Origin of the sequence: Bacillus sp. SIMBA_154 (assembly GCF_046536015.1) — a bacterium.
Lineage (GTDB): Bacteria > Bacillota > Bacilli > Bacillales > Bacillaceae > Bacillus > Bacillus pumilus_P.
The window spans coordinates 57,672-173,014 of the sequence record NZ_JAWJBV010000004.1; the positions used below are offsets into that span (position 1 = coordinate 57,672).

Consider the following 115,343-nt stretch of genomic DNA (forward strand, 5'->3'; position numbering starts at 1 on the left):
GAGCTCATTGGCGAATTGTCATATCCACAGATGCTTTATTTATTGCTTGTCGGAGAATTGCTGGATGATTCTAAAGCTGCCCTTTTTGAGAGTGTTCTTGTCGCAGGTGCAGACCATGGGCCAAGGGCACCGTCTATTGCAACAGCAAGAATGGCCGTTACGTGTGGCATTTCATTTAATTCCTCTGTAGCGACAGGGATGAATCTATTAGGTGATATTCACGGTGGTGCCGGCGAAAAGGCGATGTGTATGCTGTACGAGGCAAAATTAATTTACGATGAAAACAAAGATATAAAATATGCTGCAAAGCAAGTGTGTCAGTCTTGGTTAGCCCGTAAAGCCAAGATACCAGGTATCGGCCATCAGCTGCATGATGACGATCCGCGGGTGAGGCGTTTATATGAATTGAGTCAGACCTATGTCGAGCACGGTCATATTAGCGGTATTTACTTGAGGTTAGCGGAGGCAATCAGGCACGAACTTGAAAACCGAAAAGGGAAAAAAATAACGATGAACATAGATGGCGTATCAGCTGCGATTCAATGTGAATTAAACATCCCGGCTGAAGCAGCAAAAGGCATCTTTTCCTTATCAAGAGGAATGGGCATTGTGGCGCATGCGTACGAGGAGCTGACAAGGGGAGCCCTCGTGAAAGGACCTTGTCCAAATGAAGAAAGACTGGTTCGTTACGTTGGGCATGGAACGCGGCATTTGAAAGAGGGTGAGACAATTTGAGTCAATTGAAAGCGTTATCATATGTAGGTGGAGATTGGCTTGAAGCAAATCGTGAAAAAGAGGACATCATCAATCCGTACTCTGGAGAGACAATTGGCACATCTTATTTAGCGTCAACAGGAGATATAGAACACGCACTTACTGTTGCACAGCAAATCAAAAAACAACTAGTGGGTATGTCAGCGTTAGATCGTTCGATTCTTTTGAAAAAAGCAGCTACATTGCTAGAAGATCAAAAAGAATATTTTGCGAAACTCATTTCTTTAGAATTAGGAAAGCCGCTTAAAAACACACGAGATGAAGTCTCACGATCTATTGAAACGTTAGTGCAATCAGCCGAAGAAGCCAATCGATTAATAGGGGAGACCATTCCTGGTCATGTATCATCTCGCGGACAGGGAGCAATGGCGATGACATTTAAAGTGCCAGTTGGTGTGGTGTTAGCCATTACTCCTTTTAATGCACCACTCAATCTCATTTGTCACAAAATTGGTCCTGCTTTTGCAGCAGGGAATGCCATTATATTAAAACCGGCTCCGCAAACATCAGCGGTTGCCACAGCATTTGTCAAACTGCTGCTTGAAGCGGAATTCCCTGAAAAAAGCGTGCAGCTCATTATCGGTGGAGTAGATGCCGGAAGACAATTAGTGACGGATGAAAGAACAAATCTTGTTTCTTTTACCGGAGGCGCAGTTGGCGGAGAACATATTTCTAATTCCGCTGGATTGAAAAAGGTACTACTAGAGCTTGGTGGAAATGGAGCTACTATTGTCCATCATGATGCGGATATTGAAAAAGCTGCATCCCTTTGCGCAAAAACGGGTTTCAGTAATTCTGGTCAAAGTTGTATTTCCGTTCAACGAATTTATGTCCACAAGGAAATCCTGGCAACATTTACTGAGACACTAAAAGAAAAAGTGGATCAGCTCATCGTTGGAGATCCGCTGTCCAGTGAAAGCGATATCGGCTGTATGGTTGATGAACAAGCAGCAAAACGTGTAGAAGTTTGGATACAAGAAGCAGAGAAAATGGGCGCTAGCATCATTTCTGGAGGACAAAGAAATGGAGCAAGCGTTAGACCAACCATTTTGCTCAGCCCACCAAAACAGGCCAAAGTCGTGTGTGAGGAAGTATTTGGTCCGGTTGTCAGCATCCTTCCTTATGAAGATTTAAATGAAGCGATCAAAGAAGCAAATGATAGCCGCTACGGTTTGCAAGCCGGAATCTTTACGAGCCAGCTGGCTGTAGCGTTACACGCAGCGAAAGAGCTTGAAACTGGGGGCGTGATCATCAATGGGACATCGAATTTCAGATTGGATCACTGGCCATATGGCGGTATTAAGCGAAGTGGTATTGGAAGAGAAGGTCCACGTTTCGCCATTGAAGAGATGACGGAAACCAAAATGGTCGTCCTTCCAGAAGGGATATAAGGGGGAAGCAGGTATGGATGGAAATGCATTTCAGCACAAGCTGAAAGTCGTGCAGGCAGGTGGTCGGCCGATGGTTTGTACACCATTAATAGGACAAACAAAGGAAGAACTGCTTCATGAACTAGAGGTATTAGCCGAGAAGAAACCCGATGTGATTGAGTGGCGAGCTGACTTTTTTACGAACCTCCATGATAAGGAACAAGTAATAGAGACCCTTCATTGGATGAAAGACAAGGCGCAGGGAATTCCAATTTTGTTCACCATTCGTTCTGAAAAGGAAGGCGGCGAACCAATATCGCTTTCAACGGAAGAAAAGGTAACGCTGCTTGAAACGCTATGTGCCACTCAACTTGTGGAGGCCATTGATTATGAATTGATGCATGATGAGAAATTTATGCAGAAAGTCAGTCAAGCGGCCAAAAAGAATGGGGTGACCTTGATTGTCTCTTATCATGATTTTGACAGTACGCCTGAAGTCGCTCGTCTCGTGCAAATATTCGGTAATGCGGAATCGGTTGGCGCTGACATTGCAAAGGTAGCTGTGATGCCGCATTCATATGAGGATGCATTAAAGCTGCTCTATGCAACCAGTCATGCCAAAAATCAATTGAAGGTGCCTCTCATCTCAATGGCAATGGGAGAGTATGGAGCTTTTACAAGAATGATTGGCGGACTTTTTGGGTCAGTCATGACCTTTGCCGTGGGGAAAGAAAGCTCAGCCCCTGGTCAAGTCGCAATACAAGATTTGAATACCGTTTTATCTGTTGTGTTTTCAAAGAATGAGTGAGTAGTAGAGTCATAGCTGCACCAAGAGAGGAGAGAAATATGAAAAAGAATATATCATCACAGGTCATTCAGTATTTAGAAAACCGGGGAGTCGAGCATATTTTTGGCCTCTGCGGTCATACGAATATTGCTTTTCTATCAGCGCTTGAAAAAAGCAGTATCAAATTTGTGAATGTGAGACATGAACAGATTGCTGCACACGCGGCAGATGGATATGCAAGAGCGAAGAAACAGACATCTGTTGTTCTCAGTCATTTAGGACCGGGACTTACGAATGCGGCAACAGGAGTGGCGAATGCAGCACTTGATTCCATTCCAATGGTTGTTATTGCAGGAGATGTCCCAAGTCATTACTACGGAAAGCACCCACATCAAGAAATTAATCTTCATTCCGATGCTTCTCAATATGAAATTTATCGACCGTTTGTGAAAAGAGCATGGCGTGTCGACATTCCAGAATTATTCCCAGAGATTTTGTCAAAAGCATTTCAGTTAGCCGAAAGCGGCCGTCCTGGACCAGTACTCATTTCAGTTCCAATGGATGTGTTTTCAAAAGACTTAGATGTTTCCCTATTTAAACAAATGGAACAACATACACACACAATAGAAAAACCATCCATTGATGATCATACGGCAAATCGTATCATGGACCGATTACTGCAGGCTGAAAAACCACTTTTATATGTAGGAGGAGGCATTTTACTAGCCGATGCTGCGGAGGAATTAAAGGCATTCTCTGAGCACCTCAGTATCCCTGTTGCCCATTCATTAATGGGGAAAGGAGCGATGCCGGATAATCACTCAATGACCCTTGGAATGACCGGGTTTTGGGGCACAAAGTTCATCAACGATCAGTGTAAAGAGGCGGACTACATTTTCGCCTTGGGAACACGTTTTGCTGAAGCGGATGCAAGTTCTTGGGAATCGGAATATACATTTAACTTCTCAACAACCAAGCTGATCCATATTGACATTGACCCGAATGAAATTGGACGGAACTATCCAGTAGAAATTGGAGCTGTAGCTGATCTCAAGCAGGCGTTAACCGTGCTGAACCGTGTGGCGAGAGAAAGACTGCCAGAAGGTCTGGATCGACCTGAATTGAAAAAAGACATTGCTGCATATCGTGAGGAATTTCGGAAGAGCAATCTGACGAATATTCAAGATGAATCCTTCCCGATGAAGCCGCAGCGTATTTTGCAGGAAGTACGTGAAGTATTGCCTGCAGATGCTTTTATTACAACCGATGTTGGCTGGAATAAAAATGGAGTAGGACAGCAATTCTCTGTGTATACGCCAGGTACGATTTTAACACCAGGTGGGTTTGCGACGATGGGATTCGGAGCACCCGCAGCACTTGGAGCAAAGGTTGCTCAGCCTGATCGTGTCGTTGTGTCACTTGTTGGAGATGGCGGGTTTGGCCAAAACCCATCTGTTCTGGCAACAGCCGTGGAAGAAAACATTCCTGTTGTGTGGATTGTGATGAACAACAGTGCGTTTGGGACGATTGCCGGCTTACAAATGGCACATTATGAGACGACTTATGGCACGGTCTTTAGAAAAGATGGTGAGAGCTATTCTCCTGACTTTGCCGCCATTGCTAGAGGTTATGGAATGAAAGGAATAAAAATTACCTGCGCTGCTGAATTCAAAGAGGCATTAGCTGAAGCAATTTCATCCCAAGAACCGTGTGTGATTGATGTGGCAATGAAAAATGATCCTGTGCCTACTGATGGGCATTGGAATATCAATGATATTTATTCACCAAATACAAAACGCTCACACGTCAGTGTGAATTAAAAAATGGGGAGGAATTATCAATGAAAATTAAAGTATTGAATCCGTTTAAAGATGGGCATCCATTATGGTTAGGTTTAGATCATCCTGAAGAGCAAATGATTCGGAAAGTATTTCAAACCATTACACCAGATACGGTTGGATCGGAGCATATGATGGCAGGTCTCACCATTTTTGAGCCGGGGGAAGCAAGCTCTGTTCACAATCACCCAGGTTCAGAGGAATTTGATTATGTGATTAAGGGGTCTGGCGAGGTCATTTGTGATGGAGAAAAACAGTCCTTTAAACAAAATGACTTTATGTTTATTCCAGATGGTGTCTCGCATCAGCATGTGAATACAGGGGATGAACCTTTATGGCTCATTTGGCTGTATACACCACAAGGACAACTGCCAAAGGATTAAGAAATCAGCCCAAGAAGCTCATCCTTCTAGCCTTCAAGGGTTTTTAGGTCACACTGAAAGAAGACAAAGGGCTAAAACAGGCAATATTTTAGCCCTTTATCACATGAATGAAAGGGAGTCACGCAATGAATAAGAATACACCACTTGAAGGATTGAAAATATTGGACGTTTCGACGATGATTGCTGCACCCTATGGCGCAGTTCTTCTAGGGGATTTTGGTGCAGAAGTCATCAAAGTTGAAATCCCTGGAAAAGGAGATACGCTTCGGCATGTTGGTCCTTTTGCGGACGGTGAACCGCTAAGATGGTCAGGACTATCAAGAAACAAAAAATCCCTCACACTTGATCTTCACAAAGAAGAAGCGAAAGATATTTTTAAAAAGCTTGCAGCGCAGGTCGATTTGATTATCGAAAATTTTCGTCCAGGAACACTTGAAAAATGGGACGTTGGGTACGATGTATTAAAGGAAATCAACCCTCGTTTAATTATGATTCGTGTATCAGGCTATGGACAGACAGGCCCATTTAAGGACAAGGCGGGGTTTGGAACCCCTGCGACGGCGTTTAGCGGCTTTACGTATCTTCAAGGGTTTCCAGATCGCCATCCAGTCAGTCCGTCCTTTTCACTGACAGATTACATTGCGGGTATCTATGTGGCGTTTGCCGCTGTGACAGCCATGTATTATCGGGATACATATCCAGAAGGTACCGGGCAAATGGTGGATCTAGCACTCTATGAGTCTGTTTTCCGTATGCTGGAGTTTTTGGTTGCAGAATATGACAAGCTTGGCAAGGTACGCGAACGTTCACCAGGGCTAAGCGGTCATTCGAGTCCTGCTGGCACTTACGAAACAAAGGATGGGCATTATCTCGTTCTAGTAACGAGTACAGATTCGACCTTTAATCGACTGGCAGAGGCGATGAATCGATTAGATTTACTAGAAAACGAAAAATTCTCCGTAAATGCAGCGAGGCTGAAGCATAACGATGAAATGGATGCTATCGTCTCTCAGTGGATTGCATCCAAATCAAGGGATGAGGTATTGGACACTTTAGATACTCATGGCGTACCTGTGAGTCCGATCCTCAGCATTCGGGATATCTTTGAACATCCGCAATTCAAAGAACGAGAAAATATCGTTGAAGTTCATCATCCTCGGCTTGGAAAAGTGAAAGTACCTGGCATCATTCCGAAGTTTGAAAAAACACCAGGGAGTATCCGCCATATTGCACCTGATTTGGGTGAACATAATTATGAGATTTTAACGAACATGCTCGGACTGACAGAAGAAGAGTGCAAACAGTTAGAAGAAAAAGGAGTTATTTAAGGACGCTCAACCGATCCGCACAGTGCGGAAACAAAGGAGGATGGTTATGAAAGTGCATTCAGAACTGAAGGGGAACGAACTGCAGCCCGCTTATTTGAAACCAACGAAAGCCCGTTTTGGTATATTGATTCTGTTGTTTTTTATTACGGCCATTAATTATATTGATAGAGCCAGTGTGTCCATTGTTGCTCCAGCTATTCAATCTTCCCTGCAATTAAATCCAGCATTATTAGGCCTGATTTTTTCGGCGTTTAGCTGGACGTATACAGCCATGCAAATACCAGGCGGCTTTATTCTTGATAAATTCGGATCAAAGGTTACGTATGGGATTTCGCTCATTACTTGGTCTATTTTCACTGGCTTACAGGCGTTCGCAAACAGCTTTGCTTTTTTATTCGGCTGCCGTTTGTTTATTGGAATTACAGAATCTCCAGCATTCCCTGCCAACAACCGCATTGTGACAACGTGGTTCCCTAGAAGAGAGCGGGCTTTTGCTACAGGCGTTTACACTGCTGGAGAATATGTTGGCCTAGCTTTTGCAACTCCTCTTCTTTTTTGGATCATGACCACTTTCGATTGGAGAACTGTATTTATCACTGCAGGTGCGCTCGGTATTATATTTGCTTTTTTTTGGTATAAGTATTATCACGAACCGAAAGAACATCCGAAAGTCAATGAAGATGAGCTAGAGTTGATTCGTCAAGGGGAAGGGCTGACAGTGGCCTCACAGGAGAAACTGAAATGGGCAGACTTTGCCGCCCTTTTAAAATATCGCAAATTGATTGGGCTCTATATTGGTCAATTTTCTGTGGCGTCCACACTCTTTTTCTTTTTAACATGGTTTCCTACTTATTTAGCTGAGGCGAAAAATATGGCGTTTCTAAAGGTAGGTTTTGCAGCTTCTCTTCCATACATTGCGGCATTCTTTGGAGTGCTGTTTGGCGGTTATGTATCCGATTGGCTGCTCAAAAAGGGTGTATCTGTCAATGTGGCAAGGAAGCTGCCTGTCGTTGTTGGTTTGCTCCTGACAAGTACCATCGTGTTGGCGAATTTCACGACAAGTATTCCGCTTGTACTGACCATTTTGTCCATTGCTTCCTTCGCACAAGGGCTGTCAAATATCTCATGGACCATGCTGTCTGAGGTAGCGCCGAAAGAGATGGTAGGCCTTGCTGGAGGCGTGTTCAACTTTTTTGCTAATTTATCTGGGATCATCACACCGCTGATCATCGGTTTGATCGTATCCGTGACAGGCTCGTATAACGGAGGTATTTTATTTGTCAGCCTTGTCGCATTAGGCGGGGCGTTATCCTACATATTTATCGTAGGTAAAATTGAACGCATCCAATTAAAACCATAGAGTGAAAGAGAGCTCATCTCAGTGATGAGCTCTTTTTGTTATGAATAAAAGATGACGGTGATAACCGTTGCGCATATGATTCCCATACTGATGTAAAAGCCAGCAAACCATATATTCCAGCGGGTGATACGATAAGGGTTGACCTTCATCAAATCTGCCAATAGCGAGACGGAAACATTAAATGGACTAAACATGACCGTCGACGTTCCAGCCGTAATGAGTACAATCGCGATAGGCAGGGCAGGGAGCTCATGAATGAAAGGTGTTAACATGCTTACTAACAGAGCAAGCGACACAAGTGGATGGAAGCCGCAAAGTGCAGTGATCAGAAAATATAAGCCAATGACACAATAAACCCAGATCGAATGGTCTGATATACTGACAATAAATGCTTGGATAGGCTTTAGACTGTTAGTAACGAGGAGCATATCGACAAAGAAACCGGCACTTAAAAATAGACACATATAATTGGAGAGATGACTGGTGCGCTCCTTCCAATGAGGAACAGAGACGGCGACATATTGTTTCCGTTTTTTGATGACAGATGAGAATAATAGAGCAAATGGAATAATCGCTAACACAACGGCGAATAAATAACCTTTCCCAACCCATCCATCAACTAGCGAGACGACTGTGATAAAACTCAGCAGCATCAAAGCGAGCTGAAGGGTTTTTCGCTTAATTCTCTTTGGGTTGGTACGTGTATCCTCTAATTCGATGATACCCGGTAATCGCTTGCTCTGGCGAGAAAACAGGAGCCAATCCGTCATCAATACAATCAGCATTAAACAAAAGGTAACAGGTGCAATTTGATAATATTTCAGCTTGGTTGCATCAATGGTCACACTCACCAGCACTTCAACAGGGCTCCAGCTTAGGCAAAGCGCATAGGACCTTAAGAGATTGCGCGTATAGAGCTGCTGTCTGACATGTTCTGTAAGGGAGTCCAGTGAAGGTTTTAAAGAGGTATATAGTAAGGGAATGGTGGCGATATTTAAAAACATTCCAAGGACATGCGTCACAAATGAGCTCTTTCGATAGAGCTGTTTTGTGCTGGTTGTATGTAAGGTGAGCAGCTTATTTAATTGTGTATCAAAGTGTCCAACATGTATGAGAGAATGAATAAAAGGCAACATGAAAAACAGAGATAGTAAGCCTAGCATGGAATGAAAATGGAGAAAAAACGTATGCAAAGGCTGGTCAGATAAGAAAAACAACACCAAACCAATGAAGAGAAACATAGAACCAGTTTTCAAATAAAGCCCATTGGCCTTCTTGAGAGAAATGGTGAGCGAAGCGACAGCCAGTAAACCGACAAAATAGGAGAGAATGGGAGCAGGAAATAGTTGATTGACGATGTAAAAACTAATCAGAAGTGTATAAATCATCACGTACATCAGAACATCTCCTCCGACAAACAGCATTGATTGTTTTGGTTCCATCTAGTGGAATTTGTTTTCTTATAATGGAATATTTAAAATGGATTATAGCAAAGTTGGCTGTTCATGTCGACACAGAAATCAAAAGGAAAAGGAGAAATTGAACATGGCTGATAAAAAGTCAAAAGAAGAATCGGGACTGCGTACCGTTCAGCGGGCTTTGGATATTCTTCATTGTTTTAGCGAAGAACGGCAAGAGCTGACGCTAACGGACATTTCAAAAGAGATGAATTTAGCAATGTCTACCACGACGAGACTGCTCAAGGCACTTGAAATGAATCATTTTGTGGAAAAGAACCAAGATACACTCAAATATCGACTCGGTCAAAGGCTTTATCTGCTCGGTTACATTGCTGGGAAGTCCATCAAATTGAGGGAACTGGCAAAGCCGCTTATGTACAAACTTCGTGATGAAACAAAGGAAACCGTCAATTTATATGTGCTAGATCATACAAGCCGGATTTGTATTGAACAAGCTGAAGGGCTGCAATCCATCAGGCATCTTGTCAAGATTGGTGAGAAGCTGCCATTATACGCAGGTGCTGGTGGAAAGGTTTTGCTTGCCTTCCAAAGCGAAGAATTTCAGCAAAAAGTATTCATGTCTGAGGCTGAAAACGTGAAGAAAGATGACTGGCAAAAGGAATGTGCACATATTCTTAAGGCGTATACTGCTTGCAGTATTGATGAACGGGAGGTCGGATCTGCGGCAGTGGCAGCGCCGATCTTTAACATTCATGGCGAGGTGCAGGCATGTTTATCAATATCTGGTCCAACTCATAGATTTACTGAAGAAGTCATTCCTCAGTTGCAGCAAAAAGTGAAGGAACACGCCCAAAAGCTCTCCGAACAGCTCGGTTACGTTGTCAAACACAATTTTTAAGAATGCCTATCTTTTCACAGCCCATTTATCATATAATAGAAACATTATGTAGCATTCCTTGTCGTAAGGAGGACGTGTCACGAACATGAAAAACAATAGAGAAATCCCTGTGAGACAGCGAAATATTGTCCTCATTGGCTTTATGGGCGTTGGTAAAACAACCATTGGGCAGCTCGTCGCCAAAAAGTTATATAGAGATTTTATTGATGTCGATCAGGAGATTGAGAAAAAGTACAACATGACGATTCCAGAAATGTTTCAGCAAAAAGGAGAAGCTTTCTTCAGGCAGGCTGAAAAGGATTATATCGTCGATTTATGTGAACATACACAGCTGAAGATTGTGTCCCTAGGGGGCGGTGCGTTCAAACAGGAAGAAATCAAACGATCCTGCTTGAAGCATTGTACGGTTCTTTTCCTTGATTTATCTTGGGAGAATTGGAAGCAGCGGCTGGATATTTTAATCGAAAACCGCCCTGTTCTTCATAACCGGTCGATTGACGAGATGAAAGAGCTGTTTGAAGAGCGCCGGGAAATTTATGCCCTTCATAACTCAAGAGTCGAAACAGATCATCTAGAGGCTGAGGAAGTTGCCAATTATATTGTGGACACACTCAAGCTTGGCTGGGATTTATACTCGAAATAAAAAGTCTACCGTCTAGGGTAGACTTTTTTCTATATAGAAGAGGGCTAAACAAACGTTTAATTAAACACGAAGATTTCGTTTTTTAATATAAGTCTAGACGCTGATCTGTCATGACAGGAATTTGTTGTCTCACTTCATCCACTAGCTGAAGATCAATTTCTGCATAATGAATGTCTTCGTCATGGCTTGTTTCAAGCAGTATACGGCCGAGTGGGTCAATCACCATGGAATGTCCAGGGAATTCAGTGTCCCTGCTTGTGCCCGTCCGGTTGACAGCAATCATAAAGGATTGGTTTTCGATGGCTCTTGCGATGAGCAGGCTGCGCCAATGGTCCACTCTTGCTGACGGCCATTGGGCGGTATTGACGAGCACTTTCGCACCTTTGTTCACAAGTGTTCTAGAGAGCTGCGGGAAACGGAGATCATAGCAGATCATCGCGCCGATCTTCACATCTTCACCATAGTCAAATAAACCAAGCTGATCACCAGCGGTTAAATAGTTGTGCTCATCCATTAAGCGGAATAAATGAATTTTATCATAATCTAATACAAGCTCACCTTGGCGGTTAAACACATACATCGTGTTGGTGATGTCTTCATTTTCTGCACGCTTATTCAATACACTTCCTGCGATTAGATACACTTGGTGCTTGCGGGCAAAGGAAGAGAAGAGCTGTTTCGTGCGTTCTCCGTTTACATCGGCGAGCTGATCTGCCTGTTCTAGCGCATATCCGGTATTCCACATTTCGGGTAAAATGATCAGGTCAGGCTGTTGACGGATCGCTTCTTCTAAAAACGCTTCTGCTTTCTTAAAGTTCACATCAGGTTTTCCAATTTGTACGTCCATTTGGATAAGGGCGATTTTCATGACGGTTCCTCCTTTATTCGTTTGCGTGCAAATGTAAAAATTCATGAATGATCCACCTTCATGAATGAATGTATAGGCTGATCCTGCCTGAGAGCATCTAGGCTTCAAGCCAGTTTCTTTATCATAAAGGTTTATGTCATCTTTGCCAATAGAAATGTCAGAAGGTTTCGTCTATATTGAGAGAAGAGAGTGAAAAGGACTGTCTATGTAAGGAAATCAGTGATATGATACATATAACTAATAAAACAAAGGGGAATAGTATGATATGCAATTGTTCGATTTACCACTAGAAGAGTTAAAAGGATATAAACCAAAGAAAACAGCACGTCCTGATTTCTCTGCCTTTTGGAAGACATCGCTTGAAGCATTGCATCAAGTGGAGCCGAAAAAAGCACTTGAACCTTACGACTATCCAGCAAAAGGGGTCAAAGTGTACCGCCTGACGTATCAAAGCTTTGGGCATTCTCGTATTGAAGGCTGGTATGCTGTCCCGGATCAAACAGGTCCGCACCCAGCACTTGTTCAATTTCATGGCTACAATGGCAGCTATGACGGCGGCATTCATGACATCGTCAACTGGGCGCTGCATGGCTATGCGACGTTCGGAATGCTTGTTCGCGGTCAAGGCGGCAGTGAGGATACGGCGGTAACACCAGGCGGGCACGCATTGGGGTGGATGACAAAAGGCATTTTATCAAAGGATACCTACTATTATCGCGGCGTTTATTTAGATGCGGTTCGTGCACTTGAAGTCATTCAGTCCTTCCCAGAAGTTGACCAGCACCGCATCGGCGTGATTGGCGGAAGTCAAGGGGGCGCATTAGCCATTGCAGCTGCAGCACTTTCAAACATTCCGAAGGTCGTTGTGGCTGATTACCCTTATTTATCAAACTTTGAACGTGCAGTCGATGTGGCCTTGGAGCAGCCTTATTTAGAAATCAATTCATACCTTCGAAGAAACAGTGATCCAGAAGCTGAAGAAAAGGTATTTGAGACATTAAGCTACTTTGATTTAATCAATTTAGCCGGTTGGGTGAAACAGCCAACATTGATGGCGATCGGTCTGATTGATAAAGTGACACCGCCATCTACTGTATTTGCGGCATACAACCATTTAGAAACTGACAAAGAGCTCAAGATTTATCGGTATTTTGGGCACGAGTTCATACCCGCTTTTCAAACAGAGAAGCTGTCCTTTTTACAAAAGCATTTGCTTATATAAAAAAGAAAGAGGCCGCTCAGCGTGAGGGCCTCTCAGCGTTTAGACAAACCCTCGCATTCGTTGTCAGTCCTGCGCGCTGGTGCTCACGAATGTCAAATTCGCTCCGCGCCAGTGCTCGTTCTTCCTAGACTGCAAAGGTTTTCTATCACGCTGAAAAGAAGACAAAGGGCTAAAATAAAGATCATTTTAGCCCTTTGTCAACAATCTGAGAGGCCGCTCAGCGTGAGGGCCTCTTTTTCAATAACTCGTGTTCTGTCTTGTTTTTTCATCAGGCACTAAAGCAGTGATGATGAGGACAAGAGCTGTGATGATATGCAGGATGAATCCGAGAATCGGAATCCAGGCCAGGCAGGATGTGACAATTCCGATGATACTTCCAATCATTGGTCCATGGTCTCGCTTCGATAAGACGAGTGTGATAATATGCAGAATAAGCATGACCATGAGCGGTGTGTAGCCATTGCTGATGACAAATAGTCCTCCAATCACAGGGATGGCAAGGCAGGCTTCAAAAATTCCGGTGATCCATTTCATGATGCGAGATATAGACATCAGATCCAACTCCTTTTTCATATATGTCTTATTCGTATTTTCCCAAAACGTGAAGAAGTCATGCAGAATTCTAAAGAAAGAGTTGATGGACGCTTGAGAGAGAGAATCAAGGAAGAGCTGAAAAGCATCGAAGAAACGTATGACGTAAGGATTTGTCTTGCCGTCGAATCAGGCAGCAGGGCATGGGGATTCCCCTCGACTGACAGTGATTATGATGTTCGTTTTTTATACGTTCCTCGGAAGGAATGGTACTGGTCGATTGAAGAACATCGTGATGTCATTGAGCTGCCCATTGATGACGAGCTTGATATGAGCGGCTGGGAGCTTAGAAAGGCGCTGCGCTTATTCAATAAATCAAATCCATCCATTATGGAATGGCTGTCTTCTGATATTATCTATGCTGAATCTTTCTCTTTGGCAAAGCAGCTAAGAGAATTAAAGGATCGAGCGTTTTATCCAGCAGCATTGATGTATCACTATCTCAATATGGCCAAGCGGAATGAAAGTCAATATTTACGAGGAGAGCAGGTGCGAATCAAGAAGTACTTTTATGTGCTTCGTCCTCTGCTTGCCTGTCAGTGGATTGAACGCTACCGGACGGTTCCTCCTATAGATTTTCATGAACTTCTAGAGGAACTGGTGGAGGAAGGACCGCTTTTAGCTGAAATTCATGAGCTGCTCAAACGCAAAATGGATGGAGAAGAAATGGATGTAGAGAACCGCCTCGCCTATGTCCATCCATTTATCGACAAAGAGCTGGCTCGCTTTCATGAATTGGTGAAAAGCTACAATCAGCCGAAAAGCAATCTAACTGAAGAATTAAATGAGCTACTGCACTCTACCCTTGATGAGGTGTGGGCGTAAGCAAGGAAGAGCCAGCCGGTTAGCGGCAGGCTCTTTTTTATCTCGTATTGTGATAAAACCACAAAAAAAGTCAGAATTTTTGTCATCTTCAAATATTGTAGCGGACAGCTCATGAGCCTTACAATAAAGACATAGCTTACAAAGAGTGGGAGGTGCCCTTTATGGAGTCGGTCACAAGAAATTTCTTCTTGTTTTTGTCAAAGAGCAGTCTCTTGAACCATATTGCTCGTAATTGGGGAAGTGCTGTTGCATCAAAGAAGATCATCGGGGGGAAGAATTTTGAGAGCGCTATCCCTGTGATCAAACGATTTAATAATCAAGGTATGGCCGTAACAGTCGATCACCTTGGTGAGTTTGTCACAAAGGCAGAGATTGCAAATGAGCGGACGAATGAGTGTATTCAAACCATTCAGCAAATTGCAGAGGCGAAACTCAATTCCCACGTGTCACTCAAAATGACATCACTTGGACTAGATATTGACGATGACCTTGTGTATCGCAATATGAAAAGCATTTTAGATACGGCAGAGAAGCATCGTATCATGGTGACAATTGATATGGAGGATGAACAGCGCTGTCAAAAAACGCTGGACATTTTTAAAGAGATGAAATCTCAATATGAGTATGTCAGTACGGTTCTTCAGGCGTATTTGTACAGAACAGAAAAGGATCTTGATGACCTAAATGAGCTGCAGCCATTTTTAAGACTAGTAAAGGGTGCCTATAAGGAGTCCGCCGAAGTGGCGTATCCAATCAAAAAAGATGTCGATCAGAATTATAAGAAGCTGATCGAAAAGCAATTACTGACAGGGAACTATACAGCCATTGCGACTCATGACGATCAAATGATCGAGTTCACGAAAAATATTGTGAAAAAACACAATATACAGACAAGTCAGTTCGAATTTCAAATGCTGTATGGCATGAGGTCAGAAACCCAGCTAACGCTTGTGAAAGAAGGCTATCAAATGAGGGTCTATACCCCGTATGGACGAGAGTGGTATGGCTACTACATGAGACGTCTTGCAGAACGACCGGCAAACATTGCATTTGCTTTAAAAGGGATGACGAGAAAATAATTTGAAACGGGAGCGTGACAAAGATGACAACACCTTACAAACATGAACCATTCACGGATTTTAGCCAGGAAGAAAACCGCCAAGCGTTTGAACAAGCATTAGCAAAAGTAACTGAATCTCTTGGTCAAACCTATCCGCTAGTGATTAACGGAGAAAGAATCGAAACAAAAGACCAGATTGTATCGATCAATCCGGCGAAAAAGGATGAAGTCGTTGGAACTGTGTCAAAGGCGGGGAAGGAAGAGGCGGAACAAGCGGTTCAAGCTGCGGCAAAAGCATTTGAAACATGGCGCTATACCTCTCCAGAAGAAAGAGCAGGCGTATTATTCCGTGCTGCGGCAGGTATTCGCCGTAAAAAGCATGAGTATTCAGCACTTCTTGTAAAAGAAGCAGGAAAGCCTTGGAATGAAGCAGATGCAGATACAGCAGAAGCGATCGACTTCCTAGAGTATTATGCCCGCCAAATGCTGGAGCTGGCGAAAGGTAAACCAGTGAACAGCCGCGAGGGCGAACGAAATCAATACGTGTACACACCAACTGGCGTGACGCTCGTCATTCCGCCGTGGAACTTCTTGTTTGCGATCATGGCAGGAACAACAGTAGCTCCAATCGTAACGGGAAATACAGTCGTCTTAAAACCAGCAAGTGCTACTCCTGTCATCGCTGCCCGCTTTGTGGAAGAGCTTGAGCAAGCAGGTCTTCCAAAGGGTGTTGTCAACTTTGTACCAGGAAGCGGAGCAGAGGTGGGAGATTACTTAGTGGATCATCCGAAAACAAGCCTCATTACATTCACTGGTTCAAGAGAGGTAGGGACACGTATCTTTGAACGTGCGGCAAAAGTGCAGCCAGGTCAGCAGCATTTAAAACGTGTCATTGCTGAAATGGGCGGTAAGGATACAGTTGTTGTAGATGAGGATGCAGATGTTGAACTAGCAGCTAACGCCATTTTTACATCAGCCTTCGGTTTTTCAGGACAGAAATGTTCGGCTGGATCTCGCGCTGTCGTCCACGAGAAGCTGTATGATCAAGTGATCGAGCGAGTGAAGGAAATTACAGAAACGAAAACCACAGCCAATCCTCTATCAGCTGATGTCTACATGGGACCTGTCATTGATCAGGCTTCCTTTGACAAGATCACGGACTATATCGAGGTTGGCAAGCAGGAAGGCCGCCTAGTCACTGGCGGAACGAGTGACGATTCGCAAGGTTACTTTATCCATCCAACCATTTTTGCAGATCTTGAGCCAACATCTCGCTTGATGCAAGAAGAAATCTTTGGACCTGTATTGGCCTTCTCAAAAGTCTCAAACTTTGATGAAGCACTTGAAGTAGCCAACAATACAGAATACGGTTTGACTGGTGCTGTCATTACAAATAATCGTGATCACATCAACCGTGCGAAACAGGAGTTTCACGTGGGGAACCTCTACTTTAACCGTAACTGTACAGGAGCAATCGTGGGATACCACCCATTCGGCGGCTTCAAAATGTCAGGGACAGATTCAAAAGCAGGCGGTCCAGATTACCTAGCGCTACACATGCAGGCGAAAACGATTAGTGAAATGTTTTAATTTGGAAAAGCATGAACCTGTGCAGGCGGGTTCATGCTTTTTTTGCTTGTCTGCGACTTGTTTCTATGCAAATCTGTCCGGAAAGAAGTATGATAAATGTATCACTTAATCAGGGAGCAATCGGGATGGAAGAGATATTAGAAAAGCTTCATACATTTTTTGATGTCGATAAGTTAATTGCATTTATTAGCGGGTATTTAAAAAAACCAGTCATTTTAGAAAGCACAGAGTGCCAGCTCCTTGCTTATAATTCTTACAGCATTCAGCAGTTTGACCCAGTCAATCAGCAAACGATTTTCTCAAAGGAATGCCCGGGGTCTGTAGTCGATTGGTTAAAGAAAACCGGGGTAATCGAGCGGCTTCACACGGAGTCAGAGCCTTTTTATGTGAGCGGTCATGACGAGCTCGGTTTTAATCGGCGGGTGGCTGTGAGCGCAAAGCATAAACAAGAGGTTGTGGGCTTTATTTGGGTGCAGGACATTGAGGATTCTCTCTCTCAGGAGGAGCTGCAATTTTTGCACGAAGCTTCCTTTCAGGTTGGAAAAGTTATTTATAAAAATAAGAAACAGCTGGAGAAAAAGGAAGGTAAAATTGAGGAATTTTTCAAAAAGGTCATGGATGATCATTTTTATACAGAAGAAGAGCTGAAATGGGAGGCTGAGAACTTAAGCATTCCACTTCCGGCTGTATTTACCGTCATGGTTGTACACGCTGCCGATAACAAAAGTGAGACGGCAGAAGATGTGAAGGATGTCATTAGAACGTATTTGCAGCTAGAAGATAAGGTCAATCACGTCTATTCCGTGCAAGCAGACATCGTCGTCATATTAGGCAGTCTGTCAGACCGGCACTCACCGAAAGCGACCGCCGCTGATGTCATCGCTCATCTGAAATCGAAAACGCATTCACATCCATCCCCTTTGTATATTGGGATGGGAAGAGAATATCGCGATGTGATGAAAATGAGTACAAGTCGATTTGAAGCGATAGAGGTAGTGAAGGCTGTGAAAATTGTCGGGGGACAGGAACTGATTCCCTATGATTACGAGAATCTGGGGGTCTTCCGTTTCTTAGACTCGATTTACAGCCACCAAATGAAGAAAAACGACTTCAATCCAGATTTGTTACGTTTGAAGGAAAAAGACCGCGATAGCCAAACCTCTTTTTTAAAAACCCTTGAGGTCTACTTATTGAATAATTGCAAGCTAAAGCCAGCTGCGGAGCAGTTGTTTATTCATCAAAATACATTAAACTATCGAATGAAACAAATCTTTGATATGACCTCGATTGATTTGAGTCATTTTAGTCAGCGATGTGAGTTATTTATTGAATTGATGCTGATGAAAAAAGATCAATAATCATGGAATCCGCAGGTGCTCAGGATCACCTGCGGATTTTCATGCGAGTTGTGAAAATGGCATACAACTGCTGCGTTTCGTTGTATGATAGATAAAGATTTTATGAGAAAAGTGAAAGGGGGCCACCCTTTGGGATCAGTCACCTTGGCCATTTTGATTTTCATCATGACCCTCGTCCTTGTCATTTGGCAGCCAGGACGTTTAACCATTGGATGGTCAGCATGTGGCGGAGCCATTCTTGCTCTTGCCTTTGGTGTCGTTCATCTGAGCGATGTGTGGGAAGTCACGCAAATTGTATGGAACGCCACCTTTGCATTTATTGGCATTATTATCATTTCGTTAATTTTAGATGAGATCGGTTTCTTTGAATGGGCTGCACTGCATATGGCAAAAGCTGCAAGAGGGAACGGTGTCCGCATGTTTATTTATTTAACATTGCTCGGCGCTGTGGTGGCAGCTTTCTTTGCCAACGATGGAGCGGCACTGATTTTGACCCCAATTGTCTTATCTGTGGTGAGAGCGTTGAAACTGGATGAGCGTATGATCCTGCCCTTTGTGATGGCAAGCGGCTTTATTGCTGATACAACCTCCTTGCCATTTGTCATTAGCAACCTAGTCAATATCGTGTCTGCCGATTATTTCCATATTGGCTTTCTCGAATATACAGCGAACATGTTCGTGCCAAACCTCGTGTCACTTGGAGCGAGCATGCTTGTGCTTTATGTGTTTTACAGAAAGTTCATCCCAAAGACATACGATCTGTCACAGGCGAAGGAGCCAGCGTCAGCCATTCGTGATATGCGCATGTTCCGCTTGTCTTGGTATGTGTTAGGACTCTTGCTAGTTGGTTATTTCGCAGGGGAATTGATTGGCATTCCCGTGTCAATCATTGTAGGAGGTATCGCTCTTGCTTTCTTGTGGCTGGCGAGAAGAAGTCCGCAAGTGGCGACAAAGCGCGTCATAAAAGAAGCACCGTGGTCCATTGTATTTTTCTCAATCGGCATGTATGTCGTCGTCTATGGACTGAAGAATGTCGGTCTCACAGAAATATTGGCGGCATGGATTGAACAAGGCGCATCGCATGGGTTGCTTGCCGGAACGATGTTTATGGGCGTGCTTGCGGCAGTGCTGTCCTCTGTCATGAACAATCTGCCTACCGTGTTAATTGATGCGATTGCGATCGGACATACAAATACAGCAGGCGTCATGAGAGACGGACTGATTTATGCCAATGTCATCGGTTCCAACCTTGGTCCGAAAATGACCCCAATCGGCTCATTGGCGACATTGCTGTGGCTTCACGTTCTCAAGAAAAAGGGCGTCCATATTTCTTGGGGTGCATACATGAAAGCCGGAATCATCCTGACCATCCCAACTTTGATCCTTACTTTATTGGGGTTATATGCGTGGTTATGGCTGATACATTAAAGAGCAGGTGCTCTCAGTCAGGTCTCGTCCTTTTTTCATCTACGCTGAATATAAAAAAAAGAGAAGATCGTTGGATCTGCTCTCAGCGTGTAGACAAACCCTCGCATTCGTTGTCAGTCCTGCGTGCCGGTGCTCACGAATGTCAAATTCGCTCCGCTCCAGTACTCGTCCTTCCTAGACTGCAAAGGTTTTCTATCACGCTGAAAAGAAGACAAAGGGCTAAAATAAAGATCATTTTAGCCCTTTGTCAACAGTCTAAGAGAAGATCGATTGGATCTGCTCTTTTTGTTACAGATATTTTGCATAGCGTTTTTCCAAATAATCTTGCAGCAATGAGACCACACTGCAAATGCCCCAGTAAATCAATGCGACCAAAATATACATGGTCATATAATCGAATTCTCGTCCGCCAACAATTTTTGCCTGCTGGAAGAGCTCTGGTACAGTAATCATCGCTGCCAGTGAGGAGGCTTTGATCAAGTCGAGCATGACATTGGTCAATGGCGGCAGTGCAATGCGAACGGATTGAGGCAATATGACACCACGCATGGTTTGCCAATAGCTGAGACCTAATGATTTAGCGGCTTCCACCTGACCACTTGGAACAGAGGAGAGGGCCGCTCGGTTGATTTCTGCTATATAGGCAGCACTATTGAAGGTGAACCCAATAATGGCAGCAGTTACAGCTGTAAACTCAATGCCGATATAAGGGAATCCGAAATAAAGAATAAACAAAATCACCAGAATGGGAACGCCTCGCATGAATGAAATATATAGCCTTGCAGGCAGCCGAAGCAACCACGTATTCGCCATTCTGGCAAGGGCAATAAAAAAGCCAAGAATCGTGCCAAAAAACATGCTCACAAAGGATATGAGCAGCGTCAGCCAAATGCCTTTCATGACAAACGGAAACGACGCCTTTGCCAGTGCAGGATTAAATATATATTCTAAATGAATATCTCCCACGATTGCGGCTCCTTATTTGGAAATGTCGACATCTTCGACATCAGCATCAATTTTCTTTGAGACGTCTGCATGATGAAAGAACTTCTCGGAAATCTTTTTCATCGTTCCGTCTTTTTTCATGTCTTTTAATACACGATTTAATTCTTTTTGAAGCTCTGTGTTGTCTTTCTTCATCACAAAGCCCTGTTCATTCGGCATGTATTTCAGGTCAGGGTGAATCGTAATATTTAATTTAGGAAATGCAGCAAGAGCCAGTGTTTGCAAGTAATAATCATTTAAAATGACATCTGTTCGGCCGTTTGCGACATCCTTTAAGTATTGTTCGTTTGTGGCATTATCATAAATGACTTCCTTTGCACCGTACTTACGGGCGACATCCATGTAAATGGTCGTTGCAGCACCTGCTGCTTTCTTGCCTTTTAAATCTCTTAAAGTTTTAATGCCAGACAAATCATCTTTCCGTACGATAGCCGTTCCGTAGGAATATTTATAAGGAGTTGAAAATGCAAACTTATCCTTCCGGTCATCTGTGATGTCGATATCGTTTGCAGCGGCATCTACTTGACCAGAATTAATGGCACTCAGCATCCCATCATAGCCCATTTCTTTAAATTCTACTTTCACGTCAAGGCGTTTAAAAGCTTCTTTGACGACTTCAACTTCATAGCCAGTCAGCTGATCCTTGCCGTTTGATGTATCATGATAAGACGTAGGATAAAGGGTGCCTGAAGTAGCAACCACGATTTTCCCTTTCTTTTGAATCTGATCCCACTTTGATTCTCCAGACTGAGATGAGCCTGATTGACTGCAAGCAGACATGACAAGCATGAGAGCAGACACAACAAGCAACACCCATATAGGTTTTCTATGATAAAAACGACTCATTTAAGAATCCTCCTCTATTTTTTATACAAAACAAAACATAGCACGCTTTTTCAGTTAGGACAACGTTTTCAGATGAAAAGCGAAAAAGTAAGAATATTATGCTCAATTTGACGTTGTCAAAGAATGTATAAAAAAGGAAGGAGCGTACAAAATAAATTCGAATAAAGGAGGGAACAAAAGATATGAAAAAAATAAGTGGCTTGATCTTATTATCAATGATGCTGTTATTTGGTTTTCATATGGAAACGGCTCATGGAGAAACACCACAAATGGAAAAGCGTCCAGTGACGCATCAAGTAAAATTAACAACAGAACAACAAAAACAAATCGAAAAGCTTGAGCAGCAAATTCTTTCGAAACGAAAAGAAGTCATTGAGAAATATGTTCAGTATGGTGTGTTAACAAAGGAACAAGGCACACACATCACGAAACGAATGGATGAACATTACAATCACTTAAAAAATAACGGATTTGTTCCACTACTGAAAAAACCACAGCACCATCGACCATAATGATGAAACCGGCAGCGAGATGCCGGTTTCATCTTGTTTATCGATCCTATCTGAAGGTGAGAGTCTCACCATCTTTAGGGACAAAAATAGCTTGATCTGCATGATGTTCATGAATGTAAGCTTCCAATGCAGCTCTTGTTAACAGGCAATGATTCACAGCTTCAAGATGACAAGCGATCATTTGAGCATTTGGGTGAGAGCGGTGAATGTCTAAAATCTCTTCCTTGGTCATTGTGATCGGATCACCTTCTAAAAATTGAGCAGCCCCACTATTGACCACAATGACATCTGGCCTGCATGTATTCACAACTTCTTTTGGCTCATCACACCAAATGGTATCACCCGCAATATAAAGGGTAGGTTCATCAGGATGAGAGAAAACAAAACCGCTGACCTGTCCCATCCGTTTTGCCGTTTCCCCTGTCCCATGCTGCCCGCCTGTACGTCTAATATGAACACCACAAATGTCCATTTCATCTTCAATGCATGTGACATGCTGGAAGCCAGCTTCTTTGACTTCTTTTTGATCCTTTTCCGATTGAGTATAAATTGGTTGGTCTTGAGCTAATGTCTTTTTCGCCTCGTCGTCAAAGTGATCCACGTGTAAATGAGTGAGCAAGACAGCATCCGGCTGTAACATCTTGTCTAAATCAATGTTTACAGGCAGATCCACAATGGGGTTGTTCAAATGTTGATTAGCTGTATGAGGGAACGGTGGATATGTTCCTTTGGCTGCTAAAAAGGGATCGATTAAGAAAGTTGACTGACCATATTGAAGGTATAAAGTAGCATTACGAATGAGCGTTATTTTCATTAAAAAGGCCTCCTTTTTTTCTGATTAAGTTTACAGTATATTAAAAGAGCTTCATGTGAAAGAGGATCATGAAAGTCTTTCAGCGGAAGGACTTGATTTTTGAAAGAGGTGAGCCAATGCTAGATCAAACAGATATGGACATTTTAAAAGAACTCTCAAAGAACAGTCGATTAACCATGAAAGCACTAGGTGAAAAAGTTCATTTAACCGGTCAAGCGGTTGCAAATCGTGTGTTAAAGCTAGAAGAAGATGGTGTGATTGAAGCTTATACCATTTCGATCGATTGGCGGACACAGAAGACCATCCAAACATTTATGCAGCTCTATACCCGAAGCCTTCATCATGAACCGCTACTGTCGTTTCTTCATCAAAAGGAAGAAATCAAGAATCTATTTAAAATAAGTGGAGAGGGCTGTTATATGGCTGAAGGACATTTCTCCAGTCACGATGAGCTTGATCAGTTTTTAACGGAGCTGACAAATTACGCAAATTATAAATTGTCTATTGCGGTTAAACGTCACATTCATCGGTAATAGAAGAGCCGCAGGAGGAAAGCAACAATGCAAAAATTCATTAGAAATCAAGCTGAACCGATGACAAAGGAAAGAATCAAAGCAGACTTGGTTCAACTTGGTGTGAAAAAAGGCATGATTTTATGTGTTCACTCATCTTTATCATCTATCGGCTGGGTGAATGGAGGTGCTGTAGCCGTCATACAAGCATTAATGGAAACCTTAACAGAAGAGGGAACATTGGTTATGCCGGCACAAACGTTAGAGCTGTCTGATCCCGCCGATTGGATCGATCCGCCCGTTCCCTACTCATGGTGGAAATCGATCAAAGAGACGATGCCTGCATTTGATCCGGCTTACACGACGCCAACAGCAATGGGAAAGGTAGCGGAAACATTTTGGAAGTACCCAGGCGTGGCGAGAAGCACTCATCCCAATTTTTCATTCACAGCTTGGGGGAAAAGGAAACATGAAATTCTGAAACACCATGCGCTTTCTTATGGTTTAGGAGAAAATTCGCCGCTTGGGCGCATGTACGATCTTGATGCTCAAGTACTGCTGATTGGTACGTCATTTGAGAGCCATACAGCCTTCCACTTAGCTGAATATAGAATCTCTCAGCAAGACCTCATGATACGAGGGGCCCCTATTTTAGAAAATGGATGGAGGGTATGGAAAGAGTATCAAGATATCATGACAAGAGAAGAACTATTTGAACAGATTGGTCGTGATTTTTTACATTCAGGATATACCCATTACCGTGGTCAAATCGGGCTTGCCAATTCGTATTTATTACCGGTAAGAGGATCGGTAGACTATGCGGAAAAGTGGCTTGAACAGTACGACCAGTCATGATCTACACAGTCTGAAAATGAAAGTAATAGAGATCTTGATCAGGTTGTTGTGAAGTATAGCAGGTGAGCTGATAGTCTCCTTTTGGAATGGAGAAAGACAGAACCTGTGCCATGACGCTTGTGATATGAACTTGATCGCTTGAATGTGTAAATGGCACCGTTATGACTCTATCAAAGGATGCTGGGGGCTCATTTTCATTTAATGTCACGAAAATAAAAGCCTTTCCATTGTTGACGCCTTCAAAAGAAACACCCTGATCTCCAGTTGCGAATCCTTGAAGAATGTCATCATCTGTCCAATCAATCACAGGGGGTGTATCGCTTCCGGCGTATACGGTGATTTGGTGATAGGAAATCGATAAGGAATAGGTTTGATTTAAGTCATTCATATAAAAAACTCCTTTATTCATAAATTTATGTTGAAAAGTGAATGTTTGAAAGAATGAACTTTGAAGAGAATGTTAGGCAGCAAGACGATTGTCGCCGTCTTGCGCTACTGTTTGAGGGGTCTAGATGTGAAATTGTGAGACCATTTCTTTTAAGTCTCCTGCTAAATGGGCAAGAGCTTCTAATGTAGAAAAGATGAATGGGACTAATCAATGATAAATTGAATTTTTGTGCCATCAGGATCATCTGATAATTGATGACTTACCCAAGAGCCTGCCCCTCTGTTATCTGAAGGACGTACATATTTAACAGAAGCTCCTTTGCCCCCTTCTTTACACATCGCCATCGGCCATTCGTCCCGGTCATATCCGCGCTTTGTCGGGATGCCATGAAGTGAGCGGTCTCTCTGCTCATCGCTATTTTTACGATCAATTGTACAAATGGAGGATTGACCTTCCTCAATTGCCTCTTCTATGTGCTTCGCTGTTTCTGGATAACGATCTGATGGAAAGTGAATGGTTTTGTCGTAAGATGAATTCGTCTTCTCTTGTTTACTTTGCTCCAGCTGGATATAGCCTGTTGCTACACCAATGACAATCAATAAAAGCAAGAGAATGGTTTTAAGAAGTTTCATAGATGCTAGCTCTCTTTCTTTTTTGCGTATTTTGTAAACAGAAGTATAGCAGAATTACTTACCAATTTCTCCTGGTTTTGAAAAAACGTCTTTTAAAGTTCGAAAAACGTTTTTTAACCGTTTTCTCTCCCTTCATATTTGTAGAAATTCATAAAAATTTTAATTTTGCTGCTCATAAAATGATTATGCTTATGCAAAACGGCTTTATCACTGCTTTTTGGGCTAATTTCAAGAATTTAACACACAGAAATTTTAAAAAAATAAAATTGACTAGACCGATATGCTTTAATAATATGGAGTCAAATATCAAAAAATGTCGTAATTTATCAAAATATGATTCTATTTACATTGCAGGAGGGAAGTACAAATGGCGGATGTCTCTTATCGGCTCGGAATAGACATAGGCGGAACATTTACTGATTTATCGCTGATGAATGAAGCAACAGGGGAGCTGATCGAACTCAAAACACCCACAGTGACAGATGACCCAGCCCAGGGAATTATCAATGGGCTACATCTTTTAAAAGAAAGAGATGTCGATTTATCCAACATCCAATATCTCGTACACGGAATGACAATCGGCCTTAATACATTATTGCAGCGAAAAGGAGCAGATTTAGCCCTTTTTGTGACGGAAGGTTTTCAAGATATTTTATCACTACAACGTTTACGACTACCCATTCCTTATGACTTCAATTCTCGTTTGCCAGAACCATTGATACCACGAAAGCATGTATATTCAATCTCTGAAAGGTTGATACACGATGGTACGATCAAAAAACCTCTCCACCTGCAGCAATTAGATGATGCTGTCCAGCAGGTCATATCTAAAAAGCTAGCAGGTATTGTCATTTCATTTTTACATAGTTATCAAAATCCAGTTCATGAATTACAGGCAAAATCCTATATCAACCATCATTACCCGCAGTTAGAAGTCCTTACTTCATCTGAATTATGGCCTCAAATGAGGGAATACGAGCGTACAGTGATGTCTGTTGTCAATTTGTACATTCAACCAAAGGTGAAACAGTATTTACAAACATTGAAAAGCCGCTTGAAAGAAGAAGGTGTACCAATTTCTCCATACATTACGCAATCAAATGGTGGTTTAATGGATGCAGAAAGTGCAGCAACCTCACCCGTTAAAACCCTTTTTTCTGGTCCGGCAGCTGGTGTCATTGGTGCAGCAAGAATTGCAGCATCTGCGAACGAATCCAATCTGATCACTTTTGATGTTGGGGGTACAAGTGCGGATATCTCGATCATTCAAAATGGCCAGCCTACAATGGCCCAATCAAATCAGCTTTCAGGTTTTCCTATCATTCTTCCATCTGTTGCGATGTATTCAATAGGAGCAGGTGGAGGTTCTGTTGCGTGGATTGATCAGGGCGGACTTCTAAAAGCAGGACCGGAATCCGTTGGCTCGCAGCCGGGTCCAGCTTCGTATGGAAAGGGAAAGAAAGCAGCTGTAACCGATGCGTTTCTCATATGCGGTTATCTCAATCAAGAACGTTTTGCCGGAGGACATTTACAATTGCGGCTGTCTGCAGCGAAAATGGCCTTTAAGCCAATTGCGGATCAGCTCCATAAAACGATTGAACAGGCGGCTGACCAGCTGATTCAAGTAGCTGTAGCCAATATGTACACGGAATTAAGCAATGTCATGGAGCAGCAAGGGTTTGACCCGAGAGATTTTAGTTTACTGGCGTTTGGCGGCGCAGGACCTGTTGTGGCAAATTTCCTTGCAAGAGAAATTCATGCAAAAAATGTGGTCGTTCCTCCAAGTCCTGGCACATTATGTGCGTTAGGTGCTCTCACAGCTGATTTTATTCATGATGCGGTGTTGTCTAAGAAAATATGTTTACAAGACTATACGATAGATCAATTAAAACAAGATTATGAGATGCTTTCGCGTAAAGCGACTGATTGGTTCAGTCAGCAAAACATTCAACATATTAAACAGACGTCTATTCTATTATTGGCCGACGCACGCTATCAAGGGCAGGCATTTGAGATTGAATTGCCATTATCGGCTGATTGGCTGAGGCAAGAACAAGACATCCATCAACTCACTGAAGCATTTCACAAACTGCATAAGCGTCAATATGGACATAGGGACGATCAGGCGAACATTGAATTTACGCATTTACGAGTTCGAGTCATAGGCGAGACGCCGCCCCTGCCTTTCTCTTCTGTTTATGAAAGCAGCGGACAGTCTTTGAAGCCACATGAATTTAGACGTATCTTTATAGAAGAAAAAGAGTACGAAGCATCTGTTTATAGCCGAGATGCTCTGTCAGTAGGTTCTGTCGTAAAAGGACCTGCTATTATCGAGCAGGATGATACGACAACATTGGTCCTGCCAAACTGGTTAGGCAGGATTGATCCATCAGGAAACTTAGTAATTTCAAGGGAGGCGGCTTTACATGAGAACTGATCCAGCAAAGCTTGAGATGATGCGCAGTTACTTTAATGCGATCGCATCAGGCATGGGGCATGTCATTGAGCGGACTTCATTTACAACCTTCGTAAAAGAATCTGCTGATTTTGCAACAGCATTAGCCACGCCTTCTGGAGATTTCTTTGTTTATCCGAAGACAGTCGGTGTGACGATCTTTCTAGGGCTGAGCCTAAAAAAAGCGATTGAAGAAAGCGGACCGATGCAGCCAGGAGATATTATCATCACAAATGACCCTTATACGACAGATGGTTTAGCGACTCATCTGCCAGATGTCCATATCATTAAACCCATTTTTGTAGATGGTGAAATTGTAAGCTATGCCTGGTCTTTTGTTCATGTAAGTGATGTGGGCGGACTTGTGCCTTCGAGTATTTCACCGACTGCGACGGATGTTCATCAAGAAGGATTAAGAATACCGCCAGTGAAAATTTATGAAGGCGGAAAAGAGAATCAGGTGGTTCGTACCTTTTTAAGAGCCAACAGCCGGACCAGTCATTTAAATGATGGGGATATCAATGCGATGATTGCTGCAGTCAATACAGCAGATAATCGGTTAAAAGAAATGATTGAGAAATTTGGGAAAAACGAAGTGAAACAAGGAATGTTTGACCTGCTGAAGCAAGCCGAGGATCGTGCAGGGAAGGTCATTGAAGCAATTCCTGATGGAACGAGCGAATTCGCTGATTATTTGGATGATGATATGATCTCGGACGTGCCTATCCGATTAAAAATCAAGCTAACGGTCAAAGGAAAAAAGCTGACGCTTGATTTTTCTGAGTGTGACCCGCAAGTAAAAACGGCCTTTAACCTTGTCACCAATGGTCAGAAGCATTCCTTCCTATATCAAGGATTGATTAATTACATCATTAGTAAAGATCCATTTATACCGATCAATGGTGGGATTACATATCCAATCGAAGTGATTTCTCCTAAAGGAACGCTTGTACATCCAGAATATCCGGCTTCTGTCGGTATTCGACATTCGATTACGATGAGGCTGTACAATGTCGTGTTAGGCGCCATTGGTAAACTATTACCTGAAGCAGTACCGGCAGCAGGTGCTGGTCAATCTGCCATTGTTGTTCTCTCTGTTCCTGATGATGATACAGGAGGTAGGAAAATGTCTGTTGTCGAACCGTTAGGCGGAGGCGGCGGTGCTCAAAAAGGGACTGATGGAGTAGATGGTATTGATCATTCGTCAGGCTTTTTAAAGAATACACCGATTGAGAGCTTGGAACAGCATATTGATATTCATGTTCACCGATATGAGCTGCTGCCGAACACAGGTGGAGCGGGAGAAAATAGAGGCGGGCATGCGATCGGTTTGGAATTTGAGATGATCAAGCCTGAATCCATGGTGACAGCACGAGGAATGGAACGGATGAAGTTTCAACCTTGGGGATTAATGGGCGGCCGAGCGGGAGCTGTTGGTGAGGTAAAGCTGATCACAGCGAATGGAGAAAAACAAGACCAGCCAAAAATAGATGTTCTGTGTCTTGAAAAAGGCGATATTGTTCAATTGGTTTCACCAAGTGGAGGAGGCTGGGGGGCCCCATTTGCTAGAAAGAAAGAGAACGTCCTTGAGGAAGTGGAAGCAGGTCTTTTAAGTGAAGAACGAGCGCTGCAGCAATATGGTGTCAAAGTCTATCTAGACCAAAATGAATGGAAAATTGACGAGGAGCAGACTAGGTGGCTTCGCGAAAAGATTGATGATGATATTGACGTCGTGTGGGATTTTGGAGAACAAAGAGCAGCTTATGAGAAAGTATGGTCGGACGAAGCAAGCAGCGAACTTGCTATTCAGCTGCGTTCATACTCAGCTAATGAACGTACGCACTATAAACATGCGGTTCATACTCATTTCAGTCATAGACATGAACCGTTAACAAAGACAGATATTATTCAAGCACTTCGTCAAATGAATGAACAAAAAGGGGGAAATGAATCATGAAAAGAAGATTAATTACTATTTTTGCAGGCATCCTATCAATGGTTCTACTGCTGACTGCTTGCGGTGGACAGGATCAAAGCAAACAGCAGCAGACTGTCATCGTTGGCGTATACGGCGGCGATTGGGAAAAGAATATCAAACCAATCCTTGAAAAGTTTGAAAAAGATACGGGAATTAAAGTTCAAACCGTCTCTGGGGCGGATTCTGAATGGTTTACGAAATTAAAAGCATCAAATGGTAAAAATCCACCGTATGATTTGCTGATTTTACAGCCTGATACGATTCAAAGAGGCATTGCAGCAAACGTTCTTAATCATATTGACGAAGATCAAGCACCGAATGTGAAAAAACTTTATCGTTCTGTTCAAAAGAAGCTCACTGTTGACGGAAAACAATATGCAGCAGGCTTTAGTATGGGGCAGCTAGGGATTGCTTATAGAAAAGACCTTGTCAAGCAGGAGCCAAACAGCTGGACAGACTTATGGAGCAGTCAGCTTAAAGGGAAGGTGGCTATTTCTTCTCCGACCTATTCAGCCGGCTTGCAATTTTTCTCTGCACTTGTCCACGCTCAAGGAGGAACAGAATCGAATCCTAAGGATATCGACAAAGCATTTAAAAGCCTAGCACAATTAAAAGGGCATGTAGCTGCTTTTCCAGATAACCCAGGGTCTATTCAAACCTTGTTAGAACGTGGTGACATTGCGGCAGTTCCATATTGGGATGGCCGATCATTTGCCCTTGAAGAAGAAGGGATGGATATTGGTTTCTCCTATCCGAAGGAAGGCGCTGTTGCAGCTGTTGCGAGCTGGGCTTTAACGAAAGGAAGTCAGCATGAGGAAGCTGCTTACAAACTATTAAACTATTTAAGCGGAAAAGAAGCACAGGAGGCTTTCTCGGAAAAATCTTATTATGGCATGTCAAATTCTGATGTGAAATACGGTGACAAGATTAAGGGGAAAGTGAAGGTTGGAGAGAATTATTATAGCAAGCTGACTTGGGTAGATTACGAAGCAGCGACTTCGGAGCTTGGTAATTGGACAAATCGATGGAACGAAGTATTAGGCGGAGGAAAATAGGTGATCGCATGAGTGGAATCCATTTAGAACACATCAGCCAGCATTTCGGTGAGCAGATTGCTCTTGAAGATGTCAGTCTTACGGTGAATGAGGGAGAGTTTTTCTCCCTTCTTGGCCCTAGTGGCTGCGGAAAATCAACGCTATTAAACATCATTGGCGGTTTTTTAGAACCGACAAAAGGAGTCGTCTACATTGGCGATCAGGATGTGACAGCTTTACCGCCTTATCAAAGAAAAACGGGTATGGTCTTTCAAAGCTATGCGCTTTTCCCTCATCTCACTGTATTTGATAATGTGGCATACGGGTTGAAGGTTCAAAAGAAAAAGAAGGCAGAAGTCAAACAAAAGGTCATGGAGAGTTTATCTCTTGTTCAATTGGAGGAATATGCGAAACGTATGCCGCAGCAATTAAGTGGTGGTCAGCAGCAGCGGGTGGCAATTGCGCGGGCGCTGGCCATTCAGCCGTCTGTTCTCCTACTTGATGAACCTCTCAGCAACCTAGATGCAAAACTAAGAAAAAATATGCAGACTGAGCTTCGAAATATTCAAAGGAATGTCGGGATTACGACCATTCTCGTGACACATGATCAGGAAGAAGCCTTAAGCCTATCTGACCGGATTGGGATTTTAGGTGAGGGAAGAATTCAGCAGATTGGGACGCCTTTAGAGGTATATCGTCAGCCAAACAATCGCTTTGTCGCTGAATTTATCGGGCAGGTCAATCTATTTGAGGCAGTGTATGATGAAGCTGGTTCCACATTCACAGTTCCACATTACACCCAGTCAAACGGGCAGCATATTCAGTTAAAGCCTGCGGCGCATAAAGAAAAGAGAGAGAAGTATTTACTCATGCTGCGTCCTGAGAGAATCAGCATATCTTCTGTCAAAGAGGATTTTCAGCCAAACCATGTCACAGGTGTTTTAGCAGACGTCAGTTATATCGGGCACTCATTACGTTTGGTCGTGGGGCTTGATAAAGGTGAAATCATAGTACATGCATCAGATGCAGCATTTCCTCAGCTGCCGGAGGTTGGAGAAACTGTCCATATCAATTGGCAGCCTGAAGATGTCGTTTTCTTAGATTCGAAGGTGCATACGTGATGCGAATCAAAAAAAAGAATCAACGATTTCATTGGTTTATGCTGCTGCCAGCCTGTTTGTTTCTTGTTGTATTTCTTCTGGCTCCACTTGTGATGATGTTCGTTCTCAGTTTTCGTGATGTTGATTCGATGATGAATACATTACAAACGTATAGCTTTTCTCAATATATTCATGTGTTCACGACAGATGCATATGTGAAGGCGATTGGAAGTACAGTGTGGGTGGCCTTGCAGACAACGGTAATTTGTTTATTGATGGCATATCCTGCAGCGTACGTACTAGTCAAGGCACCTAACCGACGGCTGCGGGCATTTTTCTATATCTTACTTGTATCGCCGCTTTTGACAAGTGTTGTTATTCGGACGTTTGCCTGGATCGTTCTTCTCTCGCAAAATGGTCTGATTAATGGCATGTTATTAGATTTACATGTGATTGAGCAGCCGTTATCTATGCTCTGGAATATGAATGCGGTGATTATTGCTTATGTTCAAGTCATGCTGCCTTTTGCGGTGCTTCCTATCGCAACAAGCTTAACCGATATGGATCGTCATTTAAGACCGGCTTCTATGAGCCTTGGAGCTGGCCGTATTCGAACCTTTTTTCATGTGACTCTACCACTTACTATTCCAGGTATGATCACTGGAGCGATTATTGTCTTCTCACTAGCAGCAGGGAGCTATATCACCCCGCTTTTAGTCGGCGGAAGGATGCAGCCGCTGCTGCCGCTGTCAATTTATCAGCAGGTCATGCAGGTCTATAACTTGCCTCTTGCTGCTGCCATGTCGTTTACTTTGTTGGTGTGTGTGCTTGTGGTGGTCAGTCTATTAAGCTATCTATTGAAGCGTTGGGAGGCGAGGATGCATGCGTAAAAAGTCAATTGGTGACCGCTTGCTTTCGATCCTGATTTGGACTGCTGGCTCATTGGTTTATCTCTTTTTAACCATACCTGTTCTTGTCATTGTCCTTTCTGCTTTTAGCCCGAATGCTTTTCCTGAATTCCCGCCGACATCGTTCTCAGTTCGTTGGTTTCATGAGGTCGTGTCAAACCCAGAATGGATGGAATCTCTGCGTATCAGTGTCATTCTGCTACTCATCGTGACGCCCCTTACTGTTCTTTTAGGAACAATGGCTTCGTATGCTTTAGCGAGGCTTTCCTTTAAGGGAAAGGAGGCCATCCAAGCTTTTATTTTGTCCCCTCTCATGATTCCTCAGGTGGTGTTAGGGATTGCAATGCTTTATTTGTTTACAGCTATGGGCTTTACGGGTTCTTTGTGGGCGCTAGTTATTGGTCACGTCATCATTGGTTTTCCATATGTGGTTCGAACGGTAGGTGTCAGTGTCTCGAATCTTGATCCGCGACTTGAGCTAGCTTCAATGAATCTTGGCGCAGGACCCATTCGCACATTCTTTCGAGTGACACTGCCTTTGATCAAGCCAGGGATCATTGCAGGCGGAGTGTTTTCAGCTGTGACGTCATTTGGGGAAATATCGATCAGTTTGTTCGTCTCCTCTCCCCAAACCATTACGATTCCAGTGAGGACGTTTAATTACATTGAGCAAACCTTTGATCCAAGTGTCAATGCGATATCCGTCATATTTATTATCATTTCTATCATTGCGTTGCTCATTATTGAGAAAACGATTGGTCTGTCTAAGGTGATGTAAATATAATGAAGAAACAAGGAGCTGTCATTTGAAATGGCAGCTCCTTTTGTATTGTTTTTTATGGTAAAAATTTTCGGAGTTTCAGGGAATATAGTTCTTAAGATTTAAGAAATTGCGAGAAATGAAAGGAGACCTCTCTCCTACATTTTCGGTCATATTTCCAAAATTTAAGGGAAAACATGAAATTTTTGCGGTATTTAGTCGATTATTTTCGGTGATGCGCAACTATTATTAGTTATTTTCGGTAAATATCGTAAATTATGACGTGATCCCTTCGGCATAACGCATGAATCTTTACACCCATTTTTCGGTGAAAAAAACAATAATTTCATATAAAGTGGACGTAAATAGAAAATATCTAAAAGAAAAGAAGAAAAAGGCAAATCTATGGAAACGTAGAGACGCAAAGCCATGTCCTAAGGTAAAAGTTGCTTTTTTGCTATGGTCGGCAGGCTACCGAATCAAAATGGGAGTCTCTCCGTTTTATTCGGGGTGGGCTCCTTTTCCGTTATTCCGTCTATTTTAATGAAATAGACTTGGTTCTTTTGATATAGAGGGTGCAGGGTTTCACGTTGGTGGAGAAAACATAGAAGAGGCGGAGATAAGAATGAATACAGTTTATTACCCCTTAACACATGCGCAAAAGAGAGTATTCTACACGGAAAAATTTTATCCAGGTACAAGTATTTCTAATTTGGGCGGATTCGCCAGGTTGAGATCGGTATCAGGTCTGAATCCCTCTTTGGTCGTTGACGTTCTTCAAGAGTACATTCGCCAAACTGACTCTCTTCGTTTGAGGCTTGTGTATCGAAATGAACAGGGGGAGCCTGTTCAATATATCAAACCATATGAGAAGCAGCCGATTCGCATGGTGAAAGGCTGGAGTGAAGAGGATGTGAGGGCTTGGGCGAACGAGCAAATCCGTGAGCCGATGCCGTTGATTGACAGCCCCTTGATTGAATTTACGGTCTTTCAAATCAGTGATCAAGAGTGCTGGCTGTTCTGTAAAGCACATCATATTGTGGCAGATGGTATTTCCATTATCTTGATGGGAAATCGCATCATCGACTTATACCATGACATGCTGCACGGGGGAGACATTTTGCCGGTTGAGGAGATTTCCTTCGTTGATCACATTATGAGTGAACAAGCCTATGAATCTTCTAAACGTTTTCAAAAAGACCGAGCTTTTTGGAACGGGCAATTTGATCATATTCCAGATTTCGCTTCTTTAAAACCGCATAAGGGATACGAGATGAGTTTACATGCGGAGCGATTTTCAGGGGATATCCCAGATTCTTTGAAGGAGAAGCTTCGTGTCTTTTGTGAAGAACAGAAAGTCAGTATGCTTTCTATGTTTATGTCCACTGTTTATATTTACTTACATCGATTTAGCGGCATGGAGGACGTGGTCCTTGGAACCTTTATGGGCAACCGGACGAATGCCAAAGAAAAAAAGATGATTGGTATGTTTGTTTCCACGATCCCAATGCGAGCATCTGTTCATGGGTCACAATCCTTTCTTGATTTCGTAAAGCAGGTCATGGCGGATCAAATGAAGATATTGCGTCACCAAAAGTATCCTTATAATCTGCTCATGAATGATTTGCGAGAAAGAGAAGGGTTTACAGGGCGCCTTTTTGATATTTCTTTAGAATATCAGGTCATGCAGTGGCAGAAAAAAGAGAATCTGTCTTTCATTACTGAACCGATTTTTAGTGGGAGCGGAATGAATGATATTTCGATTCATGTGAAAGACCGCTGGGATACAGATACATTGACCATTGATTTGGATTACCGTACAGATTTATTCAGTGAAGAAGATATGAGTAAGATGTTTGATCGGTTCACGATATTGCTGGAAGCGGCGGTCTCTCAGCCTGATCAGCTGATCGGGACATTGCCTTTACTTTCAGCGGGTGAGCAAAAGGAGCTGCTGCAATTATCTGAGGGAGAATCTTTTGAACTACCAGCAGCGAAACCGGTTCATCAGTTATTTGATGAGGCAGCAAACAAGTATGCAGAGCGAGCTGCCGTTGTAGCGGAAAATGGAACATTCACTTATGGTGAGCTGTACCAAAAGGCAGAAAAGCTGGCACGATTTTTACAAATGAAAGGTATTTCGCGTGATGTACCTGTTGCGGTTTTAATGGATCGGACGGCAGATGCCATGGTGGCGATCTTCGGCATATTAAAGGCTGGCGGGGCGTATGTACCGATTGATCCGGCATTACCTGAGGAGCGCATTCAATTTATTGTGGAGGATTCAGGTGCTTCCATCGTTTTAACAGAGGAATCGTTAGCTCAAAAGTACACAGCCCTCTCGGAGAAAATGATCGTGCAGCAGCATATTTTATTAGATGATGGCCTGCTGCCTGAGCTCGTAGATCAGACGGTACCTGAGGATTTGGCTTATATGATTTATACGTCGGGTACGACTGGGAAGCCAAAGGGCGTCATGATTGAGCATCTTCAGCTGCATCATTTGGTCCATGCTTTGCATCATGAAATGTATCAAGGGGCCAGTGAGCTTCAAATGGCGTTTCTTGCACCATTCCATTTTGATGCATCGGTGAAACAAATCTTTGCTGCCCTTTTATTTGGGCATACGCTTCATATCGTCCCAAGAGAATCGACGAGAAATGGTGTTCAGCTAGCGGCTTATTATCAAAAACATCAAATTGAAGCAGCGGATGGAACGCCGGCGCATGTGCAGCTTTTACTTGCAGCGGATTTGAGCGGGGTGTCATTGACTCACATGTTGATTGGAGGAGAAGCACTGCCTGCGAAAGCGGCGCAGTCTCTGATCGAAGCTGTTCGTATGAGTCAGCCTGATTTTAATCTATGGAATGTGTATGGTCCGACAGAGACGTGTGTGGATGCGGCGGTTCATCGCCTAGACCTCAATGAACTGCGGGAATTATCTGAACAGCGTTATGTCTCGATTGGAAAGCCGCTTGGGCATCACCGTATTTATATTTTAAATGAACATGATCAATTGCAGGTGCAGGGGGCTGCTGGAGAGCTATGCATTGCGGGGATAGGTGTTGGACGAGGCTATGTGAATCAGCCTGAATTGACGGAGCAGGTATTTACTGGCGACCCGTTTTCTCCACATGATCGAATGTATCGAACAGGGGATCTCGTCAGATGGCTTCCAGATGGCACGATTGATTATCTTGGCAGAATGGATGATCAAGTGAAAATTAGGGGTTACCGCATAGAAACAGGCGAAATTGAAGCGGTGATGGAGCAGGTAGAGGGAGTCGGTCAGGCTGTCGTACTTTTGGTTGGTGAGGCGGATGGTGAAAAAGCGTTAAGTGCTTATTATCAGGTCCAGCAAGAAGGTGTGTCAGTGAACACGCTGCAAGCCGCTATCAAACAGCAGCTTCCTGCTTATATGATGCCTCTCTATTTTAAAGAACTCGATGTATTTCCACTCACAGTAAGCGGAAAAGTCGACCGGCGTGCACTCGCCGCATTAAAAGGAGACAAGGCTGTCAGTGCTGTTTATGTAGCGCCTAGAAACGATGTGGAAACGGAGCTTGCTCGTATGTGGGAAGAAGTTCTTGATCAAGAGAAGATCGGTGTATATGATTCATTCTTCGATCGAGGCGGGCATTCGCTCAAAGCGATGACAGTACTCACACATATTGAGCGGACTTTTCAAGTAGAAGTGCCGTTGTCTGTTTTATTTGAACAGCAGACGATTGCCGCATTGGCCGCCTATATTGAGCAAGCGGAAAAATCCGCTCAAACGGTCATACCGAAAGCACCGATTGCCGCCGATTATCCGTTGTCACCTCCACAGCAGCGCATCTATATGGTGAGTCAATTAGAGCAGAGCATTGCATACCATATGCCAGCTGTTGTGCGGTTAAAAGGAACACTGCAACGAGAAAAGCTGACTGAAGCCTTTGAAAGACTGATCACACGTCATGATATACTGCGTACTTCTTTTCATACAATCAAAGGTGTCCCTCGTCAGCGGGTAGCTCCATCAGTGCCATTTCAAATAGAGCAGCTGACAGGCGGCACGATGGAAGAGAACATGCATCGTTTTGTCAGGCCTTTTGATCTTGCGTGTGCACCACTTCTTCGTATTGGCTTGCAGTCAATACATGATCAGGAGCATCTGCTCTTTTTCGATATGCATCACTTGATTTCAGATGGTCTTTCGATCGATTTGATGCTGCGTGAGCTGTCAGATGCTTACGAGGGATCGGTCAAAGCGCCATTGAAGCTTCAATATCAAGATTATGCTGTTTGGCAAGAACACCAGGCAGATCAAGGTTTTCAAAAAGAAGAGGCATTTTGGCTGCAAGAATTTTCGGGCGATATTCCTGCTTTACAGCTGCTAACAGACCATCAGCGTCCAGCTCTTCAATCCTTCGCAGGGGATCGTGTGATCAAAGAAATAGATGAAACGTTAAAGGAACAATTACAGGAGCTTGCAGCGAATCATCATACGACACTGTATACGGTTCTGCTTTCTGCTTACTATACATTGCTTGCGAAATACACAGGTCAAAAGGAATTTGTGGTCGGGACACCAACAGCAGGGCGTGTGCATGCAGATCTGAATGACATGATCGGCATGTTTGTCCAGACACTTGCTTTGCGGTCAGAGGTTGATCCGAACAGAACAATGACGCAGTTGATTGAGCATGTAAAGGAAAAGACGATGAAGGCGTTTGAGCATCAGCAATACCCATTTGAGCGGTTGCTTGAAAAGCTGAATGTGCAAAGAGATTTTAGCCGCCATCCATTATTTGATACCGTCTTTACCCTGACGCCGGATCATTCGCCAGCCCAGGATATTGGAGAGATGCAAGTCGAAGTCGAGGAAACCAATTTCCATATTGCGAAATTTGATTTAACACTGCAAGCGATGGAGTCAGGTCATGGTGTATCCTTCGTTCTCGATTACAGTACGGCCTTATTTAAACGACATACAGCAGAGCAGATGCTCAAGCATTATGTTTATCTTTTGGAGCAGATGGTCAAAACGCCGGAGGAAGCCATTCGTTCCTATCGTTTACTGTCTGAACAAGAGGCGGAAGCTCAACTGAATAGGTGGAACCCGTTACCTACGCCTTATCCTGCGGAAGAAACCATTGTGACGCAGTTTGAAGCACAGGTGCAGCAACATGGTCAAAAACCTGCACTGCAATGTAAAGGTGAGGTTCTTTCTTATCAAGAACTGAATGACCGAGTGAACCAACTGGCTCATTATTTACGTGAAAATGGTTTTGAGAAAGGGATGAAAGCGGCCTTATTCTTTGAACGATCCAATGAGATGGTGCTGTCTGTTCTGGCTGTACTAAAGGCGGGCGGTGTCTATGTACCAATCGATCCCGATTTCCCTGATGAGCGCGTGAAGTACTTTTTGTCAGATAGCGATGCACAATTTTTACTGACACATCAGGTGCTGCGTCATCGCTCGGTGCTCACTGCTTTTGAGGGAACAATTATAGAAACAGAAGATCAGGCTGTTGATCAGCAATCAAAAAGAAATACAGCTGTACGTGTTTCACCTGAGGACTTGGCGAATTTGACCTATACATCTGGTACAACAGGCAAGCCTAAAGGAAACATGGTGACACACCGGAACATTTTGAGAACGGTGAAGCAATCGAATTATCTCACCATTCATCATGAAGACACGGTGATGAGCCTCTCAAACTATGTATTTGATGCCTTTATGTTTGATGTGTTTGGTGCTTTATTAAACGGAGCGAAACTCATTGTTCTGCCAAAAGACAACATTTTAAATATGAATGAGCTTTCTGGAGCGATCGAGAAAGAAAGAGTCAGCATTTTAATGATCACGACAGCTCTTTTTCACTTACTCATTGATATGAAAAAGGACAGCCTGAAGAACGTAAGAAAAGTTCTGTTTGGCGGAGAACGTGCTTCTGTGCCTCATGTCGTGTCAGCGCTTGAAACGGTTGGGGAAGACAAGCTTGTTCATATGTATGGACCATCTGAAAGCACGATTTTCACCACGTATTATCCTGTGAATCGCATTGAGAAACAGGCGCTATCTATCCCAATCGGAAAGCCAGTGAGTCAAACAGCTGTTTATATTGTTGATGAATTTGGGCATGTGCAGCCGCCAGGTGTTGCAGGAGAGCTGTGTGTCGCTGGTGATGGACTTGTGAAAGGGTATTATGGGCAGCCAGAACTCACAAGCGGAAAGTTTGTCGAAAATCCTTTCCGTCCTGGTGAGAACATGTATAAAACGGGTGATCTTGCACGTTGGCTGTCAAATGGAGATATTGAATTCATTGGACGGATCGATCATCAAGTCAAAATTCGAGGACAGCGAATTGAACTTGGAGAAATTGAACACCAGCTGCTGCGGCACCCGCAACTGAAGGAAGCTGTCGTAATTGCAGCATCAAATGATACATTATGTGCGTATTTCACAGCAGAAGGTTCTGTCTCATTGTCTGATTTACGTGAGCAAGTAGGACGTGAATTACCTGTATATATGATACCGGCCTTCTTCATGCAATTAGACGAGCTTCCGCTGACGGGTAACGTCAAGGTAGACAGGCGGGCCTTACCAGCGCCTGATCTAAGTGAGCACGCAGCAAATGAATACGCCCCTCCTCAATCGGAGACAGAGCGTTCGTTGGCACACATTTGGGAGGAAGTACTTGAAGTGCCGCAAATCGGCAGGCACGATCATTTCTTTGAATGCGGGGGCCATTCGCTGCGCGGCATGAAAATGCTGAACAGGCTGTACGAAGAGATGCAGGTGGAGCTCACCTTGAAGTCTTTATTTGAATCCCCAACATTAGAGGCATTTGCCCTTGTGGTTGATCAAGCGGAGCAAAAGGAAATTAAGCGAGTGGAGAAAGTGGAAGAGGCGGCCTATTATCCAGTGACGTCTGCTCAGAAAAGACTGTACGTTCTGGAGAAAATGACCGATGCTGAGCAAAGCTATCATATGCCAGCTGCCTTAAAGCTTGAAGGCGTATTTGATGAAAAACGATTTGAACAAGCCATTGAACAGCTTGTTCGTCGTCATGAAGCGTTCCGTACGAGCTTTGATTTTGTTCAGGGTGAACCTGTTCAGCGGATTGAAGAAAATGTCTCTGTAGACATTGAAAAAATCGAAGGGAACGGCCGAGACATTCAACAATTAATGAATGACTTTATCCGACCATTTGATTTAGAAAAAGCGCCTCTACTCAGAGTGGGTCTTGTGTCTGTTTCCGTAAATGTCCATTATTTACTGATTGATATGCATCACATCATTTCAGATGGTGCGTCTGTCGGTATTTTAATTGAGGAGCTTTCAACCTTGTATCGAGGAGACAAGCTAGAGGACTTACCTGTTCAATATAAGGATTATGCTGTTTGGTCAAAAAGTGAGGCATCTGCTGCGCAAAAAGGTGCTGAACAGGCGTTTTGGCTGGAGCAATTACACGGAGAACTGCCTGTACTGGCATTGCCGGAAGACCTGCCAAGGCCAAAAGTGCAGACATTCGCAGGAGATCGCATCGCATTTACGATCGACGGCTCGCTTAAAGCACAATTGGATGAGCTAGTCAGGTCACTCAACAGTACGACTTATACAGTCCTGCTTGCTTGCTACAGCACCCTTTTAAGCAAGCTTGCGAGACAGGAGGATATCATGATCGGTTCTCCGGTTGTGGGTAGAACCCATCCTGATATTCAATCGGTGATCGGTATGTTTGTGAATACGCTGGCACTTAGAACGAAGCCAGCAGGACATCAGACATTTGCTGAATTTGCGTCAAATGTTCATCAGCTTGTGTTAGAGGCAAACGAACATCAGCTGTACCCGTTTGAAGAATTGGTGGACCAAGTGCAAACGGTTCGAGACACAAGCCGCCATCCAATCTTCGATGTGGTGTTCTCAATGGAAAATGCGGATATCCGTGACTTGTCGATGGATGGACTTCATGTTGTTCCACAGCCATTCGAAGAGAATATTGCTAAATTTGATTTGACCTTAACTGGAAATGAATCTCCTGATCAAATTGAGCTTGTGTTTGATTTTAATTCTGCTATCTTTCATCAGTCGTCAATTGAGAAGTGGAAAGAGTATTTCCTTTACTTGATTGAACAAATGGTGTCAGCACCAGATCAATCGTTAGATCAGATGCAATTATTATCACCACAGCAGCAGCGAAAACTGCTCGGCGAATGGTCAGGACCGGTCCTCGACGTCCCGTCAGATCAAACCGTTCATGCATTGATTGAGGCACAGGCACATGAAGCACCTCATCAAAAAGCGGCGACCTTCTGCGGAACCAGCTGGACATATGAAGAACTGAATAACCGGGCAAATGTAGTCGCTTCAAGACTCATCTCAAACGGCACAAAACCAGGAGATCGCGTCGGCATTCTCACCCGCCCGTCCCTTGACATGACGGCCGCCGTCCTTGGCATCCTCAAGGCTGGTGCGGCATTCGTGCCGATTGATGCCGATTATCCAGCGCAGCGCATTGCATACATGCTGGAAGACTGCGGGGCAGAAGTGCTTCTTATCCAAAAAGAGCTCAATGCACCAACTTCTTTCACAGGTCATGTCCTGTTGATAGAAGATGCCGCAGAAGGAGGAACGCAAAACGTTCAGGTTGATGTCAAACCAACTGATCTCGCATATATGATTTACACATCCGGGACGACTGGACAGCCGAAGGGTGTCATGGTCGAACACCAGTCACTAGTGAATCTCGCCTTCTGGCACAATGATGCCTTCCGGGTGACAAATAAAGATCGAACCGCCAAATATGCCGGCTTTGGCTTTGACGCCTCCATTTGGGAGATGTTCCCGACATGGATCGCCGGCGCAGAGCTGCACATTATCGACGAAGCGATTCGCCTCGATATGATCAAGCTCAATACGTATTTCAATGACGAAGGCATCACCATTGCGTTCCTGCCAACTCAGCTATGTGAGCAGTTTATGTCGATGGACAATCACTCTCTGCGCTACTTACTGACAGGCGGAGACAAGCTGAAACAGGTGAAGCCCGTTCGATACAAACTAGTGAATAACTACGGCCCGACTGAAAATACGGTCGTGGCGACAAGCGGTATCATCAATCCAGATCAAGGCACGCTTCCTATCGGAACAGCGATTGCCAATACTCGTTTTTACATTTTGGGTTCGTTATATGACCTCTCGCCGCCAGGCGTACCGGGTGAGCTCGTCATTGCGGGGAAAGGACTGGCAAGAGGGTACTGGAATCTTCCAGAGGAGACGGACAAACGATTTGTACGAGATCCATTTTATCCAGGGGAGCGCATGTACCGCACAGGCGATTTGGTGAAATGGACAGAGGATGGCGAGCTCATCTATCTCGGCAGAAAAGACCATCAGGTCAATGTCCGCGGCTTCCGTATTGAGTTGTCAGAAATTGAAGCTCAGCTTCTTGCGCTGGATTCAGTAAAAGAAGCAGTCGTGACAACGGTGAAAGATGCAAGCGATCAAGACGCCCTTGCCGCATATGTCATCACGGAGAATGGAACAAAAGACTTAAAAGAAAGCTTAAAACGCACCTTGCCAGAATATATGGTGCCATCATGGATCATAAACCTAGACCAATTTCCAATGACGGCAAATGGCAAAGTCGATCTCAAAGCGTTGCCAGCTCCAAATGTGGAAGCGGATCAAACGGCATACGAAGCCCCAAGAGACGAAGTCGAAACGCTTCTTTGTGCCATTTGGGCAGACGTGCTCGGCGTGAGCCAAGTCGGCATTCACGATCATTTCTTTTTCCTTGGCGGAGATTCGATTAAAGGCATTCAAATGGCGAGCAGGCTCACGCAAGAGGGCTGGAAGCTTGATATGAAGCTGCTATTCCAATATCCAACGATTGCGGAGCTCCGTCCATATATCGAAGAAGCTGATCAAATGACAGCTGACCAATCACCTGTCGAAGGGGAAGTCATTTTGACGCCGGTTCAGCGCTGGTTCTTTGAACGAAACTTTAGCAGTCAGCATCATTGGAATCAATCCGTTATGCTTCATGCCCCAAAAGGTTTAAATGAAGCGATCGTCAAGCAAGTGTTGGAGCAGCTGATGATCCATCACGATGCATTGCGGTTGATTTATCCATTGGAAGAAGGACGCATCATCCAGCGTCATCGTGGAGTAGAGGAAAACAATGTGGCAGTTGACGTGATTGAAGTAAAAGGGGAGCTCACGCAGCAAATCCAGCAGGTAGAAAAGCTGGCAAATGAAGTGCAGGCGAGTATTTCTTTAACAGAGGGCCCATTAGTGAAACCTGCTATTTTCCGAACGGAGCAGGGAGATCACCTATTGCTTGCCGTACACCATCTTGTCATCGATGGTGTGTCATGGCGTATTTTCCTTGAAGACTTCATGGCTCTTTATGAACAGTCGAAGCGCGGGGAGGTCCTGACACTTCCTGAAAAAACACATTCATTCCAAGAATATGCCCAGAGGCTGACAGAATACGCTGTGTCAGATGACCTGCTAGCGGAAAGAGCCTATTGGAAAAAGGTACTTTCACATTCAGTCACACCGCTTCAGAAGGATCATGTCACGGAGGATCAACGAATGCTTCATACGCAGACAATTCGATTTACATTGTCTGAGGAGGAAACGCACAGCCTCCTGACGGGTGTACACGAGGCCTACCACACAGATATAAACGATATTTTGCTGACAGCATTAGGATTATCGATGAAAGAGTGGACAGGTGAAGACAGACATTTGATTCACCTTGAAGGGCACGGAAGAGAAGAAATCCTTCCGGCGGTCAATGTGTCGCGGACTATTGGCTGGTTTACAAGCATGTATCCTGTGTTACTGGATATGTCGCATGCAGACGATCTTTCTTATCAAATCAAGCATTTAAAAGAGGAACTCAGGCACATTCCGAACAAAGGGATCGGTTATGGCATTTTAAAATATTTAACACCTGACAAAATGAAGGGGGATATCGCCTTTGATGTCACACCGGACATCAGCTTTAACTACCTTGGCCAGTTTGATGAACAGATCGGCGGCGGTGAACTGAATCGATCCGCATGGCATGCAGGTCAATCGCTTAGTCCTGAATCAGAGAAACCTCATGCACTAGATATTGTTGGTTTTGTTGAACAAAGCATGCTCCATGTGACGATTTCATATCATCACCTTGAATTTGAAGAACATACGATGGAACAGTTCAAGGATCTCCTAGAAAAGAATGTGAAGGTCCTGATCTCTCATTGTGTATCACAGGATGAGACCCAAATCACACCTAGTGATGTAGGGGATGATGATCTCACGATGGATGAACTTGAAAAGCTAATGGATATATTTTAAGCAAATGAAGAGGTGGACTATGAGCAAACAGAAAATTCAAAAGGTATATCCTTTAACACCAATGCAAGAAGGCATGCTGTATCATGCCATGCTAGACCCTAATTCCTCCTCTTATTTCACACAGCTTGAGCTTGGAATAAGCGGAGAGTTTGATCTCGATCTTTTTGAAAAGAGTCTCAATGAGCTTATACGGACATATGACATTCTCCGTACAGCCTTTGTCTATCAGCAATTGCAAAAGCCTCGTCAGGTTGTACTAGCTGAACGTCATCTAGATATGTATAGAGAGGATCTATCTCATCTGAATCATCAGGAGCAGCAAAAGGTATTAGATCAATATAAAAAGCAATTGAGAAAGCAAGGATTTCACTTAACGAATGATCTGTTGTTGAAAGTCGCTGTTTTTCAATTAAATGAAACAAACTGGCATCTCATTTGGAGCAACCATCACATCATCATGGATGGTTGGTCCATGGGTGTTTTGATGAAAAAACTGTTTCATTACTATGAATCTTACCGAAACGGACGAACGCCTGACCGCTCACAAGGTAAGCCTTATGCAGACTATATCCAGTGGCTTGGAAAACAAAACAAACAAGAAGCGGAAGGCTATTGGAAGGAGCGTCTAGACGGTGCTGTTCAGCATCAAGGGCTGCTTCATCAGAAAGAGACGAACGGGCAATACGACCATCAGGAATCGACGTTCACATGGGATGCTGACATGGTACAAGCCATTCAAGATGCAGCAAGACAATGCCAAGTGACAGCACCGAACCTGTTTCAAGCTGTCTGGTCCGTTCTTTTAGGCACATATCATGCGGCAGATGATGTCACATTCGGAACGGTCGTATCGGGAAGGCCTCCAAGTGTGTCTGGGATTGAGCGCATGGCAGGGCTGTTTATCAATACGATACCAGTCCGGGTGACATTGGATCAGGAGCAGACTTTCAAACAACTGTTTCAAAAGGTTCAGCAGCATGCCCTGGAAGCGGAAAGCTATGATTTCATGCCGCTTTATGAGATTCAGCAAAAGACAGCCGGTGGAGGACAGCTCTTCGATCACTTGGTTGGGTTTGAGAACTATCCTTTGGATCAAGAGCTGTCTGGTGACACCATGTCTGCACGTCTTGGTTTCTCGATTGATGTAAAGGATGGATTTGAACAAACGAATTTCGATTTGAATGTCCTTGTCTATCCAGGTAAAACGTGGACATTGAAAATGAAATACAATGCAATAGCTTTTGAAGAACAGGTGATTGGAAATATCTCTAAACACCTGACCCATCTCATGAAGCAAATCATCCAAAACCCTGACGTACGCCTTCATGAAGTGACATGTATGACGGAAGAAGAAAAGCAGCAGATTGAAGCGTGGAACAAGACAGAGCGAGATTATCCGAAGCACCTGTCCATTCCTGAGCTTCTCAAGGAACGCATCAAGGCGCAGCCTGACCATCTGGCATTAGTCGAAGGAGATCGAGCATTCACATATGAAGAGCTTGGACAAGAAATCCATCAATTAGCTGGCAGTCTGGTTGAAAACGGTGTACAGCCCGAGGATGCTGTCGCGGTGTATATGAACCGATCAGCAGATGCGGTCATCGCCATTTTAGCAGTTCTTCATGCAGGGGCTGCTTATGTACCGATTGATCCATCCCAGCCTGAGGAGAGAATCCAATTTATGCTTGAAGACAGCGGCGTATCGATTTTGCTTTATGCTGACAGTCAGCCGCCAGTTTACGAAAACATCAAGGCTATTCATGTGACAGAAATGTCTAATTGCTCAAACGTGGACTTCTCAGTCCGGACGTCTCCTTCTCAATTGGCGTATATCATGTATACGTCGGGCTCAACTGGACGGCCAAAAGGTGTTCAAATTGAGCATCAGCATATTGTGAGATTAGCATGTTCTCAGGAAAAATTGGGTTTGAACGCTTCGGATCGTATGGCGCATACAGGGGCAGTCAGCTTTGATGCCATTACCTTTGAAATCTTCACCACGCTGCTGGGTGGTGCGACGCTTTATCCTGTTGACCGTAATACTTTATTGGATATCAATCGATTCGAACAATTTATTCAAACACATCAGATCTCGGCGCTCTTTTTAACGACTGGATTATTTAATCAGCTGGCTCAGCAGCGGCCGCAGATGTTCAAAGGATTAACCACATTAATCACAGGCGGCGATGTGATCAATGTGAAGAGTGCAGAGCTTGTGAAAAAGAATCATCCAGCACTTGTATTACTGAATGCATATGGCCCGACAGAAAATACAACGATCTCGACCATTTATGAAGTGAGAGGGAATGAAACGGGCACGATCCCAATTGGTCAGCCGATTCATCATTCGTCAGCCTACATTTTAGATGACTATCAAAGACTTCAGCCAATTGGAGCGCCAGGAGAGCTGTATGTCGGCGGTGATGGTGTCTCAAGAGGATATCTCCATCGTCCAGATTTGACCAATCAAGTATTCATGGCAGACCCTTTTAAGCCGGCAGGACGTTTGTATCGAACGGGGGATTTGGCTAGGTATGGCGCGGATGGCCAGATTGAATTCCTCGGCCGGAAAGATGATCAAGTGAAAATTCGCGGCTTCCGTATTGAGCTCGGTGAAATTGAAACGATGCTTCAGCAAGAGACTGGCATAGATGATGCAGTTGTACTCGTCCATGAGTCTTCTTCAGATGAAAAGGAAATCACCGCTTACTTCACGGGGACTATGACAGAAGAAGAGGTGAGAGCTTTATTCAATCAAGAGCTACCAGCTTATATGGTGCCGCACCATGTGATGAAGCTCGATGCCTTTGCGCTTACAGCGAACGGAAAGGTAGACCGAAAAGCCTTACCAAAGCCAGACGAAGCGCATCGTGAAGAGATCAAGATCATTCCGCCTGAAACCGAAACGGAAAAGGCACTCGCTCAAATTTGGGAGGAGCTCCTTGGGAAAACGATTGGAGTAGACGAGCATTTCTTCATGGCTGGGGGACATTCTCTCAAAGCGATGATGATGTCAGCGAAGATTCAAGAGGTGTTTCAAAAGGAAGTCCCGATTCAAGTGATTTTTGAGAAGCCAACGATTTGTTCACTTGCGGCATATATCGATCAGGACGGTCAAGAAGAACAGGGCCATCCGATCTTGCCAGCAACGCAGGCGGAAGAATATCCGGTGTCGCCAGCTCAGCGCCGCTTATACATTTTGCAGACACTCGAACCTGACAGCAGGAACTATCATATTCCGATCGTATTAACACTTGAAGGTGTACTCGATCATCAGCGGCTCAGCTCAGCGTTTGATCAGTTGATCCAAACGCATGAAATTTTGAGAACGAGTTTTCATATGAACGGAGAAGACATTGTACAAAGGGTGCATGAACGTGCTGCATTTGACCTTCCCGTCCATGACATAAAGGAAGAAGATGCAGAGGCGTTTCTTACTGAACGTCAATCACCATTTGATTTGACAGCCGCACCCCTTTTACGAGCGCAGCTGTTGAAAGTCAATGAAAACCGTCATCTTCTAGTATTGGAAGCACATCATCTCATTACAGATGGCAGCTCCATGAAGACGTTCATTCAAGATTTGGCGAAGGCCTATGATGGAGAAGCACTTGCAGAAAGAGCCATTCATTATAAAGATTACGCTGTCTGGCAGTTAAGTGAAGAAGAGACGGAGAAACAGCGGGAGCATGAAGCGTATTGGCTAAAGCAATTCGAAGGAGAATTACCGGTTTTAGATTTACCAACAGACTATCCGCGTCCAGCCGAACGTGATTTTGCCGGAGAACGAGTGATGTTTGGCTGTGATCAAGTGACGACTCAGCGCATTCATGAATTGCTTCAGAAAACAGATACGACCTTGTATATGTTCTTGTTATCTGCATTTCAAGTGCTGCTCGCTTCTTATAGTGGGCAGGAAGATATCATCGTTGGTTCCCCTGTTGCAGGGCGGACACACCCTGATATACAGGACATGCCGGGGATGTTCATCAATACCATTGCGATGCGCGGGAAACCAGAACAAACCAAATCATTTTTACAGCTGCTTGAAGAAATAAAAGAAACGAGTGTCGAGGCTTTTGCACATCAAAGCTATCCACTCGAAGAGCTAATTGCACGTCTTCCGCTAGATCGTGATACAACTCGGAGCCCGCTCTTTAGCGTTTCGTTTAATATGCAGAACATGGAGGTTCCAGCTCTAAGGCTCGGCGATCTTCACATATCGCCTTATGCCATTCAGCATCGCTCGGTCAAATTTGATTTGTCTCTAGAGGCATTTGAACGTGAGGGAGAATTAAAACTGAGCCTTGACTATGCAACGGCATTATTTAAAGAGGAGACCGTCCGCCGGTTAGGAACTCATCTTCTGGCGATTATTCGTGAGGCGATCCACCATCCGGATGAACAGATCGGCTTGCTCAATATACTGGACCAGCATGAGCAAATGGAGCGGTTGGAGAAAAAAGATGAAGGGCAAACGAATCGTCATGAGCCATTTCATGTCCAATTTTCACGTCAGGCAAAGGAAACGCCAGATGCCATTGCGGTCATGGATGATCAAAGGAAGCTCACCTATCGCGAGCTTGATGACATGTCAAATGCACTCAGCAGTGAACTGAAGATTAGAGGCGTAGAGAAAGAAAGTACTGTGGCGCTCATCCTTGATCGCTCTGTTTATGTCATCGTCTCAATGCTCGGTGTGATGAAAGCAGGAGGTGCATTTGTACCAATTGATCCGGCTTTTCCTGCCGAACGTATCCGTTATACATTAGAAGATTCAGGTGCACAAGTCATCGTCACAAATGAGACGCATACCCATTCATATAAGGATCAGCAGTCTCTTCAAGTGGTACATGTCGAAAAAGCAGTGCACCAAAACCATTCGTTAGATCTGCTGGATGTATCGGTTGATCAGCTCGCTTATGTGATTTATACATCTGGTACAACAGGGAAGCCGAAGGGTGTACAGCTTACGCATCGTAATCTATCACACTACGTCACCTGGCTGACAAATGAGGTAACACTGCAAGAATATGATCGAACTGCACTGCTTTCTTCTTATGCATACGATCTCGGTTACACAAGCATTTTCCCTGTCTTAAAAGCAGGGGGTACACTCTATGTTCCTCGTGAAGATGTGTATACAGACCCTGTGCGTCTCATGCGTTTCATTGATGAGCAAGAATTGACTTATATCAAAATGACACCATCCCTATTTCATATGATGGAAGATTCTAAGAATCATGAATTTGACGCTTTACGCCTTGTTGTACTTGGAGGAGAATCCATTGTCTCTGAGGATGTTGAGACATTTATGAAGCAGCATCCATGCGTGGCAGTGATGAACCATTACGGTCCAACAGAGACAACCATCGGAACAGTGACCAAGCTGATCACACCGCATGAGCTGGACACTTTAAAGGAACGCTCTATAATCGGGCAGCCAATTGCTCATACAAGAGCGCTCGTATGCAATCGAGAGCAGCGCCTTGTCCCTTATGGCGCACCGGGAGAGCTTTATATATCTGGGGAAGGCGTGTCGAAAGGGTATTTGAATCAGCCTGAATTAACAGCAGAGCGTTTTCTTGAAAATCCATTTTTCCCTCAAGAGCGGATGTATCGGACAGGGGATTTGGTCAGACAGCATGCAAATGGAGACATTGAGTTTCTTGGAAGAGTAGATGATCAAGTGAAAATCCGCGGCTACCGAATTGAGAAACAAGAAATTGAGCATGCCGCGCGTGCACTTTCAACCCTTCAAGAAGTGTATGTCAAAGTGCTTCACCTGTCCCGTTTACCTGAGCTTGCGCTATATTACACAGCGCCTGAACACATTGGAACGCTGATGTTTAGAGAAAAGCTTGCGGAGGCACTGCCGGATTATATGATTCCAACCTATTTTGTCAAAGTGGATCACATTCCGCTCACACAAAACGGAAAGGTGGATGCGAAGTCTCTGCCGCTTCCACATGAGGTGCATATGAACCGTACGGCGCACGTAGCACCAGAAACGGTACTTGAGCAAACGCTTTGTGCCATTTGGTCAGATGTTCTTGGGGTTGAACAAATCGGTGTTCATGACCATTTCTTTGAATTAGGAGGTCACTCCCTCAAAGGCATGGTACTCATTTCGAAGATGCAAGCCAAGCTAAACAAGCATGTGCCGCTCAAAGTCCTTTTTGAAAAGCCAAACATACGGGCGATGGCCGCATACTTGGAAGAAGCTGATTCTTCGGTCGTCACATCCATTCAGTCAGCGGAAAAGCAAGATTTCTATCCCGTCTCTTCCGCACAAAAGCGTATGTATGTGTTACAGCAGCTGCATCCAGACGCAGTCACCTACCATATGCCAGCCGTTTTAATGATGGAAGGAAGCCTTGATCTGCAGCAGCTGGAAGAAGCGCTTCAAGCTTTAATCGAAAGACATGAATCTTTGCGGACAGCCTTTGTGGAAATTGACGGTGTGCCAGTCCAAAAAGTTTATCGCCAGGTACCGTTTACGTTAGAGGTTGTTGAAATACAGAGCGATCAGGAGCAATCTGTCGTAGAGGAATTCATCACACCATTCTCATTACAACAGGCACCATTAATGAGAGCGAAAGTGGTTAAGCTTTCTGATGAGAAATTTGTGTTCATGATGGATATCCACCATATCATTGCAGATGGTGTCACACGCAGTCTGCTCGTTCAAGAATTGGCAGAGCTGTATGAGAAAAGGGCGTTACCGCCAGTTCAGCTGCACTACAAGGATTATGCGGTATGGCAGCAGGAGGAAAAACAGCAAGTATCGCTTGAAAAACAGCGGCAGTATTGGCTGGAGCAATATGCACAACCTCCAGAAGATTTGGCGCTTCCGCTTGATTTTCCGCGCCCTAGTGTTCAGTCATTTGAAGGAGACCGAGTCGATAGATGGTTATCTGCTGAAAAAACGCAGTCCATCAAAACGCTCATGGCTGAAAAAGGTGTGAGCTTGAACATGGTGATGCAAACCGCGTTTGCCATTTTCCTTCATAAATTAACTGGGCAGACAGATATCGTGATAGGCGCTGTGACAGCAGGACGTACACATGCTTCACTCGAACGGATTCCAGGCATGTTTGTGAATACACTGGCCCTTCGAAATGAATTGCAGCTGGAAGAAACCGCCGAGCACCTGCTTGAAAAAATGAAAGATCGCAACCTATCAGCCTATGAACATCAAGGATTCCCGTTTGAGGAATTGGTTTCACAGTTAGATCTTCCGAAAGACGTGAGCCGCAATCCATTGTTTAGTGTCATGCTGACAACGGATGACCGTGACCTGACGTTACCGGATCTGAAACTGAATGGACTAAAGCTCTCCCAAAAGCAGCAGGACACGGTTCATGCAAAATTTGACTTAACTCTTGGTGTATTTGAAGAACAAGATCAAGTGGGCCTGCGCTTTGAGTATGCAGCGGCACTGTTTAAAAAGAGTACCATTCAGCGCTGGAGTCGATATTTTGAACAAATTATAGACGAAATGCTGGCTAAGCTGAATCAGCCAATTTCAGCGCTATCTATCTTAACAAAAGAAGAAAAGAAGGAACTGCTCGGCGAATGGTCAGGACCGGTCCTCGACGTCCCGTCAGATCAAACCGTTCATGCATTGATTGAGGCACAGGCACATGAAGCACCTCATCAAAAAGCGGCGACCTTCTGCGGAACCAGCTGGACATATGAAGAACTGAATAACCGGGCAAATGTAGTCGCTTCAAGACTCATCTCAAACGGCACAAAACCAGGAGATCGCGTCGGCATTCTCACCCGCCCGTCCCTTGACATGACGGCCGCCGTCCTTGGCATCCTCAAGGCTGGTGCGGCATTCGTGCCGATTGATGCCGATTATCCAGCGCAGCGCATTGCATACATGCTGGAAGACTGCGGGGCAGAAGTGCTTCTTATCCAAAAAGAGCTCAATGCACCAACTTCTTTCACAGGTCATGTCCTGTTGATAGAAGATGCCGCAGAAGGAGGAACGCAAAACGTTCAGGTTGATGTCAAACCAACTGATCTCGCATATATGATTTACACATCCGGGACGACTGGACAGCCGAAGGGTGTCATGGTCGAACACCAGTCACTAGTGAATCTCGCCTTCTGGCACAATGATGCCTTCCGGGTGACAAATAAAGATCGAACCGCCAAATATGCCGGCTTTGGCTTTGACGCCTCCATTTGGGAGATGTTCCCGACATGGATCGCCGGCGCAGAGCTGCACATTATCGACGAAGCGATTCGCCTCGATATGATCAAGCTCAATACGTATTTCAATGACGAAGGCATCACCATTGCGTTCCTGCCAACTCAGCTATGTGAGCAGTTTATGTCGATGGACAATCACTCTCTGCGCTACTTACTGACAGGCGGAGACAAGCTGAAACAGGTGAAGCCCGTTCGATACAAACTAGTGAATAACTACGGCCCGACTGAAAATACGGTCGTGGCGACAAGCGGTATCATCAATCCAGATCAAGGCACGCTTCCTATCGGAACAGCGATTGCCAATACTCGTTTTTACATTTTGGGTTCGTTATATGACCTCTCGCCGCCAGGCGTACCGGGTGAGCTCGTCATTGCGGGGAAAGGACTGGCAAGAGGGTACTGGAATCTTCCAGAGGAGACGGACAAACGATTTGTACGAGATCCATTTTATCCAGGGGAGCGCATGTACCGCACAGGCGATTTGGTGAAATGGACAGAGGATGGCGAGCTCATCTATCTCGGCAGAAAAGACCATCAGGTCAATGTCCGCGGCTTCCGTATTGAGTTGTCAGAAATTGAAGCTCAGCTTCTTGCGCTGGATTCAGTAAAAGAAGCAGTCGTGACAACGGTGAAAGATGCAAGCGATCAAGACGCCCTTGCCGCATATGTCATCACGGAGAATGGAACAAAAGACTTAAAAGAAAGCTTAAAACGCACCTTGCCAGAATATATGGTGCCATCATGGATCATAAACCTAGACCAATTTCCAATGACGGCAAATGGCAAAGTCGATCTCAAAGCGTTGCCAGCTCCAAATGTGGAAGCGGATCAAACGGCATACGAAGCCCCAAGAGACGAAGTCGAAACGCTTCTTTGTGCCATTTGGGCAGACGTGCTCGGCGTGAGCCAAGTCGGCATTCACGATCATTTCTTTTTCCTTGGCGGAGATTCGATTAAAGGCATTCAAATGGCGAGCAGGCTCACGCAAGAGGGCTGGAAGCTCGATATGAAGCTGCTATTCCAATATCCAACGATTGCGGAGCTCCGTCCATATATCGAAGAAGCTGATCAAATGAAAGCCGACCAGTCACCAGTTGAAGGGGAAGTCATTTTGACGCCGATTCAGCGCTGGTTCTTTGAGCGAGCATTCAGCGACCAGCATCATTGGAATCTCTCGATGATGCTTTATGCGCCAAATGGATTTGACCTTTCGATTACAGAACAAGTGATGCAGAAATTACTTTCACATCATGATGCACTGCGTATGGTCTACAGGCAGGAGCATGATGACATTCTGCAATACAATCAGCGGGATCTCACAGAACCGTTTTCGATTATTTCTCGTGATGTCTCAAAAGAGCAGGACGTGATAAAGGCCATTTCCACATATGCCAATGAGTATCAGCGTCAGCTGAACCTCCAAAAAGGTCCGCTCATGAAAGTGATTTGTTTCCATACGGAAAACGGTGATCATCTACTCATGGTGACCCACCATCTTGTCATTGACGGTGTCTCATGCCGAATTTTACTAGAGGACTTTATGTCTCTTTATCAGCAGGCAGAACAAGGACAAACACTGGTTCTGCCGCCAAAAACCCACTCCTTCAAAGAATGGGCAGAGGCGATTGAGCGCTACGCGCAGTCACAGCCATTAAAAAGCCAACATGAGTATTGGACAGAGATTGACAGCATGCCATTTACCACTTTACCTGTTGATCATGAAGTGAAAGTAAGAAAAGTCGCTCAAACCAAAGCGATCCAAATGCAGCTGACAGAAACAGAAACTGAGCATCTTTTGACCGATATTCACCTTCCGTACACAACAGAAATAAACGATGTTCTCCTGTGTGCTCTCGGTCTTGCTGTTCAGGAATGGACAGGTCAATCTCATGTACATGTGCAGATTGAAGGTCATGGAAGAGAGGATATTTTATCAGGGTTAGATGTATCCCGCACGGTTGGCTGGTTTACGAGTATGTATCCAGTCGTTCTTGAAGCGAAGCCAGGTCAGACAATAGCTGAGGCTATTAAAGGAACGAAAGAGATGCTGAGACGTGTGCCGAATAAAGGAATTGGCTACGGCATTTTAAAATACCTGACAGCTACGGAGGCGGCAGCACAACACATACATCCTGAAATCAGCTTGAACTATCTTGGGCAGATTGATCAGGAAGTGACGACAGAACTCTTTGGACCGTCCGCCTATGATATGGGACGACAAGCAAGCCCTGATTCAGAAGCTGTCTATAAGCTGAATCTCAGTGGTCTTGTTCAACACAATCGATTCATTTTGTCGTGTTCCTATTGTACAGATGAATATGAAGAACAGACGATACAGCAGTTCATGGCATTGCTGAAGGGGAAAATCCAATCCGTCATCACCCATTGCTTAGCGCGTCACGAGCGAGAGTTTACGCCAAGTGACTTCTCTGCTGCTGACCTTGAAATGGATGAAATGGATGATATCTTTGACATGCTTGAGGAGAAATTGACCTAACACCACTAGATCAGTCATAAAAAAGGGAAAGGAGGAATGAAATAGATGATTCAATTTAAAAGGGATCAAGTTCAAGACATGTATTATCTGTCACCGATGCAAGAAGGAATGCTGTTTCATACCCTCCATCATCAAGAAAAGGGTTTTTATGTAGAGCAGATGGATATGAACGTCAAGGGCACACTTCGTCATGACTTGCTTGAAAAAAGCATGAATATCATCGTGGAACGGTACGATATTTTTCGTACCGTGTTCCTCCATGAAAAAGTGAAGCGCCCTATCCAAGTTGTGTTGAAGAAACGTCCTTTTACACTTGATGTCGTGGACATGCAGGATCTTTCTGAAGACGAACAGCTTGTGCGTATTGAGGCTTTCAAACAAAAAGATCAACTGAGAGGCTTTGACCTCTCGAGGGATTCTCTCATGCGGGCAACCGTTTTCCAAACGGGCCCTGCTAGCTATCGCTGGATATGGAGCTATCACCATATCCTGCTAGATGGCTGGTGTTTTGGACTTGTCGTGCAGGAATTATATGCGGTTTACCATGCGCTTTTGCATGACCTGCCTTACAAGCTAGAGCCTGTCAAACCATATAAAGAATATATTCAATGGCTGGAAAAACAAGATAAACAAGCGTCACTTCAATATTGGCAGCAATCATTAGCAGGATTTGATGGACAATCGACCTTTAAAGAACAACGAAAACAAACAAATGAGTATGAATTAGGCGAAATCGAATGGTCTATGAGCAAAGAAGAAACGGCTGCTTTATCAGAGCTAGCATTGCAGCAGAATGCCACGTTAAGCAGTGCGCTTCAATCGGTTTGGTCGATTCTGCTGAGCAGGTACCAGCGGTCAAATGATGTTCTGTTTGGAACGGTTGTGTCAGGACGTCCGGCAGATTTGGCTGGCGTTGACCGGATGGTTGGATTGTTCATCAATGTCATCCCAAGAAGAATTCAACTGACAGATCAGATGACATTTTGTTCTCTATTATCAGAAACACAGCAGCAGTCTCTTGCGGCCGAACCGCACCAATATATCCCGATATATGATATTCAGGCAAAGACAGGTCAGCAGCAGCTTATTGATCATATTGTGGTGTTTGAGAATGTCCCAGCTGCAAAGAAGGATGAACAAGAGGCACTGCTAGGATTTACTGTGGAAGATATGAATGTATATGAAAAATCGAACTATGATCTCAATTTGCTTGCATCGCCCGGAGAACAATTGCAATTGAAGCTGGCTTTTAACCAAAGAGCATTTGACCCTGCATTTGTCCACCGGTTAAAGGAGCAGCTGATTCTTTTGATAAAAGAGGCGATCAAGCATCCAGATCAATCAGTTCACACACTTACTCTCGTGACGAAGCAGGAAAAGCAGCTGATTCTTGAGGAATGGAATGCACCTGAGCTTGAGCATGATCAGCTCTATTTGTCTAAATGGTTTGAGCATAATGTCCGCAAACAGCCGAATGCGGTGGCTTTATCAGCGGGAGAGCACACGATGACATATGCGGAGCTGAATGAACAGGCCAATCGATTGGCAAGGCATTTACAAAAAAATGGGGCTGCACCTCAAACGGTCATCGCCATTTTAGCAGATCGCACGTCTGAACTCATTGTCAGCTTGCTTGCTGTCTTAAAAGCAGGCGCAACCTATGTGCCAATTGATCCTGATTATCCGGAAAGCCGCATTCAATATATGCTGAAAGACAGCAGGGCCACGCATCTTCTGACTCACTCAACCTTCATTAGTCAGGCGAAGGCACTCGCGTTTGATGGCACGTATCTTTTTGCAGATGATCAGGAAATTTCACTGATGAGCTCAGAGAATCTGCCGCTTGAAGCAGGTTTACATGATACGGCATACATCATGTATACATCTGGAACAACGGGACAGCCAAAAGGCATCATGACGACCCATTCCAATATTGCCCGGGTGGTCAAAAATACGAATTACTTAACCATTTCAGAAACAGATACATTGCTGTCGTTATCTAATAGCGTATTTGATGGCTTTACCTTTGATGTATATGGCGCGCTTTTAAACGGTGCGAAGCTTGTACTGCCGAAAAAAGAGACCATTTTAGACATGCGCGAGCTGACCGGGCTGATTAGAGAAGAAAGCATTTCTGTCATGTTTATTCCAACGGCTTTATTCCATCTTCTCGTTGATGAAGGGACAGACTGGATGCGCGGTGTGCGTAAGGTGCTGTTTGGAGGAGAGCGGGCATCGGTTCAGCATGTGAGGAAAGCCTTTGAGGTGATGGGGAAAGGCAGACTGATCAATGTATACGGCCCGACCGAATCAACAGTCTTCGCCACCTATTATCCTGTAGATGAAGCCATACCGGCAGAGGCACGTTCTATTCCAATCGGGAAGCCGCTCAATCAGACGAGTGCTTATATATTGAGTCAGCAAGGACAGCTTCAGCCGATTGGAATGGTCGGAGAAATTTGTCTTAGCGGCAAAGGACTAGCGAAGGGGTATTTGAATCGTCCGGACCTGACAAAACAAGCCTTTATCGCGCATCCATTCGCTGCGGGTGAAAGGCTGTATCGCACGGGAGACTTAGCTTATTTTCGAGAAGACGGTCTGATTGAGTATGCAGGCAGAGTAGATGATCAGGTGAAAATTCGCGGACATCGAATTGAGCTGACAGAAATTGAAGCCCATCTTCTCGTGCATCCAGGTGTAAAACAAGCTGCACTCATAGCTGACCATGATGAAACAAATCATACAAGACTGCTCGCCTATATCACATGTGAGGATGAATGGAAGGACAAGCTCGATGTGATCAAGTCTGGGCTGAAGGAGCGTCTTCCGGCTTATATGCTGCCTCATGAGCTGATCAGACTCGATAACCTGCCGCTCACGACAAATGGAAAGGTTGATAAGCGTCAGCTGCCAAAGCCAGAGGCGCCGCAAGGAAAGCGCCATGTGAAGCTGCCAGTAAATGAAGTAGAACAAAAGCTGCTCGTGATGTGGCGGGAAGTGCTTGAACGAGATGATATTAGCACGGATGACCATTTCTTTGAGCTTGGCGGACATTCATTAAAAGCGATGTCACTTTTGTCCAAAGTGTCTAAGGAATTCAAGGTCCAGGTGCCTATTCATTTGCTGTTTGAGACACCAACGATTGAAGCGATCAGTCGTTATATTCAAAAGCAGGACCAGGAAGCCGCTGGCTATCTTGTATTCAATGAATCTCAATCGCCAACCGTCTTTGCTCTCCCGCCATTACCGGGCTACGGCTTTATCTATCAGGAAGCAGCAAAAACGCTCGATGGTGTTCGATTGATCGCCTTTGATTTTATAGAAGCTGATCACCGAATCACGCAATACGTTCAGCATATCCAGCATCTTCAGCCTGAAGGACCGCTGACTTTGATGGGGTACTCTGGCGGCTGCTATCTAGCCTTTGAGCTCGTTCAAGCGCTTGAACAAGCAGGGCGTACAGTCGAAAAGGTCATCATGATCGACTCCTATAAGAAAATTGGAGAAAGTGATTTAGAAGGACGATCCATTGATGATGATATAGATGCGATTGTCCATCAGTCGAAGCAAAGTGAATTGGCTCATGCGGAGCTCGTCCAAGAAGCGCTTGCTCAAAAGACACGGGCCTACTATGAAACATTTGTTAAGGGGGTGAATCAAGGAGAGATACAGGCAAATATTGCTTTCATCCAATCTGAAGAACAAATGGACATTCCGGACTGGATGGAAGGTTGGGAACATGCGACGACTGGTGCTTTTAGCCAATATCAAGGCTACGGTCAACACGCTGAAATGTTCAAGCATAAAGAATGTGCAGCTCAAAATGCACAGCTGATCAAAAGGATATTCAATCAAAAAAATAGAGAACCAGTCTTGTAAACTTTAGGTTAGGCAGGGGTGCAGTCTTGCAGCCCTGGCTGACAAAAAAGGAAAGGAACTCATATGAAACTATCAACCATTAACCAATCTAGTGTACATGAATCAATGGATGCGATTTTACAAGATGTAAAGACAACCATTTTACAAACCAACGAAATTGAACGCTTCGCTGTTTTTTCGCGTGAAAAAACCATTCGACCGCGGCCATATCACCTCTCTCATTTATTTCTCGACAATCATTTTGAGCAGGAGGCCGCAGCTGAATCGATACACACGCAAACGGCTGCGCCTGCTTTAGCGGACATGCCGCCCGCCCTTTCCTATGGAGGGGATCTAGATGTCACAACAGGAGCACAGACCTTGCAGGACGTCTTAACAGAGGCAGCAAAAACGACAAATGGACTCACCTATATCGTGAATAGCGAGAACGAACTCAAGCAATCCTACGCACGGTTAAAGGAAGACGCTGAGCGGGTTCTGACGGGTTTAAGAGAGCTGGGTCTAAAGGCAGGCGATCCTGTTTTCTTTCAATTTTCATCGAATCATGCGATGGTGACTGCCTTTTGGGCATGTGTGTTAGGCGGATTTGTTCCGACACTTGTATCGGCTGCTCCGACCTACCGGGAGATGAATGCCGCAGTGAAGAAGCTCCATCATGCATGGGAGCTGCTAGAGCATCCGCTCATTTTAACAGATGAATCACTGATCGAAGAGGTGCAAGGCTTAGCTTTACTGTGGCACACAGATCAATTACATGTAGCAGCAGTCGAGCCGATGCTTTCTTTAGAAAGGGATACAGAGGCTCATCCTGCGGCGCCAGATGATTCCGTCTTTTTTATCTTAACGTCTGGAAGTACAGGGATGCCAAAATGCGTAGAGCATTCTCATAGAAGTGTGCTTGCGAATGTCAAAGGAACGGTGGCAGCCAATCAATTTACACAAGAGGATGTCTCGTTAGACTGGATGCCTTTAGACCATATTGGCGGTATTGTCATGTTCCACCTTGTCAATGTGTATACGGGCTGTGAGCAGATTCGGGCAAGAACAGATGATTTCATCGCTCAGCCGCTGCGCTGGCTTGACTGGATGGACCGCTACCGTGCAACGAAGACGTGGGCGCCTAACTTCGCGTTTGCGATGATCAATGATTATGAGAAAGAAATCTCTTCAGGGTCTTGGGACCTTTCTGCCATGACCTGCATGATCAATGGGGCAGAAGCAGTCGTACCGAAGACGATTCACCGGTTTTTACACCTGCTGGCTCCGCACGGCTTAAAGGGAGATGTCATCAGGCCGGCTTTCGGTATGTCTGAAATCTCATCAGCAGTTGTCTTCTCCTTTGCGATTGAGCGGGGAGATGAAAACAGCGGGGTACTGACCTTTGAAGAAACATCGCTGACAGAGCAGCTAAGACCAGCTGAGGCGCGTGAGACGGGAACTGTCAGCTTTACAGAGCTGGGAAGACCGATTCCAGGTATCACGATTCGCATCGTCAATCATCAGCAGGAGCTTCTTCCAGAAGACCACATTGGCAGCGTGCAAATCAAAGGGCTAACGACAATGAAGGGCTATTACAAGAATGACGAAGCGAATCAAGAAGTATTTCAAACGGATGGCTGGTTTCACACGGGAGATTTAGGTTTCCTGCACGAAGGAAGGCTGACGTTAACCGGTAGAGAAAAAGACATGATCATCATCAACGGGAAAAATTATCACAACTATGAAATTGAAGCCATTGCAGAGGAAGTGCCAGGAGTAGAAACGAGCTTTGTGGCTGCTTGCTCCGTTCGGATGGAGGCTTCTGCATCCGATGAACTGATTCTCTTTTTTACACCGAAGCTATATGAGCCTTCTTATATCATGAGGGCAAGCCAGCACATCAAATCCCATATTGCGACAAAAATGGGTCTGTCTGCATGGCGCATTATTCCTGTCCAGAAGCATGCATTTCCGAAAACAAGCTCTGGCAAAATAGAAAGGGCGCAGCTCAAGACAAGATGGCAGGAAGGCGAATTCGATGAAATCATCAAGGAAATGGACATCAGACTAGAAAATGAACACACCTTGCCTGATTGGAGCTATCAAAAGGAGTGGACACCTGCTCCGCATGATGCAGCTGAAAAGCAAATAACAGGGGACATTGTGATCTTTGCAGACGCATTAGGGCTGGCAGATCAATTGAGATCTCTTTCAAACAGCGAACAAACATGCATTACGGTTGAACCGGGTCAAGAATTCACACAACTCACTCATACTCACTTCATCATCCACCCGAATCGGCCGTCTGACTACGAACAACTCTTTGAGACGCTCCGTTCGTATGGCGTTTCGGTGAAACACATCATTCACCTTTGGAACTATACAAGCCAAGAAGACAAGCTTCATGTGGCCAAGGCGAAACAAGCACAGAAAACAGGCAGCATGAGTGCATTATTTTTAACAAAAGCGATTTCCGTCTATGAGGAACCTGTGGCGGTCACCTTTGTCTCAGCCCATGCGATGAATTTGCCGGAGGATCACACACATGATGTAGAAAAAGCTACGACAGTGGGACTGATGACAGCTGTTCAGCATGAATGGCCGTTTATCAAGGTAAAATGTCTTGATTTTTCTCTGACAAAATCGGCATCTAGTGATTCCCATGCATCAGCGATTATGGCAGAACTCACACATGACAAATACAGTCATGTTGCCGCTTATCGCGGGAGTGTTCGTTATATTCCTCTTTTGACACCTCTTCATCTGGAAAAGGAACAGAAGATGAAGAAACCGCCATTTGAAGCATCTGGGCTCTATGTGATGACAGGTGGGCTTGGCGGAATTGGGCGTATCCTCAGTGAACACCTGCTGAAATCTGATCAAGCACACCTCGTGTTGCTTGGGAGAAAGGAGCGAGAGGCTTTATCTGCGGAGCAGCAAGACATATTGACCTCACTCGAGAAACAGGCGAAAGACCATGGTGGCACCGTTCTTTATGAAAAAGTGGATATCACTGATGCGAAAGAGGTTGAAGCCCTCATCTCCAGGCAGGAGGTGGCTCGAGCCAAAAGGCTGGATGGCATCATTCATTTCGCTGGCATCATTCAAGAAGAGTTGCTTGCTGACATGACGTCCGTTTCTTTACATGACATGTACGCAGCAAAGGTATATGGAACGATTGCGCTTCATGAAGCTGCTTCCAAACGTCAAAACGTCTTATTCCTTTCTAGCTCGTCAGCACGTACGTTAAAGGGCGGTATGACCGTTGGCGCCTATTGCGCTGCTAATGAGTTCGTTGAACAATTTGCTCATTATCAGAAGCTGACATCTACAGTGAAGCCGTATTGCTTTAGTTTCAGCATGTGGGATGAGATCGGAATGAGCGAAGGCTCCATGATCAAAGGCATTTTAAAAGAAAGAGGCTATCTCCCGATTTCAAAGCAGGCAGGCTTCCAAACGATGCTGGCATGTTTGATGACAGATGCTTCACTCATTTATACGGGATTAGATCGGTCGAAGAAAGAGATTCAGGAGATGGTGCATGCTGAGATACAAAAAGAGCAAGCCATTTATGTCTTTTTCAAAACCGATCAAACAAAGGCGATTGAAGAACGGCTGTATCATTCCATTCATACGTGTTTACAGTCTCGTCTATCTGGTGAATACTCCGTGCATCTCTATCCTGAGGAATGTTGGAAAGAAACAGAAGACGGGGTGCCGGACGAAGCGTTTTTCAATGAATTAATAGAAGAAAGCGGACAGGATTCAGAGGACAGAGCACCTCAAACAGAGACGGAGAAACTTTTGGCACACATTTGGTCAGAGCTGCTCGATGTCTCAAATATCAGCTGCGGTGATCATTTCTTTCTACTGGGAGGTCATTCGCTCAAGGCAACGCAAATGCTGTCTGCGGTAAGACAAAGAACGGGATTTGACGTGCCGCTCGCTGTTCTTTTTGAACATACGAGACTTGGGGAATTAGCGGACTGGATCGATTCACATGCCAAAACGGATGAAGCGATTCCGATCAGAAAAATGGAAAAGGATCAGAAGATACCGATGTCCTACGCCCAGAAAAGACAATGGTTTCTCTATCAATTAGAGCCAGATCTGCCGTTTTACAATAATACGATTTCCTTTCGAATGAATGGACCTTTAGATGTGAAGATGCTTCATAGCAGTCTGCAGCATATGGTGCAAAGACATGAATCGCTCAGAACATCCTTTACAATGAGCGGAGATGAACCGGTACAGATCATTCATGAACATATGACCAATCCAGAGCTTGAGGTGGTGGATCTTTCAGACATAGCTTCACAGGAAGAAAAAGAACAAAAAGCAGCTGAATGGGCGAAAAGAGAGGCGGGCACACCGTTTCAATTAGAAAATGAAGCGCTCTTTCGAGTGAAGCTTATTCGGCTTTCGGCCACAGATCATGTGCTGCTGATGTCCATTCACCACATCGTGTCAGATGGATGGTCGATCGGCATTGCCGCGAGAGAGCTATCCGAATGGTATACAGCGATGATTGAAGGGCGAGAGCCTCACCTGCCGCCACTGCCTATTCAATATGCCGATTATGCGCTATGGCAGAAGGAGTATTTGACAGGAGAGACACTGCATAAGCAGCTTTCTTATTGGAAGGAGCAATTTGCGGCACCTGTGGAAGACTTGGTATTGCCGTATGACCATCCGCGTCCGGCCGTTCAATCCTACAGAGGAAAAACGAAAAAATACCGCTTGTCGAAGTCGTTGTCTGAGCAGCTCGCTGCACTTTCCAAGAAAACAGACAGCACACTTTATATGACCTTACTTTCTGCTTTCTCTACGCTTTTACATCGATTGTCTTCACAGGATGAGTTTGTGATTGGGTCGGTCATTGCTGGAAGAAATCGGACTGAGATGGAGCATTTGATCGGGTTTTTCGTGAATACATTGGCACTTCGGATCGACCATAGCGGGAATCCTGCATTTGCAGAGCTATTAGAGCGAGTGAAAGAGACAACAGTCGGCGCTTATGCGCATCAGGATGTGCCGTTTGAGATGGTGGTAGATGAACTGAACATTGTCCGTGATGCCAGTAAGCAGCCGCTGTTTCAGGTCATGTTCGTTCTGCAAAACTTACCGCTGGAAGCATCTCCAATGGGGGAGGCGACATCGGTTTTAGCCATTGAAGATAACGATACAGCTAAATTCGATCTATCCCTATTTGTTTTTGAAGGGGATGAGGGTCTTCAATTAAAACTTGAGTATGATGCGGACTTATTTTCTGAAGGCACGATGGATCGATTCCTCCGTTACTATGAGCATCTGCTCGAAAGTATTTGTGAAAATCCAGCGCAGCCGATCAGACAAATGAATTTCCTACCAGAAAAAGAGAAGCATCAATTGCTCTATGAATGGAGCGGCAAAACGGATCAACCAGCAGGCTCACTTCTGATTACGGAACGATTTGAAGCGCAAGTAAAAAAGACACCTCATGCCGTTGCTATCGAATCCCAGGGAGAGCAGTGGACGTATCGCGAGTTACAAGAGAAAGTCGATCGGCTTGCCGCCTATTTGCAGCAGCGTGGCGTCAACCCGCATGAACCAGTCGGGCTTTTGATCGACAGGTCGCCTGAAATGATTCTTGGGGTGCTGGCAATTGTGAAAGCTGGAGGAGCTTACGTGCCAATTGATCCTGAATATCCAGAATCACGCATTGATTATATGCTGAAGGATACAGGCATTCAGCTTTTGCTGACAAAAAACGAATGGCTGAAAAAGGTGTCGATCAGTCAAACCGAGCTCATTTGTCTTGACGAGGGGTATGAAGAGTTTTTATCAGAAGCTGAACTCATGCCCGCTGCCTTAAAACCTGATGGGCTTGCTTATATCAATTACACATCAGGATCAACTGGACAGCCAAAAGGAGTTCTGATCCCGCATCAAGCGGTCATCCGGCTTGTATGTGAAACGGATTATGTCACCCTTGATGAACATACGCGCATTTTACAAATCGCGAGCTTCTCTTTTGATGCCTTTACGTATGAAATATGGGGAGCACTTCTGAACGGGGGAAGGCTCATACTCACCGATCGAAATACGATTTTATCAATGGATACGCTGGCTGACACGCTGAAAGCTTACAAGATCACAACAGGGTTCCTGACTGTGCCGCTGTTCAACCGGTTAACAGAGGAACATCCAGAAGCCTTATCTGGATTCAACGCATTATTGGTCGGCGGTGATGCTTTGTCAGCCGCTCATATCCGTAAAGCACTGCCGTATTTGCCTGAAGGGCTTTTAAACGGCTATGGACCAACTGAGAATACGACGTTCTCCTGTGTGCATCACATTCGAGCATTGGACGAAGGTCAGGCGACGGTTCCAATCGGTCAGCCAATCACTTATTCACAAGCCTATGTATTAGATGACCAGCTGCAGCCAGTCCCTCAAGGCGTCATCGGTGAGATTTACGTTGGCGGAACAGGGCTTGCACTTGGCTACCTTGGAGATGAAGAAAAAACAACGCAATCATTTATCCCGCATCCTTTCCAAGAAGGAGCGCGTTTATATAAAACAGGCGATATGGGCCGCTGGCTGTCAAATGGCATCATCGACTGCCTTGGAAGAATTGATCATCAAGTGAAAATTCGCGGTCACCGCGTTGAATGCGGAGAAATTGAAGCCGCCATGCTGAGCTTTGAAGACATCATAGAATGTGCTGTTATCCCGCATCAACACGAGAGTGGTCATAAACGCTTGATCGGTTATTTTGTCCAAAAAGGTGCATTGACCCAGCAAGCCATTCGCCAAGCATTAAAAGAAATGCTGCCAGATTATATGGTGCCAAGCCTATTGATGGAGCTGGATGAACTGCCGCTCACGCCAAACGGCAAGGTAGACCAAAAGCGTCTCCCGCCGCCAGAGTGGAGGCAGGAAGAAGTGGATACGCCAATTGACAGGGCAGCCAGTGAGGAAGAACGAGTGTTAGAAAAAGTGTGGTCTCAGCTGCTTGGTGCTCCTTCTATTGGTGTACATGATAACTACTTTGAGCTTGGCGGAGATTCCATTATTGTCATACAAATGGTGGCACGCTTAGCACAGGAAGGCTACACCATCCAGCCGAGAGATGTGTTTGAAAAGCAGACCATTTCACAGCTTGCCCGCGCCATGAAAAAGGCAGATGTCTCAGTGTCTTATGATCAGTCACCTATTACAGGAGATGTTCGTCTGCTTCCGATCCAATCTTGGTTCTTTGAGCAATCGATGACAAACCAAGATTATTGGAATCTATCGGCACATTTCGAATTCAAGCAGTCCGTGCCGCTAAAGCAGTTGACACAGGTTCTCTCAAAGCTTGTCGATCATCACGATATGCTGAGAGCGGCATATACAAAAGAGTCAGATGGCACGTGGATCCAAACGATTCGTGAGCCCGGCATCACCCCTTGTATCACATGCTTTGATTTGAAGGATGTTTCTCAGGAGGAAGCGCTTGAACAAATCCGAGTAGAGACAGGCGCTTGTCAAGGAACATTGTCATTAGAGCGAGGAGAAGTGATCAAGGTGATTCTTTTTCACACAAGTCATGACACATCAGAGCTTTTCATCGCTGCCCACCATCTCGTCATGGATGGAATATCGTGGCGCATTATACAGGAAGATGTATTAAATGGACTGAAGCAGCTTGCTGCGGGGCAGGACATAGTACTTGCAAAGAAAACCGCCTCCTATGAGCAGTGGGCAGATGCACTATATGAATATGCACAAACAGATCAATTACAAGAGCAGGCCTCTTTTTGGCAAAAGATCACGGATCAAGAGGAAGAGGGTTCCCCTTTTCAAACGCCTGCGCTTTCTAATATAGAAGAACATGCAGATATCCTGTCTGTTCAATTGACGAAGGAACAAACCGACATTTTACTAAGGCAGGCATCTCAAACGTACCGAACAGAGGTAAACGATTTACTCTTATCAGGACTCACGCAAGCCGTTGGAAAGCCAATACTCATGACGTTAGAAGGGCATGGACGCGAGGATTTATTTGAACAGATGGATTTGTCACGGACAGTCGGCTGGTTTACAAGCTCTTATCCTATTTTTATTCCTTTTATCAAAACCGATATCGAAAGACAAATCAAAGACGTCAAAGAAACCTTAAGAGCAGTGCCGCAAAAGGGAATCGGCTATGGCTTACTTCAATACATGACAGAATCTCGTTTACTCAAAACGGCAGCGCCGCAGATGAGCTTTAATTACCTTGGACAGTTAGATCAGACAGATGGCGAGGTAAAGCTTTATTTAGCAGATGAACGAAATGGGTATGTACACGATCCGAAAGCAGAAAGGCAGCATTTGATTGATGTGTACGGATACGTTGTCAATGGACAGCTTCAAATGAATTTTATGATCAATCGAGAGCTGCTCCAGCATGAAGATGTGCGCCTGTTACCTGAGCGTTTCAAAGAAAAAATGGAGGACATTCTGACGCATTGTATAGAGGCAAGAGGCGGCTTTACACCATCTGATTTCCCAATGGTTCAGCTCACGCAAAAGCAAATAGACGAGCTTCCAGACAATGTGGTCGATGTGTATCCACTGTCTCCAATGCAGCAAGGGATGCTGTTTCATGCACTGTTAGATCAAGCGTCACAAGCTTACTTTGGTCAGGTGCATATGACGCTCGAAGGCTTAACGGACGGCAAGGCCTATGAACAAGCATGGAATCTCCTTGTAGAACGTCATTCAATTTTGCGGACAAGATTCGCTTGGGAAGGGTTAAAGGAGCCTGTCCAGTTGATTCAATCAGAAGGAAGCATTCATCTCACTCAGCACGATGTGCGCCACCTGAGTGAAACGGATCGGAAGGAGACCATTGAACACTATTTAGTATCCGATCGTTCAAAGGATTTCGATTTAGAACATATTGATGAACCGCTCATTCGCATTGCTTTATTCCATTGTGATGAGAAAAAATGCACGTTTGTCTTTAGCTTTCATCACATTTTAATAGATGGCTGGAGCTTGTTCAGCTTTATTGAAGAATCCTTTGCGCTGTATCGTTCTCTTGTGGACGAACGAGAGATCAGCCTTCCTGCTGTACGTCCATATAAAGATTTTATTGAGTGGCTGCAAAAGCAGGATCAAGGGAAGGCGCATGCGTTTTGGAAACATTATATGTCAGGGGTAGAGGAAGCAACACCGCTTCCTGGAGACGGCGAGCATGCTTCGGATCAAGAAGCAGGTATCACGCAGGTCAGCGTCAAACTGACGCCCCAGATGCAGCGGAAGCTGGAAGAAATGACAGGCACGCAGAAGGTCACGATGAGCACACTGATACAGTCAGCGTGGGGACTGCTCCTGCACCTTCATTCAGGCTCAGAGGATGTCATATTTGGTGTGACAGTGTCTGGCCGGCCAGCGGACTTACCAGAGGTGGAAAGCATGACAGGGCTCTTTATTAACACATTGCCGCTCCGTTTGCCGATTGCACCAGACTGGACCATCGCCCGCCTGCTGGCACATACGCAGGAAACCGTTTTTCACATGCGGGAATTTGAGTATACGGTGCTGCCAGATGTTCAGCAGATGACCGATATCCCAAGTGGAGAATCATTGTTTGACAGCATTGTCGTGTTTGAAAACTATCCGATTGAATCCATTGAGCCGTATGGCGTACGCATCTTAGACATCGCAAGCCATGAAGAAACGAATTATGACTTAACCTTTGTGGCTGTCCCGGGAGATACGATGGAGCTTCGGGTCACATACCGTTTAAATCAATACACAGAAAAGCAAATACAGACGCTGATGCAGCAGCTGATTCACACACTTGAAGCCATGACAGAACAAGTGGAGACACCGCTCTCTTCCTTCACGATCGTGACAAATGAAGAAAAAGAACGGATGATCAGCGATTGGGCGAGAAACGCACAAGTCAGCGTGCTGTACCCAGACCAAGAAGAGGTCTACTCAGGTGTGCATGATCCTTCCTGTGAAACGGACATTTATGTCCTGAGTGAAGAGCATCAGCTCATGCCGATAGGCTTTCCTGGAGATATCTTTATCGGCGCAAAGGATATCAAAGCACTTTGTGGGGAGCTTGCTGATTGGATGGAGACGCATAAAATTCCGCATCCATTCAAACATCAAACAGGCGAATACCTCTATCCGACAGGGGATGTCGGCGTTTGGACTGAAAAAAGCAAGATTCAGATTTTGGATTGGATGTAGGAGGAGAAGAAGAATGCTAGTTAGTAGACGAAAAGGAAATGCAGCAAATCATATCGTCAGAATCAACGGAAAACGAATCGATCTCAAAGCAGTAGAGCGCGTCATCATGCTTCACTTTCCCCTAGAGGAATGTGTTTTGATCCCGAAGAAAAAACAAGAGGGCGGCCTATCGCTTGTGCTATTTGCACAGGCGAAGGACCCTTCGCTGACAAGGGAGGATCTGATGAACGGCCCGCTTCATCCTTATGAAGTGCCAGCCGCTCTCGTCTTATTACCTTCCTTGCCAAAGACAGAAAGTGGAGCAGTCGATACAGAGGCACTGCTTTCAATTGATCTACTAGATCAAGAGGAATTAAGAAAGATAGAAGAACGCACCAAAGACATAGATGGAGTAGAGGAAGCGGCTGCTTTCATTGAGAGTCAGACAGAAAGACAGACGCCCTATCATTTAGATGACTTATTCCCTGATAGACAGCGTACTCAAGGAAACGAATCGATCTCAAAGGGTGAAGCCAGCGAAACAAAACAATCATCTGCCCATGAAAAACCGCCAGCACTTGTTTACGGCGGTGATGTCATCGAAAAACCAGGTACACCTGTCACACTGACAGAGGTGTTGATCCGTGCAGCCTTTATGTCACCTGACCGCGGGGTCACTTATATCAAAGAAGGCGGTCACACGGTGAACCAAACCTACCCTGAACTACTAACAGGCGCTGAACGGGTCCTGTCTGGATTAAGGGCAGCAGGACTGACAAACGGTGATCAAGTGTTACTACAATTGAAAGATCATCACGATTTTATCACGGTGTTCTGGGGCTGTATTCTCGGTGGAATCATTCCAACCCCAGTCTCTGTGCCGCCTGTGTATGATGAAATGAATCAAGGTGTGAACAAGCTGAAGGGCGTGTTTCAGCTGCAAAACGAACCTTTCATCATTACAAACGAAGCGAGTGCTGAGGAGATTGCCGGGCTGCGAGAGACATTTGAATCAAAAGCGATTCCTATTTTAACAATCGAAACATTGCTGGCGTGTGAACCAGATGAACAGCATTATGAGCCGGAGCCGGATGAGCCTGTGCTTCAGCTGCTATCTTCAGGAAGTACGGGTGTACCAAAATGTATCCGTCACAACCATCAAAGTATTTTGTCTAGAATCATCTCCTTTGAGCAGGCAAATGGTTTTACGTATGAGGATGTGTCGCTTAACTGGATGCCGCTTGACCATGTAGGAGGTATTGTCATGTTTCATGTACATGATGTTTACCTAGGCTGCCAGCAGATTAGTCCATCCATTGATCAATTTATCGAGCGGCCGATGGTGTGGCTTGATTGGATAGAAACATACGGCGTCACCAGAACATGGGCACCAAACTTTGCTTTTGCCATGATGAATGAATATGAGGACGAGATTTGCAAGGGGAGCTGGGATCTCTCTACCCTGACCTATATCATGAATGCAGCCGAAGCGGTGGTTCCAAAAGTAACGCAGCGTTTCATGCACATCATGGGTCAGCACGGCTTAAGCCGCCATGCGATGGTGCCGGCTTACGGTATGTCAGAAACATCCTCAGCCATTGTTCAGTCAAAGGAATTCATGCGGCAGGGTGATCAGGATGGACAGCTGACCATCGACCAGACCTCGTTAACAAGTGAGATTCAATATGTAGCGCATGATCATCCGCACAAGATGACGTTTACAGAAGTAGGCGTGCCGATTCCTTCTGTATGGATTCGGATTGTAGATGAGCATCACCAGGTACTGCCAGAAGATCAGGTGGGGCGCTTGCAGGTGAAGAGCCCAACGATCATGATGGGCTACTATCGAAATGAGGAAGCCAATCAAGAAGTATTTGCGGAAAACGGCTGGTTTCACACAGGGGATTTAGGGTTTATTCACGAAGGGCGTCTTGTCCTTACAGGCCGGGAAAAGGACATCATCGTCATCAACGGAGCGAACTATTTGAATTACGAAATTGAAGCCGTTGTGGAAGAAGTTGACGGGGTTGAAGTCACCTTTGCCGCTGCGTACGGCATTTATAATCCGGAATCAAGCAACGATACGCTCGCCGTCTTTTTTGTCTCACAAAAGGATTCGATAGAGGATCAAATCATGATGATTCAGCAGATTAGAGAGGCGATCATTCGAAAAATTGGGATAGAGCCTGATCATATCATTCCGGTGAAAAAAGACCAATTTCCGAAAACAGAAAGTGGGAAAATTCAGCGTGCCCAGTTAGGCGCGGCGCTTAAAGATGGAGTGTTCCGCGACATTGAACGTGCACTTGATCTTGCCTCAGAAAATGATCAAACACTCCCAGATTGGTTTTTCAAACGCATATGGGCGAAGGAACATATCGGTCCGTCTCAGCCAGCTTCCACTGATCATATACTCGTTTTCGAGGATGAAAAAGGGCTTTACCAATCGCTTTACGCACAATTCAAACAAACGAATCAGTCCTATGTTTCTGTGAAGAAGGGGCATGAATTTTTACGCCTGTCAAAAGGAATGTATCAGATGAATCCGAGAATCAAGGGGGATTACGTCAGGCTCATTGCAGCGCTTGAAGCAGATGAATTAAAGACCGGCCGCATGCTCCATCTATGGAATGTGTCGGACAAAGAAGAGATCGTTGATCCTGCTCAGTTCAAAGAACTGCATGAAAGTACCAGCCAATCCATTTTGTATCTATATCAAGCGCTGAGACAAGAAAACCAAGAGCCGATCCGTCTCGCCGTTGTGACAAAAGGTGGTCAATTTGTGAACCCGCAAGACGATCTTCATGTTGAAAAAACAGCGCTGGTCGGTCTGTTAAAAACCATCCCGCAAGAATGGGAAGGGGCAGAGGTGTCTCATATTGATATTGAAGCGGAGAATGTGGATCAGGATGCCAAACGCATAGCTGAAGAACTGTCTGCGATTTATATGAAATCAGAGGTGGCTTACCGACAGGGACATCGTCTCGTACCAAAGTTGAAAAAAGTCGATATGATCGAAGCACCTCAAACAGAAGGATTTTTAGAATATGAAGGTCTTTATTTGCTGACAGGAGGACTTGGCGGTATTGGGTTTGAGCTGTCTAAGCAGATGCTCCAATTTGGCTTAAAGCTCGTGTTAATTGGACGGACGCCTCTTGAAGAAGACGGGGAAAAGGAAAAGGCGTTCTCACAGCTTAAAGGTCTTGGAGACGTCATCTATGTCCAAGCCGATGTGACCCATTTATCCGATGTCGAGCAGGCGATTTATGAAGCGGAAAAGCATTTTGGACAGTCGATCCGGGGAGCGCTCCATTTAGCCGGAGCTGGCAATGTGTCTGAGCATTTTCAGCATGCGGACAAGTATACACTGGCTCATACATCAGAGGAAGATTTCACAAAAGAATTATCAGGAAAAGCAGACGGAGCCTGGGTGCTGCAGGAAGCCTTCAAGCATGATCCGACAGTACCACTCGTCTTTTTTGGATCGGTCAATGGCTTTTTTGGCGGTACAACATTCGGGGCATACTCTGCGGCGAACAGTTTTTTAGATGGACTCGCGCACGCTCTCACCTTTCAAGAAGGAAGAAGAGCGATCTCTTTGAACTTCAGCATGTGGGATAATCTTGGTTTGTCTAAGGGACATACCGGGGCAGCACTAACCGTACGCAAGGGATTTCAAATGATTGGAAAGAAACAAGGTCTTCACTCATTATGTCTAGGTATTCGGCTAAATGAAGCGCACCTATTTATCGGCTTGGACGGAGCGAATCCGGAGATCGCTGGGCATCTTCAACCAGCTCCAATTCCGCATTTTGAGAAAAAGCTTTATTATACTGTTCAGCCCGGTAAAGAAGTGAATCTTGACGATATCACGGGCGTAACAGTGGGTGACTGGGAGATCAGACAAGTACCGGATATACCGAAAAAACAAGATGGCTCTATTGATCATGAAGCCCTCAAGCTGAATCATCATAAAAACGTACACCAGCTTGAAAAACAATTACCAGAAACGCAGACAGAGCAGGTGCTTGCGGCTATATGGGAGGACATTTTAGAAGTAGATCGTGTGTACAAAGAGGATCAATTTTTTGACCTTGGCGGACATTCATTAAAGGCGACTCAAACGATTTCCCGCATCAATCATGAGTTTTCAATCAAGGCACCATTAAAAATACTATTTGAAAGCAAACATCTGGCACATTTGGCGCAAATGGTCGAGGACATCAAAGGAGCTCCAGCCGTTCTTGAAGCCAAGATTCCAAAGCTGGAAAAGCAAACAAGCTATGAGCTGTCACATGCCCAGCAGCGGATTTGGTTCTTATCCACATTAGAAAAGAGCCACCATTACAATATATTAGGTGCTTGGAAGCTGACAGGACGATTACACATTCAAGCATTAACGAAAGCGATTGGTCATTTAACGAAGCGTCATGAGGCACTGCGCGCAACATTCAAATCACTTGGCGGCAAGCCGGTTCAACTCATTCGTGAAGACCTGCCGCCATCAGTGACAGTTGCGAATTTCTCATTATTTAATGAAAAAACAAGAGCGAGAAGACTGGAGCAGCTCATTCATCAAGAAGCGAACCGCATCTATGATTTAGAAAGAGGCCCGCTTGCACAGTGGACAATTGTGGATATGGGCAGAGAGGAATATTACCTGCTTTGCGCACAGCATCACATCATTTCAGATGCATGGTCGCTCAGCCTGCTCATTCAGGAACTAGAGGTGGTATATGACGCGTTGCTTGCAGAGAAAACACCTCAGCTCCCAGCGCTTGAAATTGAATGGACAGATTATGTTCATTGGGAAAATGAACAATTAAAGCATCATCAAGCTGATCAAACCTATTGGCTTGATACCTTACAAGGAGAGCTTCCAGTGTTAGAACTGCCGTTTGACCGCCCTCGTCCGCCGGTTCAAACATTCAACGGAGCTACAGAGCAAATCGTACTGGATGAACCGCTTGTCCGGCGCTTGCAGGCCTTGTCCAAGCAGCAGGGAACAACGCTCTTCATGACGATGCTGTCAGCGTATTACGTTCTGCTTCACAAGCTGTCAGGGCAAACAGATGTCATCGTTGGTTCGCCTATCGCAGGACGCGATGCCGAACAATCAGAGCAGCTCGTTGGGATGTTTGTGAATACACTCGCGCTGAGACAGGACGTCTCAAAAGTGGATACATTTGCTGATTTAATGGAAAACGTGAAAGAGATGACATTAAAAGCCTTTGAGCATCAGCATTATCCATTTGACAAGCTTGTCGATGACCTTTCAATTGATAGAGATTTAAGTCGATCACCTATTTTCCAAGTCGCCATGGGATATGTAACAGATTCGTTAGAGGTAAACCTAAAAGGGCTGACAACTGAACATGTGATGGTTCATCATACAGTATCTAAATTTGATCTGACTCTGCATGTATTTGAACAGGAGGATCAGCTGTCGATTCATGTGGAATACAATACGGATTTATTTGATCAAGAAACCATCCATCGTTATATGAATTATTATCTCCACCTGTTAGATGGCATGACGGCTCAGCCTGAACGCACTTTTGCTGATTTTTGCTTAATGGACAAAGCAGAACAGGATGCGATGATCATAGGCAAAAACCAAACCGAAACGTCTTATCCAAAGTGTACGCTTCAAGAGTTGTTTGAAGAACAGGTACAGCGTGATCCGCAGCGCATTGCCTTGTCCTATATGGAAGAGCACATGACGTATCAAGCCTTGGATGAGAAGGCAACACAACTTGCTGCTTACTTGCAGTCAAAAGGAATTGGACCAGGTTCACTTGTACCGATGCTCTTTGACCGTTCCTTTGACATGATTGTCTCGGTACTAGGGATCGTCAAGTCGGGTGCTGCGTATGTTCCGATGTCACCTGAATATCCTGATGCACGAATACGTCTGATCGTTCGTGATACACAAAGTGATGTGATCTTAACCCAGTCTCATTTTGCAGAGCGTCTAGTAGATTTTACAGGTACAAAGATTGAAATGGACAAGCCATTACCAGAAACAGACGCAGTGTATGAAAGAGAAAAATCGATCATAGGAGGAGACCAGCTGGCCTATGTCAACTACACATCAGGCTCAACTGGCACACCTAAAGGCGTGATGCTCCCCCATGCAGGAGTTGTTCGCTTAGTTAGAGAAACAAACTATATTGAACTAGGCTCAGAAGATAAGATGCTTCAGCTGTCAAACTATGCATTTGATGCTTTTACATTTGAATTATGGGGAATGCTGCTGAATGGCGGTCAGCTGATTTTGATCCCAAAATATGCAGCACTGAATATGGACGAATTAACTCGGTTGATCAAAACGCATCAAGTGACAGCCAACTGTCTGCCAACCGCATTATTCAATCGACTGATTGAGCACGACCCAAAAAGTGTGGCAGGCTACCGCACATTACTCGTTGGCGGAGAAGCCATGTCTAGTGAGCATGCCCGAAAGGCATTGCCACATATGGAAGGTGTACTCGTCAATGCTTACGGTCCAACAGAAAACACGACCTTAGCGACAACTCATCAAGTCACACACGTGCCAGAGCATGCAAGATCAGTTCCAATTGGGGTCCCAGTGGCAAACTCGACTGTCGTCATACTAGATGAATATTTCAAACCAGTACCAGCAGGCGTAAAGGGAGAAATCTATATCGGCGGAACAGGACTGGCTAAAGGGTATCTCCATGACCCAGAACGGACGCAGGAACGGTTTATTGACAATCCATTCCCGGCTTTAAAAGGAGACAAGCTGTATCGTTCAGGTGATCTAGGGAAATGGCGGTCAGATGGCAGCATAGAATATCTCGGCCGAAAAGACAATTTGGTGAAAATTAGAGGCTACCGGATTGAATGTGGAGAAATTGAGACAGCCCTGCTCAAGCATCAGCAAGTCAAAGAATGCACAGTCATCGCCAAAACGTATGGCAGTTCAAAACGGCTGGCGGCTTACCTTGTCACAGATGGGGAGAATCCTGTTCCGGGCTGGAAAGCATTTTTACAGGAAAGCCTGCCAAGCTATATGATTCCAAGTTACTTTATCGCACTGGATGCGATTCCAGTCACAACGAACGGGAAAGTCGATCAAAAAGCCCTGCCAGAACCGACGGAAATGATCTCTTCCTCTCATGAAACCGGCAAACCGGCAACTGAAACGGAACAACTGATTGTCTCAGCTTTTATGGAAGTGCTTGGTGTGAACCAAGTTGGCGTGCATGACTCCTTCTTTGATTTAGGCGGAGATTCGATTATGAGTATCCAGGCTGTTGCCAAATTAAAAGAAAAAGGCGTTCGTGTTGATCCAAAATGGATTTTCATGCATCCAGCGCCAGCGCAGCTAGCCGCTTACTTGGACACATTGCCAGAAACCGGCGATCACGTAGAAAGAGAACCGAAGGACTATGTGATCGAGCTGAAAAAAGGCGATCCAGCTGAACCGAGTATTTTCTTTGCACCGCCTGCCGGGGGGACAGTGATGGGCTATATCGATGTTGCTAAGCTCATGACACATCAAGGAGCCGTTTACGCTTTGCAGTCACCAGGCTTATATGAGGATGAAGAACCACAATTTCTTCATTACACAGAGCTTGTCACCATTTTTATCGAAGCCATTGAGACCTTCTATCGACCAGGAATTGACTACCTAGCAGGGCATTCGATGGGCGGCCATCTTGCATACGGAATGAACCAGCGGCTCTGCCATGCAGGAAAAGCGCCGAAAGGACTGATCATTTTAGATACGGTTCCAGTGCTAAGAGATGAGGCAGATCAAGCACTCCATGCCGATATGAACGAAGAGGAAGTGAAAATGCTTGCGCTCGTCCTTGGAATGGGAAATCTTGTCGGAATCCAGCCAGAAGCTTTACAAGGATTGAGCTTCCAAGAAGTGAAGCAGAAAATACTCAAAGAGGCAGAAAAGGATGAAGTGGTCCATCAATTTATGAATGATCACTATTTAGATAAATACTTGCAAATGCAGACGCATAATACGATCATGTCACAAGCCATTGAATTAGAAAAAGAACCGTTCCCTGTGCCGTTTTATATTGTACAAAGCAGTGATCACGCCACAGATTTCCAGAAGAAGTTTGCAGACTGGGAGGCTTATACGAAAGAGACATGCACCTATTATCAAATCAAAGGCGACCATGTCACCATGATGAAGAGGCCGCAGGCTGACGAACTTGCACGGATTCTTCAAACTATCATAAAGGGGTAAGGACGTATGAATCAGTTATTTAAAACCTTTGAAAAAAAATCAGACCTCATTCAGCTTATTTGTTTTCCTTTTGCAGGCGGATATTCCGCCTCTTACCGTCCACTCTTTGAACAGCTAAAGGGCATTGCCGAAGTGACAGCAGCAGAGCCCCCGGGCCATGGGACCAATCTCATGCCGCTTGAATCAAGCATTGATCGGCTGGCTGAGTTGTACAAAGAAGGATTGACAGGCAAATTGAACCGTCCATTTATCTTATTCGGACATTCAATGGGAGGACTTGTGGTGTACAGACTGACCCAGCTGCTAGAAAAGGAAGGGATATATCCTGCAGCAGTAGTGATCTCAGCCATTCAGCCGCCGCAAACAAAAAGACAGATTCTGACCCATTTATCCAATGAAGCATTTGTTCAGCATATTGCCGAAATGGGCGGGATTCCAAAAGAATTATTAGAGAACAAGCCAATGATGGATTACTTTACACCGTCCTTGCGTGCAGACTATCAAGCACTAGAAACCTTCCAGCATACAGACAAATCCATCATCGAAGCACCCGTTTATTTATTCAACGGAAAGCAAGATGAGAAATGCATGCAAGATGCAAGCGGCTGGCTAAAATGGGCAAAAACCATCGAGCGCACCAATTTCGACGGAGGTCACATGTATATCAACACACACCTTGAGCATTTCGCAGAACAGATGAGACATGTCATTGAACATGCAACAAATCAACAATTGATCAGACATTAAAAAGAAAGCGGTCCTCGTTTGAGGGGCCGCTTTCTTTTATGAATTCTGCTTCTTCACCACATTCCCGCCAATTACCCCGCCAATGACCAACACAGCCCCGATGATATGATACATATCAATCGTTTCATGTAAAATGAGAACCCCGGCGCCTATTGTGATAAACGCAGATAGATTGTTAAAGGTGCTGACCTTTGCAGCTTCAAGCTGAGAGAGTGCGTAGTTAGATAAATATGCAGTGAGAAGTGATGAGAAAATGCCTAAAAAGAGCATAGACCATACAAAAGATGGATGTGTAAATGGACTGAAAAATTGCGTCATTGTATGGTTTACCGAGTGTCTAATGAGCGCTGCTGCATTGAAAAAGACAAATCCAAAGAATGTCATCATGAAGGTGAGTTCAATCACATGGAACCGCCGTGTAATCACCCGGGCAAATACACTGTAAGCACTGGATGACAAGGCAGAAAGTAAAATCAGCACATAGCCGATCATGTGTGAATGTTTCACATCAATTCCCTTCATCACAAAGAGGAGCATCACCCCGCACGCAGAAAGAATGGTAAAGAGCACCTGTATCCATGTGGCACGTTCCTTTAAAAACCACGCTGCCAGAACCATCGTCAGAATGGGAATCGTCGCCTGAATGATACCAGCCTCTGACGAAGACGTATACATTAGCCCCCACACTTGAAATGCAAAAAACAAGACAGGATAAAGCAAGGAAAACGGTACAAGGTAGAAGAGATCACGCCATTGAAAGGATAAACGGTACTTCTTTCGTAAAAATGGATACAGCAAAAGAGCAGCTGCAAAAGAAACTGTAAAGCGGTGTGCCAATAAATCAATCGCATTCGCTGATTCTAATGCGATTTTGACAAATAAGAATGAAAAACCAATGATACAAGCGTATGCTATCGCGGCAAAGTACGCTTTTTGTTTTGAAATGTCCACAACGTTTCTCCTTACAAGAGCATGCATGCTTCAGTTGAATAGACCGGTTCTGTCTTTCTATCGTAAACGGATTATCTTAGGTGTACAATAAGAGTTCATGATATCTGTACCGGTACAAGGGGGAAATGGTGTGAGGAAATATGATCAGCTTGTTTTGAGCTTAAAAGAGAGAATCGAGTGCGGTGAGTACAGGGCTGGTATGAAAATCCCTTCAATTCGCCACTTAGCAGCTCAATATGCTGTGAGTAAAAGCACGGTCATTAAAGCGCTAGACACATTGGAACGTGAACACCTGCTTTATTCTGTGGAAAGAAGCGGCTATTTTGTCGTGAAAACGAATCAGTCTTTGGGCAAGCAGGACAGCACACGGATTGATTTCGCTTCATCGGCGCCTGATCCTGTTGTGTTTCCATATGTCGATTTCCAGCACTGCATCAACCAAGCGATCGATTTGTATCAAAATGATCTATTTATTTACGGCACAGCCAACGGATTACCATCGCTGCTGCCAGTCATTTCAAAGCGATTGATGGATTATCAGGTATTTGCAAATCCAGAACAGATCGTCATGACCTCTGGTATTCAGCTGGCTTTATCGATTTTAAGCACCATTCCGTTTCCGAATGGAAAACAGACCATATTAGTCGAACAGCCTGGCTATCACCTATACCTCAAATATTTAGAGAAAAATCAATTGCCCGTGCGCGGGATTCAGCGGACTGAAAAAGGACTAGACCTTCAGGAATTGGAGCGCATCTTTCGAGAAGAGGAGATTCGCTTTTTCTACACGATGCCAAGATTTCAAAATCCGCTTGGAACGAGTCTATCGAAACAAGAAAAAATAGCGATTGCTGCCCTTGCTAAGACATATGATGTCTACATCGTTGAAGATGATTATGTAGCTGATTTAGAATTCGATACAAAAAGAGACCCGATCTATTCTTACGATCAGGCGGGAAAGGTCATTTATTTAAAAAGCTTCTCAAAAATCATCTTTCCAGGACTTCGAACAGGAGCTGTCGTCTTACCTGAAGAACTGATTGGACCTTTTAGTGAACACAAACGGCTCATTGATATCGACAGCTCGATGCTGTCTCAGGCAGCCTTAGAAATTTATTTGAAAAGCGGGATGTTTGAGCGGCATAGAGAAAGGATGCGGACAACCTATCGAAACCGATCCAAACAGCTGGTGACATGTTTAAAAAACGACCAAGGCACCTACCAGCTGGGGGAGGAGGACCCAGCTACCCATACACATCTTCTTGTCGATCGGTCCATTCCAATGAATCACCTCATTCAGCAGCTGAAAAAGGCATCTGTTTACGTTCAGCCAATAGACCGCCATTACATCTCTACTTTTCAGAAAGACTCCATTCTTCCACTGAACATCTGGCACGTGAAAGAAGAACAAATCACACGTGGAGTCGATTTGTTAAAGACGGCACTTCAGCAAATCGCACGTTATTAAAGGCGGGACAGCACCTCGTTGCAAGTGAGTGTCTCGACACTCTCAGCCGCAGCAGGTTTTCTTGTGCAAACGGCCATTTGATAAGCAGGATCAAATGAGTATGTTTGGACAAAGCAAGGGGCTTCATGATCAGGTAATGTCAAAGAAGCCTGTCCATCTGCTGACAGACGGGCTGTAAAGGACGATAGACCATAGGATAATCCCTTTCCAGTCAGCTTGATAAAGGCCTCCTTCATTGACCATAGATGAAAGAAGTAGGCTTCCTGTCGTTCCGCCGGTTGTGAGAGTAAATCCTGATATTCATCAGCTGAAAAAAACCGCTTGGCAATCGCTAGATCAATGGGTTTTATCTCCTCAATATCTATGCCAACGGGTGCATCATCTACTGCGCAAACCACCCAATCGCCAGAGTGAGAAAGGTTAAAATGAAAGGAAGGGATTTGCCGGACGACAGGCTTGCCATTTCCTTCTGTTTCAAAAACGACCTGATCGATGGGAAGGTCGTACATATCATGGATGATTTGACGAATCAACACTTCTCCTAACAGCGTTCTTCTTGCATCGATCAGAAAACGAAAGCGCTCAGCCGCAGCGCGCTTTTCAGGTGACACAAAGGGCTTCAGCCGATCGATTTGTTTTCGTGCTTCTATGTCATGTAATTGTTGTAATTGGATAGCGAAAATCTTCATAACGAACCTCAATTTTTTACATTTATTGTACCATTTGAGGGAGCCACGCAAAAGGAGAACAGGAATCATCGTGAAAAAAGCTGCATGAGGATTCTTCTCCTATTTGTGGATATGGGAATATTCAGTTTATTTGGTGTAGCACAAGAAAAGCCATTCTCATCAGTAGAATGGCTTTTTCCTATCGGGTAAGGGTTTGAACGGGTTTCTCTGCCGTTTTTGTAATAAGCAGCTGCAAAAGCCGTGTGGATTGTGGCAAGGAGAAACGGAGTACGAGTCCTGTAAAGATGGCGGTCAGAATTGTTCCAATTCCGATCGGTCCGCCAAGCATCCATGCAAATAGAAGCACTGTTAGCTCAATTCCATTTCGGACCCATTGCACGTTCAAGCCTGTTTTTGCTGAGATGAGCAGCATTAATGAATCTCTTGGCCCGGCGCCAAGATTGGCTGAAACATAAATGCCGACACCGTAACCAGAAACAACAACGCCCGTAATAAACACATATAAAGCGGGTAAATACCCATGTGGTGCAGGTAATACCGCATTAAAGAAATCAATAAACACGCCAATCAGCACCATGTTCAGTAAAGCGCCGATCTTTGGAAATGATTTCGTGAAAACAGATGTCAGTGTCACAATCAGTGCACCAATAATGATGGACCATTGCCCAATCGTGAGTCCAAAGTGCTGAAACAGTCCGTAATGAAAAGCGTCCCAAGGACCAATTCCAAGGATCTTTCCTTTCACTGTCAGCGATAGTCCAAAAGCAAGTACAATCAATCCAACAAAATAAAAAAACCAACGAAAAAGATGTTCCCGCTTCAAAAGCATTCCCTTCTTTCTTAAACACTCGATTTCCATCGTAACATACTCACACGCCCCTTTAAATGGCTTTGCTCAATTGTAATCGCTTACTTCAGAAAAGAATTTTCCCACTAAAAAAGAGTGAAAACATCAAAATAAGCAGCAAGACTTTCGAATTGTTTTTTTTTGACAATGTGAACCATTAATTTCCTTTTTTTAAGAGAATAAGAAAAAAATTCAATATAGATTGACAGAAAAATAAGCTTTAACCAATTAAAGAATAATTATCATGAAATAGAAGAGATTGTATGCAAATTACGTCATTAGACCTGTTTGAAAGGCTAGATAAATACTGAGATTTATTATAAAAAGAGCTTCTTTTATTGGAAAAAACACAAGAAAACCAAACAGTTAGAGGTATCTATTACCAAAGGGCTATTTTTGTCGAAAATAGTCGTTTAGTCATGTTGAGGATTCTGAAATATTACTGATATTCTTTACCAAAGTATGGGGGGTGAGCTGGTACATACCTTTGCTATATGAAGCACGAAAAAAGGGAGGTCAAAGAATGAACATATTGAAAAGAACGAGTCAATTATTTCTTATATTGGTGCTGATTGTTGGAAATTTATTAACGGTCTCACCAGCTGTTTCTCAAGCAGCTGGGACGGTGGTTGTAAACAACACAGATTCCTACATGATTGGAAGAGATCCATTGACTCTTTATCAGCTTGATGGGAATAATCCAACCAGCGTAAAGGCTAGTGTGCAGGTGAAAGGGATTAATACGAATTTAGTCAACGGTGTTGCTGTCAATGATCAAGAAAATACTGTGTATGCTACTACGACAGCAAGCGGAGAGCCTGTTCTTTATAAAATAAATGCAACTTCTGGACAAGCAGAGCGTGTAGGTGTACTAGGTGGAGGTGCTTCTAATGCCGTTGTTCATAATGGTAAATATATACATTCTTATGCTTCAGGTGGTGAATACTTCCTTGGAACGTACGATTTAGCTACGGGTCAAAAAACGTCCAAAAAAATTGTAGGCTATGACATCGGCTCTGGCGTTGGCGGGGACCTTGTAGTCGATAAAGACGGCTATCTTTGGTTCGCATCTAATGGAAGTGGAGCCATTGCGCAAATGAATCCTGATACAGCTGAAGTCATTCGTGTCATTCCAATTAAAAATGCGGATGGTAAAATGATTGACGGAGGCGTTCGGGGGATTAGCTTTTTGCCAAATGGACAAATGCTATTACAGTCAGGGTTAAATGAGTCTATCGGACATTCTACTCTTTTTACACTTGATGCGAAAACATTAAGTACAACTTATATGGGTACTGCAGGTAATTCATTATCTTACGACTTAGCTTCACGGGTGAAACCAGAATTTGATCCATATCCTCCAGAGCTTGAATCAGAAAAATCTGTTGTCTTACAGAAAAAAGCAGAGGGCAACACAGATGAGAAGCATCCAGAAGTAGGCGACACGCTGCTTTATACAATTAAAGCAAAAAATACCGTGCAATATGGTATTGTCAAAAATCTGATCATATCAGATAACCTTCCGAGCAGCTTAACCTATGTTCCAGGCTCGCTTAAGGTGGATGGCGCAAGTGTAACAGATGCCAAAGATCAAGACAAAGGTGACTATACAAACGGCACTGTGACTGGTCAAATAGGTGACGTGAAAAATACTGGTTGGCACACAGTGACATTTGAAGCGAAAGTAGGAAAAGGTCAAGCGGGTAAAGACATTCAAAACACAGCGAATGTAAAGGGAGAAAATACCCCGCCAGACAAACCAACAACGAACATAGAAATCTACCCGCGCGATCCAAAGCTTGAATCAGAAAAAGCAGCGGTCTTACAGAAAAAAGCAGATGGTAATACAGATGAGAAGCATCCAGAAGTAGGCGACACATTACTGTATACCATTCAAGCCCGTAATGCTGTTGAAGACAGCGTCATTGAAGATCTTGTGATTTCTGACAAGTTACCTCAAGGATTATCTTATGTACCAAATTCGCTACAGATAGATGGGAATCCAGTCACAGATACAAAAGATCAAGACAACGGTGATATGACAGATGGAACTGTTACTGGAACGTTCGGTGAAGTGAAGGATGCGACATGGCATACCGTGACGTTCGAAGTGACGGTGGACAAAGGTCAGGCAGGCAAAGATATTCAAAATACAGCCAACGTGACAGGCGGCAACACACCGCCGGACGAGCCGACAACGAATGTAGAGATCTATCCTCGTGAACCAAAGCTGACTTCTGAAAAAACAGCCGTCTTGCAGAAAAAAGCAGATGGTAATACAGATGAGAAGCATCCGGAGGTCGGTGACACACTTCTTTATACAATTAAAACCAAGAATACGATAGAAGACAGTCTCGTTGAAAACTTAGTGATCTCAGATGAACTGCCAGAAGGATTAGCATATGTGCCGAATTCACTTGAGGTAGACGGACAAGCGGTTACAGATGAGCAAGATCAAGACAATGGGGACGTCACAAATAGGACCGTCTCAGGACAATTCGGTGACATTAAGGATACAGATTGGCATACAGTGACTTTTGAGGTCACGGTTGAAAAAGGACAATCTGGTCAAGATATTCAAAACACAGCCAGCGTCACAGGTAACAACACACCACCAGACGATCCGACAACAAAAACAGAAATCTATCCTCGTGACCCAAAGCTTGAATCAGAAAAATCAGCGGTCTTGCAGAAAAAAGCAGAAGGGAACACAGATGAAGAGCATCCAGAGGTCGGAGATACCCTGCTTTATACAATTAAAACAAAGAATACGATAGAAGACAGTTTGATTAAAGATTTAGTGATTTCAGATCAATTACCAAAAGGGTTGAAGTATGTCACGGGGTCCCTTCAAATTGATGGAGAATCTGTCTCAGATGTGAAAGACGACGATAGCGGAGACTACACAGATGGAAAGGTCACAGGTTCTTTTGGTGATGTCAAGGATACAGACTGGCATACAGTCACCTTTGAAGTGACAGTTGAAAAAGGACAGGCTGGTCAAGACATTCATAACACAGCCAGCGTCACAGGGGAAAACACACCACCTGATGATCCGACAACGAACACAAAAATTTACCCGCGTGATCCAAAACTATCATCAGAAAAATCAGCGAGCATTCAGAAAAAGGCAGAAGGCAACACAGATAAAAAGACACCACAGGTAGGCGATACCCTGCTTTATACGATCAAAACAAAGAATCTTGAAGAAGACAGCATCGTTGACAATCTCGTGATTTCTGATGAACTGCCAGCAGGTCTTCAATATGTTGAAGGATCACTGAAGGTAGATGGACAGACTGTTACAGATGCAAAAGATGACGACAACGGAGATTACACAAAAGGCACAGTAACCGGTCAATTTGGCCAAATCAAAGACACGGACTGGCATACGGTTACCTTTGAAGCGAAGATCGCCAAAGGCCAAGCGGATAAAACCATTCAAAACACAGCGAAAGTAACAGGCGATAATACACCGCCAGACGAACCAACAACCGAAACAAAAATTGATCCAAGAGATCCAAAGCTTGAATCAGACAAAACATCTGAGATCTCTCAAAAAGCAAAAGGAAATACAAATGAAAAACAAGTTCAGGTAGGCGACACTCTCCTTTACACCATCAAAACAAAAAATAGTGTAGAAGACAGTATCATCAAAGATTTAGTTATCGCAGATAAACTGCCAGAAGGTCTTGAATATGTCGAAGGATCATTAAAAGTAGACGGACAAGCTGTCACAGATGCAAAAGATGACGACAATGGAGATTACACAAAAGGCACAGTGACCGGTCAATTTGGTGACATCCAAGATACAAAATGGCATACAGTGACTTTCGAAGCGAAGGTTGCTAAAGAATATGAAGGTCAAACGATTCAAAATATCGCAGTAGTGAATGGTGAAAATGTAGACGATCCAGACAAACCGGAAAACTCAACTACGGTGGAACCACCTCATGTGCCAGAGGTGCCAGCTAATCCAGACCAACCTTCTGAGCCGCAAAAGGATACACCGGGTCATCACCTTCCGAATACCGCAACAGCGATGTACAACCTTTTACTAGCAGGATTTGCCCTTGTTTTAATAGGTGCAGCCCTGATTGTATGGAATAGAAGAAAAAGAAACGGATAAACGTCCATGTGTCAAAAATTGATCTCTGCCATATTGATCACGGCGGGTCTTTGTCTAGCGATTGTTGGATATTTGAAGGTCATTGATGGACAAAGGGAAGTCGATCAGTCATTCCAGTCTGCACAAGCAGCCATCCAGCAAAAGGAGTCTTCTTTTGCACCGCAGGCTGGAGAAATCATTGGGCTTTTGCACATTCCAAAACTAAAGGCTGAGTTGCCGATTGTAGAAGGAACAGAAGCAGATGATTTGGCAAAAGGTGTTGGACATTATCAAGAGAGCTATTTTCCTAATGAACAGGGACAAATTGTTTTATCTGGGCATCGAGATACTGTGTTCAGACGAACAGGAGAACTTGTAAAAGGGGATCAACTCGTCATTGAGCTTTCATACGGTCGATTTACTTATGAAATTGAAAAAACAAAGATTGTGAAGAAAGATGATACAAGTATCATCACACTGCAACATAAAAAAGAAGAACTTGTCCTAACCACATGTTATCCTTTTTCTTATATTGGTCCTGCACCAAACAGATATATTATATATGGGAAGCGTGTTTAGTCACTGGATCAGCTTGCAACTTCTACTTATCTAGCTGATCGCCTGATAAGGGGGAAATCGCCTATATAAGATCTAGAGATGCAGGAGGGGGTCAATTTGATAAACGAAGACGATGTAAGGCATATAGATAAATTCGGAAGAGTTGTCCTTCCGACGAATATTAGAAAAAGGCTGAAGATTCGCCCGCAAGATTTTATAGAGATCTATCTTGAAGAAGGCCAGATTGTGATGAAACCATACTGGCAGGACAAACCTTGTATAGTGACGGGGCAAGTGACATGCTCCAACAAGGTGCTATCAGGTGGATTGGTCATCAGTCCAGAGGGAGCGAGACTGCTGTTGCAAGATCTACTGGCGCTTCGCTTACAAAAAGAGATATAAAAAAAGCTGTTCTCATCACGTGAGAACAGCCTTTTTTCATCATACCGGATTCAAAATCCGGTTTAAGAATTGCTTTGTTCGTTCTTCTTTCGGTTGTTTGAAAATTTCTTCCGGAGGACCTTGTTCGACAATGACGCCGCCATCAATAAAAATCACTTCGTCTGCCACTTCTTGGGCAAATTTGATTTCATGTGTGACAACCGCCATTGTCCAGCCTTCTTTGGCCAGATCCTTCATGACCTTTAACACTTCCCCGACAAGCTCAGGGTCAAGCGCAGAGGTTGGTTCATCAAAAAGCATGAGCTCTGGCTGAATGGCAAGTGCACGGGCTATGCCGACACGCTGCTTTTGACCGCCTGAAAGCTGGAAGGGATACAGATCTTTTTTATCTTCAAGGCCAACCTTTTGCAAGAGCTGGATGGCTTCTTTTCGAACCGTTTCCTTTGGCCGGCGCTGCACTTGAACAGGACCTTCCATCACGTTCTCAAGCACGGTGCGGTGTGGAAACAGGTGATAATCCTGAAACACCATTCCTGACTTGCGGCGAAGCTTCAGCAGATCAGCTGATTTATTTTTTTTCGAAAAATCAATCGAGAAATCATCGAAGGTAAAGGAGCCGCCATTTGGTGTTTCAAGTGCATTCAAACAGCGAAGCATCGTTGTTTTTCCTGAACCTGATGGACCAAGGATGGCCACAACCTGTCCTTTGTTGATCGTAAAATCAATCGACTTTAGAATCTCATTTTCACCAAAGGATTTCTTTAAGCCTTTGACTGTTAGCATGTCGTTCCCTCCTTACCTTGCGACATATCGATCAAGTCGTTTTTCAATTTGGTGCTGAACGAGCGATAGAATGAAGCAGAATACCCAATAGATGAGGGCTGCTTCCATATAAATGAACAAAATTTGATCCAAGTTCGCCGCAGCAATTTCCTGAGACTTACGGAAAAGCTCTGCCACGAGGATTTGGGAGGCAAGAGATGTATCCTTCACCAAACTAATGAATGAATTAGACAGCGGTGGAATCGATACACGCACCGCCTGCGGTAAAATGACACGGACGAGCGTTTTGCGATGCGTCATCCCGATGGAATAACCAGCTTCCCATTGTCCTTTTGGAACAGAAAGGACGGATGCACGGATAATCTCCGACGCATACGCACCTACGTTTAATGAAAAAGCAATAATCGCACTTGGATATGGATCCAGTGTGATATTAAATGTCGGAAAAAAATAGAAAATAATAAACAATTGCACAAAAAGCGGCGTTCCGCGAACGGCCGACACATAGATGGAAAAAATCCATCTGAGCGCTTTGATTTTAGACATTCTAGCAAGAGCTGTCACAAGCGCAATAAAAATACCGATGATAAAGGCAATGATGGCGAGGGGAATTGTATAATAAATTCCCTGCATCACCATTGGCCAGAAAGATTGCTGAAGAAGATCCCAAGGAATGACGACTCCTAGGGTATTATTTTGTAACATCTTCACCAAACCATTTCTTAGAAATCTTCGCGAGAGTACCGTCTTTCTTCATTTCTTTTAATGCGCCATTCACTTTGTCAACGACTTCGCCGCTGCCTTTTCTGAAGGCAAAATAGGTTTCTTGAGGATCTCCTGTTTCAAATGCAACTTTTAGGTTTTTGTTACCGCTTGTTTTCAAGTAGTTCAATACAGCCAATTTGTCATTGAACGTCAGATCAGCACGTCCTTGCTGAATCAATTGAATGGATTGTGCAAGACCTTCAACGCCTTCAATCTTAGCGCCAGCATCTGTAGCAAGCTTATTGTAGTTACTTGTTAATGATTGTGCTGCTTTTTTTCCTTTGACATCAGATAGTTTTTTGATGTCGTTGTTATCTGATTTTGTCACAACTATGGCTTGAGACGTTGTGTATTTATCAGAGAACTCGTATTGATTTTCACGTCCAGTTTTACCAACTTGGTTCGCTACCACGTCAAAACGTTTTGAATTCAGTCCAGCAAACATACTGTCCCATTGTGTTTCTTTGAATTCAGGTTTTAAGTCTAGACGTTTTGCTACTTCTGTGATGACCTCTACATCGTAGCCAGTTAATTTATCTGTCTTTTTGTCATGGAATGTGAAAGGAGCATAAGTACCCTCTGTACCGATCGTTAATACGCCTTTATCCTGAATGGATTTCCAAAGGTCACCTGATTCCTTAGACCCAGATTGTTTATTCGCGTTGTCGTTTGCACCTGATCCACATGCCGTGATCAATGCAACACAAGCGCCTAGCATAATGGCAAAGAACATTTTTTTCATTTTATTCCCCACTTTTCTTGTTGGTATTTACAACATATGATCTTACAGAGAAGCAACCTAAAAGTAAAGCATTTGAAATTATCTTGAGCGAATCTCACCAACTTTATGCTCGGACAACCGATAGAACTATACCAAATCAAAAGATGAATACAACAAAACACGAACTCAAGCGGTCATTAAGATCAATCGAGTGGTGAGAATGTTAGATAGACTATTTAATGGGGAAATATGCTATGATCATCACATCGAAAGAGTTAAGGTGATGTTTGACATTAGATTCATTTGACTTGTAAGAAAATAAAGGAAACGATCCTCCAGTGAACCAAAGTATAAAAGGGAAGTGTGATCATTTGCAAACATCAAAACAAAAACCCGTCATGATCTTAATACACGAAATATACGGAATAAATGATCATATGAAGAGGAAGATCGATCATTTTGAAAAAGCTGGTTTTGAGGTCTACTGTCCTCATTTATTGGGACAGGTCAAACACTTCCCTTATGCCAGTGAGAATGAGGCTTACGGCTACTTTATGAATAAAGTTGGTTTTGATGAATCGGTAAAGAGCGTACTGAATGTAGCAAAAGAGTTGAAAACAAAAAATCCAAAGATAAACATATTTCTACTAGGTTTTAGTGTGGGGGCAACAATTGCCTGGCGATGCAGCCAATATGATCAGTTGTTTACCGGAGTCATTGGATTTTATGGTTCAAGGATCAGAGATTACGTCGATATTACGCCTGCCTGCAAAACGCTGTTATTTTTCCCAGAGGTCGAAGCATCCTTTAACCCTCGGGAGGTTGCGAGTGTTTTGGAGAAAAAGGATGAGCTTCGCGTGACAATAGTAGAGGGAAAGCATGGATTTGCCAATCCATATTCTGCGGCTTTTCACGCTGAATCGAAAAATTGTTGCTTTCAGGAAATAGATGATTTTATCAAAGCAGGTCTGCTGAAAGAAGTATGACTTGTGGATGTTTAAACAGTGGTGTCTTATAGTGATCATAAGAAATGTCTGAAATGAGACTCGAAAAGAGCGAAATGAACAACCAGTGTGTAAAGATAAAGTTGCACGCTGGTTTTTTTGTGAAAACATTTTGGATAAATGGCAACCTATCAAATGCTCAGACCCACCGCCCATTTGTGCGAACATTACTAAAATAAAGACTTTGTGACAGTGACCATAGAAGGAAGCATATTTATTATAAAAGATGTATAATTAGTAGGTTGTTTTAAAAATGGAATGAATCACATGGAGACATGTTTTGATAACAGAGCATCTTAGAAGAAGGAGGGCATCATTGTGGATGTTGGACAAAATCAGCCTGAACAATTGAAAAGGGCGATGACCTCCCGCCATTTATTTATGATTTCACTTGGCGGTGTCATTGGGACAGGCTTTTTCTTAGGAACGGGCTATACGATTGGACAAGCAGGTCCAGTCGGAGCCGTTCTTTCTTATATTGTGGGTGGATTGATTATGTATTTAACCATGCTGTGTCTTGGAGAGCTGTCAGTTGCACTTCCTGTCTCGGGGTCGTTTCACACGTATGCGACCAAATTTGTCAGTCCTGCCGCTGGTTTTGCTGTTGGCTGGATTTATTGGCTCGGCTGGGCGGCAACCGTCGCACTTGAATTCTTATCAGCAGGACAGCTGATGAGGCGCTGGCTCCCGCAAGTGGATGTGTGGATCTGGTGTTTCATATTTGGGCTGTGTCTTTTCTTATTAAATGCCCGATCTGCGAAAGCGTTCGGGGAGTCGGAATTTTTCTTTTCAACCATTAAGATTGTTGCCATTTTATTATTTATTGGTGTAGGCGGAGCGGCGATGTTTGGTTTCATTCAAACGACGAGCGGGGAACCGGCTCCTTACTTCAGTCACTTTGTAAGTGATGGACTGTTTCCAAATGGATTGCTTGCTGTTGTGGTCACGATGATCACGGTGAATTTTTCGTTTCAAGGGACAGAGCTGATCGGGATTGCGGCAGGGGAGAGTGAAAACCCTGAGAAAACCGTTCCTCGTTCTATTCATCAGACGGTTTGGCGTACACTCGTCTTTTTCGTTTTATCTGTTTTCGTATTAGCGGGTATGGTGCCTTGGAAGGAAGCTGGTGTGCTGGAAAGTCCATTTGTCACCGTGTTTGAGAGAACAGGAATTCCTTATGCGGCAGATATCATGAACTTTGTCATTATCATTGCTTTATTATCTGTTGCAAACTCTGGCTTGTATGCTTCAACGAGAATGCTGTACTCCTTATCGAAGGAAGGAATGGCAGGAAAGGCGTTCAGACGAGTGAATCGGCGCGGTATTCCGATGAATGCCTTACTGCTTACCTTCCTGTTTACAGGGATTTCGCTATTATCTGGGTTCTTTGCAGAGAAAACCGTCTTTGTCTGGATTGTTTCAATTGCCGGAATGAGTGCCCAGGCTGGCTGGATCACAATTACATTATCACAGCTGCTTTTCCGCAGGAGATATTTGAAAGCAGGCGGAAAGCTGGAAAATTTGAAATTTAAAACACCCCTTTATCCGGTTCTGCCGATCATTGCGATCACGATGAATACGATCGTATTGGTCAGCCTTGCCTTTGATCCGGAGCAGCGTATCGGGTTATATGTCGGCGTACCACTCATGATCATTGGATATGTCGTCTATCACCGCTATGTGAAGAAACATCAAGTGAAAAGCGAACCGCTCAAACTGCAAATTCGTGGAGATGATGAGATTCGGTTTTAAACCATCAACAAAAGAAGACAAAGGGCTAAAATAAAGGTCATTTTAGCCCTTTGTCAACAATATGAAAGAAGCCCCCCTGTCGGGAGGCTTCTTTTTTAATGAACGCCTTTCATCGCTTTCTTAATCACTGGTGTAAGCATCAGCATGACACCACATAAAATGATGGCGATGAGGCCGATGATACCGAAATAAACGGTTTCTGGCACTTTATCAAACAGTTTGACCACTTGTGCATTAATTGCCTGTGCCATCGCATTTGAAAGGAACCAAAGGCTCATTGTTTGCGCTGAGAAGGCAGCAGGTGCAAGCTTGGTTGTCGCTGACAAACCAACTGGTGACAAGCAGAGCTCTCCGATCACAACAAGGAAGAAGCTCAGAACGAGCCATAATGGACTCACCAGTGTGTTTGGACCAGACATGTATGCAGGAATGATCATGATGATAAAGGATAACCCAGCAAACAGTAGGCCAAGTGAGAACTTAATCGGGGTAGACGGCTGTTTCTTTCCAAGTCTGACCCATAACCAAGCAAATACTGGGGACAGCAGCACAATAAAGATCGGGTTCAATGATTGGAACCAAGAAGAGGCCAGTGTCATCCCAAAGAAATTCAAGTTTGTTCGTTGATCCGCATATGTGGCTAAAATGTTTGAGCCTTGTTCTTGAATGGCCCAGAACATCACCGCAGCTAGGAACAATGGAATATAAGCGAGTACCCTGGATTGCTCCACTGCGCTCGTCTTTTTACTGAAATACATCACAATAAAGTAAACAATCGGAATGAGGACGCCAAGGACACTGACAAACCAAGTGAATAGGTTAATGGTAAGAGCGCCTGTTTGGATACCAATGACAGCAAAAACAGCGAGCACAATCACGATCAATGTGCCGAAAATTTTGATGTTCTTGCGTTCAGCGGCTGATAGTGGATTTGTGACATAGGTGCCAGCAAGACCAAGATTCGGCTTTTTCGTGATCACAAACGTAATGAGTCCAACAAGCATACCAACGGCAGCGAGTGAGAAACCAAGATGGAAATTCACTTTTTGACCGAGTGTTCCGACAATTAATGGCGCAATAAAACCACCCATGTTGATTCCCATGTAGAAAATACTAAACCCCGAATCCCTGCGAGGGTCCGTTTTTGTATACAGGTCACCGACAATGTTTGAAACGTTTGGCTTCAGAAGACCTGTCCCAATAATAATCAGCCCCATACTAATAAAGAGCGCTGTTGCTCCGCTTGGCAGAGCCAAAATGACATGACCAAGCATAATGAAGACCCCGCCATAAAAGACCGTACTGGACGAACCGAATACCCGGTCGGCGAGCCATCCACCAATCACTCCTGACATATAGACAAGGGCACCGTAGACAGACATGATCGAATTGGCTGTCGTCTGGTCAAAGCCAAGACCGCCTTTTGTCACCTCTGTGTACATATAATAAATAAGCAGTGCACGCATGCCATAATAAGAAAAACGCTCCCAAAATTCAGTGAAAAACAGTGTATAAAGTCCTTTAGGATGTCCAAAAAAACCTTTTTGAGGCACACTTTTAACAATTTTATCGTGATCAATTGTAGACATGGCATAGATCCTTTCTTAAAAAAAGAGATATGAGAAAAATGATATTCTTGTATAGTTCTTGTGTCAATATAAAACTATTCTAAAACAGGAAAATGTTAGATCAATAGGCGTAAAGACTCAAAATTATTAAAAATTCATTCAAGTGAAAATTATCGGAAAGTTATTCCAGAAGAATTTATATAAAATTTGAAGTATTGTACAGGCAAACCTTTCCCACATGCATAGGATGATGAGAGGACATGTGTGAAAAGGAGGGATTTTGGTTGGGGGAATTAAATGAATCTGATCTGAAAAAACCGGTTGTCAATGTACTAGATTTTGGTGTGATTGCTGACGGGAAAACGGACTGTACAGCCAAACTCAATGAATGCTTAGAATGGACGAAAGCACAAGGCTACTCCCACGTCTGGCTGCCGAGTGGAACGTATCTGGTAGATGCGGTGTACAGAAGTGATCCATTTTTTCCTTTCCGGGGTGCAGGCATACGGGTGCCAAGTCATATATGCATTGAGATGGCATCAGACGCTGTGATAAAGGTAAAACCAAATGATTCGTGGGGGTATGCGGCCTTTTATATAGGGAAGGTTCAGCATGTGACCATCCGGGGCGGGCGGATTGAAGGGGATCGTCATGAGCATGTGTACAAGTCACTCCCCGCTGAAAGAAAAACCCATGAGTGGGGCTTTGGCATATGTATTGAAGGCGCCTCCCATGTAAATGTGAATCATGTGCAAATAAAGAATTGTACGGGAGACGGCATCATTGTCAGTCCCCACGGTTTATTGACACAGATTGAATCGTACTCGCCGGCTTCGTCTATTCACATTTCTGGCTGCACCATCATGGATTCAAGACGAAATAATATATCGATTACAGGCTGCGATGGGGTCATTGTCGAGGACTGTCTGCTGGAAAGAGCAGGAGTCAACGGGGTCGAGCCGAGAATGGGGATTGATATTGAAGGTTACGGAGAAAGTGCGATCAATATGGAAGAACCGCTGAATATTCAGATTCGAAATAACATCGTTAGAGGTGGTGCAGCAAGCTCCATTTATAACTTCAACGGCTATGGTGTGATCATTGAAGGTAATCATACAGATAGCAGTATTTCCTATGGCTTCGCCACCGAAACAATCATTGCAAACAATTTGATCCGTGCAGTGGGAGGGGGCGTAACAAAAGCAGGGATTACGAGCTTAGGTGTCTCGCTTGGTCAAACGGAAAACAATGTGATCATTATTGGCAATATGATTGAGGGGTTTGAAAAAGGCATTGATGTGAGGGGAGACAGCGTTCACATCACAGGCAATAAGATCAGTCTTTTTGAAGATGCGGCAGTGTCCGTTTACATGGCGAATCGCATTCTAATAGAAGGAAATCATATTGAATCAGGGACGAATACACGCCTGAGAAGCACATCCCTGCGTATCTATCAATCGGATAGCGTCGTCTTTTCAAACAATACGATCTACTCTGTCATCGATGCGGCGATGGTGAGAGGAACGAATATCCTGATCCAGCACAATCAATTCAAAGAATTCAGCAGAGGGATATGGGTACAGGAGGGAGAAGCTGGGATCAACGGCAATCACTTTATTCAAGAAGGGCAAACGCAGCTCACGTCTTCGTATACGATCAGTGTTACAGGAAATGCAAAGGCTTTCATATGGCGGAATCGCTTTAAGCACTACCAAAACTACGCTGTATACAGCAGCACGACGGGGCCTTTAGAAATTAAAGATAATTCCTTTGAAGAAACATCCTTATATGTAGTGATGTATATTAAAAATGGCTCACCACAGATTGGAGATAACCGCTTTTATTTAAATCGTTCGATCGGCCAGCCGACGGCGATTTTTATTGACCAAGCCGCATCGGCACGTGTGCTGCGGAATAATATCATCAATCTATCTCCTCAAAAGGCGATTGCCATTCGCACAACGTCTTCAACTCATTCTGTTATCGCCCATAACATGCTGGAGCGCAGTCAATTGATGACACATACGACGGACCGGCTCATCGGAAATATTGAAATTGATACACCGTAATGGCTTGTGAAATCCCTTATTTTGGAGGTTCAGAAGGCGGTTGACAATCATGTAAAAAGGGCATATAGTAATAATTATTTTTCATTTTTCGCAACATTTGCCCTTTTTTTATTGTTAAAACCGATTAATTCAATCAGAAAAATGTATCTTATGAGGACTTCAGTTTGATATAGCAGGATATAGAAAGGATGAAGAACAAGTGTCTCAGCCGAAAAGGAAGCTCAAGCTAGGCGTATTCATCGCAGGAACTGGACATCATGTCGCCTCTTGGAGACATCCGAATGCAGTACCAGATGCAGCTATGAATCTTGATTACTTTAAACAATTAGCAAAAAAAGCAGAGGAAGGAAAGCTGGATTTGCTCTTTTTAGCCGACAGCTTATCGATTAATCAAACCTCTCATCCGAACGTATTAACGAGATTTGAACCGCTTACACTGCTTTCGTCCATTGCAGAGTCTACCTCTACAATTGGCTTAGCAGCAACAGCATCCACTACATACAGTGAGCCATTCCATATTGCGAGACAGTTTGCCTCACTTGATCATTTATCAGGCGGCAGAGCTGCATGGAATGTGGTCACCTCTTCTATTGAAGAAACAGCAAAAAATTTTAGCGGAGAAGAGCATTTAGCGCATCACAAACGATACGAGCGAGCAGAAGAATTCGTAGAGGTCGTCAAAGGCCTTTGGGATTCTTGGGAAGAGGACGCACTTGTGAGAAACCAAGAAACGGGAAAATTCTTCGAGTCTAGTAAGCTTCATGAGCTGCAGCACAAGGGTGAGTTCTTCTCTGTACGGGGCCCGCTCAACGTATCACGTACGCCGCAAGGACATCCGGTGATCATTCAAGCAGGGTCTTCCGAAGATGGTCAAAAGCTTGCAGCCAAAACAGCTGAGCTTATTTTCACTGCCCAAAACGATCTCGATAAGGCGAAGGAATTTTATCAAAGCTTGAAAGGGAAAGTAGAGGCTGCTGGACGTGCTAGAGAGGACGTCAGCATCATGCCGGGCATCTTCCCAATCATTGCCGATACAGAGGAAGAAGCAAAAGCGAAGTATGAAGAATTACAAGAGCTGATTGTTCCTGAGATTGGTCTAAGCATTTTGCAAAACTACTTAGGTGGTATTGACCTTTCCCAGTATCCATTAGACGGGCCGCTTCCAGAGATTGATCCAAGCACGTCAAATGCGGTGAAAAGCCGCTTTGATCTTGTGATGAATATGGCGAGAACCGGCAACCTGACCATTCGCCAGCTCTACCAATCTGTTGCCGGCTCTCGCGGTCATCATATTTTCATTGGAACACCGGAGCAGCTAGCAGATGTCATGGAAACGTGGCTCACTGAGGAAGCAGCAGACGGCTTTAACGTCATGCCGCCATTATTGCCAGAAGGACTTGATGTATTCGTAGATCGCGTCGTCCCGATCCTTCAGGAAAGAGGCTTATTTAAAACAGAATACAAAGGACAAACCTTACGAGAAAATCTCGGATTAACGCAGCCAAAAAATCGTTATACGACATAAGGATGAGGTGACTAACGTTGGGATACACTTTTCGTCTGGCAACAGAGGCAGATACAGAAGCGCTGCTTGAACTGACAACAAGAGCCTATGAGCCGATTCGTGAGCTCGGCATCCAGTTTAAAGCAGCACATGCAGATATTGCTCTCGTTCAGCAAAATGTACAAAAGAATCTTTGCTATGTCATGGAAGAAAACGGGGAGATTCTATCCACCTTATCACTCCGTATGCCTTGGGGAGAGCAGCCAGGACCGTTCGGCGTCCCGCACATCTGGTGGTTTGCCTCAGAACCAGCCGCTAAAAAAGGCACAGGCTCTGCCTTGCTGGAATGGGTTGAAACCGAAGTGCTAAGGGATACACTGAAGGTACCATATGTGTCTCTCGGTACAGCAGATAAGCATCCGTGGCTCATGGATATGTATGAGCGAAAAGGCTACGTCAGAGCAGGTGAAAAGGATTTAGGCAAGGGCCATATCACGGTTTATTTTAAAAAACAATTAAGATCAGATATGACACAACCATAAGAGGAAAGAAGGGTTTACGAACATGAAAAACAAAAAGTGGCTAGTCGTTCTATTTGCGGCAATGCTTGCGGTTTTAGCAGCTTGCGGCGGCAACAATCAAAGTGAAGGCAAAGACGAAAAAGTGTTAAAAGTAGGCGCAACAGGACAAAGTTATCCATTTGCTTATAAAGAAAACGGCAAGCTTGTTGGATTTGATGTCGAAGTCACAGAAGCGATTGCGAAAAAGCTGGGCTACAAACTAGACTGGCAGCTGAGTGAATTCAGCGGACTCATGGGGCAGCTGACATCTGGTAAGCTGGATACAGTGTCAAACCAAGTAGCGATCACAGATGAGCGTAAACAAACGTTTAACTTTACAGATACGTACGCTTACGCAGGAACACAAATCATCGTGAAAAAGGACAACAACGACATCAAAGGTCTTGACGACTTAAAAGGAAAAACAGTGGCGGCGGTTCTTGGCTCAAACCATGCCAAAAACCTAGAGAGCAAAGACCCAGATAAGAAAATCAATATCAAAACATATGAAACGCAAGACGGCGTATTAAATGAAGTGGCAAATGGCCGCGTGGATGCTTACGTCAACGGACGCAGTGTATTACTTGCTCAGATTGAAAAAACAGGTCTTCCACTGAAGATCGTAGGCAACCCCATTGTGTATGAAGAAGTGGGCTATCCATTTGCCAAAGATGAAAAGCATAACAAGCTAAGAGAAGAATTTAACAAAGCCATCAAAGAATTAAGAGAAGACGGGACACTTAAGAAATTGTCTGAGAAATATTTCAAAGACGATGTCACAGTGCCGATCGAAAAATAAAGACAGCGGCGGTGAACAGCAGACATGAATAACATTGATTGGCAGTATATGGTGACGGTTTTTCCGACCTTGATTCAATACTTGCCGATAACGATCTTCATGGCGATTGTCTCCATGGTATTTGCCATTATCATTGGTGTGGTATTCGCTCTCATTACAAAAAACCGGATACCTGTCCTATACCAATTTGCCAAGCTGTATATTTCTTTCTTCAGAGCGGTTCCAACCTTGGTTCAGCTCTTTCTCATTTATTTTGGTCTTCCGCAGCTATTCCCTGCGATGACCTCAATGGATGCCTTAACAGCGGTCATTATCGGATTAAGTATTAAAAACTCAGCGTACTTAGCAGAAATTTTCAGAGCGGCACTCAATTCTGTGGATGAAGGGCAGCTTGAGGCCTGCCTATCTGTCGGCATGACAAGATGGCAGTCTTACGTCAGAATTATTTTCCCGCAGGCAATTAGAAATGCGATTCCAGCGACGGGAAATACCTTTATCGGTCTTTTAAAAGAAACATCTCTTGCCTTTACCATCGGGGTGGCAGAAATGTTTGCACAAGGGAAGATGATTGCCTCGGCGAACTATAAATACTTTGAAACCTATTTAGCCGTAGGGATTGTGTACTGGGTGCTGACCATCATTTATAGCTTCCTGCAAGACCTATTTGAACGAAAAATCAGCAAACCTTACCGGAATTAAGGAGGTGTGGACATGATCAAGCTCACCAATTTGAAGAAATCATTCGGCGACCTTGTCGTCTTGGACGGAATCAATCTTGACGTACAAAAAGGGCAGGTTGTGGCCATTATCGGACCTTCTGGCTCCGGTAAATCAACCTTACTGCGCTGCTTAAATTTATTAGAAACGCCAGATGAAGGCATGATTGAAATTGGCGATGCGAAGCTGAATGCGTCCAAATATACACGTAAAGAAGCACATCACCTCCGTCAACAAACGGCCATGGTGTTTCAAAACTATAATCTATTTAAAAACAAAACAGCCCTACAAAACATTACAGAATCACTGCTTGTGACGAAAAAAATGACGAAACAGCAGGCGAATGAGATCGGTATGAAGCTATTAAAGCAGGTGGGGCTAGAACAAAAGGCTGACAGCTATCCGGTCACGTTATCTGGCGGACAGCAGCAGCGGATTGGCATTGCCCGTGCGTTAGCTGTTGATCCACATGCGATTTTACTGGATGAACCGACGTCAGCATTAGATCCAGAGCTCGTCTCAGGTGTGCTTCAGGTCATTAAATCCATTGCGATTCAAGAAACAACTATGATCATTGTCACACATGAAATGGCGTTTGCAAGAGAAGTGGCAGACCATGTGATTTTCATGGCGGATGGTCATATTATTGAGCAGGGGACACCAACAGAACTATTTGATAAAACGAAGAATGAACGAACAAAACGATTTATCCAAAAAGAAGCAGCGGCTGAAGAAGCATAAGCTGCTTTTTATTCTTAAGAGGGGTGAATGTCCAGTGAAATCAATAGGAAATGAAGCCTTAAACAAACGTTTAATTAACATTCGCCGAGCGCTTCATGAGCATCCAGAATTGTCATTCGAAGAATATGAAACGACAAAGAAACTGCGCCGCTGGTTAGAAAAGGAAGGGATCACTGTACTCGATGTCCCAGCTCTTCAAACAGGGATTGTCTGTGAAATAAAGGGAGAACAAGAGGGACCGACAATTGCCCTGAGAGCCGATATTGATGCACTTCCGATTGAAGAAGCATCTGGCGAACCATTTTCTTCAAAGGAACCGGGCAAAATGCATGCATGCGGTCATGATTTTCATACAGCTTCGATTTTTGGTGCGGCGGTCTTATTAAACGAGCGTAAACACGAGATCAAAGGAACGGTCCGCATTTTGTTCCAACCGGCTGAGGAGGTCGCTCAAGGGGCGAAACACGTCATAGAGGCAGGTGTTTTAGATGGGGTGGATGCAATTTTCGGTATGCATAACAAACCTGACCTGCCAGTTGGCACCATCGGCATCAGAGAAAAAGCATTAATGGCAAGTGTCGATCGATTTGAAATCGATATTAAAGGAACAGGCGGTCATGCAGGGATTCCGAATCACACAGTGGATCCAATTGCCATCAGCGGGCAGATCACAAGCGCCCTCCAGCAAATCGTCAGCCGCCGCATTAGCTCATTGCATCATGCGGTTGTCAGCATTACACGTATTCAAGGCGGGACGTCATGGAATGTGATTCCTGACCGTGTCGAGATGGAAGGAACCGTTCGTACGTTTGAGCCAGAAGTGAGAGCGATGATTCCAGATCTCATGAAACAAATCGTAAGCGGGATTGCAGAAGGGTTTGGCGCAAAGGCAGAAGTGAGATGGCATCCCTATTTGCCTTCTGTGATGAATGACGAGCGCCTGACAAAGGTTGTAGAAGAAACGGCTGGTGCACTTGATCTCACAGTAGCACAGGCAGAGCAGTCACCCGGCGGAGAAGACTTTGCCCTTTATCAAGAGCGCATTCCAGGCTTTTTTGTATGGATGGGGACAAACGGCACCGAGGAATGGCATCATCCTGCCTTTACGTTAAATGAAGACGCACTTCCAGTCGCTGCTGCTTTCTTTGCCGAGCTTGCCATTCGGGCTTTGGAGTCACCATCATGGAACTAACGAAACAGCTGGCAGAGGCTGTGCTTTCAGCTGATCCGCTGCAAGATCAGCGGGCCATACAAATGGCCAAAAACGGTCTATTAGACGCTGCGGCAGCAGCGCTTGCTGCGAAAGAGGATGAAGGGATTCAGAAGCTGATGCAGCTTGTTGAAAAAGAAGGCGGGGCAGCGCAGGTTCCCGTCATTGGACAGGGTAAGAAGATCAGCCGTCAATCCGCAGCAATGCTAAACGGCTACCTCATCCATGCCCTTGATTATGATGATGTGCATTCAGATGTGAGAGGACATCCGAGTGCGGTCATCATCCCGGCATTGCTTTCACAGCTGACAGACGACAAAGGATACGGCGAACGATTTTTAGCCGCCTACATAACAGGTGTCGAAGTGATGGCAAGGCTTGGCGAATCCATCGGCAAGGCGCATTATGAGCGGGGCTGGCATAATACCGGAACCCTCGGAGCCATTGCGGCAGTATGTGCTATCGGCTATTTGAAACAAGTCTCACGAGAAGAGCTGACAAAAGCGATCGGCTTTGCCGGAGCGCAATCATCCGGAATGCGAAAGCAGTTTGGCTCTGATATGAAACCATTACAAGCTGGCTTAGCCGCTAAAACAGCCGTGTGGTCCATGGATTTAGCTTGTTCAGGTTTTGGCGGGAATGAATCGGTTCTTGATGGGGAGAATGGTTTCTTTTCACTCTATGGAGATCAGGAGCTGGCGGAAAAACGGTTGCTAGAAGGCTATGGTTCTATATGGCGCATTGTCTCGCCAGGGTTATGGTTCAAAGTATATCCGTTCTGCTCCGCCGCGCACCATGCAGCAGAAGCGATTGAATTTTTGGTGAAAGAACGCCCTTCCATACAGGATCAGATTGAACAGGTCGACGTCATTTTTCCGCCTGGCGGAGATGCGGCGCTCACGGAGCGGACGCCCTTGACTGGAGAAGAAGGACGATTCAGTGTCGAGTACGTCATCGCACTTGCGGTGTTTGGACACACTTTATCACTGGATGCCTTTACGAAAAAAACCATTTCACCCGAGATGCGGACATGGATGAAGCGGGTCAGCAGAGGATATGATCAAACAATAGACCCCCATCCAGACGCTGTCCCAAAAGGACGCTTTACCATTGTGAAGCTCACCTTATCTGACGGCACCACCATCAGCAGGCGGGTCGATATCCCGCGGGGAGCACCCGGACACGCATTATCGAAAGAAGACATCATGCAAAAGTTAAGCAGTGTCATAGACGCATCACATGCACAGCAGATCCTACAAGCAATTGAAGCGGCAAACGACTCTTCTTATCTGCAGCTGCTGGATTAGTAAGGAAAAGGCTCATCAATCGAGATGAGCCTTTTTGTATAACAAAAATAAGTGTGATTTACCTCAACATCCAACGCCATCAAAAAGTATGAATAAAAGATGACCAAACCATGATAAGTTCATGAAATCGTTTGAATCCAATTGAGATTTGAGAAGGAACATGTAAAATAAAGCTACATAAAGAAAAACAAGCAACAGCGGAGGCTGATGATGAAAATATTAATGATTGAAGACAATCAGAGCGTTTGTACAATGACAGATATGTTTTTTCAAAGAGAGGGGTTTCAAGTAGAATTCGTTCATGATGGACTAGAAGGACTGAATCGGTTTCAGCAAGAGGAGGATTGGGATTTGCTCATCTTAGATGTCATGCTTCCGTCGATGGATGGTTTGACCATTTGTCAAAAGGTGCGCAAGATCAGTGATGTTCCGATTATTATGCTGACGGCAAAGGAAACTGAGTCTGATCAGGTGCTTGGTTTTGATCTTGGAGCAGATGATTATGTGACCAAACCCTTTAGTCCTTTGACCTTAATGGCAAGAATCAAAGCGGTGAAACGACGCTTTGCTCATACATCCACTCTAGAAAAGGTGAAAGAGGACGAACGGCTGGAGACAGCGTATTTTCAATTAGATAAGAAAACGAGAGAAGTCTTTCTAGATGGAGAGCGTATTGAGAACTTGACGCCAAAGGAATATGATCTGCTGTGTTTTTTTATTCACCATCCTCGGCAAGTGTTTTCGCGCGAGCAATTACTGGAACAGATTTGGGGATATCAATTTTATGGAGATGAACGGACGGTTGATGTTCATATTAAACGGCTTCGCCAAAAAATTGGAGACGGGCCTAAGCCCTTTTTATATACAGTATGGGGCGTAGGGTATAAGTTCGATGAAGATTAAATATTTTTATCAGCTGCTGATTAGCCACCTTGGGTTATTGCTCATCGCCATCATGATTATCAGCACCCTCTTATCTCATTTTGTGAAAGATATTGCCTATCAAAACAGGGTCGATGAAATGAGCTCCTATGGCAATGAAATCTTGCAGAATTTTAAACAGCTGCCTAAAACCGAGATGATCTTCCGTCTGCGTCCATTTGAAGATATTCTCTCGACAAGACAAATTCGCTTTTTCGTGTTTGATGAGAAAGGGGATGTTCTGTCTCAGCAGCAGGGGATGCCTCCGCATGAAGCTTTGCTGACAAAGGATTTATGGGTGAAGCTCTCAAAAGGAGAGCAAATCATCGTGAAGCGGAGTGATTCACGCCGCCTCGATCAAGAGGCATCACTTGTGGCGCTCCCTGTCATGGAGGATGGGAAGCTGAAGGGCGGAGTCGTCCTCATTGCTCCGATTCAAGGAGCTGAACAGCTCATCGCCCAGATGAACCGCTATCTGTATATCATCGTATTTGTGGCACTGACGATTACCTTTATTCTCAGTCTGTTTCTATCTAAATTTCATGTGAAGCGAATCAAAAAGTTGAGAGAGGCGACTGAAAAGATTGCACAAGGCGATTACAATATCAACCTTGAAAACAAACACCTTGATGAAATTGGCACACTTAGTGAGGATTTTAATATGATGGCCGAACGCCTCCAACGATCAAGAGAGGAAATTGACCGGCTTGAAAAGCGGAGACGTCAATTCATCGCTGATGTGTCTCACGAATTAAAAACGCCGCTGACCACCATTCGAGGGTTGGTAGAATGGCTGAACACAGCGGATGTGCCGGCAGAAGAGAAAGAGAAATGCTATGCCTTAATCACAGACGAGACAAAACGAATGTTGCGCCTTGTCAATGAGAATATGGATTATGAGAAAATCAGATCGAATCAAATTACCCTTCAAAAATTTCACTATCCACTCATTGATACGTTTGAAGTGATCAAAGAGCAGCTGAGCCGAATCGCTGAAGAGAAAAACAATCAGCTGATCGTAGACGTTGATCCTGAACAAAAGGTATACGCAGATTATGACCGGCTCATTCAAATCCTTGTCAATATCACAAAGAACGCCATTCAATTCACAGAAGGCGGCCATATTTCCTTAAGAGGGAAACAAGAGAATCAAGAGACGGTCATTGAAATTGAAGACACGGGCATTGGCATTGCGCCAGACGAAGTCAAACATATATGGGAACGTTTTTATAAAGCGGATATCTCCAGAACGAATACACCGTATGGAGAATACGGACTGGGTTTGTCCATTGTGAAGCAGCTTGTGGACTTGCATGAAGGGCATATCGATATGAAAAGTGAAAAAAACAAAGGAACAACATTTACCATTCGACTGCCGTTTCCAGAAGAAAAGGGCTAAAACAAAATCTCTAGCCCTTTTGAAAATCATCACTTATTCATTTTTGGTAAACGTTAAGCCGATATGAGCTAGCGCTTGCGGTAAATCTTTACGAATGGTGATGTCTTTAAATGAAATATTAGACTGAATCGCACTTAAAGCAAGGTCTTGCTTAACACCTGTTAATACAGCCGAAATCCCTAAAAGTCTCAGCGTTTGCGCATAGCTGACCAAATATTGAATGCTTTGTTCATTCAGGCGTTTTGTTCCCGATACATCGATGACCAGATGAGAGAGCGACAGCCTGTAGCTTTCCTGTAAAATGGTTTCTAAAATATGCTGAGCACGTGTCTCTTCGATATCACCAAGAAGAGGGAGCACGGCGACACCGTCAACAACTGGTACGATCGGTACAGATAATTGCTGAATCTGCCGGTTGGCACGGTCGAGTTCAAGGACGTAGCTTAATAAAGAAGCCATCGTTTCAAACATATACACATGCTCTTCTGTAAACTGCTGCGCCCTTAGATCAAGTCCACAAATCGTTCCGTAGTTCGTGCCATCTGTAAAATCAATGGGAACCCCAATGAACGAGCCGGCTTGAAGCCGTTTCGTGACCTCTAAGTATCTAGAACGGTCATCCAATGAAATATCAGGGATCACCAGTGTATCCTGATAATCGACCGCCAGCTTGCAAAATGTCTTTTCGTAAGGAAGTTCTTCCCCTTCTTCAAGAAGCTGCTCGTCATGATTTAGCACCTTTACAATCTGATTGGTGTTTTGATCATTTTTAGCAATAAACAGTGTATTCACATCAATGAATTGACTCATCATGTTTAAAATACTTGTAGAAGCATCATGAAAATTGCGAAACTGTTTTAATAGTTGTTGACGAGGCATTGTTTTAGGACTCCTTGTAGCTCCGATCAAAGGCCGGAACGGTAGTTGATTTGTCTCTATCATACAAAATCAAACGAGAAATAGATATACTTTAATGCGCAAATCAGCTCGAAGCGCGTTAGATCAAAAAGACTGCCGATCCGGAGATCTGACAGTCTGCTAATTAAATGGAGACAGGTACAGTAGACATAGAGAAAAATTCCTCATACAAGGCCTGAACGGCTTCTTTTTCTTGAGCCGCTTTGACGCCAAACATCATGCTGACCTCTGAAGAGCCCTGGTTGATCATTTCAATATTGACCTTGGCTTTTGACAGTGCCTTTGCCGCTCTTGCTGTTGTGCCAACATTATGACGCATCGCTTCTCCTACGACCATAATGAGGGAGAGATTCCGCTCTAAAGTGACCTCATCAGCATTAAGCACGAGCGTCAGGCGGTCTAACAGCTCTTGTTCAATATGCTGCTCCTCCAGCTGATCCTGCCTTAAAATAATGGTCATATCATCAATACCTGAGGGAACATGCTCATAAGTAAGGCCATATTCCTCTAATGTTTGCAGCACCTTACGTCCAAAGCCGACTTCTCGGTTCATCAAATATTTACTGATATAAATGCTGCAAAATCCATGATCTGAGGCGATGCCAACAACAGGTCCATTCGTATGATCCCGCTGACTCACGATTTTTGTGCCTTTGGCTGCTGGATTATTGGTGTTTTTAATTTGAACAGGGATGCCTGCCCGGAAAGCCGGAATGAGCGCTTCATCATGGAACACAGAAAAACCAGCATAGGACAGTTCGCGCATTTCCCGATACGTCAGTTCAGTGATCTCCTTTGGCTCGTGAACGATCGTTGGATTGACGGCGTAGACAGCATCCACATCTGTAAAGTTTTCATACACATCTGCCTTCAGCCCGTTTGCCAAAATGGAGCCGGTAATATCTGATCCGCTTCGAGAAAAGGTGACGATATCACCCGCTAGACTGAAGCCAAAAAACCCAGGGAATACAATGATGCCAGAGCGTTCTCTTAATTTGTACAAATGATCATATGATTCCGGGAGGACTTGCGCTTGGCCAGGCTCGTTGCTCACAAATAAACCAGCTTCCTTTGGATTCACATAGTGGGCCTCGACACCTTGATGGCGGAAATAGGCGGCAATCAGCTTCGCGTTATTATCTTCACCACTTGCTTTGATAGCATCAAGATAACGCTCAGGATGAGTCGAATCAGCCTGTAATAATGCGTCTAGGTCGTGCCGGATGGTGTCAATAATGTGATGACCTAAACCTAGTTCATCAGCAATCGAGGCATACCGCTCGATGACGGCTTCCTGTAAATCATGTGCTTCACCTAAACGTAAATAGTGTTCACCACAGCTAATTAATAGATCGGTGACCTTCGTATCCGTTGAATGCCGTTTTCCTGGTGCGGAAACAACGACTGCTTTTCGAGCTGGATCTGCTGTTACAATGTCAAATACCTTTTGCAGCTGCTTGCCAGATGCAAGAGAACTGCCACCAAATTTAACGACCTTCAATGCATACATCTCCTATAGTAAAAATTTTCTCACAAATTGAATAGTTCCTATTATCAACTCTTTTCTTCAAATGATCAAGGTTTTTCTTCTCTGTAAAAACAAATGTATTTTCAGAGAGGACGATATAGAGGATCATATGAAAAAAGGGCCGGCAATATGCCGAGCCCTTTTTCTTATGAAGAAGATGAGGAGGAAGACAGCTCCTGTTTCCTCACTTTGTTCTCGCGTTTTTCCTTTAAGAAAAACGCGAGGACGAGTCCAACGACCGCAATCAGACCAGAAACGATAAATGACGTATTCATGCCATGAACGGCTGATTTCAATGGATGAGCTATTTCTGCATTTGCAGCAGAACTGCTCATAATAGAGACAAGCACAGCCGTCCCAATAGAGCCGCCCATTTGTCTCATCGTGTTATTCATCGCTGTCCCATGCGGGATAAGCTGCGGTGGTAAAGAGTTAATACCTGCTGTTGTCAGCGGCATCATGATCATCCCAACTCCGATTAAGCGAAGCGTGTAGGCCACCGTAATGAGAGCAATCGAAGAATCAAGGCTTAGCATCATAAATGGCAGGGAGGTGACGGTTAATATCGTAAACCCGCCTATTGCCAGCCCTCTTCCGCCGACTTTATCAAAAATCCGTCCGATAATCGGTGACAGGAATCCCATAAAGAGAGCACCCGGCAATAAGATAAGTCCTGTATCAAGCGCAGACAACCCTCTGACATTCTGCGTATAGAGCGGCAGAATGGTCTCAGTTCCAATCAGTAAAGCAAAGACGAGCATGCCGAGGAAGGTTGTTAAGCTAAAGACCGCAAACTTAAATACACCAAATTCAAGCATCGGTCTTTCCAAATTCGACTGACGCAGGATAAAGAGGAATAAGCTCACGGCGCCGACAATCAGCGAAATGAGGACAGGTGCACTCGTCCATCCATATGAGCCCACACTAGAAAACCCGTACAGTAAACCGCCGAAACCGAAGGACGACAGGATGACGGATAAGACATCAATACGTGTCTCTCTTTGCTGCGTGACATTTTTCATTAAGAAATAAGCAAGAATGAGATCAATGATACCGATTGGCAGAACAATATAGAACAAAAATTTCCAACTAAAGGAATCGACAATCCATCCGCCAAGTGTTGGCCCAAGCGCTGGTGCAAACGAGATGACAAGTCCGACCATTCCCATGGCCTGCCCGCGTTTTTCTTTCGGGAAAATGGTCAAAAAGATCGTTTGCATTAGCGGCATTAAAATCCCTGCACCGGCTGCCTGTACAATACGCGCTGCAAGTAACACAGGGAAATTTGTTGCAAACGCAGCAAGAATCGTACCTGCTGTAAAAATGCTAAGAGCCGTTAAAACTAAGGCACGGCTCGAAAATTTCTCTATTAAGAAGGCAGTAATCGGGATGAGAATCCCGTTTGTCAGCATAAAGGCTGTTGTCAGCCATTGTCCTTTGCTGACATCAATATTGAATTCCTCCATGATGTGTGGGATCGCTGGAATGAGCAGCGTTTGGTTTAGAATCGCGACGAATGCCCCGACGAGAAAAATCCCAACAATCACAGGTCGATTATACGATGTTGTTGATTGGTTCATGTTATCCCTTCTTTATCTATAAAATGATGCTTTTCAGCTGTGACACGTTTTGAGATAAAACGCTGTTTTTGCCTAAATAATCGAGCAATGAGCTGATTAAAAAGGTTCTCGGTTGATCCTTTGATAATTCTTGGTTCAGCAGCTCAAATGCAGAGAGGAGATCGTCCTTTTCTTCTCCGTTTGAAAGTGCATGAAGCTCTTGCTTGATCTTCGTTAAGTACGTAATGACATGTTTTTCTTCATCATATTCGTCCTGTGAGGAAAGCAGATAAGAGTCCATCAGCTCATCTGTTAACACAGGCTCAATGGAGCAAGGCTTTTTCGATACACGGTCCATCACACCGATGATCATTTCGGCAGCATTTTCTAATTGAATGTTCTTATGCTCAATCGCCAGCATTAAGATGACTTCTCTCATTAATCCATTGAGGACAATCACAAGATCCCAGACATAAGGAGCAACAGTTTCGCCATATGTGCTTAAAATAATATCTCTGTGCCGCTGCATGATAATAGAGCGTGTTTCACGCAAATGCTTTTTGACAATGGGGGAATGCTGAGAAAATGCTTCGAAGGACAGCATATTCAAAAATTTATGATTCTCTTTAAACTCTTCAAGCTCAAGCTTAATCTTCTTTGTGAATTTTTCCTTTTTGGACAGCGTCGCTTCTGAATGAATGAGGTGAGAAATCTCCCTCATCTTGCGCTGATTATATTTAATCAGTTCTAATAGAAGCTCTTCCTTTGAATCAAACAGTTTATAAATAGACGCTTTTGATATTTTACAGGCATCAGCAATCGACTGCATGGAGACACTCATATAGCCTTTTTGTGAAAACAATTTTTTCGAAACCCGCAAAATCTCTTCTTGCTTTTCTTTCATTTTCTTAAGTCCTTTCCGAATCGGCAAAACCATGTGGTCACAATGGAAACCGAGTGGTCACTTTTGACATGATAACAAAACCAAGGGCTTATTTCAAGAAAACGAACTTAAAAAAATACCTATCTGTATGACAGGTATTGATCGTTCTATTTAGGAATGAGATTGTATGTTATAAAGAAATACGATACATTTATCGTATGAATAATCCAATCCATCCAAACCGAGAAGACATGACACTGATTTCTGTGCTGCAAGCATTGGCTGACCCTGTCCGATTAGAAATTGTCCGCTGCTTAGCAGAAGCGGGGGAGAGGACATGCGGCACATATGATATGAACATTGCCAAATCCACGCTTTCCCATCATTTCAAAGTGCTGAGGGAGGCAGGCGTCGTGAAAGTGAGAATTGAGGGGAAGCACCGCTACTATTCTCTAAGAAAAGAAGACATCGAGACCGCTTTTCCTGGACTTGTGTCATCGATTTTATCTGTAGATAAAGAGCGGTGGTAAGCCAGCTGTCTATGAAGAGCAGCTGGCTATTTTATTTCCCATAAATCGACTCGTACAGCCGTTTCACCGCTGGCTGAATATCCTCTGGCCGCATATGTGAGAAGCCGAGGACGAGCGGGACAAAGCCTTCTTGATGCCCTGGCAAATGCTCATCAAGGGTAAAACGGTCCATCCCGTACATTTTCAGCTTTCTTTCTTTGGCTCGCTTTAAAATGTCGTGCTGCGTTCGATCTGAGCGGAACTCTGCGATAAAATGAAGACCTGCATTTTCCCCAATAATGCGCACGTTGTCAGCAAAAACGGTGTCGAGTTCTCCGATGAGCTGCTTCCTTTTTTCTTCATATAATCCATTCATTCTCTTAATATGCCGCTGATACGCGCCGTCTTTAATAAAATGAAGAAGGGTGTATTGGGTAAAAAGATTGGCTGTTTGAATGAAAAAATGCTGTTCTTCCTTATAGCGTCTTAATAAATGCTGCGGGAGCACCATGTAGCTGATCCGCAAGCCGGGAAGCAATGATTTAGAAAAGGTCCCCATATAAATGACTTTGTCATATCGATCAAGGCTTTGCAGCGCTGGTATGCTGTCTGTGCCATACTTAAATTCACTGTCATAATCGTCCTCAATGATATAGCGGTCTTGCTGATCAGCCGCCCAGTTTAACAACTGTATCCTTCGAGAAATCGGCATGATGACCCCTGTTGGGAACTGATGAGAAGGGGTAATGATTAAGACATTCGGCTGTTTTTTGTGAATGTCGCTCATCCGCACACCTTTTTGGTCAATCCCAATCGTTTCAATTCGGTGATGATTGTTTTTCAGCATTTGATAGAGCCTGCGGTAGCCAGGGTTTTCTAACCCGTATACTTGATCAGCCGGAAGAATGCTCGATAACGAATGAATGAGTGACTGTGTGCCTGCGCTTAAAATGAGCTGCTCTGGGTAGCATTTAACGCCTCGTGCAAGTCCAATCAGCCGGGCGATCGTTTCCCGCAGCTCATAAACGCCTTGTGGATGCGGAAGCTCACCAAAGGCTTCTTGGTGAAGACTGATCGCCTTTTGTTCACTTTTCAGCCAGCTTTTAAAAGGAAAGTTTGCTGTATCAACGGAGATGTGTGAAAAGGAATACCAGTCGTCTCGCACAATAGGCTCTTCCTTTAAATCCGCTGGAAGGGAAGAGGGTTTCAGCTGACCTGATTCATGAAACGTTTCAAGTGATTCCACAAAAAAGCCTTTGCGCTCAACCGAATATAAATATCCCTCGGCAAGCAGCTGTTGATACGCGCCATTCACCGAATTGACGCTGACTTTTAATGTATCGGCTAACTCTCGTTTAGAGGGTAATTGATCGTGCGGCTGAAGATTTCGATTTAAAATTTCATCTTTAATTTTTGTGTAGATTTGATGATAAATAAATCCGTTTGCTCTTGTTTGATCTAGTTGAATTGTCAGCATCACGCCATTCCATCCTCTCTGATACCATCAAAAAAATGATATTGGTACTTTCTATCATACCAAAAAATATTCAGAATAATAAAAAAGACATAAAGGGGATGGATGACAATGAGTCAAACGACAACAAACCGTTTTTCAACAGAAGAATGGCAGGGGAAAAGAGATCAATACGTCGCAAGGGGCGTCAGTAATGGCAACCGTCATCTTGCAGCGAAAGGGAAGGGAGCCGAGCTGTTCGATATTGATGGGAATCGTTTTATCGATTTTGCAGGCGCTATCGGTACATTAAATGTAGGGCATTCACATCCAAAGGTTGTGGAAGCGGTGAAAGCACAGGCAGACAGTCTGATTCATCCAGGATTCAACGTGATGATGTACGAATCCTATATCGAATTAGCAGAAAAGCTATGCCACCTAACGCCAGGCGACCATGACAAGAAAGCCATTTTCTTAAATTCAGGTGCAGAAGCTGTTGAAAATGCGGTGAAAATTGCCCGTAAATATACGAAACGACAGGCTGTTGTATCTTTTACAAGAGGCTTCCACGGCAGAACAAATATGACGATGAGCATGACGAGCAAGGTCAAGCCATATAAATTTGGGTTCGGGCCATTCGCATCAGAGGTGTATCAAGCGCCGTATCCTTATTACTATCAGAAGCCTGAGGGATTAAGTGATGCGGCCTACGATGAGTACATCATTGATCAATTCAATCAATTCTTTGTGGCAACCGTTGCACCAGAAACCGTTGCTTGTGTGGTCATGGAGCCTGTCCAAGGGGAGGGCGGATTCATTGTACCATCGAAGCGCTTTGTACAGCACGTCGCTTCATTCTCCCAGCAGCACGGTATTGTATTTGTCGCAGACGAGATCCAAACAGGTTTTGCGAGAACGGGGAAATACTTTGCCATTGAGCACTTTGATGTTGTGCCAGACTTAATCACTGTGTCAAAATCACTTGCAGCTGGCCTGCCGCTAAGCGGTGTCGTTGGCAGAAAAGAACTGCTTGATGCAGCGGATCCAGGCGAGCTGGGGGGAACGTATGCTGGAAGTCCGTTAGGCTGTGTGGCAGCATTAGCGGTTCTTGATATCATTGAAACAGAACAATTAAATCAACGATCTGAACACATTGGACAAGTCATTGAAGACAAAGCAAATGATTGGAGAACAAAGTACCCATTCATTGGAGAAGTCCGGAGATTAGGGGCAATGGCAGCAATTGAAATTGTGGAAGATCAAAGAACGCGTACACCTGATAAGAAAACAGCCGCTGCGATTGCAGCATATGCAAATGAGCATGGGCTGCTCTTATTAACGGCAGGGATTAATGGGAATATTATTCGCTTTTTAACACCACTTGTCATCACAGATGAGCTGCTGCATGAAGGATTAGGGATCATCGAGGACGCCTTCAAAGCACGCTAAACAACAAAGGGGGATGGTTGTATGCAAAAACAAAAAATGGCTAAAACCATGTCGCAGTCAGACGTAATGTTTTTGTCCATTGGTGCAATGCTTGGCTGGGGCTGGGTTGTACTTTCGGGAGATTGGATTTTAACAGCTGGATTTTTAGGAAGTGTGATTGCCTTTGTCATAGGGGGCATTCTCGTCATCTTTATTGGACTCACGTATGCCGAGCTTTCGTCGGCAATTCCAGAGACAGGCGGAGGGCTCGTCTTTGTCCAGCGGGCCTTTGGGATAAAATCAGCGTTTGTCTCCGCATGGGGCGTATTGTTTGGTTATGTGTCCGTCATTACGTTTGAAGCTGTCGCACTGCCGACAGTGATTGACTATGTCATTCCAACACAGCATGTTGGTTTCCTATGGAATATAGGGGGATGGGACGTTTATTTCACGTGGGTATTGATTGGATCTGGCGGTGCGTTATTTTTAACAGCTCTGAACTACATTGGCGCAAAGCCTGCTGCCATTTTTCAGTCAGTGTTCACAGTGGCGATTATTCTGACAGGTTTTCTCCTTTTAGGTGGAGCGACGTTTAATGGCGATTTTGCAAACCTTGAGCCGATGTTTCAAGGCGGGGTTGGCGGTCTCATGGCCGTTTTAGTCATGATTCCCTTTTTATTCGTTGGATTTGATGTCATTCCGCAAGTGGCGGCAGAGATCAATGCACCGAAGAAAATCATCGGGAGAATCTTGATTATCTCCATCGTGAGTGCGGTTGTTTTTTATCTGCTCATTGTCTTTGGCGTATCGGCTGGGTTGTCAAAGGGCCAGCTTGAAGCCTCTTCATTGGCGACAGCAGATGCCATGGTGCAGCTTCTCGGTCATCAAGCATTTGGGACAGTGCTTGTGATTGGCGGTGTAGCAGGAATTGTGACGAGCTGGAATGCTTTTATCATTGGTGCAAGCCGTATTTTATACGCAATGGCGGAAAGAGGCATGATTTCCAAATGGTTTGCGTATATTCATCCAAAGTATAAAACACCGACAAATGCGATTTTATTTTTAGGGGCACTGGCCTTTTTTGCTCCACTGCTAGGCCGCCCTGCCCTTGTCTGGATTGTGAATGCAGGCGGTGTGGGAATTATCGTCGGGTACTTAATTGTGTCCATCGCCTTTATGAAACTTCGCAAAACAGAACCCGAGCTTGAGCGTCCATACCGCATTAAATATTGGCGGACGACAGGCGTTTTAGCCATCGGACTTAGTCTCCTTTTTCTTTCATTTTATTTTCCGGGGATGCCGGCGTCTCTGTCATGGCCAGCTGAATGGATCTTGCTTTTAGGTTGGGCACTCATTGGGTATATACTATATGTAATGAATCCAAGAACGAAGGAGAAGGTAGAGCATGACAAACGAACTCAAAGTGTATAATCCTGCAACAGGGGAAGAGATTGCTTCAGTTGCTCAGCATACAAAAGAACAGATCGAAGACGCGATATCTCGCTCACACAAAGCATTCAAAACGTGGGCAAAAACGTCAGCCCATGATCGTGCAAATATCATCCGCAAGTGGTTTGATCTCA

Annotated in this window: 70 protein-coding genes and 1 riboswitch (2 of these 71 cut by a window edge); of the genes, 50 read left to right on the plus strand and 20 right to left on the minus strand. The window is 44.4% G+C overall.

Annotated features, from left to right (window positions below; all coding sequences use genetic code 11):
* The 7 genes from R0K30_RS08845 to R0K30_RS08875 form a co-directional block, all read left to right on the plus strand.
* A protein-coding gene (locus R0K30_RS08845) for a citryl-CoA lyase (RefSeq protein ID WP_410610172.1) crosses the window boundary here: on the plus strand, window positions 1–735 show its 3' portion. 123 nt of this gene lie to the left of the window's left edge; the window shows 735 of its 858 coding nt (coding positions 124–858); its start codon lies beyond the left edge, outside the window; it ends in the stop codon at window positions 733–735.
* Complete coding sequence (locus tag R0K30_RS08850) at window positions 732–2,165, plus strand: aldehyde dehydrogenase family protein (RefSeq protein ID WP_410610174.1); 1,434 nt, start codon at window positions 732–734, stop codon at window positions 2,163–2,165. Before R0K30_RS08845 ends, R0K30_RS08850 begins: the two co-directional genes overlap by 4 nt.
* Window positions 2,166–2,178: 13 nt before the next feature.
* Window positions 2,179–2,952, plus strand: a complete 774-nt coding sequence (gene aroD / locus R0K30_RS08855) for a type I 3-dehydroquinate dehydratase (protein WP_099726117.1) — start codon at window positions 2,179–2,181, stop codon at window positions 2,950–2,952.
* Window positions 2,953–2,990: 38 nt separating this feature from the next.
* Window positions 2,991–4,751: a thiamine pyrophosphate-binding protein gene (locus tag R0K30_RS08860; RefSeq protein WP_249705161.1), complete on the plus strand. Its 1,761-nt coding sequence runs from the start codon at window positions 2,991–2,993 to the stop codon at window positions 4,749–4,751.
* Between the two features lie 20 nt (window positions 4,752–4,771).
* Window positions 4,772–5,152 (plus strand): cupin domain-containing protein, encoded by a 381-nt coding sequence (locus R0K30_RS08865; protein ID WP_099726115.1) that lies wholly within the window; start codon window positions 4,772–4,774, stop codon window positions 5,150–5,152.
* Between the two features lie 125 nt (window positions 5,153–5,277).
* Complete coding sequence (locus tag R0K30_RS08870) at window positions 5,278–6,480, plus strand: CaiB/BaiF CoA transferase family protein (RefSeq protein ID WP_410610178.1); 1,203 nt, start codon at window positions 5,278–5,280, stop codon at window positions 6,478–6,480.
* 46 nt (window positions 6,481–6,526) lie between these two features.
* Window positions 6,527–7,840 (plus strand): MFS transporter, encoded by a 1,314-nt coding sequence (locus tag R0K30_RS08875; protein ID WP_410610180.1) that lies wholly within the window; start codon window positions 6,527–6,529, stop codon window positions 7,838–7,840.
* A 38-nt stretch (window positions 7,841–7,878) separates the two neighbouring features.
* Here R0K30_RS08875 and R0K30_RS08880 read toward each other — a convergent pair whose 3' ends face one another.
* Window positions 7,879–9,237: a hypothetical protein gene (locus R0K30_RS08880; RefSeq protein ID WP_257213604.1), complete on the minus strand. Its 1,359-nt coding sequence runs from the start codon at window positions 9,235–9,237 to the stop codon at window positions 7,879–7,881.
* 148 nt (window positions 9,238–9,385) lie between these two features.
* Here R0K30_RS08880 and R0K30_RS08885 point away from each other — a divergent pair, with 148 nt between their 5' ends.
* Together R0K30_RS08885 and R0K30_RS08890 are read left to right on the plus strand one after the other, a co-directional pair.
* Window positions 9,386–10,159, plus strand: a complete 774-nt coding sequence (locus tag R0K30_RS08885) for an IclR family transcriptional regulator (protein WP_099726112.1) — start codon at window positions 9,386–9,388, stop codon at window positions 10,157–10,159.
* An 85-nt stretch (window positions 10,160–10,244) separates the two neighbouring features.
* Window positions 10,245–10,802: a shikimate kinase gene (locus tag R0K30_RS08890; protein WP_099726111.1), complete on the plus strand. Its 558-nt coding sequence runs from the start codon at window positions 10,245–10,247 to the stop codon at window positions 10,800–10,802.
* 82 nt (window positions 10,803–10,884) lie between these two features.
* Here the strand turns inward: R0K30_RS08890 and R0K30_RS08895 are convergent, their stop codons facing one another.
* Window positions 10,885–11,670: a carbon-nitrogen family hydrolase gene (locus R0K30_RS08895; protein WP_099726312.1), complete on the minus strand. Its 786-nt coding sequence runs from the start codon at window positions 11,668–11,670 to the stop codon at window positions 10,885–10,887.
* Window positions 11,671–11,935: 265 nt separating this feature from the next.
* Between R0K30_RS08895 and R0K30_RS08900 the strand changes: the two genes are divergently transcribed.
* A complete protein-coding gene (locus tag R0K30_RS08900; RefSeq protein ID WP_367308271.1) occupies window positions 11,936–12,892 on the plus strand; it encodes an acetylxylan esterase in 957 nt (318 codons plus the stop codon).
* Window positions 12,893–13,129: 237 nt separating this feature from the next.
* Here R0K30_RS08900 and R0K30_RS08905 read toward each other — a convergent pair whose 3' ends face one another.
* Window positions 13,130–13,444 carry a hypothetical protein gene (locus tag R0K30_RS08905; RefSeq protein WP_099726109.1) on the minus strand — a complete coding sequence of 105 codons (315 nt, stop codon included), beginning with the start codon at window positions 13,442–13,444 and terminating at the stop codon, window positions 13,130–13,132.
* 60 nt (window positions 13,445–13,504) lie between these two features.
* Between R0K30_RS08905 and R0K30_RS08910 the strand changes: the two genes are divergently transcribed.
* From R0K30_RS08910 to R0K30_RS08930, 5 genes are all read left to right on the plus strand, one after another.
* Window positions 13,505–14,308 (plus strand): nucleotidyltransferase domain-containing protein, encoded by an 804-nt coding sequence (locus tag R0K30_RS08910; RefSeq protein ID WP_410610185.1) that lies wholly within the window; start codon window positions 13,505–13,507, stop codon window positions 14,306–14,308.
* Between the two features lie 161 nt (window positions 14,309–14,469).
* A complete protein-coding gene (locus R0K30_RS08915; RefSeq protein ID WP_410610187.1) occupies window positions 14,470–15,387 on the plus strand; it encodes a proline dehydrogenase family protein in 918 nt (305 codons plus the stop codon).
* A gap of 23 nt (window positions 15,388–15,410) precedes the next feature.
* Window positions 15,411–16,958: an L-glutamate gamma-semialdehyde dehydrogenase gene (gene pruA / locus R0K30_RS08920; protein WP_230031257.1), complete on the plus strand. Its 1,548-nt coding sequence runs from the start codon at window positions 15,411–15,413 to the stop codon at window positions 16,956–16,958.
* Window positions 16,959–17,083: 125 nt separating this feature from the next.
* The gene (locus R0K30_RS08925) at window positions 17,084–18,316 is read left to right on the plus strand and encodes a PucR family transcriptional regulator (RefSeq protein ID WP_410610190.1); all 1,233 of its coding nucleotides are present in this window, start codon (window positions 17,084–17,086) and stop codon (window positions 18,314–18,316) included.
* Between the two features lie 129 nt (window positions 18,317–18,445).
* Complete coding sequence (locus R0K30_RS08930) at window positions 18,446–19,744, plus strand: arsenic transporter (RefSeq protein WP_410610192.1); 1,299 nt, start codon at window positions 18,446–18,448, stop codon at window positions 19,742–19,744.
* Window positions 19,745–20,032: 288 nt separating this feature from the next.
* Here R0K30_RS08930 and R0K30_RS08935 read toward each other — a convergent pair whose 3' ends face one another.
* Both R0K30_RS08935 and R0K30_RS08940 read right to left on the minus strand, forming a co-directional pair.
* Window positions 20,033–20,710, minus strand: a complete 678-nt coding sequence (locus tag R0K30_RS08935) for an amino acid ABC transporter permease (RefSeq protein ID WP_099726103.1) — start codon at window positions 20,708–20,710, stop codon at window positions 20,033–20,035.
* 12 nt (window positions 20,711–20,722) lie between these two features.
* Entirely contained in the window at window positions 20,723–21,538 is an 816-nt protein-coding gene (locus R0K30_RS08940; RefSeq protein ID WP_370461129.1) for a transporter substrate-binding domain-containing protein, read from the minus strand.
* Between the two features lie 239 nt (window positions 21,539–21,777).
* Between R0K30_RS08940 and R0K30_RS08945 the strand changes: the two genes are divergently transcribed.
* Window positions 21,778–22,107: a YckD family protein gene (locus R0K30_RS08945; RefSeq protein WP_099726101.1), complete on the plus strand. Its 330-nt coding sequence runs from the start codon at window positions 21,778–21,780 to the stop codon at window positions 22,105–22,107.
* 46 nt (window positions 22,108–22,153) lie between these two features.
* Here the strand turns inward: R0K30_RS08945 and R0K30_RS08950 are convergent, their stop codons facing one another.
* Window positions 22,154–22,921, minus strand: coding sequence for an MBL fold metallo-hydrolase (locus tag R0K30_RS08950; protein ID WP_256499288.1), 768 nt, complete (start codon window positions 22,919–22,921; stop codon window positions 22,154–22,156).
* Window positions 22,922–23,037: 116 nt separating this feature from the next.
* Between R0K30_RS08950 and R0K30_RS08955 the strand changes: the two genes are divergently transcribed.
* Window positions 23,038–23,454 carry an Lrp/AsnC family transcriptional regulator gene (locus R0K30_RS08955; RefSeq protein WP_180275460.1) on the plus strand — a complete coding sequence of 139 codons (417 nt, stop codon included), beginning with the start codon at window positions 23,038–23,040 and terminating at the stop codon, window positions 23,452–23,454.
* 27 nt (window positions 23,455–23,481) lie between these two features.
* The gene (locus R0K30_RS08960; protein WP_099726098.1) at window positions 23,482–24,288 is read left to right on the plus strand and encodes an AAC(3) family N-acetyltransferase; all 807 of its coding nucleotides are present in this window, start codon (window positions 23,482–23,484) and stop codon (window positions 24,286–24,288) included.
* 1 nt (window position 24,289) lies between these two features.
* Here the strand turns inward: R0K30_RS08960 and R0K30_RS08965 are convergent, their stop codons facing one another.
* Together R0K30_RS08965 and R0K30_RS08970 are read right to left on the minus strand one after the other, a co-directional pair.
* A complete protein-coding gene (locus R0K30_RS08965) occupies window positions 24,290–24,676 on the minus strand; it encodes a competence protein ComJ (RefSeq protein WP_099726097.1) in 387 nt (128 codons plus the stop codon).
* A 203-nt stretch (window positions 24,677–24,879) separates the two neighbouring features.
* A complete protein-coding gene (locus tag R0K30_RS08970) occupies window positions 24,880–25,308 on the minus strand; it encodes a NucA/NucB deoxyribonuclease domain-containing protein (RefSeq protein WP_410610197.1) in 429 nt (142 codons plus the stop codon).
* A 367-nt stretch (window positions 25,309–25,675) separates the two neighbouring features.
* On the opposite strand from R0K30_RS08970, the gene R0K30_RS08975 reads away from it, so the two are divergent.
* From R0K30_RS08975 to R0K30_RS09030, 12 genes are all read left to right on the plus strand, one after another.
* Entirely contained in the window at window positions 25,676–27,745 is a 2,070-nt protein-coding gene (locus tag R0K30_RS08975; RefSeq protein ID WP_410610198.1) for a hydantoinase/oxoprolinase family protein, read from the plus strand.
* Window positions 27,735–29,720 (plus strand): hydantoinase B/oxoprolinase family protein, encoded by a 1,986-nt coding sequence (locus R0K30_RS08980; RefSeq protein WP_410610200.1) that lies wholly within the window; start codon window positions 27,735–27,737, stop codon window positions 29,718–29,720. Before R0K30_RS08975 ends, R0K30_RS08980 begins: the two co-directional genes overlap by 11 nt.
* Entirely contained in the window at window positions 29,717–30,796 is a 1,080-nt protein-coding gene (locus tag R0K30_RS08985) for an ABC transporter substrate-binding protein (RefSeq protein ID WP_410610202.1), read from the plus strand. Before R0K30_RS08980 ends, R0K30_RS08985 begins: the two co-directional genes overlap by 4 nt.
* 8 nt (window positions 30,797–30,804) lie before the next feature.
* The gene (locus R0K30_RS08990) at window positions 30,805–31,896 is read left to right on the plus strand and encodes an ABC transporter ATP-binding protein (RefSeq protein ID WP_249705340.1); all 1,092 of its coding nucleotides are present in this window, start codon (window positions 30,805–30,807) and stop codon (window positions 31,894–31,896) included.
* On the plus strand, window positions 31,896–32,765 hold the full coding sequence (locus R0K30_RS08995; protein ID WP_230031263.1) for an ABC transporter permease: 870 nt from the start codon (window positions 31,896–31,898) through the stop codon (window positions 32,763–32,765). The genes R0K30_RS08990 and R0K30_RS08995 overlap by 1 nt, the downstream gene beginning before the upstream one ends.
* Window positions 32,758–33,561: an ABC transporter permease gene (locus tag R0K30_RS09000; protein ID WP_034320747.1), complete on the plus strand. Its 804-nt coding sequence runs from the start codon at window positions 32,758–32,760 to the stop codon at window positions 33,559–33,561. The genes R0K30_RS08995 and R0K30_RS09000 overlap by 8 nt, the downstream gene beginning before the upstream one ends.
* A 368-nt stretch (window positions 33,562–33,929) precedes the next feature.
* Window positions 33,930–34,022, plus strand: a riboswitch (cyclic di-GMP riboswitch).
* A 146-nt stretch (window positions 34,023–34,168) separates the two neighbouring features.
* Window positions 34,169–44,884 (plus strand): non-ribosomal peptide synthetase, encoded by a 10,716-nt coding sequence (locus R0K30_RS09005; protein ID WP_410610206.1) that lies wholly within the window; start codon window positions 34,169–34,171, stop codon window positions 44,882–44,884.
* A 19-nt stretch (window positions 44,885–44,903) separates the two neighbouring features.
* The gene (locus R0K30_RS09010; RefSeq protein WP_410610208.1) at window positions 44,904–55,604 is read left to right on the plus strand and encodes a non-ribosomal peptide synthetase; all 10,701 of its coding nucleotides are present in this window, start codon (window positions 44,904–44,906) and stop codon (window positions 55,602–55,604) included.
* Window positions 55,605–55,649: 45 nt separating this feature from the next.
* Entirely contained in the window at window positions 55,650–59,483 is a 3,834-nt protein-coding gene (locus R0K30_RS09015; protein ID WP_410610211.1) for a non-ribosomal peptide synthetase, read from the plus strand.
* Between the two features lie 63 nt (window positions 59,484–59,546).
* A complete protein-coding gene (locus R0K30_RS09020; RefSeq protein ID WP_410610213.1) occupies window positions 59,547–69,680 on the plus strand; it encodes an amino acid adenylation domain-containing protein in 10,134 nt (3,377 codons plus the stop codon).
* Between the two features lie 13 nt (window positions 69,681–69,693).
* A complete protein-coding gene (locus R0K30_RS09025) occupies window positions 69,694–77,892 on the plus strand; it encodes an amino acid adenylation domain-containing protein (protein WP_410610215.1) in 8,199 nt (2,732 codons plus the stop codon).
* Between the two features lie 6 nt (window positions 77,893–77,898).
* Window positions 77,899–78,639 (plus strand): thioesterase II family protein, encoded by a 741-nt coding sequence (locus tag R0K30_RS09030; RefSeq protein WP_099726081.1) that lies wholly within the window; start codon window positions 77,899–77,901, stop codon window positions 78,637–78,639.
* Between the two features lie 36 nt (window positions 78,640–78,675).
* On the opposite strand, the gene R0K30_RS09035 is transcribed toward R0K30_RS09030, so the two are convergent.
* Entirely contained in the window at window positions 78,676–79,590 is a 915-nt protein-coding gene (locus R0K30_RS09035; protein WP_099726080.1) for a DMT family transporter, read from the minus strand.
* 130 nt (window positions 79,591–79,720) lie between these two features.
* On the opposite strand from R0K30_RS09035, the gene R0K30_RS09040 reads away from it, so the two are divergent.
* Window positions 79,721–81,058, plus strand: a complete 1,338-nt coding sequence (locus tag R0K30_RS09040) for an aminotransferase-like domain-containing protein (RefSeq protein ID WP_410610218.1) — start codon at window positions 79,721–79,723, stop codon at window positions 81,056–81,058.
* Here R0K30_RS09040 and R0K30_RS09045 read toward each other — a convergent pair.
* Both R0K30_RS09045 and R0K30_RS09050 read right to left on the minus strand, forming a co-directional pair.
* Window positions 81,055–81,747, minus strand: coding sequence for a 4'-phosphopantetheinyl transferase family protein (locus tag R0K30_RS09045; RefSeq protein ID WP_410610220.1), 693 nt, complete (start codon window positions 81,745–81,747; stop codon window positions 81,055–81,057). The two genes, R0K30_RS09040 and R0K30_RS09045, sit on opposite strands and share 4 nt — an antisense overlap.
* 178 nt (window positions 81,748–81,925) lie before the next feature.
* Complete coding sequence (locus R0K30_RS09050; RefSeq protein ID WP_099726077.1) at window positions 81,926–82,570, minus strand: YczE/YyaS/YitT family protein; 645 nt, start codon at window positions 82,568–82,570, stop codon at window positions 81,926–81,928.
* 547 nt (window positions 82,571–83,117) lie between these two features.
* Here R0K30_RS09050 and R0K30_RS09055 point away from each other — a divergent pair.
* From R0K30_RS09055 to R0K30_RS09065, 3 genes are all read left to right on the plus strand, one after another.
* Complete coding sequence (locus R0K30_RS09055) at window positions 83,118–86,723, plus strand: isopeptide-forming domain-containing fimbrial protein (protein ID WP_249704769.1); 3,606 nt, start codon at window positions 83,118–83,120, stop codon at window positions 86,721–86,723.
* Between the two features lie 6 nt (window positions 86,724–86,729).
* On the plus strand, window positions 86,730–87,281 hold the full coding sequence (locus R0K30_RS09060; RefSeq protein ID WP_410610222.1) for a class D sortase: 552 nt from the start codon (window positions 86,730–86,732) through the stop codon (window positions 87,279–87,281).
* 96 nt (window positions 87,282–87,377) lie between these two features.
* Entirely contained in the window at window positions 87,378–87,662 is a 285-nt protein-coding gene (locus R0K30_RS09065) for an AbrB/MazE/SpoVT family DNA-binding domain-containing protein (protein WP_099726074.1), read from the plus strand.
* A gap of 39 nt (window positions 87,663–87,701) precedes the next feature.
* On the opposite strand, the gene R0K30_RS09070 is transcribed toward R0K30_RS09065, so the two are convergent.
* Genes R0K30_RS09070 through tcyA form a run of 3 tightly spaced genes read right to left on the minus strand, consistent with a single transcriptional unit; the run spans window position 87,702 to window position 89,952 of the window.
* Window positions 87,702–88,445: an amino acid ABC transporter ATP-binding protein gene (locus R0K30_RS09070; RefSeq protein WP_099726073.1), complete on the minus strand. Its 744-nt coding sequence runs from the start codon at window positions 88,443–88,445 to the stop codon at window positions 87,702–87,704.
* A gap of 12 nt (window positions 88,446–88,457) precedes the next feature.
* Window positions 88,458–89,150, minus strand: a complete 693-nt coding sequence (locus tag R0K30_RS09075; protein ID WP_099726072.1) for an amino acid ABC transporter permease — start codon at window positions 89,148–89,150, stop codon at window positions 88,458–88,460.
* On the minus strand, window positions 89,137–89,952 hold the full coding sequence (tcyA, locus tag R0K30_RS09080) for a cystine ABC transporter substrate-binding lipoprotein TcyA (protein WP_044140489.1): 816 nt from the start codon (window positions 89,950–89,952) through the stop codon (window positions 89,137–89,139). Before tcyA ends, R0K30_RS09075 begins: the two co-directional genes overlap by 14 nt.
* A 350-nt stretch (window positions 89,953–90,302) precedes the next feature.
* Here tcyA and R0K30_RS09085 point away from each other — a divergent pair, with 350 nt between their 5' ends.
* Both R0K30_RS09085 and R0K30_RS09090 read left to right on the plus strand, forming a co-directional pair.
* The gene (locus tag R0K30_RS09085) at window positions 90,303–90,917 is read left to right on the plus strand and encodes a dienelactone hydrolase family protein (protein ID WP_410610226.1); all 615 of its coding nucleotides are present in this window, start codon (window positions 90,303–90,305) and stop codon (window positions 90,915–90,917) included.
* A gap of 336 nt (window positions 90,918–91,253) precedes the next feature.
* Window positions 91,254–92,687 (plus strand): amino acid permease, encoded by a 1,434-nt coding sequence (locus R0K30_RS09090; protein ID WP_099726070.1) that lies wholly within the window; start codon window positions 91,254–91,256, stop codon window positions 92,685–92,687.
* Between the two features lie 95 nt (window positions 92,688–92,782).
* Here R0K30_RS09090 and R0K30_RS09095 read toward each other — a convergent pair whose 3' ends face one another.
* Complete coding sequence (locus R0K30_RS09095; protein ID WP_230031281.1) at window positions 92,783–94,276, minus strand: peptide MFS transporter; 1,494 nt, start codon at window positions 94,274–94,276, stop codon at window positions 92,783–92,785.
* 263 nt (window positions 94,277–94,539) lie between these two features.
* Between R0K30_RS09095 and R0K30_RS09100 the strand changes: the two genes are divergently transcribed.
* From R0K30_RS09100 to R0K30_RS09145, 10 genes are all read left to right on the plus strand, one after another.
* Window positions 94,540–96,324 (plus strand): right-handed parallel beta-helix repeat-containing protein, encoded by a 1,785-nt coding sequence (locus R0K30_RS09100; RefSeq protein WP_410610229.1) that lies wholly within the window; start codon window positions 94,540–94,542, stop codon window positions 96,322–96,324.
* Window positions 96,325–96,523: 199 nt separating this feature from the next.
* A complete protein-coding gene (locus tag R0K30_RS09105) occupies window positions 96,524–97,849 on the plus strand; it encodes an LLM class flavin-dependent oxidoreductase (RefSeq protein ID WP_410610232.1) in 1,326 nt (441 codons plus the stop codon).
* A gap of 17 nt (window positions 97,850–97,866) precedes the next feature.
* On the plus strand, window positions 97,867–98,370 hold the full coding sequence (locus R0K30_RS09110) for a GNAT family N-acetyltransferase (protein WP_410610234.1): 504 nt from the start codon (window positions 97,867–97,869) through the stop codon (window positions 98,368–98,370).
* 22 nt (window positions 98,371–98,392) lie between these two features.
* A complete protein-coding gene (locus R0K30_RS09115; protein ID WP_410610237.1) occupies window positions 98,393–99,187 on the plus strand; it encodes an amino acid ABC transporter substrate-binding protein in 795 nt (264 codons plus the stop codon).
* Window positions 99,188–99,211: 24 nt separating this feature from the next.
* Complete coding sequence (locus tag R0K30_RS09120; RefSeq protein ID WP_230031282.1) at window positions 99,212–99,886, plus strand: amino acid ABC transporter permease; 675 nt, start codon at window positions 99,212–99,214, stop codon at window positions 99,884–99,886.
* A gap of 12 nt (window positions 99,887–99,898) precedes the next feature.
* Window positions 99,899–100,645, plus strand: a complete 747-nt coding sequence (locus R0K30_RS09125; protein WP_367308322.1) for an amino acid ABC transporter ATP-binding protein — start codon at window positions 99,899–99,901, stop codon at window positions 100,643–100,645.
* 34 nt (window positions 100,646–100,679) lie between these two features.
* Window positions 100,680–101,837 carry an amidohydrolase gene (locus tag R0K30_RS09130; RefSeq protein WP_099726087.1) on the plus strand — a complete coding sequence of 386 codons (1,158 nt, stop codon included), beginning with the start codon at window positions 100,680–100,682 and terminating at the stop codon, window positions 101,835–101,837.
* A complete protein-coding gene (locus R0K30_RS09135) occupies window positions 101,828–103,162 on the plus strand; it encodes an MmgE/PrpD family protein (protein ID WP_367308323.1) in 1,335 nt (444 codons plus the stop codon). Before R0K30_RS09130 ends, R0K30_RS09135 begins: the two co-directional genes overlap by 10 nt.
* A 210-nt stretch (window positions 103,163–103,372) precedes the next feature.
* The gene (locus tag R0K30_RS09140) at window positions 103,373–104,065 is read left to right on the plus strand and encodes a response regulator transcription factor (protein WP_256499647.1); all 693 of its coding nucleotides are present in this window, start codon (window positions 103,373–103,375) and stop codon (window positions 104,063–104,065) included.
* Window positions 104,055–105,482: a HAMP domain-containing sensor histidine kinase gene (locus R0K30_RS09145; protein WP_327925483.1), complete on the plus strand. Its 1,428-nt coding sequence runs from the start codon at window positions 104,055–104,057 to the stop codon at window positions 105,480–105,482. Before R0K30_RS09140 ends, R0K30_RS09145 begins: the two co-directional genes overlap by 11 nt.
* A 33-nt stretch (window positions 105,483–105,515) precedes the next feature.
* Here the strand turns inward: R0K30_RS09145 and R0K30_RS09150 are convergent, their stop codons facing one another.
* The 4 genes from R0K30_RS09150 to R0K30_RS09165 form a co-directional block, all read right to left on the minus strand.
* Entirely contained in the window at window positions 105,516–106,361 is an 846-nt protein-coding gene (locus tag R0K30_RS09150) for a GAF domain-containing protein (RefSeq protein WP_099726054.1), read from the minus strand.
* A gap of 163 nt (window positions 106,362–106,524) precedes the next feature.
* Entirely contained in the window at window positions 106,525–107,901 is a 1,377-nt protein-coding gene (locus tag R0K30_RS09155) for an aspartate kinase (RefSeq protein ID WP_410610243.1), read from the minus strand.
* 173 nt (window positions 107,902–108,074) lie between these two features.
* Window positions 108,075–109,508 carry an MDR family MFS transporter gene (locus R0K30_RS09160; protein WP_099726052.1) on the minus strand — a complete coding sequence of 478 codons (1,434 nt, stop codon included), beginning with the start codon at window positions 109,506–109,508 and terminating at the stop codon, window positions 108,075–108,077.
* Between the two features lie 16 nt (window positions 109,509–109,524).
* Window positions 109,525–110,391 carry a TetR/AcrR family transcriptional regulator gene (locus R0K30_RS09165; protein WP_230031289.1) on the minus strand — a complete coding sequence of 289 codons (867 nt, stop codon included), beginning with the start codon at window positions 110,389–110,391 and terminating at the stop codon, window positions 109,525–109,527.
* A 197-nt stretch (window positions 110,392–110,588) separates the two neighbouring features.
* Here R0K30_RS09165 and R0K30_RS09170 point away from each other — a divergent pair, with 197 nt between their 5' ends.
* The gene (locus R0K30_RS09170) at window positions 110,589–110,900 is read left to right on the plus strand and encodes an ArsR/SmtB family transcription factor (protein WP_410610247.1); all 312 of its coding nucleotides are present in this window, start codon (window positions 110,589–110,591) and stop codon (window positions 110,898–110,900) included.
* A 31-nt stretch (window positions 110,901–110,931) separates the two neighbouring features.
* On the opposite strand, the gene gabR is transcribed toward R0K30_RS09170, so the two are convergent.
* Complete coding sequence (gabR, locus tag R0K30_RS09175) at window positions 110,932–112,356, minus strand: MocR-like transcriptional regulator GabR (protein ID WP_410610249.1); 1,425 nt, start codon at window positions 112,354–112,356, stop codon at window positions 110,932–110,934.
* A gap of 108 nt (window positions 112,357–112,464) precedes the next feature.
* Between gabR and gabT the strand changes: the two genes are divergently transcribed.
* The 3 genes in view from gabT to R0K30_RS09190 are tightly spaced (at most 21 nt apart) and all read left to right on the plus strand, a layout consistent with a single transcriptional unit that may run on beyond the window.
* Window positions 112,465–113,781: a 4-aminobutyrate--2-oxoglutarate transaminase gene (gene gabT / locus R0K30_RS09180; RefSeq protein ID WP_410610251.1), complete on the plus strand. Its 1,317-nt coding sequence runs from the start codon at window positions 112,465–112,467 to the stop codon at window positions 113,779–113,781.
* Between the two features lie 21 nt (window positions 113,782–113,802).
* Window positions 113,803–115,191, plus strand: coding sequence for an APC family permease (locus R0K30_RS09185; protein WP_099726047.1), 1,389 nt, complete (start codon window positions 113,803–113,805; stop codon window positions 115,189–115,191).
* Window positions 115,166–115,343, plus strand: the beginning of a protein-coding gene (locus tag R0K30_RS09190) for an NAD-dependent succinate-semialdehyde dehydrogenase (RefSeq protein ID WP_367308325.1). The gene runs 1,220 nt beyond the window's last position; 178 of the gene's 1,398 nt are visible here — the first part of the coding sequence; the start codon lies at window positions 115,166–115,168; the stop codon falls past the right edge of the window. Before R0K30_RS09185 ends, R0K30_RS09190 begins: the two co-directional genes overlap by 26 nt.

Bases quoted from the DNA above. Each gene is read 5' to 3' on its own strand.
- aroD (WP_099726117.1), top strand. From the start codon at position 2,179: ATGGATGGAAATGCATTTCAGCACAAGCTGAAAGTCGTGCAGGCAGGT.
- R0K30_RS08860 (WP_249705161.1), top strand. From the start codon at position 2,991: ATGAAAAAGAATATATCATCACAGGTCATTCAGTATTTAGAAAACCGG.
- R0K30_RS08865 (WP_099726115.1), top strand. From the start codon at position 4,772: ATGAAAATTAAAGTATTGAATCCGTTTAAAGATGGGCATCCATTATGG.
- R0K30_RS08870 (WP_410610178.1), top strand. From the start codon at position 5,278: ATGAATAAGAATACACCACTTGAAGGATTGAAAATATTGGACGTTTCG.
- R0K30_RS08875 (WP_410610180.1), top strand. From the start codon at position 6,527: ATGAAAGTGCATTCAGAACTGAAGGGGAACGAACTGCAGCCCGCTTAT.
- R0K30_RS08880 (WP_257213604.1), bottom strand. From the start codon at position 9,237: ATGTACGTGATGATTTATACACTTCTGATTAGTTTTTACATCGTCAAT.
- R0K30_RS08885 (WP_099726112.1), top strand. From the start codon at position 9,386: ATGGCTGATAAAAAGTCAAAAGAAGAATCGGGACTGCGTACCGTTCAG.
- R0K30_RS08890 (WP_099726111.1), top strand. From the start codon at position 10,245: ATGAAAAACAATAGAGAAATCCCTGTGAGACAGCGAAATATTGTCCTC.
- R0K30_RS08895 (WP_099726312.1), bottom strand. From the start codon at position 11,670: ATGAAAATCGCCCTTATCCAAATGGACGTACAAATTGGAAAACCTGAT.
- R0K30_RS08900 (WP_367308271.1), top strand. From the start codon at position 11,936: ATGCAATTGTTCGATTTACCACTAGAAGAGTTAAAAGGATATAAACCA.
- R0K30_RS08905 (WP_099726109.1), bottom strand. From the start codon at position 13,444: ATGTCTATATCTCGCATCATGAAATGGATCACCGGAATTTTTGAAGCC.
- R0K30_RS08910 (WP_410610185.1), top strand. From the start codon at position 13,505: ATGCAGAATTCTAAAGAAAGAGTTGATGGACGCTTGAGAGAGAGAATC.
- R0K30_RS08915 (WP_410610187.1), top strand. From the start codon at position 14,470: ATGGAGTCGGTCACAAGAAATTTCTTCTTGTTTTTGTCAAAGAGCAGT.
- pruA (WP_230031257.1), top strand. From the start codon at position 15,411: ATGACAACACCTTACAAACATGAACCATTCACGGATTTTAGCCAGGAA.
- R0K30_RS08925 (WP_410610190.1), top strand. From the start codon at position 17,084: ATGGAAGAGATATTAGAAAAGCTTCATACATTTTTTGATGTCGATAAG.
- R0K30_RS08940 (WP_370461129.1), bottom strand. From the start codon at position 21,538: ATGCTTGTCATGTCTGCTTGCAGTCAATCAGGCTCATCTCAGTCTGGA.
- R0K30_RS08945 (WP_099726101.1), top strand. From the start codon at position 21,778: ATGAAAAAAATAAGTGGCTTGATCTTATTATCAATGATGCTGTTATTT.
- R0K30_RS08950 (WP_256499288.1), bottom strand. From the start codon at position 22,921: ATGAAAATAACGCTCATTCGTAATGCTACTTTATACCTTCAATATGGT.
- R0K30_RS08955 (WP_180275460.1), top strand. From the start codon at position 23,038: ATGCTAGATCAAACAGATATGGACATTTTAAAAGAACTCTCAAAGAAC.
- R0K30_RS08960 (WP_099726098.1), top strand. From the start codon at position 23,482: ATGCAAAAATTCATTAGAAATCAAGCTGAACCGATGACAAAGGAAAGA.
- R0K30_RS08965 (WP_099726097.1), bottom strand. From the start codon at position 24,676: ATGAATGACTTAAATCAAACCTATTCCTTATCGATTTCCTATCACCAA.
- R0K30_RS08970 (WP_410610197.1), bottom strand. From the start codon at position 25,308: ATGAAACTTCTTAAAACCATTCTCTTGCTTTTATTGATTGTCATTGGT.
- R0K30_RS08975 (WP_410610198.1), top strand. From the start codon at position 25,676: ATGGCGGATGTCTCTTATCGGCTCGGAATAGACATAGGCGGAACATTT.
- R0K30_RS08980 (WP_410610200.1), top strand. From the start codon at position 27,735: ATGAGAACTGATCCAGCAAAGCTTGAGATGATGCGCAGTTACTTTAAT.
- R0K30_RS08985 (WP_410610202.1), top strand. From the start codon at position 29,717: ATGAAAAGAAGATTAATTACTATTTTTGCAGGCATCCTATCAATGGTT.
- R0K30_RS08990 (WP_249705340.1), top strand. From the start codon at position 30,805: ATGAGTGGAATCCATTTAGAACACATCAGCCAGCATTTCGGTGAGCAG.
- R0K30_RS08995 (WP_230031263.1), top strand. From the start codon at position 31,896: ATGCGAATCAAAAAAAAGAATCAACGATTTCATTGGTTTATGCTGCTG.
- R0K30_RS09000 (WP_034320747.1), top strand. From the start codon at position 32,758: ATGCGTAAAAAGTCAATTGGTGACCGCTTGCTTTCGATCCTGATTTGG.
- R0K30_RS09005 (WP_410610206.1), top strand. From the start codon at position 34,169: ATGAATACAGTTTATTACCCCTTAACACATGCGCAAAAGAGAGTATTC.
- R0K30_RS09010 (WP_410610208.1), top strand. From the start codon at position 44,904: ATGAGCAAACAGAAAATTCAAAAGGTATATCCTTTAACACCAATGCAA.
- R0K30_RS09015 (WP_410610211.1), top strand. From the start codon at position 55,650: ATGATTCAATTTAAAAGGGATCAAGTTCAAGACATGTATTATCTGTCA.
- R0K30_RS09020 (WP_410610213.1), top strand. From the start codon at position 59,547: ATGAAACTATCAACCATTAACCAATCTAGTGTACATGAATCAATGGAT.
- R0K30_RS09025 (WP_410610215.1), top strand. From the start codon at position 69,694: ATGCTAGTTAGTAGACGAAAAGGAAATGCAGCAAATCATATCGTCAGA.
- R0K30_RS09030 (WP_099726081.1), top strand. From the start codon at position 77,899: ATGAATCAGTTATTTAAAACCTTTGAAAAAAAATCAGACCTCATTCAG.
- R0K30_RS09045 (WP_410610220.1), bottom strand. From the start codon at position 81,747: ATGAAGATTTTCGCTATCCAATTACAACAATTACATGACATAGAAGCA.
- R0K30_RS09055 (WP_249704769.1), top strand. From the start codon at position 83,118: ATGAACATATTGAAAAGAACGAGTCAATTATTTCTTATATTGGTGCTG.
- R0K30_RS09060 (WP_410610222.1), top strand. From the start codon at position 86,730: ATGTGTCAAAAATTGATCTCTGCCATATTGATCACGGCGGGTCTTTGT.
- R0K30_RS09070 (WP_099726073.1), bottom strand. From the start codon at position 88,445: ATGCTAACAGTCAAAGGCTTAAAGAAATCCTTTGGTGAAAATGAGATT.
- R0K30_RS09075 (WP_099726072.1), bottom strand. From the start codon at position 89,150: ATGTTACAAAATAATACCCTAGGAGTCGTCATTCCTTGGGATCTTCTT.
- tcyA (WP_044140489.1), bottom strand. From the start codon at position 89,952: ATGAAAAAAATGTTCTTTGCCATTATGCTAGGCGCTTGTGTTGCATTG.
- R0K30_RS09095 (WP_230031281.1), bottom strand. From the start codon at position 94,276: ATGTCTACAATTGATCACGATAAAATTGTTAAAAGTGTGCCTCAAAAA.
- R0K30_RS09115 (WP_410610237.1), top strand. From the start codon at position 98,393: ATGAAAAACAAAAAGTGGCTAGTCGTTCTATTTGCGGCAATGCTTGCG.
- R0K30_RS09120 (WP_230031282.1), top strand. From the start codon at position 99,212: ATGAATAACATTGATTGGCAGTATATGGTGACGGTTTTTCCGACCTTG.
- R0K30_RS09125 (WP_367308322.1), top strand. From the start codon at position 99,899: ATGATCAAGCTCACCAATTTGAAGAAATCATTCGGCGACCTTGTCGTC.
- R0K30_RS09135 (WP_367308323.1), top strand. From the start codon at position 101,828: ATGGAACTAACGAAACAGCTGGCAGAGGCTGTGCTTTCAGCTGATCCG.
- R0K30_RS09140 (WP_256499647.1), top strand. From the start codon at position 103,373: ATGAAAATATTAATGATTGAAGACAATCAGAGCGTTTGTACAATGACA.
- R0K30_RS09145 (WP_327925483.1), top strand. From the start codon at position 104,055: ATGAAGATTAAATATTTTTATCAGCTGCTGATTAGCCACCTTGGGTTA.
- R0K30_RS09150 (WP_099726054.1), bottom strand. From the start codon at position 106,361: ATGCCTCGTCAACAACTATTAAAACAGTTTCGCAATTTTCATGATGCT.
- R0K30_RS09160 (WP_099726052.1), bottom strand. From the start codon at position 109,508: ATGAACCAATCAACAACATCGTATAATCGACCTGTGATTGTTGGGATT.
- R0K30_RS09165 (WP_230031289.1), bottom strand. From the start codon at position 110,391: ATGAAAGAAAAGCAAGAAGAGATTTTGCGGGTTTCGAAAAAATTGTTT.
- R0K30_RS09170 (WP_410610247.1), top strand. From the start codon at position 110,589: ATGAATAATCCAATCCATCCAAACCGAGAAGACATGACACTGATTTCT.
- gabR (WP_410610249.1), bottom strand. From the start codon at position 112,356: ATGCTGACAATTCAACTAGATCAAACAAGAGCAAACGGATTTATTTAT.
- gabT (WP_410610251.1), top strand. From the start codon at position 112,465: ATGAGTCAAACGACAACAAACCGTTTTTCAACAGAAGAATGGCAGGGG.
- R0K30_RS09185 (WP_099726047.1), top strand. From the start codon at position 113,803: ATGCAAAAACAAAAAATGGCTAAAACCATGTCGCAGTCAGACGTAATG.